At 56.0% G+C, this 115,343-nt stretch carries 98 protein-coding genes (2 of these 98 running past the window's edge); 35 read left to right on the top strand and 63 right to left on the bottom strand.

The features are described 5' to 3' along the window. The 3 genes from MD273_RS05295 to cysC all read right to left on the bottom strand — a co-directional run. Window positions 1–1,408, bottom strand: the 5' portion of a protein-coding gene (locus tag MD273_RS05295; protein WP_239036718.1) for an MBL fold metallo-hydrolase RNA specificity domain-containing protein. The gene continues 128 nt to the left of window position 1, outside the view; the window shows 1,408 of its 1,536 coding nt (coding positions 1–1,408); the start codon lies at window positions 1,406–1,408; the stop codon falls past the left edge of the window. Between the two features lie 71 nt (window positions 1,409–1,479). After that, window positions 1,480–3,249, bottom strand: coding sequence for an SLC13 family permease (locus MD273_RS05290; RefSeq protein ID WP_239036717.1), 1,770 nt, complete (start codon window positions 3,247–3,249; stop codon window positions 1,480–1,482). A gap of 12 nt (window positions 3,250–3,261) precedes the next feature. After that, window positions 3,262–3,870, bottom strand: coding sequence for an adenylyl-sulfate kinase (gene cysC, locus MD273_RS05285; RefSeq protein WP_239036716.1), 609 nt, complete (start codon window positions 3,868–3,870; stop codon window positions 3,262–3,264). Between the two features lie 228 nt (window positions 3,871–4,098). Here cysC and MD273_RS05280 point away from each other — a divergent pair, with 228 nt between their 5' ends. Next, complete coding sequence (locus tag MD273_RS05280) at window positions 4,099–5,805, top strand: hypothetical protein (RefSeq protein WP_239036715.1); 1,707 nt, start codon at window positions 4,099–4,101, stop codon at window positions 5,803–5,805. 167 nt (window positions 5,806–5,972) lie between these two features. On the opposite strand, the gene MD273_RS05275 is transcribed toward MD273_RS05280, so the two are convergent. The 31 genes from MD273_RS05275 to cysQ all read right to left on the bottom strand — a co-directional run bounded on the left by MD273_RS05275 (window position 5,973) and on the right by cysQ (window position 45,257). After that, window positions 5,973–7,154, bottom strand: coding sequence for a hypothetical protein (locus tag MD273_RS05275; RefSeq protein WP_239036714.1), 1,182 nt, complete (start codon window positions 7,152–7,154; stop codon window positions 5,973–5,975). A gap of 95 nt (window positions 7,155–7,249) precedes the next feature. After that, window positions 7,250–8,551: a hypothetical protein gene (locus tag MD273_RS05270; protein ID WP_239036713.1), complete on the bottom strand. Its 1,302-nt coding sequence runs from the start codon at window positions 8,549–8,551 to the stop codon at window positions 7,250–7,252. An 83-nt stretch (window positions 8,552–8,634) separates the two neighbouring features. After that, entirely contained in the window at window positions 8,635–9,822 is a 1,188-nt protein-coding gene (locus tag MD273_RS05265; RefSeq protein WP_239036712.1) for a glycosyltransferase family 4 protein, read from the bottom strand. Next, window positions 9,819–12,731, bottom strand: a complete 2,913-nt coding sequence (locus MD273_RS05260) for a glycosyltransferase (protein ID WP_239036711.1) — start codon at window positions 12,729–12,731, stop codon at window positions 9,819–9,821. The genes MD273_RS05265 and MD273_RS05260 overlap by 4 nt, the downstream gene beginning before the upstream one ends. 3 nt (window positions 12,732–12,734) lie before the next feature. Further along, window positions 12,735–13,922, bottom strand: a complete 1,188-nt coding sequence (locus MD273_RS05255; RefSeq protein WP_239036710.1) for a class I SAM-dependent methyltransferase — start codon at window positions 13,920–13,922, stop codon at window positions 12,735–12,737. A gap of 47 nt (window positions 13,923–13,969) precedes the next feature. Further along, entirely contained in the window at window positions 13,970–15,097 is a 1,128-nt protein-coding gene (locus MD273_RS05250; RefSeq protein WP_239036709.1) for a glycosyltransferase, read from the bottom strand. 3 nt (window positions 15,098–15,100) lie between these two features. Next, complete coding sequence (locus MD273_RS05245) at window positions 15,101–16,078, bottom strand: NAD-dependent epimerase/dehydratase family protein (RefSeq protein WP_239036708.1); 978 nt, start codon at window positions 16,076–16,078, stop codon at window positions 15,101–15,103. An 86-nt stretch (window positions 16,079–16,164) separates the two neighbouring features. Further along, window positions 16,165–17,577 carry a sulfate adenylyltransferase subunit CysN gene (cysN, locus tag MD273_RS05240; RefSeq protein ID WP_239036707.1) on the bottom strand — a complete coding sequence of 471 codons (1,413 nt, stop codon included), beginning with the start codon at window positions 17,575–17,577 and terminating at the stop codon, window positions 16,165–16,167. A gap of 158 nt (window positions 17,578–17,735) precedes the next feature. Next, the gene (gene cysD, locus MD273_RS05235; RefSeq protein ID WP_239036706.1) at window positions 17,736–18,650 is read right to left on the bottom strand and encodes a sulfate adenylyltransferase subunit CysD; all 915 of its coding nucleotides are present in this window, start codon (window positions 18,648–18,650) and stop codon (window positions 17,736–17,738) included. 216 nt (window positions 18,651–18,866) lie between these two features. Then, window positions 18,867–19,829, bottom strand: coding sequence for a DHH family phosphoesterase (locus MD273_RS05230; RefSeq protein ID WP_239036705.1), 963 nt, complete (start codon window positions 19,827–19,829; stop codon window positions 18,867–18,869). Between the two features lie 142 nt (window positions 19,830–19,971). Next, window positions 19,972–21,000, bottom strand: coding sequence for an MraY family glycosyltransferase (locus tag MD273_RS05225; RefSeq protein ID WP_239036704.1), 1,029 nt, complete (start codon window positions 20,998–21,000; stop codon window positions 19,972–19,974). A gap of 263 nt (window positions 21,001–21,263) precedes the next feature. Next, window positions 21,264–23,201 (bottom strand): polysaccharide biosynthesis protein, encoded by a 1,938-nt coding sequence (locus MD273_RS05220; protein WP_239036703.1) that lies wholly within the window; start codon window positions 23,199–23,201, stop codon window positions 21,264–21,266. A 91-nt stretch (window positions 23,202–23,292) separates the two neighbouring features. Further along, the gene (locus tag MD273_RS05215; protein ID WP_239036702.1) at window positions 23,293–24,504 is read right to left on the bottom strand and encodes a DegT/DnrJ/EryC1/StrS family aminotransferase; all 1,212 of its coding nucleotides are present in this window, start codon (window positions 24,502–24,504) and stop codon (window positions 23,293–23,295) included. Window positions 24,505–24,636: 132 nt separating this feature from the next. After that, on the bottom strand, window positions 24,637–25,293 hold the full coding sequence (locus MD273_RS05210) for an acetyltransferase (protein ID WP_239036701.1): 657 nt from the start codon (window positions 25,291–25,293) through the stop codon (window positions 24,637–24,639). Further along, on the bottom strand, window positions 25,286–25,903 hold the full coding sequence (locus MD273_RS05205; RefSeq protein WP_239036700.1) for a sugar transferase: 618 nt from the start codon (window positions 25,901–25,903) through the stop codon (window positions 25,286–25,288). Before MD273_RS05205 ends, MD273_RS05210 begins: the two co-directional genes overlap by 8 nt. Before the next feature lie 70 nt (window positions 25,904–25,973). Continuing rightward, the gene (locus MD273_RS05200) at window positions 25,974–27,110 is read right to left on the bottom strand and encodes a glycosyltransferase family 4 protein (protein ID WP_239036699.1); all 1,137 of its coding nucleotides are present in this window, start codon (window positions 27,108–27,110) and stop codon (window positions 25,974–25,976) included. A gap of 190 nt (window positions 27,111–27,300) precedes the next feature. After that, window positions 27,301–28,203 carry a glycosyltransferase family 2 protein gene (locus tag MD273_RS05195; protein WP_239036698.1) on the bottom strand — a complete coding sequence of 301 codons (903 nt, stop codon included), beginning with the start codon at window positions 28,201–28,203 and terminating at the stop codon, window positions 27,301–27,303. After that, window positions 28,200–29,264, bottom strand: a complete 1,065-nt coding sequence (locus MD273_RS05190) for an EpsG family protein (protein WP_239036697.1) — start codon at window positions 29,262–29,264, stop codon at window positions 28,200–28,202. The genes MD273_RS05195 and MD273_RS05190 overlap by 4 nt, the downstream gene beginning before the upstream one ends. Further along, complete coding sequence (locus tag MD273_RS05185; RefSeq protein WP_239036696.1) at window positions 29,261–30,298, bottom strand: glycosyltransferase; 1,038 nt, start codon at window positions 30,296–30,298, stop codon at window positions 29,261–29,263. The genes MD273_RS05190 and MD273_RS05185 overlap by 4 nt, the downstream gene beginning before the upstream one ends. A 59-nt stretch (window positions 30,299–30,357) precedes the next feature. Next, window positions 30,358–32,124 carry an asparagine synthetase B family protein gene (locus MD273_RS05180; RefSeq protein WP_239036695.1) on the bottom strand — a complete coding sequence of 589 codons (1,767 nt, stop codon included), beginning with the start codon at window positions 32,122–32,124 and terminating at the stop codon, window positions 30,358–30,360. 39 nt (window positions 32,125–32,163) lie between these two features. Then, window positions 32,164–33,210: a glycosyltransferase family 2 protein gene (locus MD273_RS05175; RefSeq protein WP_239036694.1), complete on the bottom strand. Its 1,047-nt coding sequence runs from the start codon at window positions 33,208–33,210 to the stop codon at window positions 32,164–32,166. A 1-nt stretch (window position 33,211) separates the two neighbouring features. Beyond that, window positions 33,212–33,835, bottom strand: coding sequence for a sulfotransferase family protein (locus tag MD273_RS05170; protein WP_239036693.1), 624 nt, complete (start codon window positions 33,833–33,835; stop codon window positions 33,212–33,214). Between the two features lie 95 nt (window positions 33,836–33,930). Next, window positions 33,931–35,010, bottom strand: coding sequence for a polysaccharide pyruvyl transferase family protein (locus MD273_RS05165; RefSeq protein ID WP_239036692.1), 1,080 nt, complete (start codon window positions 35,008–35,010; stop codon window positions 33,931–33,933). Next, window positions 35,003–36,205, bottom strand: a complete 1,203-nt coding sequence (locus tag MD273_RS05160) for a lipopolysaccharide biosynthesis protein (protein WP_239036691.1) — start codon at window positions 36,203–36,205, stop codon at window positions 35,003–35,005. Before MD273_RS05160 ends, MD273_RS05165 begins: the two co-directional genes overlap by 8 nt. A 174-nt stretch (window positions 36,206–36,379) precedes the next feature. Continuing rightward, the gene (locus MD273_RS05155; protein WP_239036690.1) at window positions 36,380–38,605 is read right to left on the bottom strand and encodes a polysaccharide biosynthesis tyrosine autokinase; all 2,226 of its coding nucleotides are present in this window, start codon (window positions 38,603–38,605) and stop codon (window positions 36,380–36,382) included. A 5-nt stretch (window positions 38,606–38,610) separates the two neighbouring features. Continuing rightward, window positions 38,611–39,054, bottom strand: a complete 444-nt coding sequence (locus MD273_RS05150) for a low molecular weight protein-tyrosine-phosphatase (RefSeq protein WP_239036689.1) — start codon at window positions 39,052–39,054, stop codon at window positions 38,611–38,613. Window positions 39,055–39,058: 4 nt separating this feature from the next. Further along, window positions 39,059–40,165, bottom strand: a complete 1,107-nt coding sequence (locus MD273_RS05145; RefSeq protein WP_239036688.1) for a polysaccharide export protein — start codon at window positions 40,163–40,165, stop codon at window positions 39,059–39,061. A 95-nt stretch (window positions 40,166–40,260) separates the two neighbouring features. Continuing rightward, the gene (locus MD273_RS05140) at window positions 40,261–41,223 is read right to left on the bottom strand and encodes a hypothetical protein (protein WP_239036687.1); all 963 of its coding nucleotides are present in this window, start codon (window positions 41,221–41,223) and stop codon (window positions 40,261–40,263) included. A gap of 149 nt (window positions 41,224–41,372) precedes the next feature. After that, window positions 41,373–43,451 (bottom strand): YjbH domain-containing protein, encoded by a 2,079-nt coding sequence (locus tag MD273_RS05135; RefSeq protein WP_239036686.1) that lies wholly within the window; start codon window positions 43,449–43,451, stop codon window positions 41,373–41,375. A 370-nt stretch (window positions 43,452–43,821) separates the two neighbouring features. Then, complete coding sequence (rfaH, locus tag MD273_RS05130; RefSeq protein ID WP_239036685.1) at window positions 43,822–44,301, bottom strand: transcription/translation regulatory transformer protein RfaH; 480 nt, start codon at window positions 44,299–44,301, stop codon at window positions 43,822–43,824. Window positions 44,302–44,489: 188 nt separating this feature from the next. Beyond that, a complete protein-coding gene (gene cysQ / locus MD273_RS05125; protein ID WP_239036684.1) occupies window positions 44,490–45,257 on the bottom strand; it encodes a 3'(2'),5'-bisphosphate nucleotidase CysQ in 768 nt (255 codons plus the stop codon). 258 nt (window positions 45,258–45,515) lie between these two features. Here cysQ and MD273_RS05120 point away from each other — a divergent pair, with 258 nt between their 5' ends. Further along, window positions 45,516–46,877, top strand: coding sequence for an MBL fold metallo-hydrolase (locus MD273_RS05120; protein ID WP_239036683.1), 1,362 nt, complete (start codon window positions 45,516–45,518; stop codon window positions 46,875–46,877). On the opposite strand, the gene MD273_RS05115 is transcribed toward MD273_RS05120, so the two are convergent. Beyond that, a complete protein-coding gene (locus tag MD273_RS05115; protein ID WP_239036682.1) occupies window positions 46,859–47,575 on the bottom strand; it encodes a sulfotransferase family 2 domain-containing protein in 717 nt (238 codons plus the stop codon). The two genes, MD273_RS05120 and MD273_RS05115, sit on opposite strands and share 19 nt — an antisense overlap. A 213-nt stretch (window positions 47,576–47,788) precedes the next feature. On the opposite strand from MD273_RS05115, the gene MD273_RS05110 reads away from it, so the two are divergent. Continuing rightward, on the top strand, window positions 47,789–48,964 hold the full coding sequence (locus tag MD273_RS05110) for a glycosyltransferase family 4 protein (RefSeq protein WP_239036681.1): 1,176 nt from the start codon (window positions 47,789–47,791) through the stop codon (window positions 48,962–48,964). Next, complete coding sequence (locus MD273_RS05105) at window positions 48,957–50,225, top strand: oligosaccharide flippase family protein (protein ID WP_239036680.1); 1,269 nt, start codon at window positions 48,957–48,959, stop codon at window positions 50,223–50,225. Before MD273_RS05110 ends, MD273_RS05105 begins: the two co-directional genes overlap by 8 nt. A gap of 20 nt (window positions 50,226–50,245) precedes the next feature. On the opposite strand, the gene MD273_RS05100 is transcribed toward MD273_RS05105, so the two are convergent. The 4 genes from MD273_RS05100 to MD273_RS19050 form a co-directional block, all read right to left on the bottom strand. Next, a complete protein-coding gene (locus MD273_RS05100) occupies window positions 50,246–50,941 on the bottom strand; it encodes a sulfotransferase family 2 domain-containing protein (RefSeq protein ID WP_239036679.1) in 696 nt (231 codons plus the stop codon). 55 nt (window positions 50,942–50,996) lie between these two features. Next, on the bottom strand, window positions 50,997–51,851 hold the full coding sequence (locus MD273_RS05095) for a glycosyltransferase family 2 protein (protein WP_239036678.1): 855 nt from the start codon (window positions 51,849–51,851) through the stop codon (window positions 50,997–50,999). A 27-nt stretch (window positions 51,852–51,878) separates the two neighbouring features. Then, on the bottom strand, window positions 51,879–53,810 hold the full coding sequence (locus MD273_RS05090) for a hypothetical protein (RefSeq protein ID WP_239036677.1): 1,932 nt from the start codon (window positions 53,808–53,810) through the stop codon (window positions 51,879–51,881). A gap of 84 nt (window positions 53,811–53,894) precedes the next feature. Further along, window positions 53,895–54,338: a pilin gene (locus tag MD273_RS19050; protein WP_285229114.1), complete on the bottom strand. Its 444-nt coding sequence runs from the start codon at window positions 54,336–54,338 to the stop codon at window positions 53,895–53,897. A 428-nt stretch (window positions 54,339–54,766) separates the two neighbouring features. Here MD273_RS19050 and pilB point away from each other — a divergent pair, with 428 nt between their 5' ends. The 12 genes from pilB to yihG all read left to right on the top strand — a co-directional run bounded on the left by pilB (window position 54,767) and on the right by yihG (window position 68,952). Then, window positions 54,767–56,485: a type IV-A pilus assembly ATPase PilB gene (gene pilB, locus MD273_RS05075; RefSeq protein ID WP_239036676.1), complete on the top strand. Its 1,719-nt coding sequence runs from the start codon at window positions 54,767–54,769 to the stop codon at window positions 56,483–56,485. Between the two features lie 2 nt (window positions 56,486–56,487). After that, window positions 56,488–57,705, top strand: a complete 1,218-nt coding sequence (locus tag MD273_RS05070) for a type II secretion system F family protein (protein WP_239036675.1) — start codon at window positions 56,488–56,490, stop codon at window positions 57,703–57,705. A 125-nt stretch (window positions 57,706–57,830) separates the two neighbouring features. Continuing rightward, window positions 57,831–58,706, top strand: coding sequence for a prepilin peptidase (locus MD273_RS05065; protein ID WP_239036674.1), 876 nt, complete (start codon window positions 57,831–57,833; stop codon window positions 58,704–58,706). A gap of 212 nt (window positions 58,707–58,918) precedes the next feature. Next, entirely contained in the window at window positions 58,919–59,542 is a 624-nt protein-coding gene (gene coaE, locus MD273_RS05060; RefSeq protein ID WP_285229141.1) for a dephospho-CoA kinase, read from the top strand. Then, a complete protein-coding gene (locus tag MD273_RS05055; RefSeq protein ID WP_239036673.1) occupies window positions 59,535–60,620 on the top strand; it encodes a hypothetical protein in 1,086 nt (361 codons plus the stop codon). Before coaE ends, MD273_RS05055 begins: the two co-directional genes overlap by 8 nt. 171 nt (window positions 60,621–60,791) lie before the next feature. After that, window positions 60,792–61,517: a tRNA (N6-threonylcarbamoyladenosine(37)-N6)-methyltransferase TrmO gene (gene tsaA / locus MD273_RS05050; RefSeq protein ID WP_239036672.1), complete on the top strand. Its 726-nt coding sequence runs from the start codon at window positions 60,792–60,794 to the stop codon at window positions 61,515–61,517. Between the two features lie 156 nt (window positions 61,518–61,673). Next, window positions 61,674–63,911, top strand: coding sequence for a response regulator (locus MD273_RS05045; RefSeq protein WP_239037614.1), 2,238 nt, complete (start codon window positions 61,674–61,676; stop codon window positions 63,909–63,911). A 45-nt stretch (window positions 63,912–63,956) separates the two neighbouring features. Further along, complete coding sequence (gene yacG, locus MD273_RS05040; RefSeq protein WP_092000867.1) at window positions 63,957–64,154, top strand: DNA gyrase inhibitor YacG; 198 nt, start codon at window positions 63,957–63,959, stop codon at window positions 64,152–64,154. Continuing rightward, the gene (locus tag MD273_RS05035; protein ID WP_239036671.1) at window positions 64,151–64,711 is read left to right on the top strand and encodes a YfaZ family outer membrane protein; all 561 of its coding nucleotides are present in this window, start codon (window positions 64,151–64,153) and stop codon (window positions 64,709–64,711) included. The genes yacG and MD273_RS05035 overlap by 4 nt, the downstream gene beginning before the upstream one ends. A 119-nt stretch (window positions 64,712–64,830) precedes the next feature. After that, the gene (locus tag MD273_RS05030; RefSeq protein ID WP_239036670.1) at window positions 64,831–67,008 is read left to right on the top strand and encodes a hypothetical protein; all 2,178 of its coding nucleotides are present in this window, start codon (window positions 64,831–64,833) and stop codon (window positions 67,006–67,008) included. Window positions 67,009–67,097: 89 nt separating this feature from the next. Next, a complete protein-coding gene (locus MD273_RS05025) occupies window positions 67,098–68,018 on the top strand; it encodes a glucosaminidase domain-containing protein (RefSeq protein WP_239036669.1) in 921 nt (306 codons plus the stop codon). Between the two features lie 40 nt (window positions 68,019–68,058). Beyond that, window positions 68,059–68,952: a 1-acylglycerol-3-phosphate O-acyltransferase, YihG family gene (gene yihG / locus MD273_RS05020; RefSeq protein WP_239036668.1), complete on the top strand. Its 894-nt coding sequence runs from the start codon at window positions 68,059–68,061 to the stop codon at window positions 68,950–68,952. Window positions 68,953–69,296: 344 nt separating this feature from the next. Here the strand turns inward: yihG and MD273_RS05015 are convergent, their stop codons facing one another. The 5 genes from MD273_RS05015 to zapE form a co-directional block, all read right to left on the bottom strand. Further along, a complete protein-coding gene (locus tag MD273_RS05015; RefSeq protein WP_239036667.1) occupies window positions 69,297–71,987 on the bottom strand; it encodes a helix-turn-helix transcriptional regulator in 2,691 nt (896 codons plus the stop codon). A 369-nt stretch (window positions 71,988–72,356) separates the two neighbouring features. Further along, window positions 72,357–73,718 (bottom strand): DUF1329 domain-containing protein, encoded by a 1,362-nt coding sequence (locus MD273_RS05010; protein ID WP_239036666.1) that lies wholly within the window; start codon window positions 73,716–73,718, stop codon window positions 72,357–72,359. Window positions 73,719–73,752: 34 nt separating this feature from the next. Beyond that, on the bottom strand, window positions 73,753–75,585 hold the full coding sequence (locus MD273_RS05005; protein ID WP_239036665.1) for a DUF1302 domain-containing protein: 1,833 nt from the start codon (window positions 75,583–75,585) through the stop codon (window positions 73,753–73,755). A gap of 529 nt (window positions 75,586–76,114) precedes the next feature. After that, window positions 76,115–77,299, bottom strand: coding sequence for a thiolase family protein (locus MD273_RS05000; RefSeq protein WP_239036664.1), 1,185 nt, complete (start codon window positions 77,297–77,299; stop codon window positions 76,115–76,117). A gap of 318 nt (window positions 77,300–77,617) precedes the next feature. Next, window positions 77,618–78,715 carry a cell division protein ZapE gene (gene zapE, locus MD273_RS04995; RefSeq protein WP_239037613.1) on the bottom strand — a complete coding sequence of 366 codons (1,098 nt, stop codon included), beginning with the start codon at window positions 78,713–78,715 and terminating at the stop codon, window positions 77,618–77,620. 231 nt (window positions 78,716–78,946) lie between these two features. Here zapE and MD273_RS04990 point away from each other — a divergent pair, with 231 nt between their 5' ends. Further along, window positions 78,947–79,390 carry a Z-ring associated ZapG family protein gene (locus MD273_RS04990; RefSeq protein ID WP_239036663.1) on the top strand — a complete coding sequence of 148 codons (444 nt, stop codon included), beginning with the start codon at window positions 78,947–78,949 and terminating at the stop codon, window positions 79,388–79,390. A gap of 122 nt (window positions 79,391–79,512) precedes the next feature. On the opposite strand, the gene MD273_RS04985 is transcribed toward MD273_RS04990, so the two are convergent. The 11 genes from MD273_RS04985 to MD273_RS04935 form a co-directional block, all read right to left on the bottom strand. After that, window positions 79,513–80,256, bottom strand: coding sequence for a Nif3-like dinuclear metal center hexameric protein (locus MD273_RS04985; protein ID WP_239036662.1), 744 nt, complete (start codon window positions 80,254–80,256; stop codon window positions 79,513–79,515). Between the two features lie 68 nt (window positions 80,257–80,324). Then, window positions 80,325–81,377 carry a histidinol-phosphate transaminase gene (gene hisC / locus MD273_RS04980; RefSeq protein ID WP_239036661.1) on the bottom strand — a complete coding sequence of 351 codons (1,053 nt, stop codon included), beginning with the start codon at window positions 81,375–81,377 and terminating at the stop codon, window positions 80,325–80,327. Between the two features lie 240 nt (window positions 81,378–81,617). Further along, window positions 81,618–82,925, bottom strand: a complete 1,308-nt coding sequence (gene hisD / locus MD273_RS04975) for a histidinol dehydrogenase (RefSeq protein WP_239036660.1) — start codon at window positions 82,923–82,925, stop codon at window positions 81,618–81,620. A gap of 236 nt (window positions 82,926–83,161) precedes the next feature. Beyond that, entirely contained in the window at window positions 83,162–83,809 is a 648-nt protein-coding gene (gene hisG / locus MD273_RS04970) for an ATP phosphoribosyltransferase (RefSeq protein WP_239036659.1), read from the bottom strand. 29 nt (window positions 83,810–83,838) lie between these two features. Further along, window positions 83,839–85,101 (bottom strand): UDP-N-acetylglucosamine 1-carboxyvinyltransferase, encoded by a 1,263-nt coding sequence (murA, locus tag MD273_RS04965; RefSeq protein ID WP_239036658.1) that lies wholly within the window; start codon window positions 85,099–85,101, stop codon window positions 83,839–83,841. A 28-nt stretch (window positions 85,102–85,129) separates the two neighbouring features. Continuing rightward, complete coding sequence (locus MD273_RS04960; RefSeq protein WP_092000915.1) at window positions 85,130–85,372, bottom strand: BolA family protein; 243 nt, start codon at window positions 85,370–85,372, stop codon at window positions 85,130–85,132. Window positions 85,373–85,421: 49 nt separating this feature from the next. Then, the gene (locus tag MD273_RS04955; RefSeq protein ID WP_239036657.1) at window positions 85,422–85,730 is read right to left on the bottom strand and encodes an STAS domain-containing protein; all 309 of its coding nucleotides are present in this window, start codon (window positions 85,728–85,730) and stop codon (window positions 85,422–85,424) included. After that, window positions 85,727–86,380, bottom strand: a complete 654-nt coding sequence (locus tag MD273_RS04950; RefSeq protein ID WP_239036656.1) for an MlaC/ttg2D family ABC transporter substrate-binding protein — start codon at window positions 86,378–86,380, stop codon at window positions 85,727–85,729. Before MD273_RS04950 ends, MD273_RS04955 begins: the two co-directional genes overlap by 4 nt. A gap of 41 nt (window positions 86,381–86,421) precedes the next feature. Beyond that, window positions 86,422–86,871 (bottom strand): outer membrane lipid asymmetry maintenance protein MlaD, encoded by a 450-nt coding sequence (gene mlaD / locus MD273_RS04945; RefSeq protein WP_239036655.1) that lies wholly within the window; start codon window positions 86,869–86,871, stop codon window positions 86,422–86,424. Window positions 86,872–86,893: 22 nt separating this feature from the next. Then, on the bottom strand, window positions 86,894–87,676 hold the full coding sequence (gene mlaE, locus MD273_RS04940; RefSeq protein ID WP_239036654.1) for a lipid asymmetry maintenance ABC transporter permease subunit MlaE: 783 nt from the start codon (window positions 87,674–87,676) through the stop codon (window positions 86,894–86,896). Continuing rightward, window positions 87,676–88,485 (bottom strand): ATP-binding cassette domain-containing protein, encoded by an 810-nt coding sequence (locus MD273_RS04935; protein WP_239036653.1) that lies wholly within the window; start codon window positions 88,483–88,485, stop codon window positions 87,676–87,678. Before MD273_RS04935 ends, mlaE begins: the two co-directional genes overlap by 1 nt. A gap of 170 nt (window positions 88,486–88,655) precedes the next feature. On the opposite strand from MD273_RS04935, the gene MD273_RS04930 reads away from it, so the two are divergent. The 12 genes from MD273_RS04930 (at window position 88,656) to yjgA (ending at window position 98,421) form a co-directional block, all read left to right on the top strand. Further along, window positions 88,656–89,636, top strand: coding sequence for a KpsF/GutQ family sugar-phosphate isomerase (locus tag MD273_RS04930; protein WP_239036652.1), 981 nt, complete (start codon window positions 88,656–88,658; stop codon window positions 89,634–89,636). Further along, entirely contained in the window at window positions 89,636–90,205 is a 570-nt protein-coding gene (locus tag MD273_RS04925; RefSeq protein WP_239036651.1) for a KdsC family phosphatase, read from the top strand. Before MD273_RS04930 ends, MD273_RS04925 begins: the two co-directional genes overlap by 1 nt. Beyond that, window positions 90,202–90,807 (top strand): LPS export ABC transporter periplasmic protein LptC, encoded by a 606-nt coding sequence (gene lptC / locus MD273_RS04920; RefSeq protein WP_239036650.1) that lies wholly within the window; start codon window positions 90,202–90,204, stop codon window positions 90,805–90,807. Before MD273_RS04925 ends, lptC begins: the two co-directional genes overlap by 4 nt. Next, window positions 90,791–91,342 carry a lipopolysaccharide transport periplasmic protein LptA gene (gene lptA / locus MD273_RS04915; protein ID WP_239036649.1) on the top strand — a complete coding sequence of 184 codons (552 nt, stop codon included), beginning with the start codon at window positions 90,791–90,793 and terminating at the stop codon, window positions 91,340–91,342. Before lptC ends, lptA begins: the two co-directional genes overlap by 17 nt. After that, complete coding sequence (lptB, locus tag MD273_RS04910) at window positions 91,320–92,045, top strand: LPS export ABC transporter ATP-binding protein (RefSeq protein WP_239036648.1); 726 nt, start codon at window positions 91,320–91,322, stop codon at window positions 92,043–92,045. The genes lptA and lptB overlap by 23 nt, the downstream gene beginning before the upstream one ends. A 345-nt stretch (window positions 92,046–92,390) precedes the next feature. After that, on the top strand, window positions 92,391–93,908 hold the full coding sequence (locus tag MD273_RS04905) for an RNA polymerase factor sigma-54 (RefSeq protein WP_239036647.1): 1,518 nt from the start codon (window positions 92,391–92,393) through the stop codon (window positions 93,906–93,908). Between the two features lie 15 nt (window positions 93,909–93,923). Then, complete coding sequence (gene hpf, locus MD273_RS04900) at window positions 93,924–94,235, top strand: ribosome hibernation promoting factor (protein WP_113863403.1); 312 nt, start codon at window positions 93,924–93,926, stop codon at window positions 94,233–94,235. Window positions 94,236–94,319: 84 nt separating this feature from the next. Then, window positions 94,320–94,790: a PTS IIA-like nitrogen regulatory protein PtsN gene (gene ptsN, locus MD273_RS04895; protein WP_239036646.1), complete on the top strand. Its 471-nt coding sequence runs from the start codon at window positions 94,320–94,322 to the stop codon at window positions 94,788–94,790. Between the two features lie 28 nt (window positions 94,791–94,818). Next, complete coding sequence (gene rapZ, locus MD273_RS04890; protein ID WP_239037612.1) at window positions 94,819–95,703, top strand: RNase adapter RapZ; 885 nt, start codon at window positions 94,819–94,821, stop codon at window positions 95,701–95,703. A gap of 6 nt (window positions 95,704–95,709) precedes the next feature. Next, on the top strand, window positions 95,710–95,979 hold the full coding sequence (locus tag MD273_RS04885; protein WP_239036645.1) for an HPr family phosphocarrier protein: 270 nt from the start codon (window positions 95,710–95,712) through the stop codon (window positions 95,977–95,979). A gap of 364 nt (window positions 95,980–96,343) precedes the next feature. Then, window positions 96,344–97,705 carry a magnesium transporter gene (mgtE, locus tag MD273_RS04880; RefSeq protein ID WP_239036644.1) on the top strand — a complete coding sequence of 454 codons (1,362 nt, stop codon included), beginning with the start codon at window positions 96,344–96,346 and terminating at the stop codon, window positions 97,703–97,705. 194 nt (window positions 97,706–97,899) lie between these two features. After that, window positions 97,900–98,421: a ribosome biogenesis factor YjgA gene (yjgA, locus tag MD273_RS04875; RefSeq protein WP_239036643.1), complete on the top strand. Its 522-nt coding sequence runs from the start codon at window positions 97,900–97,902 to the stop codon at window positions 98,419–98,421. Window positions 98,422–98,624: 203 nt separating this feature from the next. On the opposite strand, the gene MD273_RS04870 is transcribed toward yjgA, so the two are convergent. Genes MD273_RS04870 through MD273_RS04840 form a run of 7 tightly spaced genes read right to left on the bottom strand, consistent with a single transcriptional unit; the run spans window position 98,625 to window position 107,761 of the window. After that, a complete protein-coding gene (locus MD273_RS04870) occupies window positions 98,625–99,467 on the bottom strand; it encodes a carbon-nitrogen hydrolase family protein (RefSeq protein WP_239036642.1) in 843 nt (280 codons plus the stop codon). 19 nt (window positions 99,468–99,486) lie between these two features. Beyond that, window positions 99,487–103,221 (bottom strand): YhdP family phospholipid transporter, encoded by a 3,735-nt coding sequence (locus MD273_RS04865; protein WP_239036641.1) that lies wholly within the window; start codon window positions 103,219–103,221, stop codon window positions 99,487–99,489. Window positions 103,222–103,260: 39 nt separating this feature from the next. Beyond that, window positions 103,261–104,742 carry a ribonuclease G gene (gene rng, locus MD273_RS04860; protein WP_239036640.1) on the bottom strand — a complete coding sequence of 494 codons (1,482 nt, stop codon included), beginning with the start codon at window positions 104,740–104,742 and terminating at the stop codon, window positions 103,261–103,263. Beyond that, window positions 104,739–105,341: a Maf family protein gene (locus MD273_RS04855; RefSeq protein WP_239036639.1), complete on the bottom strand. Its 603-nt coding sequence runs from the start codon at window positions 105,339–105,341 to the stop codon at window positions 104,739–104,741. The genes rng and MD273_RS04855 overlap by 4 nt, the downstream gene beginning before the upstream one ends. Before the next feature lie 4 nt (window positions 105,342–105,345). Then, the gene (gene mreD, locus MD273_RS04850; RefSeq protein WP_239036638.1) at window positions 105,346–105,825 is read right to left on the bottom strand and encodes a rod shape-determining protein MreD; all 480 of its coding nucleotides are present in this window, start codon (window positions 105,823–105,825) and stop codon (window positions 105,346–105,348) included. Next, window positions 105,825–106,691 carry a rod shape-determining protein MreC gene (gene mreC, locus MD273_RS04845; protein WP_353050308.1) on the bottom strand — a complete coding sequence of 289 codons (867 nt, stop codon included), beginning with the start codon at window positions 106,689–106,691 and terminating at the stop codon, window positions 105,825–105,827. Before mreC ends, mreD begins: the two co-directional genes overlap by 1 nt. A 29-nt stretch (window positions 106,692–106,720) precedes the next feature. Continuing rightward, window positions 106,721–107,761, bottom strand: a complete 1,041-nt coding sequence (locus MD273_RS04840; protein ID WP_239037610.1) for a rod shape-determining protein — start codon at window positions 107,759–107,761, stop codon at window positions 106,721–106,723. Between the two features lie 372 nt (window positions 107,762–108,133). Here MD273_RS04840 and gatC point away from each other — a divergent pair, with 372 nt between their 5' ends. Genes gatC through gatB form a run of 3 tightly spaced genes read left to right on the top strand, consistent with a single transcriptional unit; the run spans window position 108,134 to window position 111,410 of the window. Beyond that, window positions 108,134–108,421 carry an Asp-tRNA(Asn)/Glu-tRNA(Gln) amidotransferase subunit GatC gene (gene gatC, locus MD273_RS04835; RefSeq protein ID WP_092000994.1) on the top strand — a complete coding sequence of 96 codons (288 nt, stop codon included), beginning with the start codon at window positions 108,134–108,136 and terminating at the stop codon, window positions 108,419–108,421. Between the two features lie 57 nt (window positions 108,422–108,478). Beyond that, window positions 108,479–109,936 (top strand): Asp-tRNA(Asn)/Glu-tRNA(Gln) amidotransferase subunit GatA, encoded by a 1,458-nt coding sequence (gatA, locus tag MD273_RS04830; RefSeq protein WP_239036637.1) that lies wholly within the window; start codon window positions 108,479–108,481, stop codon window positions 109,934–109,936. 22 nt (window positions 109,937–109,958) lie between these two features. Then, window positions 109,959–111,410, top strand: coding sequence for an Asp-tRNA(Asn)/Glu-tRNA(Gln) amidotransferase subunit GatB (gene gatB, locus MD273_RS04825; RefSeq protein ID WP_239036636.1), 1,452 nt, complete (start codon window positions 109,959–109,961; stop codon window positions 111,408–111,410). Between the two features lie 475 nt (window positions 111,411–111,885). Here gatB and rimO read toward each other — a convergent pair whose 3' ends face one another. Next, window positions 111,886–113,229, bottom strand: a complete 1,344-nt coding sequence (gene rimO, locus MD273_RS04820; RefSeq protein WP_239036635.1) for a 30S ribosomal protein S12 methylthiotransferase RimO — start codon at window positions 113,227–113,229, stop codon at window positions 111,886–111,888. Window positions 113,230–113,525: 296 nt separating this feature from the next. Here rimO and MD273_RS04815 point away from each other — a divergent pair, with 296 nt between their 5' ends. The 3 genes from MD273_RS04815 to cysN (MD273_RS04805) all read left to right on the top strand — a co-directional run. Continuing rightward, window positions 113,526–113,942, top strand: a complete 417-nt coding sequence (locus MD273_RS04815) for a PilZ domain-containing protein (protein ID WP_239036634.1) — start codon at window positions 113,526–113,528, stop codon at window positions 113,940–113,942. A 149-nt stretch (window positions 113,943–114,091) separates the two neighbouring features. Then, window positions 114,092–115,006 (top strand): sulfate adenylyltransferase subunit CysD, encoded by a 915-nt coding sequence (gene cysD, locus MD273_RS04810; RefSeq protein ID WP_285229113.1) that lies wholly within the window; start codon window positions 114,092–114,094, stop codon window positions 115,004–115,006. Continuing rightward, window positions 115,006–115,343, top strand: partial view of a sulfate adenylyltransferase subunit CysN gene (gene cysN, locus MD273_RS04805; RefSeq protein ID WP_239036632.1) — the start only. Its footprint extends 1,321 nt past the window's final position; 338 of the gene's 1,659 nt are visible here — the first part of the coding sequence; its start codon is at window positions 115,006–115,008; its stop codon lies off the right edge, out of view. The genes cysD (MD273_RS04810) and cysN (MD273_RS04805) overlap by 1 nt, the downstream gene beginning before the upstream one ends.

Below are 115,343 nucleotides of genomic sequence, written 5' to 3'. Positions count from 1 at the left end.
ATAAATCGCCCTGCCCCGCGTGTGCGGAATAACCACCAACCTGATGCACACGAGCGCGGATATTATATCGTTCCCCATCCAGCTCAACCCAACCGCCCCGCGGGCCGTATCTGAGAATATCGCGGCCAGGCGTTCCGGACGCCTGATAGCCAACGAAGAGCACATCATGGCGCTTGTCCTCAAGCATTGCTTTAAGGTAGTTAACCACCCGGCCACCGGCACACATTCCGGACCCTGCCAACACAACGCACGGACGATGCGACTTCGCGAGATAGGAAACAGCTTTCAAGTGATCCTCATGGGAATCGATTACCGACATCTGATCAAAGGAAAGCGGGTGACGGCCCAGCTTCACGAGTTCCCAGGCTTCAGCGTCCCAAAAGGGTTTCAGATCCCGGTATATGCGCGTGAAATTTGCGGCCAGAGGGGAATCAACAACGATCTCCAGTGACTCCCAGTCGAATTGGGGTTGATGCCGGATCTCGGAGTCAGCCGCTAAGTCGGGGTCAGATGAAAAACGCTCGCGCTTTTCATCTGCCCCCTTTTTTACATCCGCCAATTCCCCGGCAATAATCCCCTCAATCTCATACAACAACTCCTGCGTCCGTCCAATACTGAAAGCCGGAATCAGAACCGTCCCACCGTCAGCAAGCGCTCTCTGCAGCACCCCCTTCAAACGATTCCTCCGAGTCTCCCGATCCTCGTGATCGCGATCTCCATAGGTGCTCTCGATAACCAAACGGTCCGCCCGCTCCGGCGATTCTGGTTCAGGCAAAAGCGGTGAATGCGGAGCTCCGAGATCACCCGAGAAAACAATCCGCTCACGAGCATTCCCAATCCGGGCATCACACTCGACGTAAGCCGAGCCAAGGATGTGTCCGGCCCTCTGAAAACGCACTGACAGCGAACTTTCCACTCCGTCAATCACCGAATGCCACCTCCCATAAGGTAAAGGCACCAGCCGTTCCCGAATTACACCCAACACACGCTCAATTAACCGCCGATCCCGGGTAAAGCCAATTTTCAGGGCATCCTCGAGAATCTCGGGCAGCATAATGGCGGAGGGCTCAGAGCAGATAATCGGGCCTTCGTACCCGGCGGCCAGCAGATAGGGAATCCGGCCTACATGGTCGATGTGGACATGAGTCACAACGAGAGCGCGGATATGGTCGATGGGGAAATCAATGGTGAGATCGACAGCGGAGGCCTCTCTACCCTGGTCCTGCCCCTGAAAAAGCCCACAGTCTATCAGGATGCCGCCGCCGCATGGCTCAGGCGCGGAAGTAGAAATGAAAACGGGGTCAGATGAGAAACGCGAGCGTTTTTCATCTGACCCCACCTTCAAACTCAATTCATGACAAGAGCCGGTAACACCAGATGTAGCCCCATGATGTTTAATTTCAATCATTTCCAACAATCCTTGTTGTCAAGACGAACGCGGGGTCAGAAGAAAGCTTTCTTCTGACCCCAACTTCGAGTTCAAAATGGCCAAAATACAGGTATGAGCGTAATCGAAATAGCACCAACCAACAGACTCAAAGGGAGACCAATCCGCATATAATCCGTAAAACGATACCGCCCAGGGCCGTACACCATAAGATTAGTCTGGTACCCAAGCGGCGTGATGAAACTTGCCGAGGCAGCGAACATGACGGCTACAGCGAAAGGCAGGAAACTCACGCCCAAATGCTCAGAGAGCGCCAGGGCGATCGGAAACATCAGTACCGCAGCAGCATTGTTGGTGATTACTTCAGTGAAGAATGCCGTGAGCACATAAATCATGACCAACGCCACCCAGGGCGAGAAACCGTCACCGTTGCCAAGCAAGGTTCCGACAATGGCCGCCGCCGCGCCGGTTTGCGACATCGCGTTACCGAGCGCAAACGATGCTGCAATCACCACCAGCACAGGCAAATCCACACTGCGCCGGGCCCGACTAGCTGTGATACAACGCGACACGATCATCCCACCGGCGGCCATAAAAGCAGCTTCCATGATACTCAATAAACCACTGGCACTGGCCAATACCATCAGCACCAGAATTCCCAAAGCAAGCGGTGCCTTTCGAAAATCAGGGGGGGTCGAATCATTCAACGCGCTAACCAGCAAAAAGTCCCGACGGAACTTATACTGCTCGGCAAACTCATGGCTTGCCTCGAGGAGAAGCGTATCTCCCATCTTGAACTCAATATCACCGAGCTTACCAGCTACCCTGCGACCTTCACGCGAAACTGAGAGGATGACCGCATTGAAACGGCTTCGGAACCGACTGTCCCGTACCGTCTTATTGAGCGCAGGAAACTCAGGCCCGAGCACCACCTCGACAAGGCAACGCTGATGATTCGCTATGTCGAGCTTATGCACATTGCCACTGGCGGGATTCAAACCATGAATACGGCGAAGCTCGCTCGCACATTCCGGCGCACCGACAAAATAAAGCTTGTCTCCAGCTTGAAGGGTTCGATCAGGTTCAACGGCCGTAATCAAGCGGCCCTGTCGGTCAATTTCGGTCAGATACCCATAGTTCAATGCACGTAAACCGGCCTCAGCAATCGTCTTACCCACCAAAGGCCCCGGGCTCGCCACCTCAACTTCAACCCCGTATTCCCTGACCGCCTCGAGCTCCTCGTCCAGGCCCCCTCGGTCAGGTAACAGACGCGAGCCAAACAAAACCAGGAACGCACCACCGAGCACCAGCAACGGTATACCCACCCACGCGAGCTCAAAAAGCCCCAGATTAATGCCCAACCGGCTCTGTAGCATCCCATCTACAACCAGGTTGGTACTCGTACCGATCAGGGTGCAGGTACCGCCGAGAATTGCTGCGTAACTGAGCGGAAGAAGAAGCTTTGAAGCCGGGATTTGCAGGCGCTGGGCCCAGTCCTGAATAGCCGGGATGAACATCGCCACCACCGCGGTGTTATTCATGAAAGCACTCAGAATTCCAGTGGGCGCGACCATCCTGAGCTGGGCCCCCCTGGTAGACCCGGGGTGTCCCAACAACTTCCGTGCGATCCACTGGACTGCGCCCGTTTCCTTCAACCCGGAAGCTACGATATAAAGGGTAGCAATCGTTATAACCCCGGGATTCGCAAAACCAGCCAACGCCGAGACCGGAGTCAGAACGCCTGAAATCACCAAAAGGGCCAAAGCTGCCATCAGCGTTAGATCGGCTGAAACTCGCGTAAAAACAAGCGCAGCGAGGACTGCCCCAAGGATTACCAGGGTAAAAACTGCCTCCCATTCCATCGGGAGCCTCCCCTAGCCTTTTTTGTCCAGAATCAGCTTCCGGTCCTGGAGGTATCCGATGAGTTGGTCTATACAGGCATCAACGCTTTGGACAGAAGTGTCCAGAATTACCTCCGGACGCTCAGGAACCTCGTAAGGCGAGTCGATACCTGTGAAATCCTTGATCTGGCCGGCCCGGGCTTTTTGGTAAAGCCCTTTGGGATCACGCTTCTCGCACGTCTCAATCGGAGTATTCATGAAAACCTCGATGAACTCTCCGTCCGGAAAAAGATTACGAACCAAACGACGATCACTGGCAAAAGGAGAAATAAAAGCGCTGAGCACAATAAGCCCAGCATCAGCGAAGAGCTTACTCACCTCGCCAACTCTCCGAATGTTTTCCACCCGGTCCGAATCGGAGAAACCCAGATCACGGTTCAAGCCGTGGCGAACATTGTCCCCATCCAACAAAAACGTATGGTAGCCGCGCTGATAGAGGGCGACATCGAGAGCATTGGCTATGGTAGACTTTCCAGACCCACTGAGCCCTGTGAACCACAACAGACAGGGTCTCTGATTCTTGGGCTCAGCGCGCTCAGCACGGGTGACTTTATGGTCGTGCCAGACAATGTTATTGCTCAAAACTAGATCCTTTGAAATGCATAAGATTAGGCTGGGGCGTAATATATCAGAAAAATCGGGCTCGGGGCTGTAGTGCTGTTCTGATTTCACCGATGTCACTGGCACGCCTGTTACTGCAAAGGTACATCACGCGACCGCTCCCCAATAAAGCAGCCTGGCACTCCCCACGCGGGGCCAACACTGCTCCGAAGACGCCACGTATATACCCGAACATTATAAAAGGGACCCATGAAGCAAAAGAAACGGCAGGCCAAACCCAATATCAGCAAGGCAGTGTCGCGGTCGTTACCGTGGCCTTTACTTTTTGGTGCAAAGTATCTGCAAGTCAACTTTGTCGAGACGCTGCTAGGTACCGTACTGGCTCTGACTGCCCAGATAGCATTCATAGCATCGTTCCTGCTGCCACTTAAAATCGTCATGCTGATGGCCTCCAATGGGACTCCACGTTTCCTTCGACTCTTACCTATCTCGATGGAAAAAGATCAGCTGATAATCACGCTCGCCACGTTCTCTATTGCAGCTTATGTCTTCTATCAGTTCGCAAATAAGATCATTGATAAAGTGACCACTCGAGGAGCGGAAAAACTCGAATCCCGTAATCGCAAACTCGTACTTTTTGAAGGACAACATGACTTAATCAGAAAAGCGTACAGGAGCTACGTTGAGATCGCGGGAAATATCTGCTTCTGCCTCCTCGCAGCCTTACCTTTATTCTTTCTATATCCGGAGGTCTTCTATGTTGTTCTTACGGTACTTTTTTCGACTACCTTATTAATCATCACCTTATGGATCTCTATGCCCGGTAATAGAGAAGCCATCCTCTCGAGAATGCCTGCCACTATTAACACAAGCTCGACGGCTGGCTTTTTCTTCATATTTGCTACGATCATACTTGACTATGCGTTCTTCACCTTGCCGGAAAGTATATTAACAATACTTCTTTCCATGATCCTCGGCCGGCAAATACTCAACCAGGCGCAGCAAGCGGCAAACAAGTTTCTTTTTATTAACAGAAACCGCCAGAGACTGACAGCCTTGCTTTTTCATAATCAGGCACTTGCCAATTCCCCATCAAAAAACCATCAAATCTATCAATTTCTCCAGCCGGAACATGAAGTTCGGGTACAACTAAAAGAATGTATTAAAGAACTGGATGAAACAGTGGATACACAGGAAGGCCTAAAATGGATTGACTCGGGGCTGAACAACATCTTTTTCTTTACAACTCAATCGAAAGTCACCAACACCTGCTTTCTTGTCAAAGTTTTCAATAAAAACAAAACCCAGGAAGCCAGACACGAAGAAACTCTACTCAAATCCGCCCCGAGTAAACTTCCATCGCCACCATTAATCACGACAACTGTTATCAATGAATTCCACGTTCACGTTCTGGATATTACCGGTCTTAATTTTACCGATCCCACTCCGGACCACGACAAGAATTTCCGGTTATCGCTTGCGGAGGTCAAAGTGCCACCGTCGCTCTGGTCTTCCTATAACAGATCCAAAAAACTCATTTGGGACAGGATCAACGAAGACACCTTGAAGCACCTGAAACTGGCCTTCCCCGACCAAGAGGCCGTGTCTCAATTCGAGAACAACCTGCCTCTGCTCCGGAAAACTGTAAAGCGGCTCCCGATAAAGATCTCCCTACCCAAAAACCAGCAGAACCTCATGGTTGGAACTTCGAGGGAGGTGATCTGCGCCCACTGGGGGAAATGGTGCATTGAACCTATAGGTCACGGATGGAATAAGGTGCTTGGGTCGTCAGCAGATAATGACAACTCAGCGAAAGCCATTGCTCTCGTCATAAACTTGTTCAAGATCGAAAACAGCCTTGAGAAGCAATGCTTCAACAACGCACTTAACTTGATATCAGACACAAACGAGCTGCTCAAAGAGACTATTGCTCTACCTGCTGTTCAAGAGCGCTAACTGATGGGTCGTGTCCAATTATTTGGGGGAATACCATTGATGGAAGTAGCCCTTCATCTGTGTTATTCCAGCCAGAACCTGAACAGTCCACCTTCAGTAGTTTTTTAATCGTCGAGACGCCACATGTCTCTTGGCGTAGCTAGAAGGCGTGGACCACTCCATCACATTTATCTATTAACATTTTTCTCAATTCTATCTTGATACTCTCTGATCTTACCCTTGATAAATGGACCATCAGGTCTGATTTCGGCCGCCAGCTTCATAAGCCCCAAGGCCTGCTTAAGGTCCACTTTTTCCAGTAGCAAAGCTGACCGCCTCAAGGTTTCAACATAGCTGTCGAGACCTGTTTTATCGTCCGAGAGATCTTCGAATCGATCGGCATTGGACAACAGGTGGTTACCTATATGGAAAAAGGTTTTTTCCGAGGCCTCTGCATGTCTGAATTTCGTCTTGCCCAAAAAGAGTTGATCGCGCGCAAAGTATTGTTGCGCCAAAGCCTCATCATCGGCCTTGAACCTCTCGTCCATTTCTCTCAAGAACTCTTCGGGAACTCTGGACTGATTTTTTTCTTCTTTGTTATCAGATTCCTGTATCAACGCCTTAACTTTTCTGAGCTTCACGATATCGTTGGTCAGCATAGAGCAAAGCGCCATCATATCCTGGGCTGCCAATGACAAGCTGGGGTTAACCTGTCCTTCTCCCGACCTTCTTGCCTCGTAGTTTGAAAGCAAATGATCAATTTCAGAATCTTTGAAGCCTATCTTTGTATAGAAATCGACCAGAAGATCTCCGCGCCGAAGAGATTCTTTTTCATAGATACCTATGTGTACCCGGCTGTTTTCAAAACCGGCGAGACCGTCCTCCCATCGTTTGACGATGGATCGATAATCGAAAACCTCGGGCTTGAAAATATTGTGATAATTTTGTTTTTGGTAAAGGTCTTTAACCAGAGCCAGGTTGGCTCCGCTTTCGAACTTCAGTCGCTGACCAAGTCCTGAGCTCATCTTGTCTGGACGCTGTCTGAGATAGATGATTACCTGAACCGAAAACCCTTTAAATACCGACAGTAAAGTCTCGATGTGAGGCTGCCCGTAGCGATAAAACCCCTCAAAGCTAAGCAAATGGCACTTCGCGTCAGAAGTACTAATCGTCCTTCTTAAATCGTTCAGAACCTCCTTGTCACCTTGCTTGACAGCGCGGCTTACAAAGCCATGGTGGACCTGCTTTGTCGGTATCCAGTAATACCCATACCCCAATAGTTCCTCACTCAGGAGTGCACAGCTCTGCTGGATGGCCGTACTGCCAGTTTTGTCCAGGCCTATGTGTAAAAACACCACTTTTTCAGACACGAAATACCCTTACCATATTTAATCAGCGCGACTTCCAATCGCTGAAAATTTCAGGAGCTTTTCAGATCCAGTTTCAGGAACTCATTGGATCAATCCTATTTCGCCTTCCGGATTAACTGATCTATGGCCGCCAATCTCTGATTTATAGCAGGCCCCCCCGGACGAATCGCTTTTGCCACGGTCAAAACTTTTCGCGCTTTTACAAGATCCCGTTCTTCCATCAAGTGTGAAGCCTCTTTCAACGCCTCGACACAGTCATCGTATTTCGTAAATTCTGACGCACCCTGTCCACCAAACTGGAAGTAACTGATCGCATAGGACAGGGCACTTTCCTGCTCCTCGGACAGCTGGCGACCGGTATCGTCCTTGAAATCGCTCGAGAACAGGAAGGGATCCTCAGGAAACCAAAGTTTCCTGACCGCTTCATTGGATTCATCAAAACGGGATTGATACATCGCTGCCTCGTCGGCTGTCGGCTGCTGTCCCTTGCCACGGAACGCATCGATCACTTGCTTACGAATTCGTTTGCGATCTCTGTCCAGAGTGAGCGTCTCAAGCCTCGACCTCGTGGCCCTCACTCTCAGAAGTCGCAGGATCCGTGACAACAAACCCTCAACTTTCCCGCTGCGATCAGCTCTTGCCTTATCCATTAAATTCATCTCTCTCAAGATGAATTGGCCGAAATGGGTGAGGGACTCGTTCACCGAATCGGTACTGTGCTCAATGCAATTTTTGTCGACGCCAATATCTGAGAGAAAATCATCGATGATATTACCGTTCAGTAGTTCTGACCGGTCGAACCGCTTTACTCGCATAGAGGGTTCGGAAAAGACATTGGCCCACTTCTCCAGCATCACCTGATAGTTGCAGTAATGGTTATCCTCTCTCAGCATAGTGTCCATCACATCGTCAAAAGATTTAATGCCTCCCCCCTTAAGGAGAGTCGAATAAAACGATGTGACCATATCTACCTGGCGACGCAGATAACAAAAAACCGTAAATTGATCGGAGAATGGCTCCAACCACTTTTTAAGGTTCCGGACCGAAGACTCGTCCCTTAACCGTGAATGGAAGTGTTCACTGGAGATAATAATCGTATGAATTTTATCTCCAGCTTGCTCGATGTCCCGTTTGAGCTTGTCATAGATTTTTTCGCGAAATCGGCCTCGGCCTTCGGCATTTTTCCCTATTCCCAAAGAATTAAGATAGTCGTCCTCCTGCGAATCCGGGAGCATGGCCGCGGCAATATCCCGGCTATTGATCAGGTCATCGCCGTGTAAGTAGAGAACGCCCTGGGACTTCAACTGAGCGACATTGTCCAGAAGATTTTTCTGCAACGTCGTCGTGCCCGTTTTCTCGGTACCAATGTGTATAACGATTCGCTTTTTAACAGTCACAAACTACTCCACCCTTATAGTGCGGCAATAGGGTTGATCCGTTCGGAGATGACCCATTATCCAACCGCCACCTCCAGTTAAATTTATGCTTTACCGGCAAAGACACGCCGATAAATTTCTGCTGTCTTTCTCGCGGTGTCAGCCCAGGAGTAGCGATACACTTCAACAGGCCGAATCTCTGAATCCAACGCTTCTTGAAGGGCATCGCCAAAATCTTCTGGATCAATCAGCAACGCATCTTTCCCCGCGACCTCTTTTGTGGCCCCTCTATCACTGGTCATTACTGGGACCCCGGACGCACGTGCCTCGGCAATTGGCAGCCCGAACCCCTCGTAAAAAGAAGGGTAAACGAATAACCGTGCACCAGACATCAGTGTGGCCAAAGAGCTCCGTGGCAGCCGGCCCGTCAGAATAATCCGGTGGTCCTTATTATCCTGGCGCGCCAGCAAAGATTTAAGTTCGTGGTTTTTCCACCCTTCGCCGCCGGCCAATACCAGTGGAAAGGCCCTTTTCAAAGCTGACGGCAGAGAGCTGTATGCCCGAACCAGGCCCGCCAGATTTTTGCGAGGCTCAAGTGTCGCGGCGGAGAATATGTAGCCGCCATGCTCCAGCCCCCAATCGGCGAGCACCTGTTTGGTTTCCGCGGCACCTCTAGTCCGGAAAATGTCGTCAACGCCCAAGTGAATCGCGGTGGTCTTGCCTTCTGCCTCTGGAAAAAAATGACAGAGCTCGCGGCGGGTGAACTCGCTGACTGTAATTATGTGGCTGGCACTTCTCACGGCTCCCGGAAGATACTTGTCCAGGTAAGCCACCCTCTCACGCGGGTGGTATTCCGGATGTCGGAGATGGGACATATCGTGGACCGTCAGAACCGTGGGGCATGGTATTTCGAGCGGAATGTAATTCGGTTCGTGGTACAGACAGTTTTCTATACCACCCAGGCCTCGGCGAAATCGCACATTCCTTACGTATTGCCGCGCCTGATACGCTCCCGGGATAGACCTGATCACTGGCTTCAGACCGCTTATGAGCCTTCTTTTCAGTGAATTCCCGCCGCCCTCATCCGGATTCCCGGACGGTCCGATAGATTCAGGTTGATCGATCAGGGCCGACATCGCCTGGGCGTCAAGCAGTCGACCTTGAAAGACTCCCTCAATTCGGTATTCACGTTCACTGGCCATCAACTCGGAAATCAAATGCTCAGTGTAATAGCCGATTCCAGTTCGAGGTGCGGCCAACGAATCAAGGCCAATCAATAGGCGAGAACTCATACCTTCTTCTCATTCAGTACAATCGACAACAGGCATTCCGCAGACTCCTGCCATGTCTTCCAACGCACGGTTCGGGGGTCAGGATGCTCATTTCGGACATAGAGAGCCAACCAATCTCTCAACTGTGACGACATCGCCAAGATGTCGGTTTCTGCGGGCTCGCCCAGCTTTGAGGCGCCACCCAGGAACCACGCGCCATCACCAGCGACCTCTCTGAAAACATCGATATCCCGCGCAATCACAGGCAGCTGCCTTTGTGAGGCCTCAATAAGGGGAAGCCCAAAACCCTCATCGTCGGAGAGCGCCAGGAGCGCGCTCGCGCGCCGGTATAGCTCGCTCAACGCCTCGTCCCCAATGCCGTTAAACCAGAACAATCGCTTACCCTGTTGCGGATGGTTCCTGAGACGTTCCACGAGAGAAGGAATATTGCGCCTCCTGTCATCAGGCTGATCCTGCCAACCTTCCTTGCCAACGATAACCAGTATCGGTTGTTCCCCGCTCTCCCATAACTCATCGAACAGATCCAAAGCCAGGTCATACCGCTTGCGGGGCTCAATAGTCCCCACCATAAGAAATACCGGAGCTGTCGACTGAGCCGGAAACTGAAACAACTCACTGGCGGAGGTTTCGCTATCAAATGCTGAGGCCGAAAAATCTGCCCCATGGTGTGACCAGAAAAACTCAGGTAAAGGATATTTTCCGGGCTTTTCCCGAATCATCCAGTTCCGGACGTTATCAGAAACCGTTTTGGTCACACCGATGATCTGGTCGGACGACTCTCCCACGGCATCAAGCCATTGCCTGAATCCTTCCTCTGCCCCCGGCGGGAACACCTCCGGCTGCATCAGAGGGAGGATATCGTGAACGAGGAAACTAACATGCACCCCGTGTGCCCTGAGAGTTTCAAAAACACCCTGACGCTGTGCCTCAATGACAGGTTGCCCTGCAACATCAAGCGCTACCAGACAGTCTCCAGAGGCTGGCTCAATTGGAGAATCGTCGAGATCGAGACCGGTTATTCCGAGCAGCTCACTCATGAACCTCCGTGCATAACAATAACGCCAACCGCCGGAGGTTCTGCGCAAAGCGACTGCCTCTACACGAATACCCTCTCTGCCGTGTAGAGCCATCTCCCGCAAGAGAGCCCGCGCAACACGTTCGATCCCGGTTTTAAGATCTGTTGCCGCCGTCGCCGTGACGTCCACATGAACGGTTCTCTGTATTTGAGTGCCACCAAAAGTTAAAGCAGCCGCCCTGAATATTTCTCTGGCACTCTCCTCATTGCCTTGCGCTTTTTCTGAAGAGATAGCATTTTGAACTATTTCATTTGGCGTGGACTGTCCATCTTCGACTGAGGCGGCTATCACAGACGCGTATTTTTCCGCACAAAGTCTCGGGCAGTAAAGCTCGAGGATCGCCTGTCGCCCACGCTCGGACAGACGCTGCGCCAGTTCCGGCCGCAGAACTATCGCATCGAGAGCTTCTACCAACTCAGCCTTTTCGAACTTGTCCCTGAGCATATAGACACTCTCGGACGGCAGCTCGGACATTGAGCCATTGGCATTCACAATTGTCGGCACGGAATAGTTCATGCAGTCCAGAATCGTACCGGAGGTCTCACCCCGGGAATTGGCCCGCAACTGAACCGCAAGATCAGCGGCCGCCAGATAATCGTGGAAGAGTTCAGTCTCGGCCCAGCCGGTAATCCAGGCATTTTCCGGGACAACCCCCGTATCGATTCGTCTTCTCAGATCATCTCCGTAACGCCCCCCGGCCTCTCCGACGAAAGCAAGTTTTGACCCGGGCCTTTCGGATAACCTCGACGCTTGCCATGCCTCAAGTAACTCAAGGGCAAGCTTGTTCGGACCGACCACACCAAAGGTACATGTAAGAAAATCGCCATCTGAAAGACCGAGGCGCGCACGAGCCTCGCTTCGGGATCTCTTCAACTCAGGTTGACGAAGATGAGGAATAACGTGGATCGTTTTCTGATCAATCGCCGGATACTGCCTTTTTAAAAGTTGGCGAGAAAAATCCGAGTGAACGACCAGTCCTTTGGAATAACGCGCGACATCGTAATTGGCAGGATAATCGCGGATAAGCTCTGCAGATCTGCTCTCACTCTTACCCACCAGAGCTCGGTAGCCGTCGGAGCGGTATATCGCACGTAACAGAAACGGTATCGAGGGCTCTGCCCTCTCCCGGGCAAACTGTAAATCGCCCAGGAAAAAATCGTGTAGAACAACGATCCCCGGCGCTCGCCTGATCAGGGGCATTTGGTAGGCATGGAACGCGGAATTACCTATGTGGTAAACAATGCCATCATAGTCCTGCTGATGGTCGATCAGCCACCGTGGGGAGCGCACCGTACAATGCTGACCGACAAACGGGTCAGACACTTCCTCCTGATCGACAACAACGTCTACGGAAAAGCGGTCGCACAATTCCCGCAAAAGTTCCGCACTGTAGTCTGCTATTCCTGTTCGGGAGGGTGGAAGAGGCGACACGAAAGCAATTTTTCTGGCCGAGGCGGGCTGAACTCTGCGTTCGGTGAGTTCGCTCAATTTACCCTGTAAATCAGCAGACGAGACCGCTCTCATTGTCTCGAAATCAACGACAAGATCGGCTCTGAGGTAGCCCAGAAATCCGCGGTACCACCGATCGGAGGTCTCTGGGCAAATGTTCGCTGGTATAGCGCAAGTCACGACTTTACTGGCATCGATGCCGGACGAAACGGTCCTCCTGATTTGAATTGCCTCTCCCGGAAAATCCCCTCTCAGCGCAATCCGCACATCCTCGTCCACAAGGCTATGAAGCAAACGTTCCAGCTCAGCCAATAACCTGGTTTTTTCCTCAGGCGAAGCCGCTAACTCGCGCTGGAGACCGGATGCATCAATCAACAATCGCATAACTCAAAGGCCTTTCTTGTTTTTAGAGCGGTCCTGTCCGTGGATCGATTCCGCGTAAAAGAATCTTTCTGACTCGGACATCTCGCTTAATCCCGGTGTTACAGAGTGATCCAGCCCAAGCTCATCCAGCGGTGCCAGGCCTTGCGGGAGCCATGCTCCGGGTAAGTTCTGATTCCGCGCAAACGCCAGAATGTGTCCTCGTAACACCGGAAATCTCGCCAAAGCTCTCTCAAAAGCCTTTCTTTTCCAGCCAGCAGTCAGCGCCTTCCCAATGACCCACCGTGCAACGGGACGGAGTAGTGACTTAAGAAAAGAAGCGCTCCTGGCGGCTTCTAATTCGCCGATCCGTTTTTCCAATTGAGCAATCTTCGCCAAATGCTCAGTTTTAGAGACACATTGCTCTCGCATCTTGTCCAGCCCTTGCGATACCGCCTCTAACCGGTTCCGGAGCTCGTCATCATATCGATTGGCAGCCCCATCGAGGGACATGCCGGTCTCCATGGCAAAGGGCATATCGAAAGCAACCATTTCATTCACAGGCGCTTTTTTCTGGGCCACGACGGCATAGTCCGGACTCACGCCCTCGAGAACGTCGATCAGGCGCAGATCCTCGTTAACACCATCTGATTTCGGTTCATTGAGGCGGAGGATTCTTGAACGGGCGAAACCGCAATGATCAGCAACAAACTTCAGAAGCTCCCCTGGGATCGGCTGCCGGTGGGTCGGATCCATATAAAATTTATGTGAGCCCACAGTGACGTTTTCCGGGTTCGGTGTTTCCAGAATCAAAACGCCCCCCGGCCGAAGAACTCTAAACGCCTCGTTTATCAGCTCCTGCAAATATGGAAAAGGAACATGCTCAGCCACGTGGAAACCCGATACCACCGCTACACTCGAGTCGTCCTGACTCTTCAGAAACTCCAGGGCGTCTTGCTTGAGCACTGGCAAGCCCCTTACTTCACAGTCCTTGAGCATCCCTCTGTCAAGGTCAACCCCCTGCGCCTGAAACCCGTTCTCAAGCAATAACTCCAGCCATTCACCACGGCCACAGCCGAGATCCACCGCCAGGCTTTCTGGATCAAGCCGCAGAAGAGGCGTGATAAAAGGTAGATAAACGGTCAGGCGCTGCTTGATATCTGATCGTTCTCCCCTGAACCGATCCTCGAATGCTTTGTAAAAATCAGAAGACATCGTGCTTGCTCCAAGGCCTTCGTTGCTTTGCCGGGACGTTAGCCGGATTATTCTTCCGGCACGGCCTTACCCAGCAATTGACGGTAAACTCTCAGGTATCGCTTCCCGACCAACTCCCCCGAAAATTCATTAGTGAAACGTGCCCGACCAGCCGCCCCCATCTTACGCGCGAGTTCGGGGGCTTCGTTGATCTGTCTCATGGCCTCCGCAAGTGCAGACACATCGCAAGGCGGAACCACTAAACCGGTTTGCCCATGTTGATTGACATAGGAGGTACCCGTTCCGATGTCGCAGGTGATGAGCGGTAACCCGTGCATCTGCCCTTCCAACAGGGTCACACCGAATGCCTCGGAACGCTCGCAGGAGGGAAACACTATCGCCTTGGCGCGCGCCATCAGCGCTTGTTTGACGTCGTTGCTGACGAACCCTGCAAAGTGGACGCTGTCTGCACCTTGCTCCCGAGCTTGCCGTTTCAATGCCGCCTCTTCCGGGCCATGACCGGCAATAACCACCTTCAGGCCAGTACGTGCTGCAGCTTCTACCAGGTAACGCAGCCCTTTGTAGTAGCGCAGTACACCAATGAACAAGAAGAACCCATCCCCATGTTCCCGCTCGACAGTCTCCAGCGCCCCCTGGCTGGGCCGCTCGTAACTCTCGGGCGCGAGGCCAAGTGGAATGACATCGACGGGCTTGTGCAGCTTGCGAAGCAGCTGACTGGTTTCAACGTACTTCGGCGATGTCGCGACGAACCTGGAAACCTTCCTGAAGAACAGCCAACGCAAAGGCGCATAAAGCTTCTCCAGGGCCGTCTGACGAATAATGTCCGAATGATAGGTCACCACTACCGGCTTGTTACACCCGGACAAAAGATGCACAAGATCCGCGAAAGGCCACGGGTAATGAATATGGATCAGATCTGCCCAGGCCGCGTGCTCCCGATACGCCCGAAAAGCTCCCGCCCCCATGGAACACGAGGCTGGCTCAATCTGGACTGGCACCCGAATCACCTTTCCCTCGGGCAGGTCCAGTGTCTCTACCTCCGGCACATTGGCAAGAGTCAGCACCCGCTGCTCTACACCTAATTTGCCGGTCGCCAGACAGATCTGGTGAATAGCCTCCTCAACCCCACCATGGGTTTCTGGCAGATAGGTGCGATAGAACTGCAGTACGCGCATCGCCTAGAAGCCCCTGCCTTCGATGGAATTGGCGGGGAAAGTGCCTGATTTCACAGCCTGTTCGGTGGACAACAGCCGCAGCTCCGGAACTGCTTGTTTCAAAAGGTTCACACTAATTTCCATGTCTCCCGTGAGCTTCTCAATAGTGCCCTCAGCCCCAATGATTCGGCCGATAAACAGCAGAAGTGACACCGGACAAGGAAACAGCCAGGCGCGCTCGCCGTTGGCTTCCGCCAAATAGGTGATCAGCTGGGAAACCGAGACCGCCTGTTGGTCTGCAACATTCAACTCGAAAAATGGCCAGGACTTCATGTCCAGAAGGGCTTTAATCACAGCGGCCAGATTGACCAGTGCAAGGAAGCTCCTGCGGTTACGCACGCTCGCGAGGGGTAAAGGGAGCGATGACGTCGCAAGCTTCTGCAACTTTCTGAAATTAGCCTTGTTTCCCGGACCATACACGAGGGGCAATCGGAGGGCGCAGATTTCAAGCTCACTCCCCGCAAAGCCACGCAGGAGTTCCTCTGCCTGGGCTTTGCTGAGCCCGTAGTCATCTTTTGGCGAGGGCGGATCTGTTTCCCGGAAAGGTTCGCCAGGAGGCGAACTTTCCCCGTAGACCTTCACACTACTCAGGAAGATGAGCCTTCGAACCTCCTGTTTAACACACGCATCGGCCAAAGAACGGACCGCATCCCGATTTACCCTATAAATCCGGTCAGTCAAGGACGGATCTTCATTCAGGGGCTGATGGGCCACGGCGGCACAATGTATAACCGCATCGACACCCGAGAGCGCATCGTTCCAGTTCGGGCTGTCTGCCAAATCACCGTACCCGTAACTGTCCACTCCGCGGCAGGCACTCCTCGCAAGGGCTCTGACCTGAAAGCCAGATTCAACGAGGGACTGGACAAGAAAGCGGCCAATAAAACCAGTCGCCCCGGTTACTGCAACCACTACTTGTCTTGCGGAATGTCTTGACGCCATTTCAACCACTGCCCACACACTAAAAACGCCCCGCCCCACCCAGCCAATGCCGAATGGAGGGGGGCTCCTGTTGCCCAAAGAGGGATTTAGATGGCCTTACATCCCCACTCGGGATAATTCTCCCGAATAAACTTGTTCAGATTCCGCTCAGCCTCAGTATATTCCCGCTTCGGAGCCTCACCCGAACTATCCAGCGCGCGCTCCACCATACCGGCGGCCACCGTCACATTGGTCATCTTGTCGATGAGGATGAAGTTCCCGGTTCCAAAGTGATGCTGGTAATCCTCCACCACCACGGACTCCGCCAACTCAACGTCACACAGGCCAATGGCGTTGAGTTCCAGGCCACGATCAACATTGGCATTGCGCTCGAGGGTATTCACATCCACTTCCTCAAGCACCTTGTTCACGTAGCAGTTGGTAACCTTGGTACCAATCTTGATGCCATACTCACGGCCCGGCACCAAAGCGTTTTCGTTCATCCACACGATGTGGGCGGCGAAACGATTTCCGAGCGCCGGCTGGCTGTTGGCGTGCACCAAAAGATCGCCGCGAGAGATATCCACCTCATCTTCCAGGGTGATCGTCACCGCATCACCGGGCCAGGCGCGTTCAATCTCACCTTCGTAGGTGTGAATACCAGCCACTTTGGAGGTCTTGCCGGACGGCAACACTGCCACTTCATCACCCTTGTGAACCACACCGCTGGCGATGGTGCCGCAGTACCCCCGGAAATCCAGGTTCGGCCGATTCACATACTGCACCGGCAGGCGGAAATCGGTCACGTTCTGGTCTTCCCGAACCTCCACCTGCTCCAGGATATTCATCAGGGTTTCACCGTGGTACCAGGGCGTGTTCTCGCTCCGGTTCACCACGTTGTCCCCGTTCAGGGCCGAAATGGGCACATAGTAGACATCCTTCAGCCCAAGCTGATCGGCTAACTTCTGGTATTCAGCCCGGATCTCGTTAAAACGCTCCTCACTGAAATCCACAAGATCCATCTTGTTGATGGCCACCACCACATGCTTCAGGCCCAGCAGGCTCACAATAAAGCTGTGCCGGCGAGACTGGGTCAGCACGCCCTTCCGGGCATCAATCATCACCACCGCCAGCTCACAGGTAGAAGCACCGGTGGCCATGTTGCGCGTGTACTGCTCGTGCCCCGGGCAATCGGCAATGATGAACTTGCGCTTATCGGTGGAGAAGTAACGGTAGGCCACATCGATGGTAATGCCCTGCTCCCGCTCGGAAGCCAGGCCGTCCACCAACAACGCCAGATCCAGCGCCTCCCCGGCGTTCCCCATGCGCTCGCTGTCCTTGTGCAGGGCGGCGAGGTGGTCTTCGAAAATCAGCTTGGAATCGAACAGCAGTCGGCCAATCAGGGTGGACTTGCCGTCATCAACGCTGCCGCAGGTCAGGAAGCGGAGCAGGTCCTTGTTTTCGTGCTGGTCCAGATACTGGAGGATATCGGATTCGATTAATTCGGATGCGTGGGACATTGTAATTTCAACTCGGATGTCTGGTGTGAACACGGGGTCTGTGCCCCTGCGGGGTCTGAAGAACTTGTTCTTCTGACCCCACTTTCATGATTTCAACTCGGGAGCATGCCTTGAGCTCGGGGTCAGAAGAACAAGTTCTTCAGACCCCTGGGCGCTACCTAGAAATACCCTTCCCGCTTCTTCTGCTCCATAGAAGCCGCCGAGTCATGGTCAATAACCCGCCCTTGCCGCTCGGAGGTCTTGGTCAGCAGCATCTCCTGGATGATATCCGGCAGGGTCGCGGCCTCGGATTCCACAGCACCGGTCAGCGGGTAGCAGCCCAAGGTCCGGAACCGCACCATCTTCATCTCCGGCTTTTCACCGGGCTCCAGCGGCATGCGGTCATCATCCACCATGATCAACGTGCCATCGCGCTCAACCACCGGCCGCTCAGCCGCAAAATACAGCGGGACAATATCGATGTTCTCAAGGTAGATGTACTGCCAGATATCCAGCTCCGTCCAGTTAGAGAGCGGGAACACCCGGATGCTTTCACCCTTGTTCACCTTGCCGTTATACAGATTCCACAGCTCCGGGCGCTGGTTCTTGGGATCCCAGCGATGGAACTTGTCACGGAAAGAATACACCCGCTCCTTGGCCCGGGACTTCTCTTCATCACGGCGGGCGCCGCCAAAGGCGGCATCGAATCCGTACTTATCCAGCGCCTGCTTCAGGGCCTGGGTTTTCATCACGTCGGTGTGCTTGGCGCTGCCGTGGGTAAACGGGCCGATGCCCTGCTTCACACCTTCCTCATTGGTATGAACAATCAGCTTCAACCCTAGCTTCTCGGCCATCTTGTCCCGGAACTCGATCATCTCCCGGAACTTCCAGGTGGTGTCCACATGCATCAGCGGGAACGGCGGCTTGCCCGGCGCGAAGGCTTTCATGGCCAGGTGAAGCATGACGGCGGAGTCCTTGCCGATGGAATACAGCATCACCGGGTTATCGAACTCGGCAGCCACCTCGCGAATGATGTGAATCGATTCCGCTTCAAGTTGCTTGAGGTGGGTTTTTCTGGGGGGTGTCAAGGTCATTGCAGATCCTGGAAATTAACTCGGGTTCTGATTCTAAGAGGGGGCCAGATGAAAGAGTTCATCTGACCCCATTTTCAAATTCGTCGTCTGGCGTCGGCTTTGGTGCCCGAATGTAACTCGGGGTCAGAAGAACAAGTTCTTCAGACCCCTGCCTGGGGCAAGGTCAGGCCCGTGCACTGGGGTCTGATGAAAACCTTCATCTGACCCCGTTCCACTTCACGCCCAAAATCCCGCCATTGTATCAAGAAAGCCATCCAACTGCTCACCAGGCAACGCATTGATCCCGGCCGCCGCCTTGCGACCACCGCCAGTCGGGAACTGCCGGGCCACTTCATCCGCGCCCGTGCGGTTGTTCAGCGGTGCCCGAATGCTCACCAGATAGCTGCCATCCGCCTTTTCAGTCACAATCGCGCACGCCTTGTCCGGATTGCGGTTCGCCAACTCATTACCCAGCACGCCACTCACCCGCCGGGCCCAGGCCTCGTCGGGCAGTATGACCACGAGAGAGGTTGCGGTCTCCTTCAACACTGGCGCGGCCAGGCCCTCGGCCATGTCTGCCTTGTACCCCTCGCGAAGCTCTTGCCAGGCAACAGGCTCGGAGGCAATCAGCTCCAGCGGGTCGGCAAACTTTAAAAATTCCCGATATAAGTCAGCCGGATGGAAATGCAGGTCTTCCACAGAAGAGCCATAACCGTTGTAGTTGATGCACACGCCAAGCATTTTCAAGGATTCCGCCTGCTCAGCGTTCAGACCAGCCTCGACGGCCAACTGCTCACCCACCGCATTCAGGTTATCGCCAAACGCCGCAGTAATGGCCCAATTATGAAACCGCCCGTTCAGGTGCTGGTCAACCAGGAGACTGGTGCACGTTGTGGGCTGGGTATCAATGAGCGCCGTGAATCCGGGATGATCCGGCAATTCATCGCCGGGAAAATGGTGATCCACATAAAACACCGAAGAACCGGCCTCCAACAGTGCATCCACTGCCTCGCGGTTCTTCTCCAGACTGATATCCAGGATATTCGCCTGCACAGGCTTCAAAGTCGGGATCTGTTTGGCCAGGGCGATGTCCCGCTTCACTCCGGTAATCAGAGTGCTCTCAGCCGGCTCGGCCAAGCGTAGCTGGATCAGGGCGCAGATGCCGTCGGCATCGCCATTGAATACGTCGTAGATCTGCATAACTTTCCAATATTCGAGAGTCTAAAGAAACCGCCATAAAGAAGGGGTCAGATGAACGCGTTCATCTGACCCCTTTTTCAAGCCTTACTCAGGGGCTGCCGCAAACTCGGGGTCAGAAGAAAGCATTCTTCTGACCCCTGCCTCAAATCTGTTGCCGCCCGGCACCCAACCTAAAGGCAACAAACGAAAACAAACTGAACAGCAACGCAAACACCAAAAGCCCGGAACCCGGCACCGCATTGGCCAACATCGAGGCAGGCAAAAGCACAACCAACATCACTAGGCCATATCCGGATGTCACCGGCAAATGACTCCCCGCACGCTGGGCCAGTTTTTGATAAGCGTGTAAACGATGCGCCTGAAGCACATTCTGGCCGGTAAAGAGCCTTACCAACAAAGTGGTTGTCGCGTCCGAAATAAACAGCGTCAAGAGAATGATCCAGCTCCACATACTCACTGTGGTGGTAGACGCTGACAGCAACATCAAAAAGCCAAGCGCGAAACCCAGAAATCCGCTACCACCATCCCCCATAAAAATCCGGGCCGGTGGCCAATTCCAAATCACAAATCCCAACACCGTCGCAAGGGTAAATAAACAAATCCAAATCCAGGCTTCCGGCCCCCAGATGGCAAAGTTCAACGCCATCCCTCCAAGGACAACAATCGCCTGCACAGCAGCAAGCCCATCGATGCCATCCATGAAGTTATAGAGATTGATCAGCCAGGCCCAACCGAGCACAAGAATCGGCCAAAGAAGAAACGCGGAGGAACTATCTACTTCATAACCAAGCACAGAGAAGACAGGCAAACTGGGTATAGATAACATACCCAGAATTACCACTACCAGATGAACCCCTAGCCTGAGCCTCGCGGGTAAGTCGCCAAAATCGTCCCAAACCCCGACAACCAACATTACGAGCCCCAGCGCCAGCATGGCGGCCATGGATAAATCCGGAACCCAATTTGAAACAGCGAAAGGAACAGTCAGCGCCAGCGCAAGAACACCAATTGCGATACCGCCACCGTGAGGAGTAGGCACTGTATGTGAGCAGCGCTCAGAAGGATCAACCAAGGCTTTCCGGCTCAATGCCCATTTACGCAGGACATACGTCAACCCGCAGCTCGCCACCGCGATCAGCAAAAAATACCCAATCAATATCGACGTTGCCAAAGTCCCGCACCCAATTTGGTATCAACAAAAACGCCGCTCGACCTTGCAGAAGTCACCAAATTTTACTGACTTTTGCAAACTCGCGCGGCGTTGAGGCTACCACATTAAAAGATCAATTTGTCATGAAAAGCGATTCATTTAGTAACTAAGGAACGTGGGGGTCACAACTCAGGGGTCAGATGAAAACGCTGGGGTTTTCAGAAAAAGGGGTCAGATGAAAGCCTTCATCTGACCCCAACTTCAAGCCTGCGCCCACTGAGACGTCAATAAATCACCCGAATCTTACCGTCACCCCCATCACGACTCCCACCAACACTCTTGATCCGATGACACCAAACCAGATCCGCCAAATCCCCATTCGGCGTGTACCCGGTCGGCGCAGAATCAATCAGCTCCAGAATCCGCTCACAATCAAAGTTCTGGCTAGCCAGGGCAAGCCGGTCCAGCAACTTGGAGACTTCATCCCATTGCAGCGAAACTTCCCGCGCCATCATAACCCGTGGATGTGATGTCCACTGGGGGTTATCCCCAATCAGCAGCTCCTCGAACAACTTTTCCCCGGGACGTAAGCCGGTATAGGTTATCTCGATATCCCCGACTGGGTTATCTTCGGTTTTCTCCGTCAGGCCCATCAGGCGAATCATCTTCCGCGCCAGATCGGCAATCTTCACCGGTTCACCCATATCCAGCACAAACACTTCACCACCCTGCCCCATGGCCCCCGCCTGGAGTACCAGCTGGCTGGCTTCAGGAATGGTCATGAAGTAGCGAATGATATCCGGGTGGGTAACCGTCACCGGCCCGCCATCACGAATCTGGTCCCGGAACAGGGGCACCACGGAACCGGAGGAGCCCAGCACATTGCCAAAACGCACCATGGAGAAAATCGTACCGGTCTGACGCTTGGCCAAGCCCTGCAACACCAGTTCAGCCAAACGCTTACTGGCCCCCATTACGTTGGTGGGGCGCACCGCCTTGTCGGTGGAAACCAGAACAAACCGCTCCACACCCGCAGCAACAGCCGCTTCGGCTGCATGCCATGTACCGAAAACGTTATTCTGAACACCCTCGATGATGTTGTGTTCAACCAGAGGTACATGCTTGTAAGCCGCGGCGTGATAAACGATATCGGTATCAAACGCCTTCATCACCGCTTCACACCGCCGGCGATGAGTCACGCTGCCTAATATGGGGTGCAACTCAACACCGTAACCGCCCACGGTGTTGGAGGATTTGAGCTCACGTTCAATAGCGTACAGGGCGTATTCCGACTGTTCGAACAGAACCAGCCGCTTGGGCTTATGTCGCAGAATTTGCCGGCAAAGCTCAGATCCAATAGAACCGCCGGCACCGGTGACCATCACCGACTTGCCCTGAAGGGTTGACTCCACAAGCTTTGGATCCGGGCGCACCGGCTCACGGCCGAGCAAATCCTCAATCTCCAGATCCCTGATGTCATTGATCCGGGCTTTACCAGACACCAGTTCCGAGACACTCGGGACGGTCTGCACAGGCACATTCACCGGCTCAAGCTTCTCAAGGATTGCCCTACGGTCGCCCAGGGAATCTTCGTCCAGTGCGAGCAGCACACGGTTTACATCATAGCGGGCGACGCCTTTCTGAATATGTCGGATATCAAACACCGGGACACCGTTAATGGTTGCCCGGTGATTGGCGGAATTAGCCGTGATGAACAGAACTGGTCGATATTCCGTGCCATGGGACAGCGCCGAAGCCAGCTGGCGCCCGGTATCTCCGGTGCCAATAATTGCCACTCGAATCTTGTTACGCTGTGCTGGTGCCTGCACCAGCAACCGCACCCCCATTCGGGAGCCCGCTACAAAGATAAATGCTAACGCTCCGTAAACTACGGGCACCGTTCTAGGCACCTGCACCTGAAAGAAATACCCGTAGACAACCAAGGCAATCGAAGATGCAACCACGCAACCCACAATGGTCATGAAAGCGCGGTCGTTGAGAAAGCGTACCACTGCCCGGTACAACCCCATGCGCCCGAAAACCACCACTGTGGTGACGACAGTGGCAATAAACACCATGACATGATCCAACGACGGCACCCAGAACTCGACAAACCTCAGGCCAAACGAAACCCAAAGCGCGAGCGTAAGCACGACCACATCAGAGGCAATGGAAATAACCCGTTTATAAAAACGGGGAAGATTCAGAAAGGTATTAATCATCAGAGTTCCATCTCAATTGCACACAAGGCACATACAGACGCTTCTAAACGTTTGTGAATCATGTCACAGACTCGCCAATGAGGACAGATTGTTACGTTGCTAACGCCATCACTTCACGCAACACCTGACAAGTTTTTACAATCTCCTCGTCCTTGAGAGTGGGATGCACGAGAAACATCAGGCTAGTCTCCCCCAATTCCCGAGCAACTGGCAAAGGCTCCTCCGGCCGAAAACCGGTACCATCAAATGCCTTCTCCAGATACACCTCCGAGCAGGAACCATAGAAACAGGGAACCCCGCGCGCTACCATCTCTTCAATAATCCGGTCCCGGTCCCATCCAGGCTGAAGCTCTTCTGGCTTCACGAATACATAACACTTATAGCCCGCATGCTCACAAGCCGTGGTTACATCGAGTTTACACTCGCACCCGGAACAGAACCCCTGAAACTTCGGAACCCGCAGCCCCTTCAACTCCTGGGCCGTCTCCCAGATCGCATTCTGGTTGGCTTTCCGGTGGGCAAACCACTCCGGCATCCGGTTCAACTGAATCCGCCCAATGACCCCCTGCATCTCCGTCATCCGCCAGTTAGTGCCGAAACTCTCATGCAACCAACGGAAACCGGGCTCATGATCACGCTTATACACCACATCCCAGCTCTTCCCGTGATCCTTGTAAGACCACATCTTCGACCACAAAGTTTTGTCATTGGTGGTCACCATGCCACCTTCCCCACCGGTGGTCATGATTTTATCCTGACAAAAGGACCAACAGCCCACATGGCCAAGGGAACCCACAGATCGCCCCTTATACATGGCACCGTGAGCCTGCGCACAATCTTCAATCACATATAGTCCGAACTCCCCCGCCAGGGCCATAAAACCATCCATATCACAGGGCCAACCAGCCAGGTGCACACAGACAATGGCACGGGTGCGCGGCGTTATGACCTTGCGCACGGTTTCCGGGGTGATGTTTTGGGAATCCGGGTCCACATCTGCAAACACCGGCACAGCTCCCACAGTCACAATGCTGGACGCCGACGCCAAAAAGGTTCGGGGAGTAACCACCACCTCATCGCCCTCACCAATATCCAGCGCCTTCAATGCCAGATCCAGGGCCACCGTGCCGTTCGCCAAGGCAATAGCGTATTCAGAATCCGAAAAAGCAGCAAACTCCCGCTCAAATTTCCGGCACTCTTCACCGGTCCAATAATTCACCTTGTTGGAAAGCAGAACGTCACGTACTGCGTTAGCCTCTTCCTCGGTAAAGGAAGGCCACGGGGAGAAAGGTCCCTTTAACATGATTACTCGATATTTTCGTTTCTGAAATTTAAAGCGGAGTTTGCGTGTGTCGCTAAAGGCACACCCAAAACTCGGAGAAGGGTTCTAGGTCGCGGTCTGCCCCCGAACGGGGCCAGCCCCCATTTTCGGCGTTTAAGTTTTACGAGGCTCAAGAACTCGAGCCGGATTCCCAACAACCGTCACACCAGTAGGAACATCTTTGGTAACCACAGCCCCCATACCAACAACAGCTCCCTTGCCAATCACCAACGGCTTTTCCGGCGTCCCCTGCTTAAGAACGGCACCGGTGCCGATGTAGGCATGGTCCTCAATAACAATATTCCCATTGCAACGCACTGCCGGTGCAAATGTCACGTAATCTCCGATCACGCAATCATGTGCCACGTAGCTATAGATATTTGCGTGGAAATACTTCCCAATGCGGATATTGGAGGTCAGCTGGGTGAAATGACAGAGAATGGAGCCCTCCCCCATTGACACTTCCTCGAGAATTACTGCGTTATCAGCTTTTACCGACAGCGACGGGATATTATCCAGAGCGCATTTTTCTGCCAGTTTTTCGCGAATAGCACTGTTAGCAATAGCGAAAACAACCCGTTTCTCCTGAGCATCACGGTCAAGAAAGTCGTCATACCGAATAATAGGGTAACCATTCAGGGAAGAAGGAACATCTCCATCATCCACGAAAACGAACTCCGCGCTTGTTCCCTTGAGTTGCTCCCTCACCAGAGGCAAAACCTCACGACCAAACCCGCTCGCGCCGTAAATTCCAACTAAAACATCAGCCATTCCGCTCTCCCGATCGTTCTTCGCTCCCGGTAAACCTGGACATCGTCACTTCACCTTCTCCACTAATCCCATCCCGAACCAAAACCTTGCTCACCGTAAGAAACAGAATCTTCAAATCCAGCCAAAGTGACCGATTGTCCACATACCATACATCCAGACGGAACTTGTCTTCCCAGGAAATCGCATTACGCCCATTCACCTGCGCCCAACCGGTCACGCCCGGGCGCACCTCATGGCGGCGGAACTGCTCTTTGGAATACAGCGGCAGGTATTCCATCAACAAGGGCCGGGGACCAACCAGGCTCATATCGCCCTTCAGTACATTCCATAGCTCCGGGAGCTCATCCAAGCTGGTCGAACGCAGGAAACTACCAAATCGCGTCATCCGCTGGTCATCCGGCAGCGGATTGCCGTGTTTATCAGTGGCGTCCAGCATGGTGCGAAACTTAACCATCGGAAAGGGTTTGCCATCCTTCCCCGGGCGGGTCTGGCGGAAGAAAACAGGAGATCCGAGTTTGCGACACACCAGCCAGGCAATGATGAGAATCGCGGGGGAAAGCAGCAGCAGACCGAGGCTGGCAGCGAATATGTCGAAAAGCCTTTTTACCATCGTGAATCAGCAACTAGTATGTAACGGATTATTTTCCAAGAACCTTAGCATCCATGCCAGCAATACCGCCCTATCTCCCACGAGACTCAAACGCCTGGCCATAAAACTCAACAAACTCATTTTCCACTACTGACGACGAAAATTCTTCTCGAGCGCGCTTGAGAGCCGCCTGAGCGAGGACTTGACGAAGATCCGGGTTCGAAATTACTAGCTCCATTTTTGACTCAAGGTCAGCCGCTGACTTCGGAACGTGCAACAATCCGGTCTGACCATCAACCACTGCATCCGAAATCCCATAGATGTTGGATGCGACACTAGTTACACCACACGCAGCAGCTTCTATCAAAACTGAACCAAATCCTTCCCTATGGCTCGGCAGGCAAAACACATCCGCGGCATTGAAATAAGCTTCTGGCTCGCGAGTATAGCCAACGCGAAGAAGCTTTCCTGAAAAAGACTTCTCCATGGCACCGTCTTCAAACATGCCGGACTCATCACTACCAACAACCATGAGCTTTGCTTCCGGGTGGCTCTTAGAAACTTTTCGGAACGCCGAAATAAGTTCCGGCAGGCCCTTCTCGTTATTGATGCGGCCCAGAAACAAAAAAACGAACTCGCTTTCGCTAATCGCATGTTGCTCTCTGATCTGTTGACGTTTCTGGAGATCAGGATTGAAACGTTCTATATCTACTCCTGAAATAGATCCACTAGCCAAGACGGATGATTTTTCCTGGCGAACTACTTTTTCAGCCAAAAGAAAGTCTCTTTGGGAAAAGCTATCCACCAGAGAATGTGTAGAACAAAGATGGATTAATTTATCGAAAGTCTTGAGCAGCCATCTGGAGTATCCACTACGAGTCGCCCAAACCTGACCAGTAAAGGTATGGTGCCGCACCGGAACCCGCGTAATCCAGGCTGCCAACATTCCGAGCAAGCCAGCCTTAGGGGTCACTGAATGCACCGCATCATAGCGGTTACCTGAAAAAATTCGTATAAGCGCCACCAACCCAATTAGATCACGCCATAGGTTTATTTTCCGATGAATAGGAGCATAAATCTGATTCTTTACCAATACCGAACTCTCAGAGCCCTCGGGAAGGTTCGCTATCAAATCCACTTTATAATGTTCAGACAATGCAGCTATGTGACCACGCAGAAAGGCGTCTGCGGTGGTAGGGTTAGATACAACGAAGGCGATGCGTTTCATTCAAGTCCTTTATTCTCAAGCTCTTTCGATGACGACAATGATTTGCTTCAAAACATCAAACCAGCCTCAGCACCCAGATCATTAGGCCGCACAACGTATCCTCTGTGTCCATAGCTCAGAATATCACTTGCAGTCATATCCGCATGTTTTCGATGCGGCAATATAAGCCTGTAGAAAATCTCAGCCCCGTTTAATCCGCAAGTGGCAGCTCAACGCTGTGAATAGACCTAATCTCTTGTTTAAGTTTATCTTTTTCGTCTTGAGGCAACGCATTCCGATTTCGACGATTCCGAAGCAAATCGAGCGAACCTGTAGCCGAAAGTACCCGAATAAACAAAAACTTCGCCAGAGTCAGACCGAACGCATATGTCTTATCCAGCACGGAATAACCAGGTCCCGAGTCACGCAGTATCGTCCGCAAACATTCTTTGTACCCAGCTACAAGCTTAGGAAGCACAACATTTCCATCTTCACGATAGTAATACAGCGCGTCTGGTAGGAAAGCTAAATTCAGATCACCGAGAGAAAAAGCCCTGACCCAGAGATTTGAGTCTTGGCCAGTGCGTATGTCTTCTCGATAGTGATTGCGACTAAACCAGTCCCTTTTTCCAAGGAGAGAGGCATGCACAATTCCCGAGCTACCCAGGAGAACGCTTCTAGGGTGAAGGATCTGTGTTTCAGCAACCCCACGAACACCTACAGGCTCATTAGCATCCGTAAGTGAACAAATCCCGGTGGAAACAAGATCCAGCTCAGGCTGCCTAACGAGCAAGGAAAGCTGACGCTCGATTCTTACCGGAGACATCAGGTCATCTGCGTCCATCCTGGCCAAGTAATCGTGTGTAGCCAGTCCCGGCATTTCGTTCAGACGAGCGGCTAGCCTTTTATTCTGCCCATCGGAATAGACCTTTATGCGCGGATCTTTTATCGAGTGCGCCAACTCTAAAGAACGATCTGTTGAGCCATCATCCATCAGAATTAGCTCCCAATCCTGATGGGTTTGTGCGAAAACGGAACGTACAGCATCCAGAAGTGTGGCTTCCGCATTGTAGAAGGGAATGCCAATGGTTACGGGAGGTAGTGCGGATGTCATTGAAACAGCTCCGAGTTAATCGTGTAAGGCGTCAGATTGCTAAAACTTGAGGTCGTCATGACAAAATAGGCTATCGCGACCAATGCAAAGCCGGCAGACACAAGCGCTCGGGACTCCGCGTTTCTGAAATTCAAGAATACCATTGGCCACAACAAAATTGCTGTATGCGAGAAATAAGCCGCCAACCTCAACACGCCTGACGGGTTAACACTACTAATTACTGAGGCTAGTGCCGGAACCAACCCAATAAGATAGATGTTCAGTAAGCGGGCATAATAACCATCAGAGCCACTCACCTGTTTCTTGAACAGCAAGAGAATTAGCCCCTGGACCAGCAAAAATGTGACCTTAACCTCTCCCCCGCCCTTCCCCGCCTGCCCATAAGAAGCGTACTTCTCGTCAATAAAACTCGCAGCAAATTGCGTAAAAACAGACAGAAACCCAGACACCAACACCGCACCGCCAACTACAAAAAAAAGCACCCGCCAACCAACGCGACCAGCCGCAACAAAATATAAAGGAGCTGCCACCAGTGCTGTTTTATGGAAAAGTGCAGCAAATGCAACGAGCGCAAAATATGGAAGAGCTTTACGCTCTAATAACCATGGTAAGGCAAAAAAACAAATTGCGACGGCAAGGCCTTGCCTGGCGCCGTTGAAGAAGAAGGTATAGAAACCCAGAGCGATAAAGGCGAAGAGTGCGGTTTCGTAGCGTGGTGTGAGGCGAACGACTGTGCTCACATAGAGACAAACTGCAATGGCCGCAATGAAGAGCAAAAGCAAGGCATAGCCATCTGATAGCCAGCCACTCAATAACACCAACAGGTTATACCCCAGCTCTGCATGAAACTCTACCGCATTTTCAAATGAGTTTATGCGATCAAGCCAACCAACATAATTCCCGGTATCTGTTCCAACGGAGCGATTCCGAAGTCCCGCAAACAATACCAACAACCCCGTCACTAGAGCGATGGAGAGCCGGCGAACGCCCAGACTACCAAAACGGCGTCCGAGGTGAGCCATTCCTACAGTTGAGAACAAAAGGATCAGATAGGGGATCATGCGGTTTGATAAAGCTCAGCCAGCCGCTTGGCACCAGCTCTCGACGAGAAACCATACTTCTCCAGCGTTTCTTTTCGGATAGTACCTTCAACCTCCTTCTTTCTGGCGGCTTCAGTAATGTGCGCAGCCCAAAGCTCAGCGCTCTCATCCAATCCAACAAAATCAACCAACCCCAACCCAAGATCAACCTCTCGCGATATGGCATCAGAAATTACCGCAGGTACCCCCCCAGCCTGGGATTCCACCAACACCACCGGAAAGCCTTCGTGTAGCGAGGGCATCAACATAACATCTGCTGCAGCCATCAGTTCGGCAATATCCTCACGAAGTCCCAGGAGCTTCACGTTCTCGTCAAGCCCCAGTTCGACAATCTCTGCCTCTAAAGTCGCTTTATCCGGCCCGGCGCCAACGAAGAGCAGTTGAAAATCAGCTCCACTCTCTCGCAAGGATGCTGCAATTCTCAAAGACCAGGCCTGATTTTTCACCGGCATCAACCGCCCAACCTGCAAAACAGAAATGCATCCCTCCGGTATCGCCAACTCGCGCTCAACATCACTACCATCCGCCTGATCAAAACGATCAATGTTCACCGCATTGGGGATGATCTCCACATCTGGCTGACCAGGGAAAAGGTACTCTGCGGCGGCCGTGCCGCAGGCTACATAACGGGTGGGCACCCAAGACATCAGCCACCGCATCGCGCCCTGGTATATACGGCCAACCATAGAGGAAGAATTGAGGTCGCTGGTGCTGTGAGAGTGCGCAATCCGAATCGGCACGCCAGCCAGCCTTGCAGCGAACAGGTTCAAGCCGGTGCTGAAAAGCATATGGGACTGAACAATGGACCAATCACCCAGACGCAATGCCTTGAACAGGCTCCAGAAGCGCTGAATCGGATTGTCGCCCTTGAGACGAATAATACGCCCGTCTAGTGCTTCAATTTCATCGTCGAAGTCACATCGGTCGTTAGTGAAGTACGCGAAGTCGAACTGGTACTGGGAACGGTCTATCTCCCGGTAGAGGTTCATGATCATGGTTTCGGCGCCAGCGCGGTCCATTCTGCCGACAATATGGAGTACTCGGATTGGCAGCATTAGTTCGGCGAACCTCCTATCTTCGCTTCGTTTTCATACATCGAAATTATCTTATCGACCATAATTACGCGATATCCGAGCGTCACCGGTGATAAATTTCTCTTTTTATAGTTCTTAAGGTAGGCCTTCACCAAGCTGGGCATCCAATGTGATAACCAGCCTCTCATTCTTGAGAGGAAGCTTTTCAAGTTTTTTTTATCTGAACTGGCACCTTTTACATTCAATGACGAAATAATTGAATTCACGAGGGATTTATCAACGCGACCCGAAACATTACACCCTTTCAGCCGTCTAACAAGATATTCTTCGCCTTTCTTGCCTTCAAAAAACTCCTGAGGTGCCTTCAGCGATCCAGTAGCATGTGTAGGTACTCCACTATTATCAAGAGCTTCCCACATAAGCCTGATATGTGCTTTATTACCTTTACATCGATCAGGGAGTCCCATATAAATTTTATAAAGGGACCAACTCATCATTGGCGAAAAATTCTCAACAAATCCACTAACCAAATCTGAATACGCAGCGGTATAGAGTGGAATTCGGCAGTGACGGAATGTTCTATCACGCCACCTAAATAGTGATTCCTTCGGATTCCTTCTCAAGTTATAGGGGCTCTGAAGAAGTTGATATCTTTCTAATGAAAAATTATCGGAATTCGCATAGTCAGTTAGAATCTCTAAGCCAACCATCGCACGAATATCAGACTCTCTGAGATACAAACCTACAGGATACGGCTGATCTCCTCTTAGAATAAAACGATACCCCTGAGAGTAAAACCTTGACCACATCAAATATCCGTCCGTATATGCATTGAAGTGGTCTATTCGTCCCTCACTAGCTTCAATGAATCTATTAAGGACTTCATCGAAATTAGTTGAATTTAATGGCAAACCAATGTCGAGGAGATCTCTACCAAAGGACTTTGCCACACGACGTGCTGCTGCTTTGTCATCAAAGACCTCTGTTTTTGCTGGCACACCCCAATTTACGAGCTTAATTTTATCGCATATGCCCTCTGACTCGAAAATCCCTAATAAAGTCCGACTATCTAGGCCACCCGAAATAGGAAGCAATACCTTTTCTAAGCCACAATTGCGAGCTATCTTCCGGACTGAACCAGATAGCGCACTCTTGAATAATGGTAAGAAATTTCCAAACTGTGTTGACCCCGGGAACGGGCTATCTAAGCCTGGCTTAATGTAACGCGACATTCTCCAATATTCATAATCAAAGAAATATTCATATTTCGGCAACACCTGCCTAATGTCCTGATCCCAAGACATAAAGGGGCCTTGACATCCGGAGGATAGAAACCAAGCAACTGATTGTTCATTTAAATTAAAACTGCCTTTAATACTGACAATTGCTCTTTGAGACGTCGACACAACAACAATACTTTCATCTTGATAATACCAAAGAGTACGGGAACCGAACTGATCCGTATAAAATGACAGCTTGTTGTCACATGAGCTAATTACTGCATATGAACCATCAGATTCAGAATTGACCCCAATACAACCTCCCAAATCTTCTGAATTTGGTTCTATCCAGCCAATTGCTAAAACGCCATCGTCTACACCCTTTACACTATCGCTATTTTGAACCGCATAATAGGCGTCATTGATGTTAGGCCAAGCCGCGACTTTGTTCTTAACATTTCCTCTGATCAAATCAGGAGAAATATTATCGCAAACTGCTCTAAGTCGGTTAATCCAAAGCTCAGAATCCGAAGGGTTCCGACTTTTTACAAAGATATAATGGGCCATAGTTTTAAATAACTCTCGTACAAGGGAGAGGCCAACAACTCAATTTCTTCGAATGGCTCTACGGTGCTTTGAAAGCATAGGAAGAACCTTTCGAATCATACGAATCACGATTTTTGAGCCCGTGGCTGGTAAGTGCATCGCTAGAACCAAAACTCTAACCTTAAAGCCAGGAGTGGAGAATTTTCGTTCGCGATTCATCAAACGAAGGTGTTCTTTTGCCCGAGCGATCGCCTCAGGAAGCAAGCTATCATCGATATTAGTAAGCACAAACCAAATACCACTATATATTTTTTTCGCTAGCACTCTTTTAACGCTATTTGACGAGGATGACTGTTTCTCGACATCCGCCACCAGTCGCTGTGAAGAGAAAATATGAAACAGCTTTTTCCCACCCGAACCAGTAATGGAATCTCCTCTTTGGCGATAAAAATATAGATTTTCCGGTAGTAGAACTATTGTCTGTGCTTGAAACCCCGCCTGCCAATGAAAAGGCCAGTCTTCATAATACTGACCGACCGGAAATCTCATCCTGTCGTTATCAAGCAAATCTAAGCGAATGAATTTTAACCATGCGAAATGGTGATAACGAAAGTACTCCACACCTTCGATGACTACAGGCATGTTAGTCGATGAGGCATCGTTCCGGAGCAAGCTAACATCTTCCCCATCCTGAAACGGCACGAAGCCATAAAGTACAATTTCCGCACCAGACTTAGACGCTTCGCTTACACAACATTCGACGAGCCGATGATCCACAACATCATCGGAATCCACGAACACGATGAAGTCACCGGATGCTGCCTCGATACCCGTGTTACGGGCGGCTGATAAACCACCATTTTGCTCATGCCGAACTAACCGAACCCGCTCATCCGCCAAGTGTGGCTCAAGCGCCTTCAAAGAGTCATCAGTGGAACAGTCCTCCACCACGATGATCTCGACGTTCTCATAGGTCTGCTGCCGAACAGACTCAAGGCACTCGCCAACATACTGCTCTACGTTGTACACCGGAATAACGATGCTTACTTTCGATTCTCGTGTGATCTCCGAACTCGAATCACTACCGAAGCCGGGCCGAGTAGACATGTTATTTCGAGACATCGGGTAGTAGGCTTTTCTGGGAAAGTCTTCTTGTAATGCGACTTAATAAATTACTTTTCTTTCGTTCGGTCGCCTTATTCGCATGGGGAAACGGCTCGTCTATCAAACCGACTCCGAGGAACTCACAAAGCTCTTTATATCCATCCCCTTTTGACCAGTCTACCACGAGTAGTTTTTCAGGTTTATCTGAGAAAAAAGACAGAATGTCCTCGTTGTGTTTACGGTAACGAGCAATTAGTTGCTGCTCAGTAACATTCGGGAATGGTAAGCCATAAAGTTTTTGCCGGATCTCGTTCATTCTGGGACTTGCTTTGCCCTGATCGGCGAGCATGCTTTGATAGCTCTTGATCCAAGAGATTTCCTCCCGAATGGTGAGGATAAACTTTGCGTCCGGATACCTAGCGAAGAACTCCTCATAAAGGAGCAGCCATGGCCAGTCTTCGAACGAATCATATTTATCCGTTAGATCAAAAATTCGGTTAAAATCCTTCTCATAAAACGCATCAACGAAATCGAAGTCTTGGGTTTTATGATTGAACCCAAGCCTTGACAACGCAGTACCGAGACTGGTTGTTCCAGTTTTAGCCCAACCTATACCAAAAACTTTCATAAACCACTTCCAGATCAAAATATAAATTTCAGCCTAATTCGATTAACAATTTCTCGATAAATCAGGCTTGAATGAATTTATTCTTCGGGTCGACCCTATGAAGCCGTCAAAGCTTTCTGCAACTGACTGAAAAGCTTAGGGTCCAAGGGCGAGATTTTCGGATTACCTTGCGGTGCCAATAAAAGCCCATCAAGCGTCTCCTGGAGCTCCTCGAAGCATTCGGGCTCAATAAAGGCGACTCTAGTATGCTGACTTAACCAATCCAAATAGGTTTGCCGTACTTTATGGTTGGCGTTGGGTAACGCTAGGCAGGGAGTGCCAGCAAGAGTGGAGAGAATCATTCCATGTAGTCTGTCTGTTACGACAACTCTTGCCGAGCGGAACTGATTCACCTTGCTTGCCAGCAACTTGGCGCACTCTTCCTTCGACAAACGTGCACCACCAGTATGTGTGTCTGTTTCTTCCACTGCCTCGCCCGTACTGGCAAGAGCTTCTTCCAACATTCTATCTCGCTCTACATCCAGCGAACGCTCTTTGTCGTTTCGGAGGCAACGAAGAATACCCGAGGGCGAAGACTCGTCGTTGCCCCCAAGAACGGTTCCACTTGCACTTAGAACAATATCTGGCGCGTAACCAAGCTTCACATTGGGAAATTCAGCAAATAGCGAAACCAGTTTTTTACGGGTAATAGATTCCCGCGCAAAGATGTGAATATCTGGGTGCGAGGAATAGACTTTTACGATTCGCTCCAAGGCTTGCAGGGATTGATAGGAATCGTCCCAATCCAGGGTTTGCGGAAAGCAGACGATCCTGTTGTTAGGGAAAGTGCGGATCACCAGCTGACGCAGTTCTTCAATGTCCAGATATAACGAGCCCATGTTGCCGCCACCAATAATAGTGACCAGGTCCGTATCATTAATCTGATTTTTTATTGAACTCAGCTGCGTACGTGTTCTGCTAATTGGCACCCGAACTAAGGCATGGTTTTTGAGAGTACTACGTATAAACTCTTCCTGAGCGGCAGTGATGGCCAAGTCGCCGATATTGCCATAGTCGGCTGCGAGAAAGATGAACGCCCGCCTGGAATCCGGAAGAACAACATTTTCTCGCTTAAGCGCCGTGACCACCTCACGCTTGACACTCAACGGAAGCATCTTTTTGATCAAGCTATACATTTAAAACCTCTGAGTTCCTTCTATAGGCCTTAAACAAAACTACGGCCGAAAGTCCAACGTAACCTGCCACATTAATTAGTGAAAATATTGCGATCGACACCAAATCGTCCCCGAATAGAAAACCTACATAAAGAGCAGCCGCCCTAGCGGCGGTAACGACAATCTCATACAAAAGCAAAACAGATTGGAGTTCCAAGGCAGGCATTGACGCTACAGCGGGGCGAGTAGCAAGCATTGCTGTCATCCAGACAGCGACCCACTGAGAGTATTCGCCCGCCCTTCCCCATTCGGCTCCAAATAACCAAGGCACAAGTACATCGCCGAAGATGACAATTAAGCCAAAGGTCGCCACCCCAACTAACCCCAGCACAGCAATTGCTTTCACTATAAGAACCTGTGCTTTCGGCTTATTTCCCGTAATGGCGCGCGTGATTTTTGGGTAAAAAACCTCGCCAACAGAATCCCCCAATAGCATCGCCGGGGCGCCCAGAATCAGAAGGGTAAGGGAATATTGTCCAGCCTCCGCAGAACCGAACAATGCCGTAAGAACGATTACTGGCAAGCCCATTGCCATCGCTCTTATTATGCTCTGAGGCATCCGGTAAACTGCAAAATCCCGTTGCGCCTTTGCTGCTTCGCCAACCCCTCGCACACCTATCCAGTTACTTGGTTTAAGGACTCCTTGGCGAGGGACTCGAAGCAACTGCATGAAGAGGTTAAGCATCTGTCCGGCTTGTGTAAGAAGAATCAAAACCAGGCCCGAGGGTGCGACGAGCCCCCCTCCTAACTTGCCCAAATTTGTTCCCAATGCACTTTCCACATATGCCCTTGCCTTTGCCTTGAAAAGCCCCTTCCTAATGGCGGACTGATTAGCAACAGACAGAAACGCAGTAATTATTAGTGATAGCGGGATCAAGTAAAGAATCTGGGGGGTATCTTGCAGCCCTGTCAATATCGCGATCCAAGGTTGCCCCAAATGGACAGCCAATAGCGATATAGGAGCAAGAATCAATGCACAGAGGATCGACAAACGGGCAATTGCTGCTGCCTCTTTATCGCCTTCGGGTATAACGATGGCGGTCGCGTATCCAAGTGTAGCCAGTGGAGTGATGATGCTCATCACTGCCGTAAATGCTGCCGAAACTCCAAAGGCTTCAGGGCCGTAAAGACGGGTGAGAAAGGGAGTAAACGCCAAGGTAATCGCCTGCGCCGCTGCGATCCCTCCACCCACTACGGCCACGCTACGAACAAATTGGCTAGAGGTAAGCCGGGAAAGCCCCCGGCGTATTGATTCCCGAGCGTTAGCGATCATTGTTAGACTTTTGGAGGAAGGGGAATGATTCAACGAAATCTGAAGATTCTGGAACCATCACTCAGACTTGTAGGCATATTGGTAATAGCCATAATTACCGTAACCTGAAGACGAAGCCTTTCTGACCACAGCGTTGAAAACAACGCCCTTCACATCAACACCGTTCTGTTCAAAGCGACGCTTCGTCAGCTCTATCTCTTTCGCCGGATTCATGCCAAAGCGTGTCACCAACATGGTAGTCCCCGCATGTTTGCCAACTACGGCGGCATCCGTCACTGCCAGGATTGGTGGCGTATCTATGATCACCAGATCATATTTTGAGGAAATACCAGCCACGAATTCGTCGAATCGCTTGCTCATCAACAATTCCGACGGATTCGGGGGAATCGTTCCTCGTGAAATGAAATCGAGACCCTCCAGATCCGAATGCTGCAAAACGTCATCAATCTGTGCCTTTCCTGCGAGTAGGTCAGAAAGGCCTTTTTCGTTCCTCACCCTGAATACATCGTGCGAAAAACCCCGGCGCATATCGCCGTCAACCAACAGCACTCTTTGGTCCGCCAAGGCCATTACAGCGGCAAGGTTGACTGAAACGAAGGTTTTACCCACTTCCGGGCTCGGGCCGGAAATCATCAGGACGTTGTTTTTGGCGTCCATCATTCCAAAGTGGAGACTGGTGCGCAGGCTACGAAGGGATTCAACAGCGAGATCAGCTGGATTCGCGACTGCGAGTAGTCCGGAGGTACGATCCTGATTACGCAACCGCGTCTTGTTTTTCTTCTTGGCCAGCTCTGATTGTGTTTCCGAAAGTGGAATACTTGCATATACCGGTAGTCCGAGGTTTTCGATATCCTCGGGGTTTTCCACGCCTCGGTTAAGGAGAGATCTCAGTAATACGATCCCTACGCCAATCACGCCGCCCAGCATCAGGGCGACAAGAGCAATAAAGGAGCGCCTTGGCTTTACCGGAGCGGCAGTGTTTACCGCAGCCTCATCCACGACCCGCACGTTACCAACTGTACCCGCACGTGCAATGTCCAGCTGCTGGATGTTGGACAGCATTTGAAGATAAATCTCATTTCCGACTTCAACATCCCTGCGAAGTCTCACCAGTTCCTGTTGGGTTTCCGGCAAGCTACCGATTCTTCGATCAAGTTCGGCCCGGCGCTGTTTGAGTTGAGCCATTTGCGAGGCCCAAGCTTTATAACGGGGATGAGTAGGCTGGAATCGCTGTTCAATCTCTGCGCGCTGTATCTCCAGCTCCGAGATCCGGGTTTCAAGCTCCACAATCTGCTGGAGTAAAGTACTACCCTCAGCGGTGATATCGATGGTTTCCGCTGTGACCTGATATTCGTTCAGCTTCTTTTCCGCAGCCTCCAGCTCTTTCTTTACCTCTGGCAACTGGCTACGCAAAAACTCCAGTGACTGAGCAGCCTCTGCGCTGCTGCGCTCTACATTCTGGCGTACATAATTCTTGCCCGCTTCGTCCAGAACAGCTTTGGCCGTGGCTGGGTTCGGGTGTTCATAGGTCAAAGCGATAATGCCCGAGCCTCTGCCCTTTTCGCTGGCGTTGATGCCACTTTGTAATTCACTCATGGCACTGTAGCTGGAGCGCCTGGTGACGTTGAACAAGGTGCCTGGCCTGGCAACCAATTCAGTCACCATCAGGGAATAGCGTCCATTACTCGCTGGTTCGTTTGGCCTTCCTTCCAGGATAGGCCGCAGTTCCCCATCTAGAAGCTCCCAACCACTTCCTGTTGCTCTCAACAGAAAGGTTCCTGTTTGCCCTGGAACGTCCATGCGCGTGATCTTGAGTTTCTCGCCCCCCCAAGCGTATTTGTCGCCCCATAACGGCTCCGCCAACTCCCCTGGGGCACCACTAAAACGCCTAGCAATAGCCTCACCGACTACCGGAAAGTAGTTTGGGGTAACTACAATATCCAGATTGAGGTTATCTACAACCTTTCCCAATACTCTCCGGCTCTTAATCAGCTGGATTTCTGTTTCGGCGTTAGAAGGAGATTCAAGAAATCCCGAGAGATTCTCCATGCCGGGAAGCGCGCCCTGCTTCTCTTCTACCTGGATGAGGGAATTTGCCCGATAGATTGGAGGCTGGAGTAACGCATAGGCGACACCTATTAACGTGAATGCAAACGTGACTCCAATAATCAGCCAGCGCCCGTCCCACAAGATTCCGAAAAGTGCCAGAAGATCAATTTCGTCATTGTCCCTGCTTTCATTTATTTCTGACGGTTTTGGGGTGCTATACGAGCCGTTGGTCATTGCGGTTATTTATCCAGGTACTTGAGCCAGCTGTTCGTGGCTTCATCGATCAATTTGAAAGCGTATTCAAAGGCCAAGCGTTGTTGCCTATGAGGGTCCGGGACCGATTGGTCATCTTGCCATTTACCCAGTAAAAAAGCCCGCCCCCGTATTTGTGGTGCCAGTTCATGCAGCCTTTTCAGATGCTTTTCTTCCATAGCAAGGATCAGGTCTGCGTTGGCTAGCATTTCGGTTGTGACCTGGCGGGCCCGGTGGCTGGTAGCGTCAATACCCTGCTCACTTAGGATCATCAAAGCAGTTTCGTCTGCAGGCTTACCTACCAATGCGCCAATGCCCGCCGATTCAATGGATTTTTCCGAGCGGTGCGCCAGCTTGGTCTTCAGCAGGTACTCTGCCATCGGGCTGCGGCAAATATTGCCCACGCAGATGATCAGGATGTTGTTGAACATGGTGCTAGTCGGTTGTAGTCACTTCGTCCTCTGCCCGAGCGAAGAAGTAAACTGCCTGGGCGGTCGGTACAATCTGTGCAATCAGGCGGTTCCAGCGGGCAATTGGTGCTGCTGTTACGTAAACGATATCCCGTGGCTGCAGAGTAAATTGGTCTGCCAGCACCAGTGCCGTCGCGTTTCGGGCGTGTAGCTGGAATACCTCAGCGATTTTGCCGGTTTCCTCAGGCGCCTTACGAATTACGAATACGCCACTAGCGTCTGCCGTGGCTTGGGCGAAACCGCCTGCATCTGCCAGGGCTTCCGCCAAAGTGATGTCTGAGCGGCCAATGTTGAGGCTGCTGGGCTGGCCAACTTCGCCCAGAACGAAGACCTTCGCTGCGTCATTCCGGGCTACGTGAATAATATCGTTGGGGCGGAGCAATACATTTTCTCGGGTGTCGCCCTGCCTGTAGAGTTCCCGCAGCGAATAGCGTTTGGTTTCGCCGTTGCGGGTGAGCGTGACATTGGTCCAGTCCGCTACTTCGGTGAGACCGCCGGCGTTGCTGACAGCTTGAAGGAGTGTCAGAGGTACGTTGGTGATTGGTTGCGTGCCGGGCTGTTTTACTTCGCCAGTCAGGTAGACACGCTTGGAGCGGAAGGAGGCTACGGTAACGTCTACCTGCGGGGATTCAATGTATTCCGCCAGTCGTTCACGCAGGATTTCGCGAATTTCAGTGACTCTCAGGCCAGCGACTTTGACTTCGCCGACGTAGGGGTAAAAGATGGTGCCATCGCTGTGAACCCAGTTGCCGGCTTCGGAAGGGCTGCGATCTCCACCTGCGGGAATGGTGAGTTCAGGATGGTCCCACACGGTAATGCTCAGAACGTCACCCCGGTTTACCTCGTAATCGTAGCTGTTGATCTCTGATTCCAACTTCCTGTTGAGGACCGGGTTCGAGGCAGGCTTCGCCATCTTTTCCCGCAAAAGCTTGGGAGTGATGGTATATATGTTCACCATTTTCTCCAGATCCATGCTCTCGTCTTCATCCTTATCGTAGGGGATGTGGGCTCCGGGTATGACGGCGCAACCGGAGAGACTGAGAATTATGAGCAGGGAAAATAGGGCTTTCATCCGGGATTGATGTTCCGTATTAGGATTTTGGGTTTACAGAATTAAGAAAGGGGCTGGTACTGCCAGCCCCTTTTGCCTTGCGCTGGCTTTATTACCTATGCACCTGTTCCGCCGGTGGCACCAGTCGGCGGCTCTTCGGTAGCAATGGCGTCCTCAAGTTCCGCCTGGGCAAGCTCGTCCTGAACCGCCTGCTCCTCGATCACTGTTGCATCGGGAGCAACCGGCGCTTCATAGGTTGCAGAGCCGGAGCTGATAATCGTATCGGCGTTGTAGCTGTCCAGATCATTCACGGTACCGCCATCAGAGAACTCCTGGACGACAGCCGCTACGTTGGCTGGATTCAGGCTCTCAACCAGTGCACCAAATGCTGCAGTTTCGCTGAGATCCGGATTGGATTCCAGCACCACGTCCACATCGGCAATCAGGTCGACAATCTGGGCGCTCAGCACCTGGTTGATCAGATGCAGCTCGGCCGCAGTGCGTCTGTCGGCGCCGGAAGTGCTGCTGAAGGCTGCGATGGGATCATAGGTGGTCAAATCAACCGACACACCCAGTTCGTTAGCCAGGTCTGCCGCCGCAGCCGCTTTGAGCTCCGCCAGGGTCGCGGTGGAGCCGGCAGCGAGGGCGCTCTCGACCTTCATTTGAATAATCGTGCTGAATCCACTGATTGCGGTACTGCCTGCCGGAGCCAGGAACTTGAGGTTCGGGTCAGCCGGCTGGCCGGTATCCTCGTCAACGGTGTTTTCGTTCGCTTCCAGCACCAGCGGTGTCAGCAGCTGGGCGTCGGTCAGGCCCACGAGGCTGAATTCACCACCCGCACCGGTGGTGGTGCTTGGCTCACCGGCATCACACGTTTTGTTCAGGTTCTCGTCCACACACACGGTGGCACCCACCAGATAACCGTCGTATACAACGCCGTCAGATACGCCGCTGGGCGTCTGGCCCGAAGGCAGCGGGGAGCCGTCGTTATCGGAACAGCCCGCAACCATCATCATCGGGGCCAGGATGGCTGTCGCCAGCATATTACGCGTGAACAATCCTTTTTTGAACTGAGTCATAGTAGCCTCTTAATCTCCTGAATGAGCGTTAGCACGTCTTTCTTGTGTTGCTTTTTATCGAAGGGCTCAGTGCCCTTCACTATAGAGAAGCGAGCCGGAAACGCAATGTTTACAGATGCATAGGGTTCGCTTGCGTTTTCCGCTTTCATCTACCGGTTGGTTAAACGCCCCCGGTTGAAGTAGACCGACCGGATCGGGTTGGCCGATTCGATGACCCTGGCGCCTCCGAACGAGGTCAGGTTCTGGTCCTCGTTGATCCGGGTCTGGACGCTGTAGTTCCAGTCGGCATCGCCCCGGATCTGAACGTAACGGAATTGCCGGGTTTTCTCCGGCGTTAAGGGGATCACCCAGCCCAGGCTGATGAATTCGGCATCGGTATTCTTGTAAGACAGGCGCAGGGCGTAATCACCGAACCAGAAGCGGCTGTCGATGCGAACGCCGGTGTCTTCTTCAAAGAACTGGCCGCCGTACACGTCCACCTGGGTATCCAGGGTCGGGTTGTAGTAGCTGTAGCGGGCCAGCATCTGGTTGCGTTCGACGTTGTCGTAATCCGCATGCTCGAAAGCACCGCCGACATACGCGAGGCTGTGTCGGCCGTTTGGGCCAAGCAGCAGGGTTTCGTTCAGGAGCCCGTTCCAGTCTATGGCGTAACGACCGGCGTGGACGCTGGTGTACAGCTGCGGGTGAAGCTTGAGGGTTTGCTGGATTTCGGCTTCGGTCAGGTCGGTGCGTTGTCGATCCTGGTAGAACACACCGCCCTTCTCGAAATCCTCGGTGGCGTAGACTTCGGCGTTGTAGGTGGCGGACGCCAAAGCACCGGTCCACAGGGAGACGGAGGTTTCTGCGCTGAGACCCACGGAGGCGTCCCATACGCCGTATTCGGTGGCGATACCTGAGCTGATGGTGGGGCTCAGGGTGATGCGGGGTTTCCAGGTTGGGCCGTAGCTGCCCTGGAAGTCCCACTGGGGATCGTCTGTATGGAACAGGGTGCCCGGAGCGTAGTCGGCGACCAGAATTTGGGCTTGGGTGCCCTGCTCTGGATTGCCGAGGCTGATGGTGCGTTCGACGACCGGGATGTTCTGATTCAGCAGGGTGAGCTTGGCCGTTCGGTGTGGGCCACCCAGGGCTTGTGCCTTTCTGGCAACATCGGCGATGGCATCGCGTTCGTCGCGGGTGTAGATGTTGTTTTCCCACTGGATGTGGAGGACTGCATCTGTACTGGCGACGGAGACGCGGTCATAGCCGGCAGCAACCAGCTTCTGCCCGATGTTACGTGCGAATTCTTGGCCCTCGCTTTTGCCTGCTTCGTTGCTCTGCGACCGCGCTCCTGACACTGCCGACTCGACGGCCGCCGGTGACTGCGCCTGACGCTCTGACGAACTGGCGGCATTGGAGGAAATCGCGGTCGGCTTCGGAGCTGTAACGGCGTTTTCGTCCGGCAGTACCAAGTGCTGTTTTCTGGCTTTATTGCCGAAGGGAATCGACAGACCAAGGGAGAAGAAATTGCGATCGTTCTCGGTATCTCCCTCGTCGTAAGCCAGGACTTTGCCGTTGATCTGCATGCCCAGTGGCAGCAGACCGTCGGGCGTGCTGGCGCCAAGCCCCAGCCGGACATCCTGGCTGTCGTACTCGGCCATCACGTTCAGCCAGGGCAAAGGCCGGTAGGACACACCACCGAAAGGGCCATCGAGATAGCGGTCGGGCGTTTTCGGGTCGCCGTAGCCTGCGGAAATCTCCACGGGGCCGAACCGGCGACCGGCAACAACGTACACCGATTCGAAATCGTCGGTCTCACCACCGAGGTCCTGAACGCCGGCGGACAGGGTGAACCACTCTTCCGGGATAAACGGGGCCTGGATCTTGATGTTCGCGGAGAGGTCCCGGATGCCGCAACCTTCGGTGTAACAGTTGGCCTGGGTGCGGTCCCAGGTCAACCGGCCGCCGACTTCCACATTGGGAAAGATACCGAACAGACCACTGACGTTGTTGTAGTAGCCGTAGGTATCGCCGGAATTCGCACGTGTTTCCAGGGCCTGATCCGAATACTGGACTGCCGCCTTACCGTGATCGAGCACCGTTGCAGAGGGTACGTTGAGGTAACCGCTGTAGCCGGGGAACGCGAGATCTGAGGCAAACGCCTGATTGCCGGCCAGTGCGAGGCCAGTCACGAAGGCAGGTTTCAGGCACGCTACCGCCCCACCGACCAGGGTCCAGTGTTTTGAGGTCATGAGATTCGTCAATTTTGCAGGGGCAAAGCGAGGGCGGGAGCGAAGAGATGCCCCGACTTAGTCCCTGTCAGGTGATTTTCGTTATTTGGATATATTTCGAATTTGTGACGCAATTCTACGTGATGTGTGATTGCAGACAAGTGACAGTTTGGGGAGAAACGGTGATTCAGATGATTGGGGACGTAAAGCTTTGTTAAAGGGTGAGAATGTGAATTATATGGGGGGGCTGAAGAACGCTTTCTTCTGACCCCGCGCTTGGAGTTATTCTCCGGGGTTTGTTGAAGTTGGGGTCAGATGAACGGAGTTCATCAGACCCCTGAGTTTTAAAAAGGGGGTCAGAAGAAGGCGTTCTTCTGACCCCATGTTTGACCTACCGCCGAATCGATGCGACTGGCACCTTCACCATCTGCTGCTTCTGCATGAAGTTGATGAGCACGATCGCCCTCTCCTCTCCATCGTAGGACTGGAAGATGGCGCTGAGGCCTTTGAAGGGGCCATCGTCCAGCTCGACTGGCTCGCCGGCTTTGATGCCGCCTTTTTCGGCCACTTTGTCCAAGCTGTCTTTGATGTGCTGGATGACGTCATCTTCGATGGGTGCCGGCTTGTTGGCGAAGCCGACGACGCGGATAACGCCGCGAGTGGAGCGGAGCTTGGCCCAGACGGGGTCGGTTTGCTCGAGGTTGACGAAGAGATAGCCGGGGAACAAAGGCTCCAGCTTTTTGATGCGCTTTCCCGCCCTGATTTTCTCTACCTCGATTTTCGGGTAGAAGCAGGGGATGTCCTGGTTCTGGAGGTGTTGGAGGGCTCGATCGCCTTGGGCGGGTTTGTGTTGGACGGCGTACCAGGTCATTTCAAATCCGTTTGGTTGGGTGGAACTAACGAGGGGTCTGAAGAAAGCCTTCTTCTGACCCCGTTTTGGGCATTAAGTTGGGGTCTGATGAAAGCTTTCATCAGACCCCTGAGTTCCGCCAGATTCTTTGGTTTGGCGCTAAGCTGGGGTCAGATGAACGAGTTCATCGGACCCCTGAGTTATCCGCATCAAAAATACCAGCTTCCCGCCGCCACGAACCAGGGATTCAGAATATCCTCTTTCCCATACCGCAGCGGCTCACCTTCCAGCGTTTGCACTTGCCCACCAGCAGCCACCAGAATCGCATGCGCCGCCGCCGTATCCCACTCACTGGTCGGCCCCAAGCGCGGGTAGATATCGGCGTGGCCTTCGGCGATGCGGCAGAATTTGAGCGAGCTGCCGGCCTGGACGAGTTCGTGGTCACCGAGCTTGTCGATGAAGGCGAGGGTTTCGTCGTTCATGTGGTTTTTGCTGGCCACCACGCGCTTGGTGTCTTTCGGTTCGGCAACGCGAATGCGATGAATCTTGCCGGTGCGGTCCCGCATGTGAGCGCCCTCGCCTACGATGCCCCAGTAGGCTGTTTTGAGTGCCGGGGCGGTGACGACGCCCATCACTGGCTGACCATCCTCGATCATGGCGATGTTGACGGTGAATTCGCCGTTACGCTGGGTGAAGTCTTTGGTGCCATCGATGGGGTCGATGAGCCAGAAACGACGCCAGTGTTTGCGTTCCTCCCAGGAGATGCTCTGGCCCTCTTCCGACAGGATCGGGATGTCCCGGCTGATGTTGCGCAGGCCCCGATAGATGATCTCGTGCGCGGCTTCGTCGGCCGCGGTGATGGGGGAATTGTCCTCCTTGTAACGAACCTTGAAGTCGGATTCGTAGATGTGGCGGACTTTTTCGCTGGCTTCGTCAGCGATTTTCAGGACATCGGGGAGTATGGAGCTGTAGTGCATGGGGGTGTCCCTGGGGGTGAACGTGAACCTGGGGTCAGAAGAAGGCGTTCTTCAGACCCCTATTCTTAACTCTGGGGTCTGATGAACGCTTTCATCTGACCCCGTTTTTACGCCATAGTACCATTATTAAAACAGGGGTCAGAAGAAAGCGTTCTTCTGACCCCGCGCTAGACTTGAAAATGGGGTCAGATGAAGGTTTTCATCTGACCCCAGAGCCGTGACCCCGGCTTTACCACCAGACACAAGGATGCCATTTAGATGAAACTTCGCTTCCTCGGCGGCACAGGCACTGTCACCGGCTCCCGTTACCTGCTCTCGGACGACAAGCATCGCCTGCTGGTGGATTGCGGGATGTACCAGGGTGTGAAAACCCTGCGTCGGCGGAACTGGGCGAAGTTTCCGGTGGATCCGAGCAGCATCAACGCCGTGGTTCTGACGCACGCGCACATTGACCACTCAGGCTATCTGCCGGCGTTGGTCAAGAACGGATTCAAAGGCAAGGTTTACTGCACCAAGGCTACTCACGAGCTCTGTAAGGTCTTGCTACCAGATGCCGGTTTCCTGCAGGAGGAGGACGCCAAATACGCCTATCGCAAAAAGTTCTCGAAGCATGAGCATCCTGAACCTTTGTTTACCGAGAAAGACGCCCGGGAGGCTCTTAAGCACTTTGAGTCCCTGCATTACCACGAATCGTTTGAACCGGTGAAAGGCTTTGAGGTGACCTTTACGCCTGCTGGACACATTCTCGGCTCTTCTTGCGTACACGTTCACCACAAGGTTGACGACCGGACGGTAGTATTCAGCGGCGATGTGGGTCGCCAACATGATCTGATCATGCGTCCACCCGAGCCATTAAAAAAGGCCGATGTCCTGGTTTGCGAATCAACCTATGGCGATCGTGCGCACAGTGAAGTCGATCCCGAGAGTGAGCTCGAGGAGATCATCACCCGAACCGCCGGGCGTGGAGGCATTGTGCTCGTGCCTGCCTTTGCCGTAGGCCGCGCGCAAATGCTGCTTTATGTTGTGCACAAGCTGATGAGCCAGAAGCGGATTCCGAAACTACCCGTTTATCTGAATAGCCCGATGGCAATCAAAGCCACCGAGATCTTTTGCAAGCACCACAAGGAGCACAAGCTGGACGCAAGCCAGTGCGAGCTGATCGATAATAAGACCGAGTTTGTGCGTACCGTGGAGCAATCCATTGAGCTCGATTCTGTGCGATATCCCTGCATCATTATTTCGGCTAGCGGTATGGCCAGTGGTGGCCGGGTGTTGCACCACCTCAAGACGTTACTGCCCAATCCCAGAAACAGCATTGTGTTTGCAGGATTCCAGGCACCAGGCACCCGGGGAGATGCGTTGGTCAACGGCGCGGAATCCGTGAAGATCCATGGCGAGTACTGGCCGGTTAAGGCGGACATTCACAACATCGATTCGCTTTCGGCGCATGGCGACTATAACGAGATTCTGGAGTGGCTGGGTCAAGGGTCACTAAGACCGGCAAAGGTTTATGTGACCCATGGAGAGATTGTGGCAAGTGATGTGATGAGGAAGCGGATTTGTGAGAAGTTTGGGTGGGATGCTGAGGTCCCGGAATTATTTCAGGAAGTCGTTATCTGAAGGCGGCGGCTATAATCGAACTGATCGAAGTCATCAGCATAATATTCATTAACGACGGTCAGCAAATCTTCAGTCCACGCTATCTCACTATCTACGTTTAATGCCCACGTAAAGCAGCCGTTAATAGCGTGAAAAAGCCTAAAAGCCAGGGTCTTTAGTTTCCCCCTTGCGGAACTCTTATTGATATGTGGAATCTTATCTACTTTTAAGCCGATTTCTTCCAAAACTTTAGGCATCTCCTCCGACAGCTGCTCGAGTTTTACAACATGATCAACCTTAATCACACCATACTCATCCCGAAGGTAGTCTACTTGTGGCTTTAAAAACCAGTGGAGCTTACCCTTATTTTCCATCTGAGGCCGAAAAATTTCACAAATAAAGCGTTCGAACGGTATGGCAGCATCGTAGCCCAAAAACTTGTATAGCGACTCGACACGCTTATAAGGGTCTCTTACAATCGAGAACTTGGTATATTCTTTCATCATTTTGGGTGATATATAGCCTAGAGAAATGTACTCAACGTATGTGAGATGAGCTAGCCTAGGAGGCCCTTTTTTTTGATCCCGATTTTTTCTCAGCAGCAAGGGTGCCCTGGTTTTCCAGGTCAAACCATTTTCTCGAATAAAAATATCCTCAATACTTTGCCCGCCACATTTCGGAATATGGACAAAAATACATTTATGTTTATGAGATATCATTGCTTAATCCTTAATTACACGCCCCACCAATCAAAAAATGATTCCGGAAAAACGTTGTCATAGCTTACCAGCGCTCCAGAGTGCACGGAGATCGCCAAAATTCGGTAACATACTGGCCAGCTTTGTCGAGACACCATTCTCTCAAACAAGTCCCCAAAAGAGTAGAATAGGCCGTATTGTCACACCCTAACGCAAGCACCACGAGGTTGTAGCTTGAAAACCACGAAGCAGGCCACAGAACAAACAAAAACGCTGGTTCTTATAACTCGAAACTTCCCTCCGGTACGGGGAGGGATGGAGAGACTGAATCAAAACCTGGCAAAAGAGGTAGCCCGCTATTTCAAGGTGAAGATTCTTGCTCCGCGTGGTGCGGAGGACTTCGCGCCACAAGCAGACAAGGTGCTGACCTGCCCCTCATCGGCATCACTGTTTTTGGCATGCGCAATCGCAAAATCCTTTATTTTGGCTTTAAAAGCCCGGTTTAGCATTCGCATAGATGTGGTTTTGGCGGGCAGCGGAGTAACCGCACCGCCTGCTTTCGTTCTGGCAAAACTCTCCGGAGCGCGATTGGGGGTATATCTTCATGGATTGGATGTCGTAGTAAAGAGCCCCCTTTATCGAGCAATCTTTCTACCTCTCATTCGACGCGCGGATTTTTGGATTGCCAACAGCACTGCCACAAAGCGCCATTGTATCGATGCCGGGATGCCCGGTGAGAAGATCTCTGTAATACATCCCGGAGTCGACATACCAGAAACAGACCTAAGATCTTCATCCGTAACACAGCTGGCAACGGAGAAGAGTCTGCCTGGCCATCCGATTTTAATATCAGTTGGAAGACTTACACGGCGCAAAGGTGTTAAAGAATTCATTCAGCATTCGCTGCCTCAAATCGTCGCCCGACACCCGGAAACTATGTTTCTGGTGGCCGGATCGGTTCCTAAGCACGCCTTGCTGAAAAACCATGTCACAAAAGAAGAAATTGAAAACGCCGCTCGCACTGCGGGAGTCTCTCATAATGTAAGGCTTATGGGTCCAATCTCAGAAGAGGAACTAGCCTCACTTTATCGGGCAGCAGACGTGCATGTATTTCCGCTGATTCCCATCGAGGGTGATATGGAGGGATTTGGCATGGTCGCCATTGAGTCAGCAGCCTGGGGGGTTCCCACGGTTGCTTTCGCCGAAGGTGGAGTGGTCGACGCAGTTTCCGAGGGGGTATCTGGTCTTTTAATCGCCTCCGGAAATTATACGCAATTTTCATGCAGGGTATGCGATATACTTGACGGTAAGGTTGTTTTTCCTGCAGATCAAATGAAGTCTTTCGCCGATGAATTCAGGTGGGAGGTATTCGGAAAGCAGGTTTCCGAGTGTGTTTTCGATAATGCTTAAAGGTCCATTACTCGCAGCGCTGGGTAAAGGCGGAAGTGTACTCGCAACCTATCTATTCTACCTTATAGCAGCGAGGGCACTCGGACCAACCGAATCTGGATACTTTTTTCTATCCTTCACTCTCATCATGCTGCTTGTTACCGGCTCAAGGGCAGGACTCGACGTTCTGCTTCTGAAAAACACTGCGCTATCTGCGGCTGAGAACGGAAACTCCCGGAAGATATTTTTTAAATATACAGCTGTATCGTTTTCTTTGTCGTCCCTATTCGCCTTGATTTGCTACCTGTTTGCTGAGCCAATTGCTATTTCATTGTTTGCAAAACCACAGCTTTTCGCCACGCTCCAAGCCATGAGTCCGGCAACGATTTTTCTATCATGCCTATGGTTAGCTGGAAAATATTTTCAGGGCCTAAGAATGATTTTTACGTCTGAGCTATTCGCTACCAGCTCTTGGAGCATATTGCTCTTAATCACTATAATGGGCATGGGCATTAAAACAAGCATCGAACTCTCTAATGCTCTGACCCTAGCGACCGGAGCATTACTTATTTTCGCACTGCGAATTATTGCGAGATCTGGCAGCGCATCCTCCACAACTGACAAAACAACCGGTGATTACCAGATTTCCTTATCCAGCTTCGGTTCTTTGTGGCTCTCCACTCTCTTTACTCAACTTTTAATTTGGAGCAGCACACTCATCGCAGGAGCGCTACTCGCCCCAGATGAGGTTGCTACACTTAACGTCGCCCAGCGTGCAGCGATGATAACAGCCTTTTCGTTAGTCGTAGCAAATGCGTTTCTTGCCCCTAGATTTGCGACCCTTTACAAACAGTCAAACTTAAAAGGACTGATCAGGCTTAGCGACAGATCAATCAAATACTCTGGCGCATTATCATTAATTATTTTCCTGCTCATATCGATGCTTCCAAAGCAAATCATGTCATTGTTCGGCGAAGGTTTCACTACCAGCAGCGGTATTCTAATAATACTCGCATTCTCTCAGCTCATAAGCGTTATGTGTGGCTCCGTCCAGAACATTCTCACAATGACGGGGAATGAAAAGGCCGTCTTGAAGACTACCGCGATAGTTGCAGCGTTTTCCATCGTGCTTTGTCTGTATATGACGCAATCTTTCGGTTTGTGGGGCAGCGCTGTTGCAACTGCAGTATCCATAATAATTTTAAACTTGACGCTCACATTACAAGTTTGGAAAAAATTAGGTTTCTTTACTTTTTGCTTTTTAAAACGGGACTGCCACTAAAAATCTCAGTAATTTTACGGTCATAAAAATTTGGATTCAGACTGCAGACGCTCAATCATCTCATAGTCTTGTCTGTATACCTCCACAAGAATCTGTCGAGCATTCGCAGACAAACCGGGAACCGCAGTACGGGAACGATTTTCATGAGGCAGCTTTACACAGGCTCTTAAAACCCTTTCAGGCAAAGCCTCCAGCCCTTCTGACAGGTGGTTAATATGAATTAGGTAAAGGTTTTCAGGAATATGCCCGTCCGAAAAACTCAGATAGTCTTTTTGCGATTTGAACAGCCGATGATTCAAATATCTGTTTCGACCTAGCTGATCTGTAATAAAATCCTCTAAATTACTTGAAACGCTAAGAAGCTCACCTCTAAGTTCGATATCCTCTTTCGATTGATTCCCACCGGTCATAATGTAATTCCAGGCAGAGACTATTTTCTCAGCCGGATCACGAACAACACTGAATAAAAAATACTCCTTTAATCGCTCCCTCCCAATAATTTCTTCATATTCAGCCATTGTGAGATGACACGCTCCACGCAAGCCGATCAGTTTGCCTATTGATTTTCCCGCTGTCTTCGGAATGTGAATAAAAACAAATTTCTTCTCATCGAAAATCTTTGGATATCTCCCGGCAATCCAAACTTCTAGGCGCCCTCTTATGAAATGCGGGACCACGTACGTATAAATTCGCCTTAGTTTTGGAGATTTAATCATGCGCTACCCCACCGCTAGTAAACTTAATCAAGGCAAACACACCGATTATTAACATTTATTTAACGTCTTTGTATATTAGAGACGTAATTTGCTCTGACACTAAGCCGATCAAAAATATTTGAACACTTGTCACAAAAAGCAAAGCAGACATATTAGTAAAGGTGCCCATCGTCATATACGTGTAAATATAACGCGCTAACCCTAAACCAAAGCTAACAGCCGATATAGGAAGAAATACTTTGAGAGGCGCATAAAGTGTCGCAATTTTAAAAATAATTATGAGAAATCTGATTCCATCTTTTACTGGTTTAATGTGGCTCTTTCCTTCTCTGCGACTTACCTCAATCGGAATATATGAAACTTGGAAGCCACTCCGAAGGAATGCCATGGTGCTTGTCGTTGGGTAAGAAAACCCATTTGGGAGAAGATGCAGAAATTCGCGGAACTTTTCTGCCCTTGCAGCCCTAAAACCGGACGTCAAATCCTGAATCCGAAACCCGGTAACTTTAGACGCGAACCAGTTATAAAAAGCATTTGCTAATCCCCTGCCCACGCTCGCCTGACCCTTTTTGTTCCTGGCCCCGACCACCAAGTCATCTCCTTGTCTGATCCGCTCTACTAGCAGGGGAATATGCTTAGGATCGTGCTGACCGTCAGCGTCCATAAAAACAATTATGTCGCCTGAAGCGGCTCTAGCGCCCGACTTGATTGCCGCCCCGTTACCCCTGCTATCACTGTGGGTGATTACCTTAACTTCAAACGGAGTCAGAATTTGTGCGGTCTCGTCCGTGGAGCCGTCATTGACAATTATTATTTCCGAGTCTGGTACCGCCTCCTTGAGTCTCGGTAGCAGGCTTACAAGGCTGGTAGCTTCATTTTTCGCGGGAATTACAACCGACAAGGTAGTCATGACAGTGCCCTGTTCGTGAGTAAAAGTTTAGTCAAGGTCAGCTCGGACAGTATCCTGAAATTTCTCAATTTCCATCAAGAAACTCTGCTTGCTTCGATTGGAGGTTCCCAGCTCTCCCTCAAGAACTAGCTCTCTCGCCCGATCCGCCAGCATTAACGCCTCCCTGTAACGGCCAACGGAGGCGACAGTAGCGGCTGAGAGCATAAGATATTCAGGATTTCTGCTCTCCAAAACACGAGATAACGGCTGTATCTCTCCAGGAGCAAACTCTGGATAACGGAGATAGAAGCGCTGGGTTATGATTCTCAGCCCTCGGCGCGAGGCCTCACTTTGAGTCTTCCCCACGGTTTCCCCGATGTGAAAAGCATCAATCAGCTCATTAAAGAACTCCGGATTGATACGGTTACACTGCTTTCTCTCCATAAATTTCCAAAGGGCGTCAATCGCGAGCCGGTTCCTTCCATCGAATGATTGCTCACTTGCCAGGGCAATCAACTTCTCGTAACTATCCGATTGATCAATGCTCTCCATACAATCCAGAAGCACCATATGAATAGCAAGGTAAAGCGATTCAGGATTTGTCATGGTTGCCTGCCGCATATGGCTCCTCGCCTTTTCTATCATCCCATAGTCAACGAGTGCGTTATTCAGCTCGATTTGCGACCTGATAGAATGCGGCGAGAGTTTTGCCAAAACAGCGCCAAACTCAAGTGGCTCGCCCCAGAGTTGAGCACGGGTCAAAGTGGGCAACGGATAAAGGAGCAGTACCAACAGAGGCACAAGGACAGCAGGAATTCGAGTTCGACGGAGAAGCATCACAATCGATAGCAGAACGAATCCTATAAAAGCTGACGCTAGATAATTTCTATGTTCGAAAACGAGCTCGAGATTCAGCGCCGTTGACTCCAGCAGATGGCCAACCAAAAAGAATGAAAAAGCGATTCCATATGGCTTCGATTGCTTGAGACCTTTGAACCCGAAGAAAGCTAATCCCAGCAAGCCAACCAAGTAGAAAAGAACTTGACCATAATTCGACAGGGTCAAATGCTGAAAATCATCGTAATAAAGGGCTGGCGTGTAAAGCCCTGGAATAAAAAGCTCCCTAAGGTAAAGAAACAAAACCAACGGCTGAGTAATCAATCGCTCAAGAGGAGTAAAATCTCGTCCCGGGTAGGCCGTGAACCACCCATTCACGCTAGCCTTATAGAGAATAATGCCAAGAATACAGGCGAGTACCCCCCATACGCAGACTCGAAACACCAAATCCAATTTCGGATTCATCGGATAAGCTTTGCGGAGAACGAACACTTCTAAAACTAGCAAAAACAACGGTAGCAACACGCCATTTTCTTTAGAAAAGACAGCCAAAAAATAAAGCGGCGTTAGACAGGCGAAAAGAAGCGGCACACCGGCTTTTGCCTTCCGAGATATCAATGGCCGGATCTTTAGAAAAGCCAGAATGCCCGCCACTGTGAAAAGAGTAGACAGCTGCGCCATCCGCTGGACGGGGTACAATACAGTCGAGACATGTAAAGGGTTAACCAGCCAAAATCCCGCGACCAAGATCGAAGACCACCATGGAAGACCAAATTCAGGCCTAATCTTTGTAAGGGCCTCTATGATCAAAATGCTTGCCCAAAACACTAAGCAACCAATGAGCAAATGAATTAAAAGATTGGTCTCTTTGAACTCAGAAGCATTACTAGGCCACGTATTATCGTCAATTAGAAAAGACAATACAGATATAGGTCGGCCGGTAGGACCAGCAGCGTTACTCTGGACATAGACCTTTAGGTCCTCAAAACTATCTACCTCCCCTGTTTCACCTAACGCAGGAAGATTAGCGTAATCATCGAAATAAAACCTGTTATTTATCCCCTGCTCATAGACCAAGTAAGCAGCAACTAGAAGCAAATACCAAAGACCGACCAAAACTAATTGTTTGCGCTCTAATTGCATAATTAACCCAAAGCATCATCAAACACAAAAGGCCCGCATACGCGGGCCTTATCACTAAATACGACAGCTTTTCTAGCTGCTGTATTACTGCCTGCAGTCTGATGGCAGGTACTTGGTAGCCAGAGTGCCCGGCTTACAGTTCCAAGCGACAGAGCCAGCATTGGTAACCGGAGAAACGAGCAGGGTTTCGGCTTTGATGATAGTGTTCGCGTCATTACCATATTCTACAGTAATCAAACCGGCGCTTACTGTTACAGCGGAGACGTAAGTACCGCTAATATCGGAGTTAGCAGCCAGACCAGCTTGGGAGTTATTGGTCGGCATGGTTCCGCGCTGGGTGTAGAACTCTGCAACTGCGGTCTTAGCTCCACCAGCAAGGTTCATACCCTCGGACACCTGGGCCCGAATGGTGTAGTCCTGATAGGCAGGAATAGCCACCGCGGCCAGAATACCGATGATTGCAACCACAATCATCAATTCAATGAGAGTAAAGCCCTGCTGGCCACGCTTCATTTGAACATCTTTCATGTTATCGACCTCTAGAGTTGTCGTTTTCGTTTCCATAGCTCCGAAGGACACCGGCCCTTCGGCAACGCGCTTAGCGTAAGGGAGATTAAGCAGGCATCATGCCAATTGCAAGATAATGTTAAAAAAGACCAGCGTTCAGGGAGTTGCGCGAGCATTTGAACTACGTCACAAATGCGCTTTTAGCTAACATTGGTGCCGGATGACGTCACGTGGTGACAAATTTTGTCAGTCAAGTACTGATTGTGAATATGAAGTTGGGTCAGATGAAAGCTTTCATCTGACCCTGGGTTTGACGTCGAAGTCTGGTGACTGAGACCTACAGCAGCAGATTGAGAACCACGATGCTTTCCAAACCCATCCCATACATCTAAACTCTTTTTTCATAAATTTACGATTCAGCGACTTATAACAACCTTCTCAGAGCACTTATGGCGAGTAGCAACCGAAACGTAACGCTGACGGGCTTGGCCCGCCGGTTTGTGGAAGACGGGCTTCTGGACGAGGCGACTGCTAAAGATGCCTTTCTCCAAGCTTCGCAGAACCGCATTCCACTAATTACATACCTGACCCAAAATGAACTGGCGAACAGCGCCAAGCTGGCATTTTCGGCAGCAATGGAATTTGGAATGTCGGTGCTGGAGCTCGATGCATTCGTTCCAGAAATGATGCCCGAAAAATCGGTTGACGAGAAACTGATCCGAAAACACAACGCACTGCCTCTCTATAAGCGTGGTAACCGTCTTTTTATAGCTGTTTCCGATCCGACGAACATTCAGGCGTTGGATGAAATCAAGTTCAACACCGGACTGAGCACTGATGCAATTCTGGTAGATGACGCCAAGCTTCGTAGCGCTATCGAAAGATACCTTGAGTCTCAGGACACCTCGATGGGAGATCTCGATGACGCGGATCTGGAGGGCGTTGAGACAGAGGCAGGAGAGCCAGACGACGACGATACCGCAGTAAGTCCTACGGAGGTTGACGATGCCCCTATCGTCAAATATGTCAACAAGATGCTTCTCGACGCAATTCGGGGAGGTGCATCAGACATTCACTTTGAGCCGTACGAGAAAACCTATCGCGTCAGGTATAGAACGGACGGGATTTTGAAGGAAGTCTCGCGCCCATCGATAAAACTCGCGCCAAAGATTTCGGCACGGGTGAAAATTATGGCCCAGCTCGATATCTCTGAGCGTAGGATCCCCCAGGATGGCCGGATCAAGATGAAGCTGTCCAAGACCAAAGCCATTGACTTTCGCGTGAATACCCTTCCAACACTCTGGGGGGAGAAGATTGTTCTCCGGATTCTTGATCCCAGTCAAGCAAAGCTTGGTATAGACGTACTGGGCTATGAAGAAGATCAGAAGCAAATGTACCTCGAAGCCCTGGAACAGCCGCAGGGCATGATTTTGGTCACAGGGCCAACCGGTTCAGGTAAGACAGTATCGTTGTACACAGGCCTCAACATTCTAAACACCGCAGAAAGAAATATATCCACAGCGGAGGATCCGGCCGAAATAAACCTGGAGGGCATTAACCAGGTCAACGTAAACAACAAAGTTGGCCTTGGATTCGCCGAGGCATTGCGAGCATTCCTGCGACAGGATCCAGACGTCATCATGGTTGGTGAGATACGGGACCTGGAAACCGCCAACATTGCCATCAAGGCTGCCCAAACAGGGCACCTCGTGCTCTCGACTCTCCACACCAATAGTGCAGCCGAAACCCTCACACGCATGATGAACATGGGCGTGCCCGCGTTCAACATCGCTACCTCTGTTAGCCTAATTATTGCACAGCGACTCGGCCGCCGATTATGCAACAGCTGCAAGCAGCCTGCGGATGTACCGAAAGATGTGCTTTTGAAGGAAGGGTTCACACAGGAACAAATTGATACAGGCTTCACGTTGTACCGACCTAAGGGCTGTGATAAATGCAATGGAGGATATAAGGGCCGCGTCGGTATCTACGAGGTGGTCAGGATTACTGATGAGCTGGCAAACATGATTATGGAAGAAGCCAGCTCTATCCAAATTGCAAAACAGGCTCAGGCTGAAGGCTTCCAAAATCTGCGGCAGTCGGCGCTCCTGAAAGTAATTCAGGGAGTGACCAGTCTTGAAGAAGCCAACCGCGTGACGAAGGATTAAGCATGGCAGAGAAAGCGCAAAAGCTGGAATCGTACATCTGGGAAGGGAAAGACCGTAAAGGCAACAAATCCAAGGGCGAGCTGACTGGCCCCAACCTGGCCTTGGTTAAAGCTCAACTGAGGAAGCAGGGGATTGTTCCCGACAAGGTAAAGAAAAAACCCAAACCCCTGTTTAGTGGTAGCAAAAAAATCACTCCTTTCGACATTGCGATGCTTACTCGCCAGCTTGCAACCATGATGAAAGCCGGAGTACCACTTGTTCAGAGCTTCGATATCGTTGCTGATGGCCTCGAGAATAAAGGGCTTCAGGAATTGGTGATCACCATTCGCAACGATATATCGTCCGGCACCAATTTCGCAGGCGCATTGAGAAAGCACCCGCGGCACTTCGATGATCTTTACTGCAACCTTGTGGACTCCGGGGAAAAGGCTGGCGCTCTGGAGCAAATGTTAGACCGGATCGCTACTTATCTTGAGAAAACAGAGAATCTTAAGAAAAAAGTCAAAAAAGCGATGACCTATCCGATCGCGGTTATCGTCGTGGCGATCGTAGTAACTGCGATTCTTCTGGTCAAAGTAGTGCCGCAGTTCGAAAGCCTATTCAAGGGATTTGGTGCCGATCTCCCGGTGTTTACTCAGTTCGTGATTAATATATCTGAGTGGCTACAGGCTTGGTGGTTTATTGTTTTGCTTGGAATTGTGGGCGTAATTTTCCTTTTTCGAGAATCTCGGAGAAGGTCTCAAAAGTTTTCCGATTTGGTCGACAAATACGTCCTTAAAATCCCCATCGTCGGTGAAATTCTTGACAAATCAGCAGTAGCCAAGTTTGGACGAGTTCTATCGACAACTTTTGCTTCCGGCGTTCCTTTGGTTGACGCTTTAGACTCGGTCGCCGGCGCAACCGGTAATGCTGTATACCGGGACGCTGTTCTCAGAATCAAGAATGATGTGTCGAGCGGCACGCAACTGCAGGCATCTATGAAACAACAGGATATTTTTCCTGTCATGGCAGTCCAACTGACAGCGATCGGTGAGGAGTCCGGTAACCTGGACGAGATGCTTGAAAAGGTTGCGGATCATTATGAGGGTGTCGTTGATGACATGGTCGACAACCTGACTGCCCTTATGGAGCCGATGATCATGGCTGTTTTGGGCGTACTGGTCGGTGGTTTGATCATTGCCATGTATCTGCCGATCTTCCAGATGGGTCAGGTTGTTTAACAGCTTGAATGTATGAAGATGGGGTCAGAAGAAAGCGTTCTTCTGACCCTTGGTTAGACCTCAAAACCGGGGTCAGATGAAAACCTTCATCTGACCCCTTGTTCATTCAGCACCCAAGGCATCCAATGCAGTTCCTAGACGTCTACCTCAACACCCCCTGGCTTCTCTACCTCACTGTCACTTTCGTTTCCCTCTGCATCGGCAGCTTCCTGAACGTGGTCATCCTGCGCCTGCCGAAGATGATGCATCAGGACTGGCGTTGTCAGTGCGAGGAGTTTCTGGAGGTACCGGAGAAAGATCGTAAAAACGAAGAGCCGGTTACTCTCTCGAAGCCGGCCTCCACCTGCCCTTCCTGCGGCCACAGGATCCGCGCCTGGGAGAACATCCCGGTCATCAGTTATCTGGTGCTGGGCGGCAAGTGTGCTTCGTGCAAGACGCGGATTTCGCCACGGTATCCAATCATCGAGGCGGTGACGGCTCTGTTCTCGGTGGTGACGGTGTACCTGCTGGGGCCGACTGAGGCGGCGCTTTGGGCATTGCTGCTGGTCTGGGCATTGGTGGCGTTGACGGTGATTGATTTCGATACCCAACTGTTGCCGGACAGCATCACGCTGCCACTGCTCTGGCTTGGGCTGGTGCTGAATTTCTTCGGGGTTTTGACGGACTTTACCAGTGCCTTCTGGGGGGCGGTGGTTGGTTATCTGTCGCTCTGGTCGGTTTACTGGTTGTTCAAGATTGTGACTGGTAAGGAAGGCATGGGGCATGGGGATTTCAAACTGCTGGCGGCGCTTGGGGCCTGGCTGGGGTGGCAGTTGTTGCCGGCGGTGATTTTGCTGTCCTCCGTGGTTGGGGCGGTTGTCGGGATTAGTTTGATGGTGTTCCGGAAGCATGGGCGGGAGGTGCCGATTCCGTTTGGGCCGTATCTGGCGGCGGCTGGGGTGCTTTGTTTGTGGTTTGGGGAGGCTATTCAGGCTGCCTGGTTTGCTTATTTGGGAGTGTGAAAATAAGTTGGGGTCAGATGAACAAGTTCATCAGACCCCTGGGGTGGGCGTGAAATTGGGGTCAGAAGAAGGCTTTCTTCTGACCCCGTTTTTAGGGTTTGAGCATGAGTAAGGAAATCAACATGGGGTCAGATGAACGAGTTCATCCGCCCCCTGGGGTGGGCCAGACCTCGGGGGATGACGTGAAAGTGGGGTCAGATGAAAGCGTTCATCTGACCCCGTCTTCGGCGTCTGCCCCCGTGGTCGTGGGTCTTACAGGGGGGATTGGCTCCGGGAAATCTACCGTGGTTCGTATGTTTGGTGAGCTTGGGGTCCACTGGGTGGACGCCGATGATGTGGCTCGCGAGGTGGTTGAACCCGGCACCCCTGGCCTTGCGGAAATTGTTGAGCACTTTGGTGAGGATATCCTCACCGATGAAGGCACCTTGGATCGGGCGCAATTGCGCCAGATTGTGTTTGCCAATCCTGAAGAGCGCACCTGGCTGGAAGCCCTGCTCCATCCCATGATTCGGGAAGAGCTGATCCGCCAGCTCAGACCTGGGGGCTATGCCCTGCCCTATGTGCTTCTGGTTTCTCCCCTGCTGCTGGAGACGGATCAGCATAACCTGGTCAGCAAGATCGTTGTTGTGGATGTCCCGGTGGAGACGCAGATTGAGCGGACGATGGCCCGGGATACCAATGAGCGGGATCAGGTGGAGAGGATTATTGCGGCTCAGATGCCTCGGGAGAAGCGCAGGGAGCGAGCGGACGCTATTATTGATAATAATCGGCCCATGGATGATGTGGAGCGTCAGGTTCGTGAATTGCACGAGAAGTTCCTGGTGGATTTTGGCTGACTGTTTGCGCCGCTGGCACCCGGCCTGGGTTCTGTCACTTCTGGTTTTTGCCTCTGTTCCGGGCCGTGCTGCGGAGCCGGTGTTTGAGGTACATCAGCGTTCCATTCCCGAGCTGCTGGCGCCCGAGCGTCTGGAGCCGTCGTTCTATACCTTTTCGCCAGATGAGTATTGGGCCGAGCCCGAGGAAGGCTATTGGTTGTCCTTTACCAACTGGGTGTTGCGACAGGAGCGGATTCAGGGGCCTCGGGTGCAGTCGCTGGGTGCCTGGGCGGATCGGACGTTATCCGGTTCCCAACAGGCATTGCCTAACAACGAGAGTTATCTGCGCCTAGGGTTGGCTGCCGAATCCGAGTACAGCAATGTGGCGTCGTTCGAGCCGGAGGCGCGGTTTCGGCTGGATATTCCCACTGCCAAGCGCAAGCTTCGGATCGTAATCGAGAGTGAGAGCGAGGAGCTGATTCCGCTTGAGGAGCGGCAGCGGGATCGCCAGTTGACGGAGCCGGAACGGACGGAGACGGAGACCACCGGTGCGTTGCGCTACCTGACCCAGATCGGGGATGCCATCAATCTTTCCACGGATATCGGCGGACGGCTAAGGTTTCCGCCGGATGCCTTCTGGCGGGTCACGGCCGGCAAGGGCTGGCAGTTGGATGAGGACTGGGCCGGGACTCTTCAACAGCGGATTTATTACTACCACCAGGAAGGCTGGGGTGCGCGCACCTGGTTCGGGGCCAGCCGGTATGTGGGGAGTGGCTGGCGTTTGCAGTCCTCGTCAGAGCTGGAGTGGGTGCATAAGGACGAGAAGTTTCTGGCGGCGCAGATTTTCAGTGCGCGGAAGGCGCTGGATAACCGCTCGACGTTGATTCCCCGGATGGGGGTGCTGGGCGAGAGCAAGCCCGGGTGGCGGACGACATCGGCGTTTGTGGATCTGACCTGGCGGTACCGGTTGCACAGTGACTGGTTGTTCGGGGAGGTGATTCCGGCGGTGGAGTTTCCGCGGGATTACCGGTTCAAGGATCGGGCTTCGGTGGTTTTGCGGGTTGAGATGTATTTTTCCGGGACTATTGATCGGCGGTAGGTAACTCAGGGGTCTGATGAAGGCTTTCATCTGACCCCAATTTGATTTTTAACTCGGGGGCAGAAGAAGAAAAGATTTCTTCAGACCCCTGTGGTGGAGTTGGGTTTGGGAGATGAATCTGAAAATGGGGTCAGAAGAACGCGTTCTTCAGACCCCGGGGTTGGCGCTGGATTGGGGTCAGAAGAAAGCGTTCTTCTGACCCCTGTTGCTATCACCAGGTCCTGCTTCAAGGACAAGTTCGGGGTGCCTCGGCAGCCGGGGCTGACCCGGCATGCGTATGCGGAGTTGGTGATTCAGCCCCCTTACGACCGTGAGGATGCGTTTCGGGGGCTGGAGACGGCGTCTCACCTTTGGGTGATTTTCCAGTTCCATGAGGCGGTTCGGGCGGAGTGGAAGCCGGTGGTTCGTCCACCGCGGCTCGGGGGCAACAGGAAGATGGGGGTGTTTGCCAGCCGGTCGCCGTTTCGGCCGAACAGTCTGGGGTTGTCGGTGGTGCGGAACGAGGGGCTGGCGCGTCGGGATGGGCGGCTGGTGTTGCGGATCAGCAACCACGATCTGATCGAGGGTACACCGATTCTGGATATCAAGCCTTACCTGCCGTTTGCGGATTCGGTGCCGGAGGCGAGTCTGGGTTGGGCGGATTCGCCACCGACCGAGAAGCTGGCGGTGGTGTTTTTGCCGGAGGCGGAGCGGCAGCTGGCTGATCTGGCCCCGGAGGACTACCCGGACTTCCGGGCGTTGATCGAGGATGTGGTGAGCTATGATCCCCGGCCATCGTTCCGGCGCGGGCGGGATGAGGAACGGATTTACGGGGCGCACCTGTACGATGTGAACGTCCGGTTCCGGTTTGTAACAGAGCACGGGGAGAAGCGTGTCGAAGTTCTAACCGTCTGTTAAACTTCGATGATTGATTTGTAGTCGACACAGGGAAGTCGCATCTTGCATCCATACGGGTTATTCAAGCGATTTGGCGTCCGACCGCTGGCAGCACGGCTGCTGGTGTATGTACTGCTGTTCAGCCTCGCGCTTTCCCTCTTTGCCACCGGGCTGCAGATGATCGGCGAGTTCGAGCGCCGGAAGAATGACCTGATCAGCACCCAGGAGAAAGCCGCCGAGCTGGTTGCAGGCGGTATGAGCAACAACCTCTGGCTGATGAATTACAGCGAGGTGGCCAACAGCCTGGATGACATGAAAGCGGTGCCGGCCATCCAGTTTGCCCGGGTGACCACGACGACCGGGGAGGAGTTCACCACCGGCACCCACCCCGAGGGCCGGGTGATCTCCCAGTCCATCCCCCTGATTTTCGACCGCTCCAGTTTCCAGCCGCCCCAGGAAGTGGGCAGCCTCACGGTGGTGTCTTCCGTTCAGCAGATCCATGATGAACTCTGGAAGACGGCCCTGCTGACGCTCCTGTTTGTGACCGTGGTCGTGATGCTCGGCACCTTCGGGCTGCTGTTGATTGTTCGGGGTACCCTCTCCCGCCATCTCGAGGCCATGGCCGACTATGCCGCCCAGCTGAACCTGGATGCCCTGGTGGATCCGCTGCAGCTGCGCCGGAAGCCCCCCAGGACCCCGGACGAGCTGTCGGAGCTGGAGCAGGCCCTGAACAAGATGCGGCTGCAGATTCTCGAGGACACCCGCTCGCTCCGGCAAACCACGATCCAGTCCCAGGGTGAGCGGGACGAGGCCGTTCGTGCCAACCATGCCAAGAACCAGTTTCTCGCCAATGTCAGCCACGAGTTGCGCATTCCGCTCCAGTCGGTCCTGGGCTATGCCAACCTGCTGACGGACACGCCGCTGGACCAGGAGCAGCGGGAGTACGTGAGCACCCTGCTCAACGCCTCCCAGAGCCTGTCCGCCATCATCAATGACCTGCTGGACATTTCCAGCATGGAGGCCGGCAAGCTGGTACTGGAGGAGATTCCGTTTGATCTGCGGGAGACCCTGAACGATCTGGTGCACATGCTCGGCAGCCGCGCCCGGGAGAAAGGCCTGGCGCTGGAGCTGCGTATTGACGAGAACCTGCCCTGGGCCCTGAAGGGCGATCCGGTGCGGATCCGGCAGATCCTGCTCAACCTGGTCTCCAACGCCATCAAGTTTACCGATTCCGGCCACGTGCTGATCAGCATCGAGGTGCTGGGCCGCCGGGATGACCAGGCCCGGTTGCGCCTCGCGGTGGAGGATACCGGGGTGGGCATCAATCCGGAGGACATTCCGCTGGTGTACGAGCCCTACGTGCAGCTGGGCCAGCAGTTCCAGCGGCAGTTGCCCGGCGCCGGCCTGGGCCTGACCATCTGCCGGCAGCTGGTCACCCTGATGGACGGATCGCTGGATCTGGAAAGCCGGCCCGGTGAAGGCTCCACCTTCTGGGTGGAACTGACCCTGCCGGTTGCGCCGGAAAGTGCCACCCGGGTACGCCCGGACACCCGCAAGGTCACCGGCAAGCATATCCTGGTGGTGGACTCCTACGAGCTGTCCCGCAAGATTACCCTGGAGATGCTGTCCCGCTACGACGTCCAGATCGAGGCGGTGAAGTCCGCCGGCGAGGCCCTGACCTCACTGCGCCAGGCCTTTGACAGCCAGCAGCCGTTCGACGCCATCATTCTCGATGGTTTTGTGCCGGATATGGACAGCGACCTGCTGTGCCGCCAGATCCGCAGCAACCCGACCTGGACTCATCTGCGCCTGCTGATCCTGTCCTCCAATCCGCAACGGGGCGATGCCGAGCATTTCCGCCAGGCCGGCGCCGATGCCTTCCTGAGCAAGTCCCTGCGCGAATCCTGCCTGATGCCCATCCTGAACCAGCTGTTCACGGAAGCAGAAAAGCGGGAACGCCGGTTTCTCACCCGCTTCTCCCTGCAGACCGTCAGCGACACCACCAAGCGCCGGGAGCTGCCCTGTGGCCGCATGAAGGTGTTGCTGGTGGAGGATAATCCCGTGAATCGCACCCTCACCCGCCGACTGCTGGAGAAACTGGGCTGCGACGTGATGACAGCGAACGACGGCGAGGCCGCCGCCAGCCTGTGGCAGTGGCATCCGTTCGACCTGGTGTTCATGGATTGCGTGATGCCCCGGGTGGATGGCTTCGAAGCCACCCGCCGCCTGCGGGAATGGGAAAAGACCCACAACCGGGCCCGGGTGCCGGTGGTTGCCCTGACCGCCAGCGCCATGGAAGAGGACGAGGAACGGTGCCGGGAGGCCGGCATGGATTCTTTTGTCGCCAAGCCTGTCAATATTGAAATGCTGCGGGCAGTGCTGGAACAATACTGCACCGCATCGGCGGCCACCTGAGGACACGGCTGCCGGCAACTTCGTCACCAATCTGAAAAAATCGCCATGTTTGTGCAATGCCCTACCTGCAAGCAATCCGTAGAATGGTCGGAAGATAACCGGTACCGGCCATTCTGCTCGGAGCGCTGCAAACTGATTGACCTGGGCGCCTGGGCCAACGAGGAATACCGGGTGCCGGCTGAAGATGAAGATTCTTTATCCGACGCGTACCAATTAACCGACAGCAAGAAGGTAGAAGAATGAGAATCTCGAGAGTTTCCCTGATGGCACTGACCCTGGCAGCCGCACCGGCATTCGCAGGCGATGTGGACCTGAGTCTGACCAACGATTCCGTGAAGGGCCAGGTCAACTTCTTCGGCAACAACAACGATACCCAGCTGGGCGCCGGCTACACCTACCACGAAGGCAGCCGCCACATCATGAACGTGGACTTCCACGCCCAGGGCCGCACTGCACTGGGTAACCTGCCGACCACCGCCGGCATCGGCGTGCGCGGCATCGGCTGGGATGACGACTGGCTGGATGGCGGCGCCATCGGCATCGGTGGTTTCGCCACCGTCAACGTGCCCCGGGTTCCGGGCCTGTCCTTCACCGGTGGCCTGCACTACGCCCCGGACATTCTCGCCTTCGGCGACTCGGAGGATATGACCAGCCTGGAGCTGCGCGGCAGCTACCGCGTGATCCGCAACGCCGAGGTGTTTGCCGGCTACCGCTACCTGAACACCGATCTGGACGCGCCCTACCGTGGCGACGTCAATCTGGATGAAGGTGTGATGGCAGGTATCAAGATCTACTACTGATCGCCCTGCCCTTTCGGGCGTCCGGGTTCCCGGGCGCCTGTTTCGTGCCTTCCCTCACGATTTCCCTCCTTCACCGCTGCTAGACTGACAACCTGAATCTTCTGCACGGATTGTCAGACATGCTTTTCAAGTACGGACTCTGGATTTCACTCTCGGCGCTGGTCCTGGCCGGCTGCGGCAGTGGCGAAGATGCCATTGAGGGCGCACGCGCCCAGACCAACGACTTTGCCGCGGCGAAGAACCCGTTGGACGACTTCAATTCGGGCAGCACCGGCGACTCCAATAACGCCGGCGATCTGGCGCAGAACGAAGTCAGGATTACTCTCGAAGTACCGGGTGCGGTAGCCCCCGATGCCGAGGTCACCCGACGCAACCTCCGGATTGTCCAGCCCGATACCCTCAGCGTGTACGCCACCAATACTTCCCTGCAGAACCTTGGAAGTGTGGAGGTCTCCACGCGGCAGGACTCCGCGGGCTTTACCATCCTGGCGTTCCCGGACGGTCAGCCGCTGGCGCCGGATGTGGTGATTGAAGCCACCTATGGCAACGCCCGGATGCGCGCCTTCGCGGCCGATGCCGACCGGGACGTGAAGATCAATCCGTTCTCCGAATACCTGGTGCGGAACACCCTGGCCGGTTACACCCCGGGCGAGCTGGCAACCATCAGGGACTGTGTGAATGATGCCGGTGGCGCGCTCTGCCTGAACAAGTACGTCTGGTCCACCCTCGCTGACCAGGTGCATGACTTCGAGATCGATATTCCGGAGAACCTGGATGTGCCAGGTGCCTTGTCGCTGCTGGAAGGCCGGGCCGATTTTGCCCGCTACGTTGCCGCCATGGGTAACTACGCCCTGCTGGATGGAAGCTCATCCGGCAAGATCAGCGCCGCGTCCGCGGACTACAATTCGGTATTCCTCGGAGTGGAACTGGGCCAGAGTTTTGCCGAGCCGAGCATCAGTGGTACCGGGCTCTGGGGCGTGAGAACGGCTTATGAGGAGCGACTGGAAGACAGCAACGGGGTTGGCTATGTCTACCCGGCACTCACCCTCACCAGCTTTGATGCGTTCAACATCAAGGTGACGTCCCTGGCCACAGACATCCCCTATGATCGGGAGGTGCTGCTGCATTCCGAGGGAAACGAGTTCTTCCTGCGCGGCTCAGAGTTCTGGGAACAGAACACGCATTCCTCCTCCCCCGGAGCGGCGACGTTGCAGGGCGACACCCGCCTGCTGGCCGGCCGCGCCCTGTACCAGAGTATTACCGGCCGGGACAGCGCCCGGATTACCGGTTGGACCCGTAATCCCTACTACCTGGACGCGTACACCAGCCCGGCCGTGGACGACAGCCAGGGGCCAGACCGGGTCGTGGCCGGCTACTTCACTGCCGGCAAGGCGATCGAGCTGGAAAGCGACGGCGACGCCCTGAAGCGGGGATCGATGCTGGAGCACCATTACCTCTCGGCTCTGGAGCTGAACCTGCGGCGGCCCGCCGGGGAGGCGGAGTTTGATCCGGACGTGCTGGATAACCGGGGCTACAACGTGCTGTACCTGGCTGCCCGGTTTGCCGATGACACGACGCCGCTCGAACTGGAAAGCGGCCTTGGCACCTGGGCGATCGATGCCGATGGCAATGTGACCCAGGTGCTGGAGGTGGAGACGGTAAGCCGTGATAGCTCGGGCGCGGTGTCCCGGGCACCGGCAGCGGCTGTTGCGACGGACTGGCTGGTCAGCCCCCGTACCTCCGTGCTCAGTTCCGGCAACCGGGATATCGGCCGGCTCAACCTGGACATTGCCACGGCTTCCGGAAACGAGGAACAACCGGACGTGGGCGTCGGGGCAAGCGTACCCGATGGTTCCTTCCTGGCATTCAACCTGGATGACAGCCCGCTCGGGGACGGTCTGCTGATCGGCGCCGAACAGGCCACCTCGAGGGCCCCGGATAGCGGGCGGTACCGGGTTCAGGGAGTGTCCATGGGGATCACCGGCGGTACCAACGAACTGCGTCACTTTGACAACGCCGAGCTGGTCATCAACGGCAGCACCGCGACCCTGACCGGTGCGGCACTCTCGGTGGTCAACACCGTGAACGGTAATGAGGTCTCGACGCCAGCGGAGGCTGCCATCGACACCACCTTTGCCTACGCCCAGTCCGGCGCCGGCACCGTCTCCCTCACCAGCGGCAACCTGGTGATTGACGGTTTCTACACCGACGACCACACCCAGCTGTACCTCCGGCTGAACCGCTCGGGAACAGGCTCGCAGGCCGCGGGACTGCTGCTGGCGACCCGCATTCCCTGAGGTCACCCCGGGGTTCGGCAAACCCGACGAGAGTCCCGTACGTATAACCTGTTATAATCGTTGGCATATCCGAATTCGCGAGAGGTTGTATGTCTCAAGGTCGCCGGGCCCTGCTGTTCCTTATACCGATGATTGCCTTTGCAATTGGCGGCGGATTTTATATGCCATCGGGGAACTATGGTGATAACGGCTCCGAACTCGCGCTGCGGGACCTTCCCGCGCTGCCTGACTGGGCTGACGATCCTCTGCCGGACTTCTCCGCCTACCAGGACACCACCGAGAAAAAGGCGGCGTTCTTCTCGTTCCTGTACCCCCGCATCGTACTGGCCAATTCCCGGATCCTGCTGGAGCGGAGTTATCTGTTACGACTGGAGCAAAAGGCCGAGCTGTCGTCGTCTGAGAAGCGCTGGTTGAACGCGCAAGCCGATCGGCTCAGGATCGATGCGCCGACCGGCAGTGAGGATCAGTTCAGACTCCTGAAGAAACGGCTGGATGTGATTCCCCCCTCGCTGGTGCTGGCCCAGGCTGCCAACGAATCGGCCTGGGGCACGTCCCGCTTTGCCCGTCAGGGCAACAACCTGTTCGGCCAGTGGTGTTTCTCCAAGGGTTGCGGCCTGGTTCCGAAGAACCGGGTGGAAGGCGCCAGCCACGAGGTCGCCAGGTTTGTTTCGCCCTACCGCTCGGTGCGGGCCTATGTGCAGAACCTGAACCGGCATGAAACCTATCAGAGCCTGCGGGATATCCGCATGCAGGACCGCCGCGCCGGCGACCCCCTGTCCGGCCTGGAAATGGCGGAAGGCCTGCTCGGCTATTCCGAACGGGGCGAAGACTACGTAAAAGAGATCCGGTCCCTGATCCATTACAACAACCTGGGCTTTTATGACGATGATTTCCGCGACTCCGTCAGAAACCGGGCCCTGGAAGATCTGCAGCAGCTGGCCGCCACCCGCTCCGAAACCCAGTTGCTGCCAGGCAGGACCGATAACACAGAAAACGCCGCAGAAGGCTGACAGACACCGCTAACCCGCAAAAAACCAGAGAAAAAACGGAATGCTTGATTTTCTGCCCGCGCCGCTGAAGGGAATCCTCGCGGCCTTGTCGATTTTGCTGAACACCCTGATTCTGTTTCCCTTCCTGCTGCTGTTTGCCCTCGTCAAGCTGATCATACCGGTCACAGCCGTGCGCAAGGCCTGTACGGTGGTGCTCAACAACATCGCCTGGGTGTGGATTGGCTTCAACAACCTGCTGATGGACGTGCTGCACAAGGTGGAGTGGGACGTGCGCGGGGTGGCGAACCTGAGCCGGGAACACTGGTATTTCGTTACCTGTAATCACCAGAGCTGGGCCGACATTCCTGCCATCCAGTACGTGCTTAACAGCCGCATTCCCCTGCTCAAGTTCTTCCTGAAAAAACAGCTGATCTGGGTGCCCCTGCTCGGCGTCGCCTGGTGGGCCCTGGACTTCCCGTTCATGCATCGCCACACCAAGGAGCAGATCGCCAAGCGCCCGGAACTCAAGGGCAAGGACATCGCCGCCACCCAGGCCGCGTGCGAGAAGTTCCGCTATACGCCGGTGACCATTTTCAACTTTATGGAAGGCACGCGGTTTACTCCGGAGAAGCACCAGCGCCAGAATTCCCCCTATAAACACCTGCTCAAGCCCCGGGCCGGCGGCACCGCGTTCGTGTTTGGCGCCATGGGGGAGATGATACACACCATGCTGGACGTGACGATCGTGTATCCGGATGGCCGTAAGGGGTTCTGGGATTACCTGTGCGGGCGTATCCGCCGTATCGTGATCGATGTGCGGACACGGGAAGTGCCGGAGCAGTTCCTGGGCATGGATTATGAGAACGACCGGGAGACGCGGGCTGCGTTTCAGCGCTGGGTCAGCGAGATCTGGGCGGAGAAGGATGCGCGGATTTCGGAGTTGAAGGCGGAGTGAGGGGGTGGGCGCCAAGGTGGGGTCAGATGAAGGCCTTCATCTGACCCCGGTTTCAGATCTGACTGAGGAGCTGGGTGCCTAAGTTGGGGTCAGATGAAAGCGTTCATCTGACCCCGGTTTCAGATCTGACTGAGGAGTTGGGTGCCTAAGTTGGGGTCAGATGAAAGCGTTCATCTGACCCCGGTTTCAGGTCTGACTGAGGCGTTGGGGTCCTAAGTTGGGGTCAGATGAAAGCGTTCATCTGACCCCATTTTCAGGTCTGACTGAGGAGTTGGGGGCCTAAGTTGGGGTCAGAAGAAAGCGTTCTTCTGACCCCGTCTTCACCGGCGAACCCCCGGGATCAGTTACAGCAACCCGAGCTCCCGCGCCCTCACGATGGCCTGGGTCCGGGACTTCACTTCCAGTTTGGCGTTGATCCGCCTGGCGTGTGTTTTCACGGTGTGCAGGGAGATGTGCAGCTTGTCGGCGATCTCCTGGTTGGAGAGCCCTTTGGCGATGAGTTCCAGGACCGACTGTTCCCGGTCGCTGATGGGTTCGGCCAGGGTATCGGCGCCGGCGCTGGTGGCTTTGATGCCGAACAGGTTGCCGAGCGCATCCTTGAACTTGCCGTCTTCCAGCTGGCCGTAACTCTTCTCCATCAGTTCCTGCAGCTCTGCCCGCAGTTCGGTGAAAGGGCTGATGAAGTGTTCGGTGGCGGCGTCGTCGACGGCCGAGGCCAGCATCTTGCGGGCCGGGGCAAGGCCCTTTTCTTCATTCAGCAACACGGCCTCGAGCAACCGGATATGCAGCTCCACGCCCCAGGGGATGGTTTTGCCGTATCGATCGCGGATGCCCTGGAGGGTTTCCCGGGCGCGGATTCCGTCGCCTCGGGCCAGGTCCACCCGTACCTGCAGGCAGTCGAGCAGGCCCGGCATCATCGGGAACAGTTCCGGCACGCAGCCGGCATCGCGGTAGGGCTGGAGTTTCTGAAGTGCCTGAACCGCGCTCTCGATCTGGTTCTGGGCCAGCCAGCAGGTCGCTTTGAGGGCCTCGAGCACCGGCACGAACAGGGATTCGTCCACCTGCCAGGCATGCATGGTGCGCTCGGCGCGACCGATCCAGACGAACGCATCTTCCAGACGGTTCTCGCTCCGGCAGATCAGTACCCGGATGGCCATGGCCAGCAGCAGGCCCAGATCCCGGGTCTGCTCGGCGTGCCGGCCACAGAGCACCAGCAGCCGATCGGCCTCGGCAAGCCGGCCCTGATGCCAGAGCACCAGCACCAGATTGAGCTGCAGGCGGGTCTCGCCAATACGCGCCGGCCGTGCCAGCTCCTGCATGGCGGTATCCAGCCCGGTTCTCAACAGTTGTTCCGCATGCCGAAGGGCGCCCTTGCCCAGCTCGATGCGCGCGTGGGAGTACACGGCCAGAGCCTCGGAACCGGAATCTCCCGCTTCCCTGGCAAGGCGTGCCGCGGCGCGGTTGGCTTCCCGGGCTTCCGTAAAGTTTCCGGCGGCGCACAGGGCACTGGACCGGACAATCTGGGTGATCAGTTGGCCCTGGGGAGACAGCTCTCCGCCCGCCAACGCTTGGTCGGCCATCTGCAATGCCGGCTCGACCTTGCCCTCACCCCGCAGGATGAAGGCCTGGAGCGCAGCAATGCGGGCACTGTGTTCCCGGCGATCCTCCCCGGAGAGATCGTCCAACAGGGCCCTCGCCTGCCGGAACTGGCCACCAATGGCGTGGACCCAGCTATACACGATCCTCAGGCGGGCACTGCGCTCGAGCAGGGTTACCGGCAGGCTTTTGCGCAACCGCAGCAGGGAGGCAGTATCCTGCCCCAACAACAAGGCTTCAGAGCCTTCGGAGGCGATCCGGATGACTTCATCGCCATCCCCCGCCAACAGGGCATAACGCAGGGCCTCGGGGAATTGCTGGCGTTCGCCGAACCAGCGGCTGGCGATGGTCATTCGGGCTTCGTAACCGCTCATCGGCGCAGTGCGCAGCCATTCCTGCATCAGCGGGTTCAACCGGTACCAGCGACCCCGGCCCGGCATGGGCCGGATCGGCAAGCCCCACTCGTACACCCGCGAGGGTAATAACGCGACCTCCGGAAGTGCCGACTGAAGCGCCAACAGCAGCTCGTCCGAACAGAGTTCAAGCTCGGCAATGGCCCGAATCGAGCGGACCTGCCCCGGGGTAAGACCCGCCAGGACCGAGTCTTTCAGAAAACGTTCAACACTCGGACTTTCCTGGATGGGTTTACGTTCAAGCTCGCGCTGCACCTCACGGCGATACAGAGCCAGCGGCGTGGCCCAGCCTTCGGTGAGGTCGTACAGGTTATCAACGGCGACACTGGTCAGCTTGTTGGCCGCCAGCTCCCGGCTGAAGAATTCAAAGGTTTCCGGCCGGGAGAACTCAAAGACTGAGGGGCCAAGACGCGTGAACCGGTTCTCCAGCTCGAGGGCGTGGGTTTCGAACGGCAGGCCACAGCGGGAAATCAGCACCACGCACAGGTTATCCGGCAGTTCCTTCGCCAGCTGTTGCAACAGCGGCGTCACCGATGGATTGGTCAGGGTATGCAGGTTATCCATCACCAGGACCTGCATGTTGCTGTTGGACCCGCGGGTGTGGGCCACAAGCATCATGGCGAGGGCGTCAGAGAAGCCGGCGCCGCCCTGCAGGGCACTCTCCACTGCCTCGGGCATGTCGAAGGCCATGGAGAGCAGAGTCAGGAACCGGGTGGGCGCGTTGTCCTGGGGGGTCAGCGAGATCCAGCGAAGTGCGTTGTCACTGCCATAGCGGTTGACCAGGGCGCTGGCCACAGAATGGGATTTGCCATACCCGCTCGGTGCCTCAACGAGCACCGCATGGCTGGGCGCTATGGCCTGACCTATCCATTCATCGACCACCGGCCGGGCAAGTTTATCGCCCGGCAAGGATGGCACCCTTACCCGCTGGCGAAGCAGATCCCGCACCAGCTCCCCACGCTGAAGGCCGTTATTGGCAGACTGAAATTCGTCGTTGGCGGCCTTGCCGTCACTGAATGGTTTCACACACTGCCCCGCTGACAACCGGCTGGACGGCGAAACGTCCTGAGCCGCAATTGGAAGAACCCAATGACTTTTGAGTGGCGACCGGCTTTGGGTACGCCTTTAGTATGAGAGGAAGGTTAAACCAAGAGGGGGTTGGGCTGCAAAAGTTTGCGGTGAGGGTGGGGTCTGAAGAACTTGTTCTTCTGACTCGGAGTCAGGTCAAAGATGGGGTCAGATGAAGGTTTTCATCAGACCCCTGGGGTGAGCCCCCTGGGGTGAAGACTTTCAGGGTGGGGTCAGAAGAACGCTTTCTTCTGACCCCGGGTTTAGATCAAAGACGGGGTCAGATGAAGGCTTTCATCAGACCCCTGGGGAGACCCCGGAGTTGGCTTAGCGGGTACCCGCGCGGCGCAGGGCGGCCGGGGTGTAGTCGCGTGAGCGGCGGTCGATACCGAAGGTGTACGGGTTCTCTTCCTCGTTGGTCAGGCCCAGGGCCAGGTAGCGACCGGAGAGGAGATCGTACAGGGTTTCGATGGCGTACCAGGGCACGACCTGATCGTAGAACTGGACCGCATGGGCTTCGGCCACACGCCAGAGCTCGCCACGACCATCGAAGTGGTCGATGACGGAGGCCTGCCAGGTGTCTTCATCGATGAAGAAGTCACGCTGTGCGTAGATGTGGCGCTCGCCGCTCTTCAGGGTTGCACGCACGTGCCATACGCGGTGCAGCTCATAGCGGGTGTAGTCCTGGTTGATATGACCGGCCTTGATGATCTGGTCATAGTTCAGGCTCGGGTCCATGAGCTTGTAGGAGTTGTACGGAATGTACATTTCCTTCTTGCCCACCAGCTCCCAGTTGTACTTGTCCGGGGCACCGTTGAACATGTCGAAGTTGTCCGAGGTCCGCATGCCATCGGCTGCAGTACCCGGGCCGTCGTATGCAACCTGGGGTGCGCGACGTACACGACGCTGGCCGGCGTTGTAGATCCAGGCACGGCGGGGCTCCGCCACCTGGTCGATGGTTTCGTGAACCAGCAGCACGTTACCAGCCAGACGGGCCGGAGCGGTGATAGCCTGCTTGAAGTAGAACAGCACGTTCGGGTCATCACCCGGCTCGTAGTCCTGCAGGTACGTCCTCCAGGTCAGCTCGTCCTCGAAACGCACCACGGAGAAGTCACCACCGGCCGTCGGAGTGACCTGGCCGACGTTGCGCTGAACGGAGCCACCCCGGTAACGGGTGATGTGGTTCCAGATCACTTCCAGGCCGTTCTGAGGAATCGGGAACGGTGTCGCACTCTGGTAGTTGCCCAGACCGTTACCATCCTTGATCAGCTCGGTCTTGGTGGCATTCTCGACGGTCTGCTCCATGACGTGATCCGGGTAGGCCGCAGTCCGGTGGGTCTCGTACACGGGCATGAAGTAGTTGTCGTACTTCTTGATCATCGCAACCTGGCCAGGTGACAGGTTGTCGGTGTACTGGTCGACGTTGCTCTGGTCGATCACGAACTTGGGCTTCTCGTCGGGGAACGGATTGACGTAGATGCCGTCCCCTTTGTAACCCGCCGGCGGCGTGGTCAGTCCGCCCGTCCAGGCCGGAATGGCACCACCGTTACCGGCTTTCTCGGCGCCCATGGGCGTCAGTGAATCGCCCAGCTTGGCAGCCTCGGCTGCAGAAACCGCACCCCAGGCCTGGCCGGCACACAGACTGGCAGCCAGGACACCTGTGGTCAGTAGTTTCTTGTTCAGTCTCATTTAGGTTTCCTCGTCAGACGAATTGTTTTCCGGTTCAGAAGGAGTACGAAACGCTCGCGCTCACGAAATCTCGGTCAGTCAACTCGTTATACGGCTTCCCGCCGAAAAAGTTTGTGTAACCGATGTTACCGGTAATCTTGTTCTGGTACACCGCCTGCAGGGACAGGCCGATCGCCTTGCTACCCTCGTTGAAGGCGCCACCCGGCTGCGGGCTGTAGCCCTGGACGTCGTGGCTCCAGGCCAGCTGCGGAGACAGGTTGATACCGGCAAACACGTTCGGGTAGTCCCAGACGAAACGGGCGCGATAGCCCCAGGAGAAGTCGGTGGTGAAGCCGTCAGTTGTACAATAGGTATCGTTGAGGTTCAGCTCCTCACACCCACCACCCGGGCGGGTACCGACACCGAAGGTACCGGAACGGCCGTAGAGGGCTTCGTCTTCATCCGGCAGGTCGTGAACGTAGGTCGCACCGAACTCGGTGATGAAGGACAGACGGCTGGCACCCATGACCTGGTCAAAGAACTTGATCAGGGTGAACTGGGCCTGGGAGACCTTGTACCGGTCCCAACCGGAAACGTCCAGTCCGGACAGGTCAGCACCACCGGCTTCCGCCTCACGCTGGTCCTGAAGCAGACTCGCGTTCTCACCGGTGACCGGGTTGGTCAGCTGCAGACCACCGTAGATCAGCTCGAATGCGTTCCACTGCAGTGGCAGGTTCTCGCGGAAGCTGTATTCCGCACCCAGGGACCAGCCACCCGGGGTGGTGGTGTTGATGCTGATACCGTAGAGATCGATGTTCTCCGGGTACTCGATGAAGTAGGACGGGAAGGAAACGCCTTCGTCCGGGTTGTTCACGACACCGCTGACGTACGGCAGGCGGCTGTTGTACTTGATGTAGTAGAAGCCAAGCTCGGAGTCGTTCAGGGCCGGCACGTACCAGCGCATGGCCACACCGAACTGGTCTTTTTCATCGGCCTCACGGTCGCCTTCACGCGGCGCGATAAAGCCCTGGGCGTAGGCCTGGGAATCCGGCAGCTGGCCGGCCAGCAATACCGGGCCACAGCCATCAGGCGCAAAATCGTTGGTGGAGAAGAAGGTGCCGCAGTCATCCGGACGCACCGGCTCCCAGTCCGTCTGGACGAAGGTTTCCAGTGTGATGTTCTGGGTAACACCGGCAGAAGCGTAGAACATCTCAACCGGCAGCAGCGCGTCCTTCAGCTCCGAGCCCGGCGCCCGGAAAGCGGGGACGTCAACCGGGTTGATGGTGTTGATACCACCCTGAATGAACGTGCTCTCACCCCAGCTCAGCACCTGTTTGCCATAACGGAGGCTCAGGGGAACGTTGCCAAGATACCAGTCGGAGAAGACGTAGGCGTCCAGGATTTCACCACCTGACGCGTTGTCTTTGGCTTCCGGGTTGAGCTCACGCTGCTGACCGACGTAATCGACGGCGCGGCTCTCGTCCTTCAGCTCGAAATCGTACCAGTAACGGCCACGGAGGAAGCCCCCGACCCGGGTCAGGGTATCGCTATCCACCGCGTAGTCGAGGAACAGCTCACTGTTGCCTTTGACAATCTTGGAGTAGGTATCGCCCTTCTCGAAGTTCAGGTTGCCGTCATCGTAGTTGTTTGTCGATGCGCCTACGTCGGTGTTGGCGAACTCGGGCCCCAGGTTACCCTGGGCAATCAGTCGCTTGTCCCGATCCTCGACCCGCCATCCCACACCAGCGGACAGCGTTGTATTGAACTGGGCTTCCACGTCTCCCATGTAGAACGAGTAGGCGGAAGCCTGGCCGGCAGTACCGGCGGCAATCGCCACGGCCAGCGGAAGTTTGGTCCAACGCTGCCATTGATGAGTTTTTCTTGTCATTGGAAGGCTACTCCATTGTTGTTCTGAGTCGCTGCTCTGATTATTGGTGTTCACGATGTATTGGAGGCTTCATGCACAGTGCTCGTGATGTTGGCACTATAGCTAACGGTGTTGGGGGCTTTGATCAGTCAAAAGTATGATTTTGCTATCACACCCCGCTGGCCGCCCGGTTACTTCGCACAGTGATCACTATAGACAAGAAATTTGGTTGCAACCAAAAAAGAGAGGGATGGAGCCCGCGCCGGGGCGGATACTGGCCAGGGGGCATGCACAGGGGTCTGATGAAAGCCTTCATCTGACCCCAGAATTCGAACGCTGACGCCATACGAGCTGAACATGGGGTCAGAAGAGAAAAGCTTCTTCAGACCCCCGGGGTAGCCGTCTTGATTCGGTGGGAGGGTAAAAAAGGGGTCAGAAGAAAGCGTTCTTCTGACCCCGGTTTGGGATCGTGCCTGGGCGGGAGGGGAAAATGGGGTCAGATGAAGGCTTTCATCTGAACCCGTCTTCGAATCGCCCCCGCGAGGCCACCTCAGAGCATTTCGATGGCCATGGCGGTGGCTTCGCCTCCGCCGATGCACAGGGCGGCGATGCCCTTTTTCTTGCCGTAGTGCTTGAGCGAGTGCATCAGGGTGACCAGCAGGCGGGAGCCGGTGGAACCAACGGGGTGACCCTGGGCACAGGCGCCGCCGTGGATGTTGACTTTCTCCGGGTCGAGGCCGAGTTCCTTGATCGGCATCATGGCGACCATGGCGAAGGCTTCGTTGATCTCGAACAGGTCGACATCGTTCTTGCTCCAGCCGGTCTTGCCAAGCAGGGTTTCGATGGCGCCCACCGGCGCGCAGGTAAACTCGGAGGGGTGCTGGGACTGGGTGCTGTGAGCCACAATCCGGGCCAGCGGCTTGAGGCCGCGCTTCTCGGCCTCGGACTCCCGCATCAGCAACAGCGCGGAGGCGCCGTCGGAGATGGAGGAGGAGTTGGCAGCGGTCACGGTGCCATCTTTCTTGAACGCCGGCCGGAGGCTCGGGATTTTCTCGATGTTGGCGTTGTGGGGCTGCTCATCGTCCGCGACCACGACCTCGCCCTTGCGGGTCTTGACGGTCACCGGAATGATCTCGTCCTTCAGCAGACCTTCCTCGATGGCTTTCTTGGCGCGGGTCAGGGAGCGGATAGCGTATTCGTCCATTTCTTCCCGGGTGTAGCCTTTCTTGTCCGCCATGTCCTGGGCGAAAGCCCCCATCAGGCGGCCGGTCTCTGCGTCCTCCAGACCGTCCAGGAACATGTGATCCTGCGGCGCCTGGCCGGGGCCCATGCGGTAACCTTTACGGGCACCGAGGAGCACGTAAGGCGCATTGGACATACTCTCCATACCGCCGGCGACCATGATGTCGTTGCTGCCGGCCTTGATCAGGTCGTGGGCAAACATGGTGGCCTTCATGCCCGAACCACACAGTTTGTTGATGGTGGTGGCACCGGTATTGTCAGGCAGGCCTGCCTGACGCATGGCCTGACGGGCCGGGCCCTGCTTGAGACCGGCGGGCAGCACGTTGCCCATGATGACTTCCTGGACGTCCGCCGGCTGCAGGCCTGCGCGCTTGACGGCCTCGGCGATGGTGATGGCACCGAGCTCGGTGGCGGGAACATCCGCCAGGCTACCCATGAACCCACCCATGGGGGTGCGCACGCCGCTGACGATGACTACGTTGTCGTTGCTCATGGTTTGTGGACCTCTCGATTTTGTTTGGGTTTGGGGTCTGATGAACTTGTTCATCTGACCCCTTTTTTAGTTTTTGATGTTGGGGGTTGGTTTAACTTGGGGTCAGATCAATAAGTTGATCAGACCCCTGAGTATGGGTTGAAGTTGGGGTCAGAAGAACGAGTTCTTCAGACCCCTGAGTTGGGTTCGACATTGGGGTCTGAAGAAAGCTTTCTTCTGACCCCGTGTTCGCGGTTTGGCTCGGAGTTTGATTCCAAGATGGGGTCAGAAGAACGAAGTTCTTCAGACCCCTGGGGTATTTCAGCGCCCTGAGCCAACCTACGGTTTGTGCGGCGCCTCCAGGTATTCGTGGGACTGCATCTCGAGCAACCGGGATTCGGTGCGCTCGAATTCAAAACTGAGGCGGCCGCCAGCATAGAGTTCGGTGATTGGCGCGGCAGCGGATATGATGACTTTGACGTTGCGGTCGTAGAATTCGTCGATCATGTTGATGAACCGACGGGCCTGGTCGTCCTTGTCGCCGCCGAGAACCGGTACGTTGCTGATGATGATGGCATGGAACTGACGGGCCATTTCGATGTAGTCGTTCTGGGAACGGGGGCCGTCGCACACGTCGACGAAATCGAACCACACCACGTCATCGGCGTGGGCCTGCGCCGGGATCTTGCGGCCGTTGATCTCCATGGTCTTGCTGTGCTTGGCAGCTTCCACTGCCAGGCGGTCAAAGCTTTCGCGCAGGCTCACATCGGCCTGGTCGTCCAGCGGGCAGTGATAGAGCTCTGCCTGTTCCAGGGTGCGGAGGCGATAATCCACTCCACCGTCCACGTTGACCACCTCGGTGTGCTTTTTCACCAGGTCGATCGCCGGCAGGAAACGCTGGCGCTGGAGGCCGTCCTTGTAAAGGCCGTCGGGTACGATGTTGGAGGTACACACCAGGGTCACACCACGGGAGAACAGGCCATCCATAAGCGTGGCAAGGATCATGGCGTCACCGATATCGGAGACAAAGAATTCGTCAAAACAGATGACCCTGGTTTCGTCGGCAAACTTCTTTGAGACCATCTCCAGCGGGTTTTTCTCGCCCTTGAGGGCCTTGAGTTCGTTATGGACCCGCTGCATGAAGCGGTGGAAATGCACCCGCATCTTGCGATCAAACGGCAGGGACTCGTAGAAGGTGTCCATCAGGTAGGTCTTGCCGCGGCCGACACCGCCCCAGAAGTACAGGCCCTTGACCGGCTCTTCCCTGCCCTTCCTGAGCTTGCGGCGAAGCTTGGTCATGGCTTTGTTACGCTCACTTTCAGCTTCGACCAGTTTGTCGTACAGTGCCTGCAGGCGCTTTACAGCATCTTCCTGGGCCGGGTCCTTGTGAAAATCCGGGCGTTCAAGATCCTTCAGGTACCGCTGCCAAGGACTCAGGTTCGCACTGGTTTCGGAGGACATCGCTGCTGTCATCAAGGTATTCCCGGAAGTTGGACAATAAATTTGGGCGCGGTATTGTCGCTTATTTCGCAATATTTCGCCATTCGCAGCAGTCACAGAGGCAATACGACGATTGTTGCAGGCAGTAAGCGTGGGCGGGGAGCACCCCGGCGCGTTATACTGCGTTGAGGGCTTGGCTCATTTCTAGCTAAAAGGACGACACAGCATATGACGAACCTGATTCTGGCAGCGATTGCCGCTTTGGTTGTTGGCATTGTCATCGGGGTATTGGTTGGCCGCTCCGGTCAGGGACAGACTCTGCGGCAACGCCGTGCAGAGCAGCAGATTGACGAGCTGCGCAGCGAGTTCACTCGTTACCAGGCTCAGGTGAATGAGCACTTCATGGAGTCAGCCCATTTGTTGCGGCGGTTCAACGATGCCTACCGCGACGTGAATCAGCACATGGCCCGTGGCGCGAATCGTCTTTGCAACGACGAGGACTGGATGGAGGAACTCCAGCAGGAGACCTCCAAGAAGCGCCTCGAGGAAGTACGCGAGGACGCACCGTCAGAGCCTCCCCGGGATTACGCGCCGAAGAAGGATCCTGAGGCCAAAGGGACCCTTGCCGAGGACTTTGGGCTGGATAAGGAGAAGAAGGCTTCTGAGGCCTGAGTTTTTGGAGCTGGGGGTTGGTCCAGGTTGGGGTCAGAAGAAAGTGTTCTTCAGACCCCTGCATTGAGTTGGCGCAGAACATGGGGTCAGAAGAAGGCGTTCTTCTGACCCCGTCTTCGAGTTCACACCGGGTTATCGCAATCAATGAAGGTGTGGGTGATCCCGAATTCCTTTTCCAACGCCCTCCCCAGCGCCTGCACACCATAACGCTCCGTCGCATGATGGCCGGCAGCAAAGTAGTGAATACCACACTCCCGCGCAGTATGAGTCGTCGGCTCTGATATTTCCCCGCTGATATACGCATCCAGGCCGGCATCCAGGGCAGTGTTGATGAAACCCTGCGCAGCGCCGGTGCACCAGCCTACCCGTTTGATGTCCTGCTTGCCCTCTCCAACCCAGAGAGGTTCGCGGTGGAGTTTTCGGGCGATGTGGAGGCCGAACTTTTCCGGGCTCATCGCCTCCTGCAGCTCGCCTTCCCAGACCAGCCCCCCTAATGGGCGAGGATTTTTGATATCAAGGACATCGGCGAGTTGGCGGTTGTTGCCGTATTCCGGGTGATCGTCCAATGGCAGGTGGTAAGCGACGAGGTTGATGTCGTGATCGAGCAGTTGCTTCAGGCGCTCGCGCTTCATACCCCGGATACGCTGATCCTCGCCTTTCCAGAAGTAGCCGTGGTGGACGAGGATCATGTCGGCATTGGCGTCGATGGCGGCTTCGATCAGCGCCCTGGACGCGGTTACACCGGTGATGAGGGTACGGATGTCGTCCTTACCCTCGACCTGGAGGCCGTTGGGGCTGTAGTCCTGAAAGTTTTCGGGCTGGAGCCATTCGTTGATTTTCTGAATGATGTCGTTTCTGTCTGCCATGAGTTGCTCCTGAAAACGGTGCCAGTTTGGCGTCAGCCCTGCCCTGCGCTACCCGCAGACCATGAAGGCTAGAGGGACTGAAGGCCCTTGATCAATGCGTCATTCTGTTCCGCAGTACCGATCGTAATCCGCAGGAAATCACTGATTCTGGGCTTGTCGAAGTGCCGGACGATGATGCCCTGCGCCCTGAGGCCTTTGGCCAGCGCCTCACCGGATTGTTCCTTGTGGCGGGCAAAAACGAAATTGGCTTTGGATGGCAGGACTTCGAAGCCCATGCTTTCCAGTGCTTCCGTTACACGTTCGCGCTCACTGATCACCCCGTCACAACACTTCCGGAACCAGGCGTCATCCTCATAGGCTGCCTTCGCACCAGCCAGTGCCAGCCGGTCGAGCGGATAGCTGTTGAAGCTGTTCTTGACCCGGTTCAAGGCTTCGATCAAATCCTTGTGACCGACAGCGAGGCCGACTCGCAAACCCGCCAGTGACCGGGCCTTGGACAGGGTCTGGCTGACCAACAGGTTCGGGTATTTGTCGACCAGGGTAATCGCGCTCTCGCCGCCAAAATCCACGTAGGCTTCGTCAACCACCACCACACGATCCGGATTGGCCCGGATGATCGCCTCCACCTGTTCAAGGGGCAGGTAGCGACCCGTCGGCGCGTTGGGGTTCGGGAAGATGACGCCGCCATTGGGCTGCCGGTAATCCTCGGGGTTGATCTCGAAGCTGTCGGTCAGCGGTACTTTCCTGCCCTCGATGTTATACAGGCCGCAGTACACCGGGTAGAAACTGTAGGTCACGTCCGGGAACAGGATCGGCTCGCCGTGCTGGAACAGGGCGTAGAAGATATGGGCCAGGACTTCGTCGGAGCCGTTGCCGAGGAACACCTGCTCCGGCTGGACGTTGTGGTAGTCGGCGATGGTCTGGCGCAGGGCCTCGCCTTCCGGGTCCGGGTAGAGGCGGAGGTTGTCGTTCAGTTCGGCCTGGATCGCCTCGATCACCCTGGGCGACGGGCCGAAGGGGTTTTCGTTGGTGTTGAGTTTGACCAGGTTCGCCATCTTGGGCTGCTCGCCCGGAACGTAGGGGACCAGGTCGTTTACCAGGGGGCTCCAGAATTTGCTCATTTTTGACTCCGAGTCGACGGCAGGTTGGCGAGGTTCCGTCCGGGAACCGCTACGAGCACATCCATGTGCGCTTGTTTCGGGCCATCCATGGCCCTCTACATTCCCGGGCGGAACCTCGCCAACCTGCCTGCAAACATTCTGAACATGGGGTCAGAAGAAGGCGTTCTTCTGACCCCTGAGTTGGGGGTGAAACCGGGGTCAGATGAAAGCTTTCATCTGACCCCGTCTTCGGGGCCCTACTCAGTCTTTGATCCGGTACTCCGCCGAACGGGCGTGGGCGGTTAGGCCCTCACCTCTCGCCAGGACGGAGGCGACCTGGCCCATGCGGTCGGCGCCGCTGGCGCTGAAGCCGATGATGGACGAGCGTTTCTGGAAGTCGTAGACGCCCAGCGGCGAGGAGAACCGTGCGGTGCCGCTGGTGGGCAGCACGTGGTTCGGGCCGGCACAGTAGTCGCCCAGGGCCTCGGCGGTGTAGCGGCCCATGAAGATGGCGCCCGCGTGGCGGATGTCGTCCAGCATGGCCTGCGGATCCTCCACGGACAGTTCCAGGTGCTCCGGGGCGATGCGATTGGATACTTCGGCAGCTTCCCTGAGATCGGCCACCTGGATCAGGGCCGCCCGGTCCGCCATGGAGGTGCGGATGATGTCGGCGCGCTCCATGGTCGGCAGCAGCTTGTTGATGCTGGCCTCCACGGCATCCAGGAATTCCGCATCCGGGCTGATCAGGATGCTCTGGGCCTGCTCGTCATGTTCGGCCTGGGAGAACAGGTCCATGGCGATCCAGTCCGGATCGGTCTTGCCGTCACAGATCACCAGGATCTCGGACGGGCCGGCGATCATGTCGATGCCGACCACGCCGAACACCTCACGCTTGGCCGTGGCCACGAAAATGTTGCCCGGGCCGACGATCTTGTCGACGGAAGGAATGGTATCCGTGCCATAGGCCAGAGCGGCCACGGCCTGGGCGCCACCGATGGTGAATACGCGGTCGACGCCGGCGATTGCTGCTGCCGCCAGTACCATGTCGTTGACCACACCATCCGGTGTCGGCACGACCATGATGACTTCACTGACCCCGGCGACCTTGGCGGGGATCGCGTTCATCAGCACGGATGACGGATAGGCCGCCTTGCCGCCCGGGACGTAGAGGCCGGCGCGGTCCAGGGGCGTTACCTTCTGGCCCAGGACTGTGCCGTCCTGGTCCTGGTACTGCCAGGATTTCTGGTCCTGGCGCTCGTGGTAATCGCGGATCCGCTCGGCCGCCTTCTCAAGCGCCTCACGCTGGTCCGCCGGGATCGCATCCAGGCTTTTCTGGAGCCGGTCCTTGCCCATTTCCAGCTCGGCTACGGAGCCGACTGTCAGGCGATCAAACTTTTCGGTGAATTCCAGGACTGCCTGATCACCACGGGTTTTCACCTCGTGCAGGATGTGACGGACCGATTCGTTTACCTGATGATCAACACTGTCGTCCCAGGCCAGGAGTCTGGCCAGTGCGCTGTCGAAGTCGCTCTGGGAGGCATTCAGTCGTTTGATGGTTACGTCGGTCATTTCATCGTTCCTGCTTCGGGAGGACACAGGGGCCAGATGAACGTCTTCATCTGGCCCCAACTTCAATTCAGGGCCAACTCTTACTTACCGGGGTCAGAAGAAAGCGTTCTTCAGACCCCTGACTATTGCAGTCGCGGCCGAAACGCGGGGTCAGATGAAAGCTTTCATCTGACCCCAATTTCACTTCAGAGCCGGTTCCAGGTTCCCGGGGTCAGAAGAAGGCTTTCTTCTGACCCCTACTTTTCTTCTCGGCGCTTCTCTACGGCTTCGGCCATCTTTTCGATTATGGGGTTAATCCGCCCGTGTTTCATCTTCATGGACGCGCGATTGACCACCAGACGGCTGCTGATGTGCTCGATCAGGTCCCGGGCCTCAAGGCCGTTGGCCTTCAGGGTGTTGCCGGTATCGACGATGTCGACGATCTCGTCGGCCAGGCCAAGGATCGGCGCCAGCTCCATCGCCCCGTACAATTTGATGATATCGGCCTGGCGGCCCTGGGCGGAATAGTACCTTCGAGCCAGGTTGACGAACTTGGTGGCCACCTTGATACGACCGTTCGGCGGTGTCTGCCCTTTCGGTCCGGCGGTCATCAGGCGGCAGCGGGAGATGTTCAGGTCCAGCGGCTCGTACAAGCCCTCCGCACCATGCTCCATCAGCACATCCTTGCCGGTCACACCAAGATCCGCACCACCGTACTGGACATAGGTCGGCACGTCGGTAGCGCGGATGATCAGTACGCGAACGTCCGGATCGGTGGTCGGAAACACCAGCTTGCGGGATTTCTTCACGTCGTCCACCAGCTCGATGCCGGCTTCCGCCAGCAGCGGCAGGGTTTCTTCGAGAATTCGTCCCTTCGACAAGGCGATGGTGATGGAATCTGTCATGCGTCCTTCCGGTTTCCCGTCTGTGTCTGTTAGGCCGGCAGGCGGCGGATGCTCGCGCCCAGCAGCTGCAGTTTCTCTTCAATACATTCGTAACCGCGATCGATGTGGTAGATGCGGTCTACAATGGTATCGCCATCGGCAACCAGGCCGGCAATGACCAGGCTGGCCGAGGCCCGCAGGTCAGTGGCCATTACCGGGGCGCCGGTCAGGTGCCCGACGCCCTTGATGATCGCGGCGTTCCCCTCGAGGGTGATGTCAGCCCCCATGCGGCCCAGCTCCTGCAGGTGCATGAACCGGTTCTCGAATACCGTTTCCACGATGGTGCCGGAGCCCTCGGCTACAGCATTCATGGCGGCGAACTGCGCCTGCATGTCGGTCGGGAACGCCGGGTACGGTGCTGTCCGCAGGCTGACGGCCCTGGGGCGGTTGCCTTTCATGTCCAGCTCGATCCAGTCCGGACCGGTCTCGATGTGGGCGCCGGCCTCTTCCAGCTTCAGCAGGACCGCTTCCAGCAGGTCCTCCCGGGTGTCCTTCAGCTTCACCCGGCCACCGGTGGCGGCGGCAGCCACCAGGAAGGTGCCGGTTTCAATCCGGTCCGGCAGCACATCGTAATGGCAGCCGTGCAGGCGCTCGACACCGTTGATTTCAATGGTCGCGGTACCGTGGCCCTTGATGTCCGCGCCCATGGCAATCAGGCACTCGGCCAGATCCACCACTTCCGGCTCACGGGCAGCGTTCTCCAGGATGGTCTTCCCATCCGCCAGTGCGGCGGCCATCATCAGGTTCTCGGTACCGGTCACCGTCACGGTATCCAGGAAAATGTGGGCTCCCTTCAGGCGGCCGTTGGTTTTGGCCTTGATGTAGCCGTTCTCGACCTTGATATCGGCCCCCATCTGCTCCAGGCCATGGATGTGCAGGTTCACCGGCCGGCTGCCGATGGCGCAACCACCCGGCAGGGACACCTCGGCCTCGCCGAAGTGCGCCACCAGCGGCCCGAGCACCAGAATCGACGCACGCATGGTCTTGACGAGCTCGTAAGGCGCGTGGAAGTGCTTGATGGTGTTGGCGTGGATCTCCACGCTCATCTTCTCGTCGATGACCACTTCAACACCCATCCGGCCCAGCAGCTCGATCATGGTGGTGATGTCGTGCAGGTGCGGCAGGTTGCCTACGGTAACCGGCTCGTCGGCCAGCAACGTCGCCGCAAGGATCGGTAGTGCCGCGTTCTTGGCACCGGAAATACGGATTTCGCCATCGAGGGGTTTGCGCCCACGAATCAGAAGTTTGTCCACAATAGAATTCCTGTGTCTGGCGGGCGTATCAGCCCTGGCGCTCGGCCCATTCTGCGGGAGTGAAGGCACGCGGATGCAGGGCGTGGATAGTGCCGTCCATAACGTGCTGGAACAGCGCCTTGTTGATCATTTGCTGCCGCTTGATCGTCGGCAGGCCTTCGAATACGTCACCCACGACGACGACCATGTAATGGGTACCATCAACCTGGACCTGAACCTCGCAACCGGGCAAGGCTTCTTCGACCAGTTTTGTGACTTCGGCGGCGTCCATAAACTATCCTCGGGTGTTTTGAAAAAATCAGGGGCGAGATTGTAACCAATTAGTCGGCGCGGGTCAGCTGGGCACTCAGATTACTCAGCGACGCCAGTGAGGCGAGACGCCCGTTGATGCCCCGAAAACTCAGGTCAACGCCCTGCCTGCGGGCAAAGCGCTCCCAGCACAACATCATGGAAAGCACCACACTGTGGGCGGTTTCCAGGCCGGAAATATCGACCACCAGGCCATCGTCGACGGTACCGATCAGTTTTTCCCCCTGCTGGCGCAGGGCGAGCACCGATGAGGCATCCACCTCACCGGTCACGATCATTTCGCCATCCCGGAGTTCGGCACGAGGTGCAGAGGGGCTCATGACTGGTCTTCTTCCCCGCCCAGGTCTACGGTCTTGGCGGTATCGGTCCAGCCATCGATCACGACCTGGATCTGGCCGCGATTCTGTTCCATTTCCTGGCTGAACCGGTCCCGGAAGGCCAGGCCGATGTTCACACCTTCAACAATGACGTTTTCCATCAGCCACTGGCCCTCGCCGTTCCGATACATGGAATAGACCACCGGGTAGCGGTTGCCCGAAGAGCTGATCACCTCAAGATCCACCGACGCCCGGTTTTCATCGCGGGGCAGGATCGTCGCCTCCCGGACCCGGATCTGGAAATCCTCGGCATCGACCAGAGCCTTGGCGTAGCTGTCGAACAGGCTGCGCTTGAACTTCTCGACAAACTCGTCGCGCTGCTCAGGTGTCGTCTGGCGGGCATAACGCCCCATCACCCGGGCGGCAATGCGACGAAAATCCACGAAGTCGGTCAGGGCCTCGTTCATGCTCTGGTAGAACGCCTCGGGATCCTTCTCGTACAGGCCGCGCTCCTCATTCAGCCTCTCGACAAGCTTCTGGGTATTCACATCCACGTATTCACGGAGCTCTTCGGCCTGCCCGGCCTGTGCCTGGACAGCCGCAGCTGCCATCAGAACCAGCGCCAGAAAAAGTCGTTGAGTCAAGGCAACCATCAGGATCTCCTGCTATCTCTGTTCGGTCGATTCTCCGGCGGTCACTTGCCGGAGGCAAAGTTACTGATCAGCCGCTCAAGGTTCATCGCGGACTGGGTGGAATAGAAGGTATCGCCCGCTTGCAGCGATTCCATGTCTCCACCAATGGATATATCAATGTACTGTTCACCGAGCAGCCCGGATGTACGTATTACTGCGGAACTGTCGGCCGGGATGTTATCCACCTCGGAGTGGATCGACATTTCCACCCTCGCCTGGAAGGTTTCCCTGTCGAGGGAAATGGACTCGATGCTGCCCACCGTCACCCCGGCCATGGAGACCTTGCCCCGGGGCGTCAGGCCGCCGGTGTCGTTGAAGTTGGCGTACAGGGTGTAGGTGCTCTCGGCGGCCTTGGGCGACAGCCCGCTCACCTGAAGCGCCAGGAACAACAGGGCAGCGAGGCCCGCAACCATAAAAAGGCCAACAATGATTTCCAGGGTTCTCTGTGCCATTACCGGCTCCCGTTGATCAATCTCAGAAATCGCCGAACATTACGGCGGTTAGCACAAAATCCAGCCCCAGCACCGCCAGGGACGAGTAAACCACGGTCTTGGTGGTCGCGGAACTGATTCCGGCGGACGTCGGCACGCAGTCGTAGCCCTGGAACACCGCGATCCAGGCGCAGACGAATCCGAACACGACGCTCTTGATAAAGCCGTTCATCACGTCATCCAGGAAATCCACGGACGACTGCATGTTGCCCCAGAACGAGCCTTCGAACACACCCAGCCATTCCACGCCGACCAGCATACCGCCCCAGATGCCAACCACGGAGAAGATCACCGCGAGCACCGGCATGGCGATAAAGCCGGCCCAGAGCCGTGGAGCGATCACCCGGCGCAGCGGATCCACGCCCATCATTTCCATACTGGAAAGCTGCTCGGTCGCCTTCATCAGGCCGATCTCGGCGGTCAGGGCAGAGCCGGCGCGGCCGGCAAAGAGCAGTGCGGTCACCACCGGCCCGAGCTCCCGCACCAGGGTCAGCGCGATCATCTGGCCAATGGCGGACTCGGAACCGTAGTCGGACAGTATGGTGTACCCCTGCAGTCCCAGCACCATGCCAATGAACAGGCCGGACACCACCACAATGGCCAGGGACAGGACCCCGACCGCATAAATTTGTTTGATCAGCAGCGGGAAGCCGGTCACCGGGCGCGGAACGCCGCCCAGCACGCCGATCAGGAAGCGCCCCGAGCGTCCCAAGGAAGCAACAATGTCGAGGCCCAGCCGGCCAAAGGAAGCAATACGATCCAGCATCAGGCCTTGCCTCCCAGACCAAAATCACGACCGGCTTCGTCCGCCGGGTAATGGAAAGGCACGGGGCCGTCCGGCTGGCCCTGCAGGAACTGCTGGACCTGGTCCGAGGGATGGGCCTTCAGCTCCTCGGGCGTCCCCTCGCCAATAACCTTGCCATCGGCAATGATACAGGCGTAATGGCAGATACTCAGGGACTCGGGCACATCGTGGGAGACCAGCACGCTGGTCAGCCCCATGGAGCTGTTGAGATCCCGGATCAGCTTCACCAGCACCCCCATGGCAATCGGATCCTGCCCCGCAAAGGGCTCGTCGTACATGATCAGTTCCGGATCCAGGGCAATACTCCGGGCCAGGGCGACCCGGCGGGTCATGCCACCCGACAGCTCCGAGGGCATCAGGTGTCGCGCGCCGCGCAGGCCGACAGCCTCCAGCTTCATCAGCACGATGTCGTGGATCATGTCGTCGGGCAGCTTCGTGTGCACCCGCAGCGGGAAGGCCACGTTCTCAAAGACACTCAGATCGGTGAACAGGGCACCACTCTGGAACAGCATGCCCATCTTTTCACGCAGCGTGTACAGCGCCTTCCGCTTCAGCCGCGGCACTTCGTGGCCGTCCACCTGGACGCTGCCGCTGTCCGGACGCAGCTGGCCACCGATCAGGCGCAGCAGCGTGGTCTTCCCGGTGCCACTGGGGCCCATGATGGCAGTGATCTTACCCCTGGGGATATCCAGAGTGATACCATCGAAGATCCGTCGGCCAGAACGGGAGAAGACAACGTCCTTCAGAGATATGTATGCATTCGAACCCATAATCTGTCCCTTTCGAGGAGGGGCTACATTATGCGATGCGGCGCCTAACCTCAATCTCTGGCCGGTAAAATGTCCTGATGGTCATCACCGGATTTACTGAAAATGATATACTTCCGCGACTTTCAACGCTTATTGCCCATTTCCCCCGAGACAAGCCAGGCCAGAGCCCGATGACTGAACAGACCAGCCACGACTTCCGGACGTCCGCCTTACGTGCCATCCGCATCGAACGCGATGCCATCGAGGCCCTCGAGGGGCGCGTTGACGACCATTTTCTCCGCGCCTGCGAGACCATCATGGCCTGCCGGGGCCGGGTCGTCGTCACCGGCATGGGCAAGTCCGGCCACATCGGCAACAAGATCGCCGCTACCCTGGCCAGCACCGGCACGCCCTCTTTCTTTGTCCACCCGGGCGAGGCCAGTCATGGTGACCTGGGCATGATCACCAGCCAGGATGTCGTGATTGCCATTTCCAATAGCGGCAATACCAGCGAGGTGGTGACCATTCTGCCCCTGATCAAGCGCATGGGCGCACCACTGATCAGCATGACCGGCAATCCGGACTCGGTACTGGCGCGGGAAGCGGTGGCCAACCTGGATGTGCGGGTGGACGCCGAGGCCTGCCCCCTGGGCCTGGCCCCCACGTCCAGCACGACGGCAACCCTGGTGATGGGGGATGCACTGGCGGTGGCGCTGCTGGAAGCCCGGGGCTTCAGTGCAGAGGATTTCGCCTTTTCCCATCCCGGCGGCAGCCTGGGCCGGCGCCTGCTACTCAAGGTTTCCGACATCATGCACACCGGCGAGCAGATCCCGGTGGTCACCGAAGGCACCACCCTCAGTGGCGCCCTGCTGGAAATCTCGCGCAAGGGCCTGGGCATGACCACGGTCGTGGATGGCAAAGGAGACCTGACCGGCATCTTCACCGACGGCGACCTGCGCAGGACCCTGGACAAATCGGTGGACATCCACAACACCGCCATTGAAGAGGTGATGACCCGCCACGGCAAGACCATCGCGGCAGACCACCTGGCGGCAGAGGCCCTCAACATCATGGAAGAGATGAAGATCAACGCACTGCCGGTGACGGATGAAACCGGGACCCTGGTCGGCGCCATCAACATGCATGACCTGCTGCGGGCGGGGGTAATCTGATGGCCGAACTGACCAGCCCGCTCATGGACCGCTGGCCTGGGGACCTTCTTGCCAAGGCAGCCCGTATCCGGCTGATCGCGCTGGACGTGGACGGCATCATGAGCGATGGCAAACTGTATTTCAGTGCCAACGGCGACGAACTCAAGGGCTTCAACATTCTGGACGGCCTTGGCCTGAAACAGCTGATGGCCGCCGGCATCACTGTGGCCGTCATCACCGGTCGGCGCTCACCACTGACGGAAAAGCGCATGAACGATCTGGGCATCCCGCACCTGATGCAGGGCCGCGAGGACAAGAAAGTGGCGCTGCAGGAACTGGTCAGCACCCTGGACGTCAGCCCCGGGGAAATCGCCTATATGGGCGATGACTTGCCCGATCTGCCGGCATTGCGCTATGCCGGCCTGGGTATCACTGTGCCCAATGGCTACTGGCTGGTACAGCAGCACGCGGATTATTGCACGAGCGTGGCCGGCGGAAGTGGCGCCGTGCGGGAGGCCTGCGATCTGATCCTGACCGCTCGGAACAAGCTGACCGACGCACTCGCACCCTACCTGGAGCCAGACGGATGACCAGCCCCCTGGAGTCCCTCTGGCAAATCACCGAGCGCCCGCTGGTGCGGACGCTCGCGCTGATCAGCCTGATTGCCGCCGCCCTGTTCCTGCTCTGGCGCAGCGACGAACCGGCGGCGCCGGACCCTGAAGCTGCCGCCCTGCGCGGCCCGGCGGAACCGGATGGTTTTGTGGTGGACGGCACCTACACCTCGTATGACGAGAACGGCAATCTCGAAGTGCACTTCTCAAGCCCCAGGATCGAACAATTCGACGAGGGCAACGTGGCCACCATGGTCTCTCCCACTGCACGCCTCTATGGCGAGCCGGACACCCCACCCTGGACCATCGAGGCGGACAACGGCAGCCTGCTGCAGAACGAGAACCTGCTGTATCTCACGGACAACGTGCGTATCATCCGTCAGATTGGCGAGCGTGAAGCGACCCTGACGACATCGAAGCTTACGCTGGACAACGACCAGAGCATCATTTATACCGACGCTCCGGTGGAGATCACCGATCGTATCGGCGTCACCCGTGCCACCGGCATGAAAGCCTGGATCAACGACCGAATTCTGGAGCTCAACTCCGACGTGGAAGGACGTTATGAAACCGTTCAATAAGCACCCTTCCGGCGTGCTCGCCGCCCTGCTGGCGCTGGCCATCAGCAGCCCTGCGCTGGCCTTCGACCTGGACTCCGACCAGCCGATCACGGTCAGCGCCGACAGCGCCCGCCTGGACGACAGCAAAGGCGTGGCCACCTACAGCGGCGATGTCATCCTGACCCAGGGCAAGACCCGGCTGACCGCCGAACGGGTGGTGCTGTACCGCAGCACCGAAGGTCTGAAACGCATCGAGGCCTCCGGCGCCCCGGCCCATTACACCCAGCCGACCCGGAACGGCGAAGGTGAAACCGACGCCCGGGCCCTCAACATCACCTGGTCCGCCAGCGACCGGCAGCTGACCTTTGAACGGGAGGCGGTGATTGAGCAGAATGGCAACCTGTTCCGTGGCGACCTGATCCATTACGATACGGTTCGCCGGGTGGTTACCGCCGAGGGCGGACAAGACACGGGATCCGGCACTGGCCGGGTTGAAATGGTTATCCAGCCCCGCAGCACCAGACAGGGATCCGATGGCAGTACTGAGAGCCAGTAACCTGGCAAAGAGCTACAAACAAAAGAAGGTGGTAATCGACGTTTCCCTGGAAATCCAGAGTGGCGAAATCGTCGGACTGCTCGGTCCCAACGGCGCCGGCAAGACCACCTGCTTTTACATGATCGTGGGCCTGGTGCCTGCCGATCGCGGCCGCATCACCATCGACGGCCAGGACATCACGCCGCTGCCCATGCACGGTCGCGCCCGCAAGGGCATTGGCTACCTGCCCCAGGAGGCCTCGGTATTCCGCAAGCTGAGCGTGCGGGACAACATCATGGCGATTCTGGAAACCCGCAAGGGCCTCAGCCGCGCCGAGCGGGATGCCAAGCTCGATGAATTGCTTGAGGAATTCCACATCACCCACATCCGCGACAGTGTCGGCATGGCCCTGTCCGGTGGCGAACGTCGCCGGGTGGAAATCGCCCGGGCCCTGGCCATGGAGCCCGCCTTCATCCTGCTGGACGAACCTTTCGCCGGCGTTGACCCGATCTCGGTGAGCGACATCAAGCACATCATCCGGCACCTGCGGGACAAGGGCATCGGTGTCCTGATCACCGACCACAACGTGCGCGAGACGCTGGATATCTGCGAGAACGCCTACATCGTCTCCGGGGGGCACATCATTGCCTCCGGGAGCTCGGAGGAGATTCTGGCAAACCAGCAGGTGAAAGAGGTGTACCTGGGGAACGAGTTCCGGCTTTAAGGGTGGGCCCTCCCCCAGGGGTCTGAAGAAAGCCTTCTTCAGACCCCGAGTTGGATTTGAGCACAAGCCAAGGGTCCAGGCTGGGGTCTGATGAAAGCCTTCATCAGACCCCTGAGTATGACATTGAGCACATGGTCAGGGTCTCCACTTGGGGTCAGATGAAAGTATTCATCAGACCCCTGAGTTAAGACCCCCGAGTTAGCTTTCATGTTCAATCTGGCCCCCGTTTCCAGTAAACTCGGCAAAGAACTTGCTTGCTACGGCAACTAGCTAGCATACAAAGCATTTTTTCTCTGATGCCAAGGCGACAGAGCGTGACGAGTAACGGATCCTGAATTTATGGTGATGAAAGCTTCATTACAGTTAAAGCTGGGTCAAAGCCTGACCATGACGCCCCAGCTGCAACAGGCGATCCGGCTTCTGCAGCTCTCTACCCTCGATCTGCAACAGGAAATCCAGCAGGCCCTCGATTCCAATCCCATGCTGGAAACCTCCGAGGACGACGACCATTCCGAGGCACCGGCGGACAACACCGAAAGCCGGGACGAGAACGATCACGATCAGGTTTCCGCGGCCAGCCAGGACAGCAACGACGACTGGGATGATACCGGCCCGGACTGGACCAACGAGAGCGAGGTTCCGGACAACATTCCCGACGATCTGCCGGTGGATACTGCCTGGGATGACATCTACCAGTCAGCTCCGGCTCCGGCGGCCCGGAACGAGGACGACAACGAGCAGGATTTCGAGACCCGCAATTCGCCCGCGGAAACCCTCCACGATCACCTGGAATGGCAGATCAACCTCACACCCATGAGCGAACGGGACCGGGCCATCGCCCACGCCCTGCTCGATGCGGTGGATGATCGGGGCTACCTGACCAGCCCGCTGGAGGAAATCCATGCCGGGCTGCAGGACGACGCCGACGAGGACCCCCTGGAACTGGACGAGGTGGAAGCGGTCCTGCACCGGCTCCAGCATCTGGACCCGGCTGGCGTGTTCGCCCGGGATCTGCAGGAATGCCTGCTGATCCAGCTGAACCAGTTACCGCCGGCGACCCCCTGGCTGGCCCAGGCACGGCTGGTGATTACCCACTACATCAACCTTCTGGGTAATCGCGATTACGCCCAGTTGCTGCGCCGTAGCCGGCTGAAAGAAGACCAGTTGCGGGAAGTGCTGGCCCTGATTACCGGCCTGAATCCCCGGCCCGGTGATGTCATAGACCATGGCGAGCCGGATTATGTCATCCCCGATGTTATTGTCAGCAAACACAACGGCCGCTGGCGGGTAGAGCTGAATCCCGAAATCGCACCCCGCATCCGCGTCAATGCGAGCTATGCTTCTCTTATAAAGCGTGCGGACAGCAGTGCAGACAATACCTACCTGCGCGACCAGCTGCAGGAAGCCAAATGGTTCATCAAGAGCCTGCAGAGCCGGAACGAGACCCTGCTGAAGGTGGCCACCCGCATCGTGGAGCACCAGCAGGGCTTCCTGGACCAGGGTGAGGAGGCGATGAAGCCGCTGATCCTGTCCGACATTGCCCAGGCCGTGGAGATGCACGAATCCACGATCTCCCGGGTAACGACGCAAAAATACATGCATACGCCCCGGGGCATCTTTGAGCTGAAATACTTTTTCTCCAGCCACGTCAGCACGGATGAAGGTGGTGAATGTTCCTCAACGGCCATTCGCGCGATGATCAAGAAACTGATTGCCGCGGAAACTCCCAAAAAGCCATTGAGTGACAGTAAAATTGCAGCCATGCTAGGAGAACAGGGCATCAAGGTGGCAAGACGCACCGTGGCCAAATACCGGGAGGCAATGCATATTCCGCCTTCCAATGAACGCAAACGACTGGTGTAACAACAGGAGACGCCTATGCAACTCAATATTTCAGGCCATCACGTAGAACTGACTCCCTCCCTCAAGGACTATGTCACCGAGAAGTTCGACAAACTGGAGCGCCACTTTGACCACATCTCCAATTGTCAGGTCACGCTGGAGGTCGAGAAGGTACGCCAGATTGCTGAGGGGACTCTGCATGTCGCGGGTGGCGGTGAAATTCATGCAAAGGCCGAGAACGAGGACATGTACGCTGCGATCGATGCCCTGATCGACAAGCTGGATCGTCAGGTCCTCAAGCACAAGGAAAAGAACGTAGACCGGATGCACGGTAACGGACAGCGTTAACAGTCCGCCTCCATGCAGTAATCCAATGGCGCTGCGGCACTTCGGGTGTCGCAGCCTTTTTTTTAACGGAAATGCAGTCGATCCATGAGCGACACATCCCTGACCATAGACAACATCCTTGTACCGGAGTTGACACTCTGCCGGGTGCCGGCCTCCAGCAAGAAGCGGGTTCTGGAGTTCATCGCTGAAAAGATCCACCAGCAGGACGAAACCCTGAGCGATACCCAGATCTTCAACAACCTGATCGCGCGCGAGCGGCTCGGTAGCACCGGAATCGGCCAGGGGATTGCCATCCCCCACTGCCGCCTGGAAGGCCTGGACCGGGTTATCGGCGTACTGATGACGCTGGAGGAAAGCGTCGAGTTCGATGCCATCGACAACCAGCCCGTCGACCTCGTCTTTGCCCTGATCGTGCCCAAGGAGGCAACCAGCGAGCACCTTGAGCTACTGAGCCAGTTGGCCGAGAAGTTCAACGAGCGGTCCTTCTGCAACGGACTGCGCGAATGCGAGGACGCGAAAACGCTGTATGAGCGTATGACAGCCGCGAGTGGCTGACCCCTACCGTACCGGAGGCAAGCTGGGCATGAAGTTGATCATCGTGAGTGGCAGGTCAGGCTCGGGCAAGAGTACAGCATTGCACGTACTGGAAGATCTGGGCTTCTACTGCATCGACAACCTTCCCATCGGGTTGCTGTTCCCGCTGACCCGGGAAGCGGCGGCACAGGAAACGCCAGGCCGCCTGGACAAGATGGCCGTCAGCATTGATGCCCGGAATCTGTCCGGAGAGCTGGCCAATTTCGAAGACCTCTACAACCAGCTCCAGGCAACCGGCATCAAGGTTGAGATCATTTTCCTGGACGCCGATGAGCAGTCACTGCTCCAGCGGTTCCATGCCACCCGGCGCAAGCATCCACTGAGTGACGACAAGACCTCCCTGCGCGAAGCCATCACCAGCGAGAAGAAGCTGCTGGAACCCATCTCCAAGCTCGCCGACCTCTACGTCAACACCACCGGCATGTCGATGTACGAGCTGCGGGACCAGGTCAAGCAACGGGTGGTGGGCCGCAAGGAGCAGGAACTGGCCCTGCTGTTCCAGTCCTTCGGCTTCAAGCACGGCGTACCACTGGATTCCGATTATGTGTTTGATGTCCGCTGCCTGCCCAACCCGTACTGGGATACCAGCCTTCGCAAATATGTGGGCACCGACCAGCCGGTGATCGATTTTCTGGAGCGGGAGCCGGCCAGCCGGAAAATGGTCGATGACCTGATCGCCTTTCTCGATACCTGGTTGCCGGGCTTCGCCGAAAGCAATCGCAGCTACATGACCATCTCCATCGGCTGCACCGGCGGCCAGCACCGCTCTGTGTATATCTGCGAACAGCTGGGCAAGCATTTCCGCGAACACTACAACAACGTGCAGGTGCGCCACACCGAGTTGCCCCACCTGCAAACCCGGGAAGAGACCTGAACCGTCATGATCCGCCGCCCTATCACCATCATCAACAAACTCGGCCTGCACGCCCGCGCTACCGCCAAACTGGTGGCGACCGCCTCGGACTTCGACAGCAAGGTCCGGATCGCCCGCAACGACCGTGAAGTGGACGCCAAGAACATCATGCAGGTGATGATGCTTGCCGCCAGTCAGGGTACCGAAGTGGAGCTGATTGCCGACGGGCCGGATGAGGCAGAGGCGGTTGAGGCACTGGTGGAGTTGATCGATGACTACTTTGGTGAAGGGGAATAAGGGGCCGATGCACAGGGGTCTGAAGAAGACCTTCTTCTGACGCCGAGTTTGGCGCATGCTCTGCAAAGGGGTCTGAAGAACACCTTCTTCTGACCCCGAATTCGATTCAGCCTCCGTGCCAGATCTGAAAATGGGGTCAGATGAAAACTTTCATCAGACCCCTGAGTTGCGATTCAGCCTCCGTGCGAGATCTGAAAATGGGGTCAGATGAAAGCTTTCATCTGACCCCTGAGTTGCGGGCCAGCTCTTGGAATGGGGTCAGAAGAAAGTGTTCTTCAGACCCCTGAGGGATTATCTCCGTTTTAACTCACCTGTACCGCCTAACTCCGCTATAATAAAGGCGTTTTCAGCAAGCAGGTGATTCATGACCGATATTCTGGAGAAAGGCCAGGCCAAACAGCGTTTGCGCTCACTGAGTGAGGCGCTCGACAGTGGTGCCCTCAAGCAGGTTGCCCGCATTCTCAATGGCGGCCTGAGTCCCAGTGATATCGCCCACCTGCTCGAATCCTCCCCACCCCGCCAGCGTGCCCTGCTCTGGAATCTGGTGGAGAAGGACCTCGAGGGTGAAGTCCTCCAGTACCTCAGCGATGACATCCGTAGTTACTTCCTGAGCCAGCTCAATGCCCAGGAACTGGCGGACATCATCGAGGATTTCGAGTCGGACGACCTCGCCGACTTGCTGCAGCAGCTGCCGGACACGGTCATCCAGGAAGTCCTGGACACCATGGACGAGCAGGACCGGCTGCGGGTCGAGGAGGTGCTGTCCTACCCGGAGGACACCGCCGGCGGCCTGATGAACACGGACACCATTACGGTGCGTCCCGACATCAGCATCGACGTTGTGCTCCGTTACCTGCGCCGGCACCGCAACCTGCCGCCCATGACCGACAGCCTGATCGTGGTCAGCCGTCGGGATGATTTTATCGGCGTGTTGCCCATCACCCGGATCCTCGTGTCCAACCCGGCATCGACGGTCCGGGAAGTCATGGACACCGAAGTCGAGCCCATTCCCGTGACCCTTTCCGACACCAAGGTAGCGACCCTGTTCGAACGCTACGACCTGATCTCGGCGCCGGTGGTCAACGAGGAGGGCCGACTGCTTGGCCGGATCACCATCGATGACGTGGTCGACGTTATCCGGGAAGATGCTGACCACTCCCTGATGAGCATGGCCGGTCTGGACGAGGACGAAGACACCTTCGCCCCGGTCTGGAAAACCACCCGCCGCCGGGCAGTGTGGCTGGGTATCAACCTGATCACCGCATTCATCGCCTCGGCAGTGATCGGCCTGTTCGAAGACACCATCAGCAAGGTGGTGGCCCTGGCGGTGCTGATGCCCATTGTCGCCAGCATGGGCGGCATTGCCGGCAGCCAGACCCTTACCCTGGTGATCCGGGGGATGGCCGTGGGACAGATCAGCGGCGCCAACGTGCGATGGCTGTTGAACCGGGAATTCTTTGTGGGGGCCCTGAACGGCCTGTTCTGGGCCCTGGTCGTCGCCACGGCCGCGGCAGTCTGGTTCCAGGATCTCATGATCGGCGGGATCATCGCTGCGGCCCTGGTCATCAACCTCGTGGCAGCGGCCTTTGTTGGCACCATGTTGCCGCTGTTTCTCAAATCCCGGAATATTGATCCCGCCTTGGCAGGGAGCGTAATCCTGACCACGGTGACGGATGTGGTAGGGTTTATGGCGTTTTTGGGGTTGGCGACAATTTTCTATGCCTGACGGGCAAAGGTGGGGCCTGATATTAACTTGGGGTCAGATGAAGGCTTTCATCTGACCCCGGCTTAAGGCAGGCCACTGGCGTTGAACGTGAACATGGGGTCAGAAGAACGCTTTCTTCTGACCCCGGCTTTGGCGTTGAACATGACATGGGGTCGGAAGAAAGCGTTCTTCGGACCCCGGCTTCAGGATCCACTATGACAGAACACCACGACGACGAATTCCAGGAGGACCTCGGTCCCAGCAAATCCCAGATCAAGCGGGAAATGCACGCCCTGCAGGAAGTGGGCAAGCGAATGCTGGATCTGAGCGATGACCAGCTCAACAGCCTGCCGATCAGCGACACCCTCAAGGCGGCCATCGTTGAGTCCCGCCGCATCCGTAAGCATGAGGCCCGTCGACGGCACCTGCATTATATCGGCAAGATCATGCGGAACGAGGAGGACCCTGAGGCCATCGAACGCAGCCTGGACGCCTTCGACGCCGGCAGCGCCGAGCATACCCGTCGCCACCACCTGGCCGAACGCTGGCGCGACCGCATGGTTGCCGAGGGGGATTCGGCGGTGGGGGAGTTTATCGACTATTGCCCGTCGGCCGATATCCAGCATCTGCGGAACCTCGCGCGTAATGCCAAGAGGGACGCGGAAAAGCAGAAAAATACCGGGCAGGCAAAGAAGTTGTTCCGGTATTTGCGGGAATGCGTGGATGAGGTGGAGTGATTGAAGATGGGGTCAGATGAAAGCTTTCATCTGACCCCGGGTTTGGAGCCGGCACCCGGAGTCTGTTGATCAGGCTGGGGTCAGAAGAACGCCTTCTTCTGACCCCGTTTTCAGACGCAGCCCCCGACTTGGAGGCAAAAATGGGGTCAGAAGAAAGCGTTCTTCTGACCCCGTCTTCCGTCCGGCCCGCCCCAGGATCCTGATCAAAGCCGCCGATGCTCCCACACCGGCATGTTCGTCCTCACCTGCTTCAGCCGTTCCATATCCAGCTCACCGGCAATCACGCCAGGGCCGTCCTCTTCCCTTTCCGAGGTAATCCTGCCCCAGGGGTCGCAGATCAGGGTGTGGCCGTAGGTCCTGCGGCGCTCGCTGTTCTGGCCGCCCTGGCCGGGCGCAACAACCCAGACCTGGTTCTCGATGGCGCGTGCCCGGATAAGGGCATGCCAGTGGGCATCGCCGGTCTGCCAGGTGAAGGCACTCGGCAGACAAACCCATTCGGCGCCCCTCTCCCGCAACGCGCGGAATAACTCGGGGAAGCGCAGGTCATAACAGATGGCCATCCCGAGCTTGCCCACCGGCGTATCGACGATCACCACCTGTTCCCCCGGCTCGAAGGTATCCGATTCCCGGTATTGCCCGTGCGCGTCTTCCACTTTGGCGTCAAACAGGTGAATCTTGTCGTAGCGGCCCACTTCCTGTCCCTGGTCGTCGTAAACCAGACACGTGGCCCGTACCCGCTCCCCGATCGTCGATCCGTCGGGTCGGCTGGCCAATGGCAGGGATCCGCCGACAATCCAGAGACCGAGCTTTCGGGCCTGGGCCGACAGGAACTCCCGGATCACCGGCTTGTCGCCAGCCTCCGTCCGGCCACAGTCGAGCATGTCCCGGGTCGACAACACGGCAAAGTTCTCCGGCAGTACCGCCACCCTCGCGCCCTGCCGGGCCGCCTCGGCCAATAAGCGTTCCGCCTCTGCCAGATTCGCCTCGATGTCCCGGGTGCTCACCATCTGGATTGCAGCTACCCGCTGAGCTGACTTGGTGGTCATAAGCCCTTCTCCCCTTTCACTATTCTCCGGTATCGAAAACCCGGCGAAGATCGACCTCGGGATTATCCCAGGTCCCGGTCACACTATAGGTGGCACTGGTCAGTTTACTCAACGGGTCACCCAGGACCTTGTCCAGCACAAACAACGCCCCGCCAATCGGTGCTCCGGCGCCCATTAGCAGTGCCGCCAGCGGCAAATTCTGGGTCAGTGGCAGCACCACCACCAGCCGCATGTCCAGGGTTTCCGCCGACAGATCCGTCGTGCCATTGAGTTTGAACGCGCCGGAGGGGCCCACAATCTGGAGTTCCGGGCTCAACGTCACCAGGCCGCTGCTGATCCGGGCGGTTCCAGAAATGGCATCAAAGGCCACGCCGCGCTCGTACAGGTCCGAGAAATCCAGTTGCAACCGGCGCCAGAGGGTGTCCGCATTGAGCAGGTTGAAAATCCGGAACAACTGGGCTGTGCTGTTCTGCTCCAAAATGATGCCATCGTCGAGCCGCAGGCTGACGGTTCCGCTCACCTCCCGCATGGAGAAATCATCCGGCCGGCCGGGCCAGTCCAGGTCGAGTTCGATATTGGTCTGCTGATTTTCCAGCGGAATTTCGGTTCCGAACAATTGGTTCAGGTCCGTCAGGGCGCCACCGGTCACGGAACCGGCAAAACGCGTTACCTCTCGGTCGCTGGCAATGCTCCAGGTCATGTCACCCAGCAGGGTCAGGGAATTGAGGCGGCCCTCGATGGTATTGACCTTGAGCTGGAAAGGCTCCGGGCGCAACCGGAATGACCAGGCACCCACGGTTTCGTCGTTGAGCTGCAGATCACTGATACTGACATCAATGTCCGGCCAGCTTCCCATATCGAGCGCCCGGAAAGCTTCCAGCTGTTCGTCGAGGGTCAGCAATTCCGGCTGGGCCTCTCGTTGCTCGTCATCGCGGACCAGCCTGAGAACCTCAAAATCCGCCTTTACCGGCTCTGCTCCGTCCGGAAGAACAACCCGACCGATGGCTCTCTCGGAACGGGTACTGACGACCCAGCGATCCTCCAGTTCCAGTGCATTGATTTCAATGTTTCTCAGGGTGTGGGGCCCGAGGTAGAGGTGGCCGAGCATCAGGTCGAAACCGGTATCGTGCCAGAGAAAATCGAAACCCATCCGGTTCTCCCAGCTACCCGCAATACGGACGCCTTCCTCGGCGAAGGCGTCGATGGTTGCCTCCAGGGGCGCCTGCTCGTCGGCGCTCTTGGCCAGCGGCTGCGGCCAGTCCACCGCAAGTCCCTCAAGGTCCGAGCTGACCCGGATGCCGGAAGTGGTATCAGCGCCGACCGTCAGGCCGGCAGAATAATTGAGGGTGCCCCGGAGCCCGAAACTGCTGTCGCTCTCCAGGCCTGCCTGGCGAAACACCTCCGGAACAGTCAGTTGGCCATCCTGACGAATCGCCAGTCCCTGGCCATCCGGCCCGACACTGAGACTGACCGCAACCGGGTCACCGAAAAACAGGGCATTGAGGGGGCCTCCCGAAAAACCCTCGACAGTGTGGTAGGTCAGATCACCGGACAGGTCGGTCCAGCTGAGGTTGGCCTGCGGGTAACGCACCGAGCCATCATCGGTGCGGATGCGCGCCTGCACGACCGGCTCTCCCGCTGCGCCAAGGGGCAACTCCAGGTCCAGATCCAGCGCATACTCTCCACCATAGACCAGGCTACGGGCGGCGGTGCCGGCCATTTCTCCAAGCGGGCTGTTCTCCATCCAGAAGGGTACGGCGTCACCAGCGACTTTTGCGGCGGCGTCAACATAGAGCCGCGTATCATCACCGGGGACAACCCTCACCCGGCTCGGTCGCAGCTCCAGCCCTCCGGTGCGGCCGGAGACCAGCTGTACCTCGGTATCGCCATTGTGAATATCCACCCTGCCGTTGGCCGAGGTCACCTCCGGCCAGCGCTCATCGTAGCGGACCGTCGCGTCTTCGAAGGTGTACCACATGGAGGATACGAAAGAGCCTCGGGGTGCACCGCGGCCGATCTGGCCGTGGCCATAGTAGACCCCCTCGGTAATCCTGGCCTCGGTGATCGCGGTTGTCAGCCAGTCGTAGAGCCCCGGATTTACAACCTTGGCCGGAACGAAATCCGCCAGCATGTCCGCTCGACCGCCTTTCACACCGACACGCAGGCCCAGATTGTCCTCGCCTTCCCGGTCCATACGCAGATCAAAGGCCCCGGTCAGTGTCGTCTCAGCACCGTAACTCATGCGAATGTTATCCGAGTAGACACGGGTGATGGGGCCGTCCATTAGCCAGGCCACCGTGCCACTCGCTTCGCGGAACAACCAGTCACCGTTGAACAGCCGGGGAAAGCCCAGGCTGACCGGTTCCTCCGTCGGCATGAGTTCTACGGAGCCGGAATACCGGCGCAGGGAGATCCTGCCGTTCAAACCCGCCCCGCCGGGCGCGCCGCCGTGAGCCTGCACCCGGACATCCCGCAAGAGACCGGTGAGCTCGAACTCTGCCCAATCCCCTGCGGGCAGCCTCAGGTGCAACCGATCCAGATACCCCCGGGGCCGGTAATTCTCGAGCGCACGGCCGGCGCGCTCTGGCAGCAGAGGCAGGACGGCAAGCAAGCGGCGCAGAGGACCAATGGGGAGCGCATCCGCGACAATTTCGACATCACCGCTGTCCCGGGGCATCAGGCGCATGCTGAATGGGGGCACCGTGATGTCGTTCCAGGTCCATTGCAGCTCCTGGAGATGGAATTCCCCGCGGGAAACCACGGCGTCACCACCTTTTTCCGACCGGCGCCAGCCGAAACGGGCGCTGATATCCTCGATGGGAGCCAGAGATTCGGTGCCGACACCCAACTGCAGGTAGGGCGTCTGCACCGACCCGTTTGCCTGCTGCAGGAGGCCATCCCGGAACGTTAACCACAGTTGCCCGCCCAGATCGAAGCCTTCAACCCGCAGTGTGCGCCACTGGTATTCGTCGATCAGGCCATCAAACAGACGGCCGGAAGCCACGTCCAGATACAGCTGACCGGTGAAACCACCGCGGAAAAACTGCCGGCCGACCAGGTTGAAGCTGGCCAGTTGCTGGGTGGTTCCCGGCTGCATGGCCCGCCCGGAGGCCCGGAACAGCCCCCGATAATAGACCAGATCCAGTTGGGGAATCTCCAGATGACGCAGTTGGTCCTGGTTGTCCCGGATGGCCAGATTGACGCGAGTGAGTTTGATATAGGGATCAGACAGCCAGCGCCCCGCCAGCTCAAGCCAGTCCCGGAATTCACGGCGGGCTGGTTCGGGCAGATCCGCACCTTCGACACCAACCTCTCCATCGGGCGTCTGGTTCAAAGTCAGTTCAAGACCATCGGCCTCGAAAACTTTGAAAACGACCCGGAACCGGAACAGGGAGGCGAGAAAGTCGAGGCGGATGCGCAGGTGCTGGAGACGGGCCACGTAGTCACCGGTCCCCGGCTCCACGACCTCTATATCGCGCGCCAGTAAGGTCGGGTCCAGCCAGTTCCAGCGTGCATCCAGCGCGCCGATCTCTACCTGTTTGCCAGTGCGCGCGGACAATTCGAGTTCGAGATCATCCCGGAAACTGTCAATGTTCTGGGTCAGCTGGCGGCCGATTCCGGCATACAGCGCGAACAGGATCAGGACCGTCAGCAGGGACCACCACACCAGACTCGACAGCCTCGCCGCCAGACGTACCGGCCGGCTTTCAGGGGGAAGATCCGGCAACCGCGGCCCGTGATCGGCTGAGGACATGGGTTCAGTTACTCCCCGGGCCGGTAACGCGCCCCGCCATCAGAGCAGGACAACATCGTACTGCTCCTGACTGTAGAAGGGCTCCACCTGGAAGCGGATGGTCTTGCCGATAAACGTCTCCAGATCGGCCACATTGTCGGATTCCTCGTCCAGCAGCCGATCCACCACCTTCTGGGAGGCCATGACAAGGTAACTCTCGGCATCATAGGCACGGTTGACCCGCAGGATTTCCCGGAAGATTTCGTAGCACACGGTCTCTGCGGTTTTCAGAAAGCCGCGCCCGTCACACACCGGACAGGGCTCGCACAGCACCTGGCCCAGACTTTCGGTGGTGCGCTTGCGGGTCATCTCCACCAGACCCAGTTCCGATACTCCGGTAATCTTGGTCTTGGCGTGATCCCGTTCCAGCATCTTTTCGAGCATGCGGTGGACCTGGCGCTGATGCTCGGAATCCTCCATATCAATGAAGTCGATGATGATGATCCCGCCCAGGTTACGCAGCCTGAGCTGACGACTGATGGCGCGGGCAGCCTCCAGATTGGTCTTGAAGATCGTCTCTTCGAGGTTGCGATGCCCTACGAAGGCGCCGGTGTTGATGTCGATGGTGGTCATCGCTTCGGTCTGGTCGATGATGACATAGCCACCGGACTTCAGCTGGACCTTGCGGCTCAGGGCCTTCTGGATCTCATCCTCGACCGAGTAAAGATCGAATATCGGCCGTTCGCCGGGGTAGTACTCCACTTTACCGGCAAACTCGGTGACGAACTCCTGAACGAACTCCATCACCCTCTGGTAGCTTTCCCGGCTGTCGATCCGGACCTTCTCGGTCTGCGGCCGGACCAGATCACGAATGGTCCTGATGAAAAGCGGAAGGTCCTGGTAGACCACTGCCGGCGCCTGAACCTTGGCAATGCGTTCCTGGATTGACTGACTCAGGCGGTGCAGGTACTTCATGTCGCCGATAAGGTCTTCCGCCGGCGCCGCCTCGGCCGCGGTCCGGATGATGTAGCCACCCTCCACGTCGGTGCTTTCCGCCGAGGCCTCCCCGATCAGGGTCTTGAGGCGTTCCCGCTCGTTATCATCCTCGATGCGTTGGGAAATACCGATATGACTCACGCCGGGCATGAACACCAGGTACCGGGACGGAATCGAGAGCTGGGTCGTGAGTCGAGCGCCCTTGGTGCCGATCGGGTCCTTGGTGACCTGAACCACCAGGGACTGGCCTTCACGCAGCAGCGTACGAATGTCCGGTACGGTTTTCGGGCCATCGGTCGCTTCGTCGGCCGATGACTGCCCGGTGATCACATCGGAGGCATGAATGAAGGCAGCCCGTTCCAGGCCGATATCGACGAACGCGGCTTCCATTCCCGGCAGCACCCGGACGACCTTGCCCTTGTAGATGTTGCCAACGATGCCCTTACGGCTGGTGCGCTCGATGTAGGCCTCCTGCAACATGCCGTTTTCCACCAGGGCAACCCGGGTTTCGACCGGCGTGACGTTGATCAGGATTTCTTCACTCATTCTTGGCTCTCCATACTGCGCGGCCAGTTCGTCCATACCGGGAAGCCGGCCGCTGCCAGTAGCTCAGCAGTCTCCTGCAAGGGTAAACCGACCACAGCGCTGTAACTTCCCCGGAGTTCCTTCACAAAAATACCACCAAGACCCTGAATTCCATAACTCCCGGCCTTGTCCATGGGCTCCCCACTACCAACATAGGCATTGATCTCGTCGCCACCAAGTTGGCGGAATTCCACCTCGGTTACCACCAGGCAGGAGCGGCATTCGCCCCGATGCGCCAGTGCGACTGCCGTCATCACCTGATGAACACCGCCCGACAGACGCGCCAGGGTCGCACAGGCATCTGTTTTGTTCAGGGGTTTGCCCAGGATCTCGCCCTCAAGCACCACGGAGGTATCGGAGCCAATCACCAGCGCGTCCGGATGCTCTGCAGCCACCGCCAGGGCCTTCTCGCGGGCCAGGCGCTCAACATAGGCTTCCGCGGACTCGGCCGGTTCCGGCGTTTCGTCCACATCCGCCGGCCGGGTCGTGAAATACAGTCCGATCTGTTTCAGCAGCTCCGCCCGGCGCGGTGAGGCGGAGGCAAGAATCAGGTGAGACATCGCGCTAGCCCAGCTTGCGGTTGATGTTATCAAGGAGCACACAGACCACCGGCCAGATCACGGCACTGGTGGCTGCCGGCCACAGGTACCCGAATCCGGTATCGCCCTCCGCCCCGAGCACCTGCTTGATGAAATGTACCAGCATCTGGTTGATGCCCAGCAACAGAAACACCATCAGGCATTGCTGCGGCATGGGGTACATACGCAGACGCTGATGAATGGTCAGTACCAGAAAGGCAATCAGGCCCATGGCCATGGCATTCACGCCCAAAGGCGTCGCTTCCAGCACATCCAGAAGCAGCCCCAGGAACCAGGCCAGGAGAATGCCGAACTGGGCCGGCGCCCGGAAGGTCCAGTAAAACACCACCAGGCCGAGCCACTCGGGGCGGAATTCGAACCAGCCGACCGGAAAGAGCGAAATACTCAGGACCAGGGCCAGGACGACGGAAAATACAAAAACGGGATAACTGATCACTGACAACATCAGCTGTCCTCCCCGGAATCAGGGGCCTGAGCGGCGCTATCCTGCGGTTCTGCCTGCTCCGGCGGGAACACTGCCAGTATCAGGCGGCTCTGGTTCAGTTCCGCCTTGGGGATCGCCTGGATGGATACGAACGGTTCGCCCTGCTCCTTGGTGATCCGGGACACCTCTGCCACCGGATAACCCCGCGGGAAACGGCCGCCAAGACCGGAACTGACCAGCAGGTCGCCCTCACGGATATCGGCTGTATCCGGCACGTGTACCAGTTCCAGCGCATCCGGATCGCCCGTTCCCAGCAGTACAGCCCTCAGTCCGTTGCGGACCACTTCCACCGGCACGGCGTGGCTGCTGTCCGAAACCAGAAGCACCCGCGAGGTGATCTGGCTGGCCTGCACCACCTGGCCCATCAGGCCGTGGGCATCGAGGATAGCCTGGCCGGGGCTGACGCCGTCACTCAGGCCCTTGTTGATGATGATCTCATGGGAAAAGGGATCCGGCGACACACCCACCACTTCGCCGACGATCACCCGGTCGTCCAGCACTTCCGAGGAGTTCATCAGCCGGCGCAGTTCGTTGTTCTCGGATGCAAGGGCCGCGTACTTGAGAGCGCGGCGCTCGAGGATCAGCAGGCGGGCGCGGAGGTCTTCGTTCTCCTGCTGAAGGTCTTCCTTGGACACGAACAGGCCTGAGAACCAGTCACTGAACTGGTAGGGGGCGTTGCCCAGCCAGTAGACAGGGGCAAGCCCCGTGGCAATGGTACTGCGCACCGGTGAGAGCTTTTCAAAACGAGCGTCGGCAACGATTAACGCTGCCGACGCAAGAATGATCAGGAAGAGTCTGAACCCCGGAACGGGGCCCTGGACAAAGATGGTTTTAATGGCCAGTCCTCCCCACGGGCTTAACCCTCCTGGGAGAACATTCCGATGCCACCGCGATCAATGACTTCCAGTGCCTTGCCACCACCGCGGGCCACACAGGTCAGCGGGTCCTCGGCGATGATCACCGGCAAACCGGTCTCTTCACTGATGAGTTTGTCCAGGCCGCGCAGCAGCGCACCACCACCGGTCAGCACGATGCCGCGCTCCGCGATATCGGAGGCCAGTTCGGGCGGCGACTGTTCCAAGGCGCTTTTCACGGTCTGGACGATCTGGGCCAGGGATTCCTGCAGGGCGTCGAGAATCTCTTCGCTGTTCAGGGTAAAGGCCCGGGGTACGCCTTCGGCCAGGTTGCGTCCGCGCACGTCGATCTCGCGGATTTCCAGGCCTTCGTAGGCACAACCGATTTCGTGCTTGATGCGCTCGGCGGTGGAGTCACCGATCAGGCTGCCGTAATTGCGACGCACGTAGGTGACGATGGCTTCGTCAAACTTGTCACCACCGACCCGGACGGATTCGGCGTAGACGATGCCGTTGAGGGAGATGATCGCGATCTCGGTGGTCCCCCCACCGATGTCAACGATCATGGAGCCGCTGGCCTCCTCGACCGGCAGGCCGGCGCCGATGGCCGCTGCCATGGGCTCCTCGATCAGGAACACTTCCCGGGCGCCGGCGCCCAGTGCGGATTCGCGGATGGCCTTGCGCTCCACCTGGGTGGATTTGCTCGGCACACACACGAGGACGCGGGGGCTCGGAGTGATAAAGCTGTTCTCATGCACTTTATGGATGAAGTGCTGGAGCATCTTCTCGGTGACGACGAAGTCGGCAATCACACCATCTTTCATGGGACGGATGGCGGTGATGTTACCCGGAGTACGACCGAGCATGCGCTTGGCCTCGGAGCCGACGGCGGCGACCATTTTCTGGGAGTTGTTGGTGCGGATGGCAACCACGGAGGGCTCGTTCAGGACGATGCCGCGCTCACGCACGTAAATAAGGGTGTTGGCGGTGCCCAGGTCGATGGACAGGTCGCTGGAGAAAATGCCTCGGAGTCTTTTGATCAACATTCGTGTAGTTTCAACCTGAGAGTTGCGGTTGCGAAAAGAATGCGGCAACTTTAGCAGTGAGCACCTACTCAGGCAAGGCGCCATCGGGGCCCTCGGCCTTACCATTGTCACATTTTCCACATTATTCGGGGCCTCCCGCAATTGTTCGAATCTGTTACCATAGCCGATTGATTCTGACTTCGGTGAAGGGGCGCTTGGGGGACAGCTTTCCAAAACCCGCTCAAGCACGTCCCTGTGGCGCTTGAGCTCCGCCATCCATGGCTCCGCACAGTTTTGGAAAGCTGTCCCCCAAGCACCCCCAAACCCACGGGTAGCCTTCACTACCCGATCCGCGTTTATTAAAGAGATTTCATTTATCTGGGAGGCAATGTGAGCATTTCCCGCGAGGACATTGAAAAAGTTGCCGTGCTCGCCCGCATCAAGGTGGACGACGAGCAGGTTTCGGCACTGGAAAAGGATTTGGGCAATATCCTGGATCTGGTGGATCAGCTGAGTGCCGCGGATACCGATTCCGTGGAACCAATGGCACACCCACTGGACGCGGTGCAGCGGTTGCGGCCGGATGAGGTGACCGAGACCAATCAGCGGGAGGCGTTCCAGGCCATCGCACCGGCGACCGAGGACGGTCTGTATCTGGTACCGAAGGTTATTGAGTGAGCCCTGGCGGGAGCCAACCATCGGACGATCTGAATACCAGCGATTTCAGGATTCATCATGCATAACAAGTCTGTAGCAGAGCTTTCCCGCGAGCTGGAGAGCGGCAAGATTTCCAGTGTGGAACTGACCCAGCAGTTCCTCGACCGTCTGAAGCAGGAAGACGGCAAGTACAACAGCTTTATTACCATCACCGAAGAGCGGGCGCTGGCAGACGCCAAAACCGCCGATGAGATGCGGGCGGCCGGCAAGGCAACCGCCTGGACCGGTGTGCCTTTTGCCCACAAGGATATCTTCTGCACCAACGGTGTTCGCACCACCTGCGGTTCGAAGATGCTGGAAAATTTCGTTCCCCCATACGATGCAACGGTGACCGAGAGGTTCCGCCAGGCCGGCGCAGTGTGCCTGGGCAAGACCAACATGGATGAGTTCGCCATGGGCTCGTCCAACGAGTCCAGCCACTTTGGCGCGGTTACCAACCCCTGGGGTCTGGCATCCGGTGAGAAGCGCGTACCCGGTGGCTCCTCCGGCGGTTCGGCCGCCGCCGTTGCGGCGCGCCTGGTTCCGGCCGCCACCGCAACTGATACCGGCGGGTCCATCCGTCAGCCGGCGGCACTGTGTGGCGTGACCGGGCTGAAGCCGACCTATGGCCGGGTATCCCGTTACGGCATGATCGCCTTTGCCTCGTCCCTGGACCAGGGCGGCACCATGGCGCGGACCGCCGAGGATAACGCGCTGATGCTGAACGTGATGGCCGGCTTCGATCCGAAGGATTCCACCTCCATCGATCGCGAGGTACCGGACTACACCGCCACCCTGAACGAGCCGCTGAAGGGCCTGAAGATCGGTTTGCCAAAGGAATACTTCACCGACCAGCTGTCTCCGGCCATGGAAGAACAGGTTCGCAACGCGGTGAAGGAATACGAGAAGCTGGGCGCGACGGTGAAGGAGGTGTCCCTGCCGAACGCGAAGCTGGCGATTGCCGCCTACTACGTGATCGCGCCGGCGGAGGCCTCCGCCAACCTGTCGCGGTTCGACGGGGTGCGTTACGGCTACCGCTGTGAGGATCCGAAGGATCTGATGGACATGTACACCCGGACCCGGGCCGAAGGCTTCGGCACCGAGGTGAAGCGACGGATCCTGGTGGGTACCTATGCCCTCTCCCACGGTTACTACGATGCCTATTACCTCAAGGCCCAGAAGGTGCGCCGCCTGATCCAGCAGGATTTCGCCAACGCCTTCAAGGAAGTGGACGTACTGATGAGCCCCACTTCTCCGTCTCCGGCCTTTATCCAGGGCGAGAAGACCAACGACCCGGTCACCATGTACCTGGAAGACATTTTCACCATCGCGATCAATCTTGCGGGCCTGCCGGCCATGTCCGTGCCGGCCGGTTTCGTGGACGGGCTACCCGTTGGCCTGCAGATCATCGGTGATTACTTCGCCGAGGCCCGGCTGCTGAACGCCGCCCACCAGTTCCAGCAGGTGACCGACTGGCACCAGCGTGAACCGAAATAAGCCCGAGAGAGGAGACGAACACATGCAGTGGGATATCGTGATCGGGCTGGAAATTCACGTTCAGCTCGCCACCAGAACCAAGATCTTTTCCGGCTCCAGCACCGCCTACGGCGCCGAGCCCAACACCCAGGCCAACGCCGTTGACCTGGCCATGCCCGGCACCCTGCCGGTACCGAACGAGAACGCTTTCCGCTATGCGGTGATGTTCGGCCTGGCGGTAAATGCCGAGATCGGCCGTCGCTCCATGTTCGAGCGGAAGAACTACTTCTACCCGGACCTGCCCAAGGGCTACCAGACCACTCAGCTGGAGCAGCCGATTGTTGGGCCTGGCTATGTCGATGTCGACCTGGCCAACCGCGAGACCAAGCGCGTGCGCATCCACCACGCCCACCTGGAAGAAGACGCCGGCAAGTCCCTGCACGAGGACTATCACGGCATGTCCGGCATCGACCTGAACCGCGCCGGCACGCCGCTGATCGAGGTGGTCACCGAGCCTGACATGAACAGCGCCGAGGAAGCCGTGGCCTTTGCCCGCAAGCTGCACAGCATCGTGACTTCGCTGGGCATCTGCGACGGCGACATGTCCCAGGGCTCCATGCGTTTCGACGTGAACATCTCGCTCAAGCCCAAGGGCTCGGATGAGCTGGGCACCCGGACCGAGACCAAGAACCTGAACTCGTTCCGGTTCATGGAACAGGCCATCGCTCATGAGGTGGAGCGGCAGATGGACATCCTGGAAGACGGCGGCCGCATCATCCAGGAAACCCGCCTGTACAACGGCGACCGCGACGAGTCCCGCTCCATGCGGACCAAGGAAGAAGCCAACGATTACCGTTACTTCCCCTGCCCGGACCTGTTGCCGGTGGTGATCGATGACGACTTCATCGAAGACGCCCGCAGCCGTCTGCCGGAACTGCCGGACGCCCGCAAGGCCCGCTTCAAGGAGCAATATGGCCTGAACGACTACGACGCCGGCCTGCTGTCCGGTGACGCGAAGCTGGCTGCGTTCTTCGAGGAAGCGGCGGCACACGGCAAGGACGCGAAACTGGCGGCCAACTGGATCCAGGGCGAGTTTTCGGCCCGCCTGAAGGCGGAAGAGAAGTCCGTGGCCGAGTCTCCGATCACCGGCGCGCAGCTGGGTGATCTGGTGGTCCGCATTGCCGATAACACGGTGTCGTCCGCCGGCGCCAAGAAGGTGTTCGAGGCGCTGTGGACCGGCGAGAATGACAATGTGGATGCCATCATCGATGCCAAGGGTCTGAAGCAGGTGTCTGACACTGGTGCCCTGGAAGCCATGGTCGACGAGGTTCTGGCCGGCATGCCGGATCAGGTGGCCCAGTACCAGAACGAGGAAGACCCGAAGAAGCGCAAGAAGATGCTTGGCGGCTTTATGGGGCCCCTTATGAAGGCCTCCAAGGGGCAGGGTAATCCGAAGCTCTTTAACGAGATTCTTGTCAAGAAGCTTGGGGGGTGACCCGTTGGCTCTGGGTCGTGGTTTCTTGCTGCGGCCCTAGCCTTTATGGTTTGGGGGTGTCGCACGGGTGGGTCAGGCCTGCCAAAACCCGCTCCTTCGGCACGTCCATGTGACGCTTGAGCTCCGCCATCCATGGCTCCGCACAGTTTTGGCAGGCCTGACCCACCCGCGCTCGCCAAATTCAGAGGAAGAGTCACCGAAACTTAAACAGGCGCAAATCAAGCCTGGAAGCTTGTCGTTTGATCTGCCAATACAAGGATCATCACTTCGGCTCTAATGAAACGAGCCTTGAGCTGACACCCGACTATCACTGAGAAGAGCGAGGCCTTGGCGGGCGGCGCCTCCCAAAAATGTTGAAGGCCAAGGATGGCCTGAAACAAGCGCACATGGACGTGCTCGTAGCGGTTTTTGGGAGGCGCCGCCCGCCAAGGCCCTCCCGCAAAACCAGAAGGCTAGGAGCCCAAGTCAAAAACAATCAAACAAGCCGACCCCACAGATCGTGCTCATCAGCATGCTCGACAACAGCCTGAACAATCTGGCCAGGAACCAGATCGGTTTCGCCGTTGAGGTAAACCATGCCGTCGATCTCCGGGGCATCCGCCTTGGAGCGGCCGATGGCACCCTCCTCGTCAACTTCATCGATGAGAACGTCGATAGTCTTGCCGATCTTGGCCTGCAGACGGGCCGCTGAAATCTCTGCCTGCTTGGCCATGAAACGGGCCAAGCGCTCTTCTTTTACATCCTCAGGAACCGCACCCTCCAGCTCGTTGGCTTTGGCGCCTTCCACCGGGCTATAGGTAAACGCGCCCACGCGGTCGAGCTGAGCCTCGTCCAGCCAGTCCAGCAGGTACTGGAAGTCTTCCTCGGTTTCGCCCGGGAAGCCGACGATGAAGGTAGAACGGATGGTCAGTTCCGGGCAGATCTCCCGCCACTTTTTGATGCGCTCCAGCGTCTTGCTGTCATGGGCCGGGCGCTTCATGGCCTTGAGGACTTTCGGGCTGGCGTGCTGGAACGGGATATCCAGGTACGGCAGGATCTTGCCTTCGGCCATCAACGGGATGACGTCGTCCACGTGCGGGTACGGGTAGACATAGTGCAAACGCACCCAGACGCCGAGCTCACCCAGGGCCTCGCACAGGGCCTGCATTTTGGTTTTCAGCGGGCGACCCTGCCAGAAGCCGGTGCGGTACTTGATGTCCACGCCGTAGGCGGAGGTGTCCTGGGAAATGACCAACAGCTCCTTCAAGCCGGCGTCCACGAGCCGCTTGGCCTCATCCATCACGTCCCCGATCGGGCGGCTGACCAGATCGCCGCGCATGGAGGGGATGATGCAGAAGGTGCAGCGATGGTTGCAGCCCTCGGAAATCTTCAGGTAGGCATAATGCCGTGGAGTCAGCTTGATGCCCTGGGGCGGAACCAGGTCCACGAAGGGGTCGTGTTCCTTTTTCGGGGGCACGTACTGATGAACGGCGCCGACGACCTCCTCATAGGCATGAGGGCCGGAGACGGCCAGCACGCCGGGGTGGGTGTCGCGGATCTTGTCCGCTTCCACGCCCATGCAGCCGGTAACGATCACCTTGCCGTTTTCGTTCATGGCTTCGCCGATGGCATCCAGGGATTCCTGCTTGGCCGCGTCGATGAATCCACAGGTGTTCACGACCACGATATCGGCGTCGTCATAGGTGGGCACGACATCGTAGCCGTCCTGGCGAAGCTGGGTCAGGATCCGCTCGGAGTCTACCAGGGCCTTCGGGCAACCAAGGCTGATGAAGCCTACTTTGCCGCCAGATGCGGCGGCGGTTTCAGTTTTGTCGGTCATAGCGTTTACAGGAATTCCCGGAGCGGCAGATCGCCCCTGCAATGAATGAAAGCGCGTAGTTTACCCCACGACAGCGCCGGACTGCAGCCCGGCCGGGGTGGTAGAAACCGCAGATCCAGGGCCAAAACTTTGACGCCCTGCCGGAATGGCGTCACAAAACTGCCACTAATGACGTCAGGTGTCTTGCTGTTCAGATTTTAAACACATAGAATCTTTAACGCTTAAGTATTTTTTCTGGAAGGATTTTTATGGGAAAGGCAGCATCTTTTCAGACCAGTCACGCCAGAAGAGTAAGAATGAAAACAACGACGGCAAAACCCAATTTGCGCAATCAACAGCGCGTCGATGTCTCCGCAGACATCACCATCGAAAAGCCGGACGGCGAATGCCTTACCTGCTCCGTTGCCAACCTGTCCCGGAGCGGTGTCATGATTTCCTGCACCGAGAAGGCCGTAGAGAAGCTGATCCCCGACCGGAAAGCGCCGGCTCCCGGGCACTGGATTCCGGTAAGGGCGCGCTTTGCCGTCCCCGTTCTTCCTACCCAACCGGTATCGATCATTGCCGAGGGCAGCATTGTCAACATGCGCCGGGTCGCGCGGGACGAGTTCCACCTCGGCATCCAGTTCGCCGAGTTCGAAGGCAACGGTTACGACTATGTAGACCGCTATGTCTCGAAACTCCTGGCCGATCTTCGCAAGCCTGCCGGCGCCTGAGAGTCAGTTTCTCAAGCGCGCTGAAGGCTGGCGAACGCTATATTTTTATAGCGTGAAATTCTAGCACGACTCCTTCTTATGCCATTGTCGGCTCTGTTATAGTTGCAGATCGTAACTGTACAGCCACCTACGCCCCGCGTCGGCAATGGATGATCATGACCACATATAACCTCACACACCTGAAACAGCTGGAAGCGGAAAGCATCCACATTATCCGGGAAGTGGCAGCCGAGTTTGATAACCCGGTAATGCTCTATTCCATCGGGAAAGACTCCGCCGTGATGCTGCACCTGGCCCGCAAGGCATTCTATCCGGGCAAGCCTCCCTTTCCCCTGTTGCACGTGGACACTACCTGGAAATTCCGGGACATGATCGAGTTCCGGGACCGCAAGGTGAAGGAATATGGTCTGGATCTGATCGTGCACATCAATGAAGAAGGCGTGAAACAGGGGATCGGCCCGTTCACCCACGGCAGCGCCAAGCATACCGATGTGATGAAAACCCAGTCCCTGAAGCAAGCCCTGGACAAGTACAAGTTCGATGCCGCCTTCGGCGGTGCCCGCCGGGACGAGGAGAAATCCCGTGCCAAGGAACGCGTGTACTCATTCCGGGACGAACATCACCGCTGGGATCCGAAGAACCAGCGTCCGGAGCTGTGGAACATCTACAACGGCAAGATCAACAAGGGCGAAAGCATCCGCGTGTTCCCGCTGTCCAATTGGACCGAGCTGGACATCTGGCAGTACATCTACCTGGAAAACATCGAGATTGTCCCGCTGTACTACGCCGCCAAGCGGCCGGTGGTCGAGCGCGACGGCACCCTGATCATGGTGGACGATGACCGGATGCCCCTCAAAGAGGGAGAGGAGCCGATGATGAAGTCGGTGCGCTTCCGGACCCTCGGCTGCTATCCCCTGACGGGTGCCATCGAATCCGAGGCGGATACCCTGCCGGAAATCATCCAGGAAATGCTGCTGGCCACCAGCTCAGAGCGCCAGGGCCGGGTGATTGACCACGACTCCGCCGGGTCCATGGAGCAGAAAAAGCGCGAGGGGTATTTCTAATGTCTCATAGCTCAGATCTCATCGCCGAAGACATCCAGGCCTATCTGAAACAGCACGAAAACAAGGAACTGCTGCGCCTGCTCACCTGCGGCAGCGTGGACGACGGCAAAAGCACCCTGATCGGGCGCCTGCTGCACGACACCAAGATGATCTACGAAGATCACATGGCCAGTCTCAAGAGCGACAGCGCCAAGATGGGCACCACCGGCGAGAAGCTGGATCTGGCCCTGCTGGTGGACGGCCTGCAGGCCGAGCGGGAACAGGGCATCACCATCGATGTCGCCTACCGCTATTTCTCTACCGACAAGCGCAAGTTCATTATCGCCGATACCCCGGG

It is taken from the genome of Marinobacter sp. C7 (genome assembly GCF_022343555.1).
Taxonomy (GTDB): domain Bacteria; phylum Pseudomonadota; class Gammaproteobacteria; order Pseudomonadales; family Oleiphilaceae; genus Marinobacter.
The sequence above is the reverse complement of the archived record's forward strand: the minus strand, read 5'-3'. Positions and strand labels throughout refer to the sequence as shown.

What these genes read in the sequence shown, in the direction of transcription:
- MD273_RS05190 (WP_239036697.1), bottom strand. Translation starts at nt 29,264, where the DNA reads ATGATCCCCTATCTGATCCTTTTGTTCTCAACTGTAGGAATGGCTCAC.
- MD273_RS04855 (WP_239036639.1), bottom strand. Translation starts at nt 105,341, where the DNA reads ATGTCTCACCTGATTCTTGCCTCCGCCTCACCGCGCCGGGCGGAGCTG.
- MD273_RS05005 (WP_239036665.1), bottom strand. Translation starts at nt 75,585, where the DNA reads ATGACAAGAAAAACTCATCAATGGCAGCGTTGGACCAAACTTCCGCTG.
- MD273_RS05265 (WP_239036712.1), bottom strand. Translation starts at nt 9,822, where the DNA reads ATGAGTTCTCGCCTATTGATTGGCCTTGATTCGTTGGCCGCACCTCGA.
- MD273_RS05135 (WP_239036686.1), bottom strand. Translation starts at nt 43,451, where the DNA reads ATGACCTCAAAACACTGGACCCTGGTCGGTGGGGCGGTAGCGTGCCTG.
- MD273_RS05155 (WP_239036690.1), bottom strand. Translation starts at nt 38,605, where the DNA reads ATGACCAACGGCTCGTATAGCACCCCAAAACCGTCAGAAATAAATGAA.
- MD273_RS05095 (WP_239036678.1), bottom strand. Translation starts at nt 51,851, where the DNA reads ATGACTACCTTGTCGGTTGTAATTCCCGCGAAAAATGAAGCTACCAGC.
- MD273_RS05000 (WP_239036664.1), bottom strand. Translation starts at nt 77,299, where the DNA reads ATGAGCAACGACAACGTAGTCATCGTCAGCGGCGTGCGCACCCCCATG.
- hisG (WP_239036659.1), bottom strand. Translation starts at nt 83,809, where the DNA reads ATGACAGATTCCATCACCATCGCCTTGTCGAAGGGACGAATTCTCGAA.
- MD273_RS04955 (WP_239036657.1), bottom strand. Translation starts at nt 85,730, where the DNA reads ATGAGCCCCTCTGCACCTCGTGCCGAACTCCGGGATGGCGAAATGATC.
- rimO (WP_239036635.1), bottom strand. Translation starts at nt 113,229, where the DNA reads ATGACCGACAAAACTGAAACCGCCGCCGCATCTGGCGGCAAAGTAGGC.
- pilB (WP_239036676.1), top strand. Translation starts at nt 54,767, where the DNA reads ATGGCGAGTAGCAACCGAAACGTAACGCTGACGGGCTTGGCCCGCCGG.
- MD273_RS05195 (WP_239036698.1), bottom strand. Translation starts at nt 28,203, where the DNA reads ATGACATCCGCACTACCTCCCGTAACCATTGGCATTCCCTTCTACAAT.
- MD273_RS05210 (WP_239036701.1), bottom strand. Translation starts at nt 25,293, where the DNA reads ATGGCTGATGTTTTAGTTGGAATTTACGGCGCGAGCGGGTTTGGTCGT.
- MD273_RS05090 (WP_239036677.1), bottom strand. Translation starts at nt 53,810, where the DNA reads ATGCAATTAGAGCGCAAACAATTAGTTTTGGTCGGTCTTTGGTATTTG.
- MD273_RS05105 (WP_239036680.1), top strand. Translation starts at nt 48,957, where the DNA reads ATGCTTAAAGGTCCATTACTCGCAGCGCTGGGTAAAGGCGGAAGTGTA.
- MD273_RS04815 (WP_239036634.1), top strand. Translation starts at nt 113,526, where the DNA reads ATGAAAACAACGACGGCAAAACCCAATTTGCGCAATCAACAGCGCGTC.
- MD273_RS04930 (WP_239036652.1), top strand. Translation starts at nt 88,656, where the DNA reads ATGACTGAACAGACCAGCCACGACTTCCGGACGTCCGCCTTACGTGCC.
- MD273_RS05215 (WP_239036702.1), bottom strand. Translation starts at nt 24,504, where the DNA reads ATGTTAAAGGGACCTTTCTCCCCGTGGCCTTCCTTTACCGAGGAAGAG.
- rfaH (WP_239036685.1), bottom strand. Translation starts at nt 44,301, where the DNA reads ATGACCTGGTACGCCGTCCAACACAAACCCGCCCAAGGCGATCGAGCC.
- MD273_RS05260 (WP_239036711.1), bottom strand. Translation starts at nt 12,731, where the DNA reads ATGCGATTGTTGATTGATGCATCCGGTCTCCAGCGCGAGTTAGCGGCT.
- MD273_RS05045 (WP_239037614.1), top strand. Translation starts at nt 61,674, where the DNA reads ATGATCGGCGAGTTCGAGCGCCGGAAGAATGACCTGATCAGCACCCAG.
- rng (WP_239036640.1), bottom strand. Translation starts at nt 104,742, where the DNA reads ATGAGTGAAGAAATCCTGATCAACGTCACGCCGGTCGAAACCCGGGTT.
- MD273_RS05280 (WP_239036715.1), top strand. Translation starts at nt 4,099, where the DNA reads ATGAAGCAAAAGAAACGGCAGGCCAAACCCAATATCAGCAAGGCAGTG.
- MD273_RS04990 (WP_239036663.1), top strand. Translation starts at nt 78,947, where the DNA reads ATGACGAACCTGATTCTGGCAGCGATTGCCGCTTTGGTTGTTGGCATT.
- mreD (WP_239036638.1), bottom strand. Translation starts at nt 105,825, where the DNA reads ATGTTGTCAGTGATCAGTTATCCCGTTTTTGTATTTTCCGTCGTCCTG.
- gatB (WP_239036636.1), top strand. Translation starts at nt 109,959, where the DNA reads ATGCAGTGGGATATCGTGATCGGGCTGGAAATTCACGTTCAGCTCGCC.
- MD273_RS05255 (WP_239036710.1), bottom strand. Translation starts at nt 13,922, where the DNA reads ATGTCTTCTGATTTTTACAAAGCATTCGAGGATCGGTTCAGGGGAGAA.
- MD273_RS05170 (WP_239036693.1), bottom strand. Translation starts at nt 33,835, where the DNA reads ATGAAAGTTTTTGGTATAGGTTGGGCTAAAACTGGAACAACCAGTCTC.
- MD273_RS04925 (WP_239036651.1), top strand. Translation starts at nt 89,636, where the DNA reads ATGGCCGAACTGACCAGCCCGCTCATGGACCGCTGGCCTGGGGACCTT.
- MD273_RS05115 (WP_239036682.1), bottom strand. Translation starts at nt 47,575, where the DNA reads ATGATATCTCATAAACATAAATGTATTTTTGTCCATATTCCGAAATGT.
- cysN (WP_239036707.1), bottom strand. Translation starts at nt 17,577, where the DNA reads ATGTCCCACGCATCCGAATTAATCGAATCCGATATCCTCCAGTATCTG.
- mlaE (WP_239036654.1), bottom strand. Translation starts at nt 87,676, where the DNA reads ATGCTGGATCGTATTGCTTCCTTTGGCCGGCTGGGCCTCGACATTGTT.
- MD273_RS05290 (WP_239036717.1), bottom strand. Translation starts at nt 3,249, where the DNA reads ATGGAATGGGAGGCAGTTTTTACCCTGGTAATCCTTGGGGCAGTCCTC.
- yjgA (WP_239036643.1), top strand. Translation starts at nt 97,900, where the DNA reads ATGACAGAACACCACGACGACGAATTCCAGGAGGACCTCGGTCCCAGC.
- MD273_RS05165 (WP_239036692.1), bottom strand. Translation starts at nt 35,010, where the DNA reads ATGTATAGCTTGATCAAAAAGATGCTTCCGTTGAGTGTCAAGCGTGAG.
- gatA (WP_239036637.1), top strand. Translation starts at nt 108,479, where the DNA reads ATGCATAACAAGTCTGTAGCAGAGCTTTCCCGCGAGCTGGAGAGCGGC.
- mlaD (WP_239036655.1), bottom strand. Translation starts at nt 86,871, where the DNA reads ATGGCACAGAGAACCCTGGAAATCATTGTTGGCCTTTTTATGGTTGCG.
- MD273_RS05140 (WP_239036687.1), bottom strand. Translation starts at nt 41,223, where the DNA reads ATGACTCAGTTCAAAAAAGGATTGTTCACGCGTAATATGCTGGCGACA.
- MD273_RS04865 (WP_239036641.1), bottom strand. Translation starts at nt 103,221, where the DNA reads ATGTCCTCAGCCGATCACGGGCCGCGGTTGCCGGATCTTCCCCCTGAA.
- cysD (WP_285229113.1), top strand. Translation starts at nt 114,092, where the DNA reads ATGATCATGACCACATATAACCTCACACACCTGAAACAGCTGGAAGCG.
- MD273_RS05025 (WP_239036669.1), top strand. Translation starts at nt 67,098, where the DNA reads ATGTCTCAAGGTCGCCGGGCCCTGCTGTTCCTTATACCGATGATTGCC.
- MD273_RS19050 (WP_285229114.1), bottom strand. Translation starts at nt 54,338, where the DNA reads ATGAAAGATGTTCAAATGAAGCGTGGCCAGCAGGGCTTTACTCTCATT.
- MD273_RS05145 (WP_239036688.1), bottom strand. Translation starts at nt 40,165, where the DNA reads ATGAAAGCCCTATTTTCCCTGCTCATAATTCTCAGTCTCTCCGGTTGC.
- hisD (WP_239036660.1), bottom strand. Translation starts at nt 82,925, where the DNA reads ATGACCGACGTAACCATCAAACGACTGAATGCCTCCCAGAGCGACTTC.
- MD273_RS05230 (WP_239036705.1), bottom strand. Translation starts at nt 19,829, where the DNA reads ATGCAGATCTACGACGTATTCAATGGCGATGCCGACGGCATCTGCGCC.
- MD273_RS04885 (WP_239036645.1), top strand. Translation starts at nt 95,710, where the DNA reads ATGATCCGCCGCCCTATCACCATCATCAACAAACTCGGCCTGCACGCC.
- MD273_RS05030 (WP_239036670.1), top strand. Translation starts at nt 64,831, where the DNA reads ATGCTTTTCAAGTACGGACTCTGGATTTCACTCTCGGCGCTGGTCCTG.
- MD273_RS05185 (WP_239036696.1), bottom strand. Translation starts at nt 30,298, where the DNA reads ATGATCATGAACCTCTACCGGGAGATAGACCGTTCCCAGTACCAGTTC.
- MD273_RS05245 (WP_239036708.1), bottom strand. Translation starts at nt 16,078, where the DNA reads ATGGCGTCAAGACATTCCGCAAGACAAGTAGTGGTTGCAGTAACCGGG.
- MD273_RS05205 (WP_239036700.1), bottom strand. Translation starts at nt 25,903, where the DNA reads ATGGTAAAAAGGCTTTTCGACATATTCGCTGCCAGCCTCGGTCTGCTG.
- MD273_RS04935 (WP_239036653.1), bottom strand. Translation starts at nt 88,485, where the DNA reads ATGGGTTCGAATGCATACATATCTCTGAAGGACGTTGTCTTCTCCCGT.
- MD273_RS05035 (WP_239036671.1), top strand. Translation starts at nt 64,151, where the DNA reads ATGAGAATCTCGAGAGTTTCCCTGATGGCACTGACCCTGGCAGCCGCA.
- cysQ (WP_239036684.1), bottom strand. Translation starts at nt 45,257, where the DNA reads ATGCACTACAGCTCCATACTCCCCGATGTCCTGAAAATCGCTGACGAA.
- MD273_RS04870 (WP_239036642.1), bottom strand. Translation starts at nt 99,467, where the DNA reads ATGACCACCAAGTCAGCTCAGCGGGTAGCTGCAATCCAGATGGTGAGC.
- hpf (WP_113863403.1), top strand. Translation starts at nt 93,924, where the DNA reads ATGCAACTCAATATTTCAGGCCATCACGTAGAACTGACTCCCTCCCTC.
- yihG (WP_239036668.1), top strand. Translation starts at nt 68,059, where the DNA reads ATGCTTGATTTTCTGCCCGCGCCGCTGAAGGGAATCCTCGCGGCCTTG.
- MD273_RS05070 (WP_239036675.1), top strand. Translation starts at nt 56,488, where the DNA reads ATGGCAGAGAAAGCGCAAAAGCTGGAATCGTACATCTGGGAAGGGAAA.
- MD273_RS04960 (WP_092000915.1), bottom strand. Translation starts at nt 85,372, where the DNA reads ATGGACGCCGCCGAAGTCACAAAACTGGTCGAAGAAGCCTTGCCCGGT.
- ptsN (WP_239036646.1), top strand. Translation starts at nt 94,320, where the DNA reads ATGAGCGACACATCCCTGACCATAGACAACATCCTTGTACCGGAGTTG.
- MD273_RS05180 (WP_239036695.1), bottom strand. Translation starts at nt 32,124, where the DNA reads ATGGCCCATTATATCTTTGTAAAAAGTCGGAACCCTTCGGATTCTGAG.
- MD273_RS04950 (WP_239036656.1), bottom strand. Translation starts at nt 86,380, where the DNA reads ATGGTTGCCTTGACTCAACGACTTTTTCTGGCGCTGGTTCTGATGGCA.
- MD273_RS05175 (WP_239036694.1), bottom strand. Translation starts at nt 33,210, where the DNA reads ATGTCTACTCGGCCCGGCTTCGGTAGTGATTCGAGTTCGGAGATCACA.
- MD273_RS05120 (WP_239036683.1), top strand. Translation starts at nt 45,516, where the DNA reads ATGAAACTTCGCTTCCTCGGCGGCACAGGCACTGTCACCGGCTCCCGT.
- MD273_RS04905 (WP_239036647.1), top strand. Translation starts at nt 92,391, where the DNA reads ATGAAAGCTTCATTACAGTTAAAGCTGGGTCAAAGCCTGACCATGACG.
- MD273_RS05250 (WP_239036709.1), bottom strand. Translation starts at nt 15,097, where the DNA reads ATGCGCGTACTGCAGTTCTATCGCACCTATCTGCCAGAAACCCATGGT.
- cysD (WP_239036706.1), bottom strand. Translation starts at nt 18,650, where the DNA reads ATGACCTTGACACCCCCCAGAAAAACCCACCTCAAGCAACTTGAAGCG.
- lptC (WP_239036650.1), top strand. Translation starts at nt 90,202, where the DNA reads ATGACCAGCCCCCTGGAGTCCCTCTGGCAAATCACCGAGCGCCCGCTG.
- rapZ (WP_239037612.1), top strand. Translation starts at nt 94,819, where the DNA reads ATGAAGTTGATCATCGTGAGTGGCAGGTCAGGCTCGGGCAAGAGTACA.
- MD273_RS05150 (WP_239036689.1), bottom strand. Translation starts at nt 39,054, where the DNA reads ATGTTCAACAACATCCTGATCATCTGCGTGGGCAATATTTGCCGCAGC.
- lptB (WP_239036648.1), top strand. Translation starts at nt 91,320, where the DNA reads ATGGCAGTACTGAGAGCCAGTAACCTGGCAAAGAGCTACAAACAAAAG.
- yacG (WP_092000867.1), top strand. Translation starts at nt 63,957, where the DNA reads ATGTTTGTGCAATGCCCTACCTGCAAGCAATCCGTAGAATGGTCGGAA.
- MD273_RS04985 (WP_239036662.1), bottom strand. Translation starts at nt 80,256, where the DNA reads ATGGCAGACAGAAACGACATCATTCAGAAAATCAACGAATGGCTCCAG.
- mgtE (WP_239036644.1), top strand. Translation starts at nt 96,344, where the DNA reads ATGACCGATATTCTGGAGAAAGGCCAGGCCAAACAGCGTTTGCGCTCA.
- lptA (WP_239036649.1), top strand. Translation starts at nt 90,791, where the DNA reads ATGAAACCGTTCAATAAGCACCCTTCCGGCGTGCTCGCCGCCCTGCTG.
- MD273_RS05200 (WP_239036699.1), bottom strand. Translation starts at nt 27,110, where the DNA reads ATGAAACGCATCGCCTTCGTTGTATCTAACCCTACCACCGCAGACGCC.
- MD273_RS05100 (WP_239036679.1), bottom strand. Translation starts at nt 50,941, where the DNA reads ATGATTAAATCTCCAAAACTAAGGCGAATTTATACGTACGTGGTCCCG.
- hisC (WP_239036661.1), bottom strand. Translation starts at nt 81,377, where the DNA reads ATGAGCAAATTCTGGAGCCCCCTGGTAAACGACCTGGTCCCCTACGTT.
- MD273_RS05220 (WP_239036703.1), bottom strand. Translation starts at nt 23,201, where the DNA reads ATGATTAATACCTTTCTGAATCTTCCCCGTTTTTATAAACGGGTTATT.
- MD273_RS05065 (WP_239036674.1), top strand. Translation starts at nt 57,831, where the DNA reads ATGCAGTTCCTAGACGTCTACCTCAACACCCCCTGGCTTCTCTACCTC.
- MD273_RS05010 (WP_239036666.1), bottom strand. Translation starts at nt 73,718, where the DNA reads ATGAGACTGAACAAGAAACTACTGACCACAGGTGTCCTGGCTGCCAGT.